The sequence below is a fragment of the Desulforamulus putei DSM 12395 genome (genome assembly GCF_900129195.1).
In the GTDB taxonomy this organism is placed as follows: domain Bacteria; phylum Bacillota; class Desulfotomaculia; order Desulfotomaculales; family Desulfotomaculaceae; genus Desulfotomaculum; species Desulfotomaculum putei.
The window spans coordinates 57,672-173,014 of record NZ_FQUY01000001.1 but is presented as its reverse complement, the minus strand read 5'-3'; the positions used below and the strand labels follow the sequence as shown (position 1 = coordinate 173,014).

General features: G+C 48.4%; 102 protein-coding genes, 2 tRNA genes, 1 pseudogene and 1 other annotated feature (2 of these 106 cut by a window edge). Of the genes and pseudogenes, 43 read left to right on the top strand and 62 right to left on the bottom strand.

The features are described from left to right. The 4 genes from thrS to BUB67_RS00720 form a co-directional block, all read right to left on the bottom strand. Window positions 1-1,498: the 5' portion of a threonine--tRNA ligase gene (thrS, locus tag BUB67_RS00735; protein ID WP_073234149.1), read on the bottom strand. Its footprint begins 413 nt before the window's first position; 1,498 of the gene's 1,911 nt are visible here — the first part of the coding sequence; it begins with the start codon at window positions 1,496-1,498; the stop codon falls past the left edge of the window. Between the two features lie 56 nt (window positions 1,499-1,554). Then, window positions 1,555-1,768: a binding site (T-box leader), on the bottom strand. Window positions 1,769-1,807: 39 nt separating this feature from the next. Beyond that, the gene (locus BUB67_RS00730) at window positions 1,808-2,413 is read right to left on the bottom strand and encodes a DUF445 domain-containing protein (RefSeq protein WP_073234145.1); all 606 of its coding nucleotides are present in this window, start codon (window positions 2,411-2,413) and stop codon (window positions 1,808-1,810) included. A 118-nt stretch (window positions 2,414-2,531) separates the two neighbouring features. After that, a complete protein-coding gene (gene ytxC / locus BUB67_RS00725; protein WP_073234142.1) occupies window positions 2,532-3,425 on the bottom strand; it encodes a putative sporulation protein YtxC in 894 nt (297 codons plus the stop codon). Window positions 3,426-3,638: 213 nt separating this feature from the next. Next, a complete protein-coding gene (locus tag BUB67_RS00720) occupies window positions 3,639-4,667 on the bottom strand; it encodes a hypothetical protein (RefSeq protein WP_143156976.1) in 1,029 nt (342 codons plus the stop codon). A gap of 178 nt (window positions 4,668-4,845) precedes the next feature. On the opposite strand from BUB67_RS00720, the gene BUB67_RS00715 reads away from it, so the two are divergent. Together BUB67_RS00715 and BUB67_RS00710 are read left to right on the top strand one after the other, a co-directional pair. Next, on the top strand, window positions 4,846-5,079 hold the full coding sequence (locus BUB67_RS00715; RefSeq protein ID WP_073234136.1) for a hypothetical protein: 234 nt from the start codon (window positions 4,846-4,848) through the stop codon (window positions 5,077-5,079). A gap of 596 nt (window positions 5,080-5,675) precedes the next feature. Continuing rightward, window positions 5,676-6,509: an SDH family Clp fold serine proteinase gene (locus tag BUB67_RS00710; RefSeq protein ID WP_073234133.1), complete on the top strand. Its 834-nt coding sequence runs from the start codon at window positions 5,676-5,678 to the stop codon at window positions 6,507-6,509. A gap of 88 nt (window positions 6,510-6,597) precedes the next feature. On the opposite strand, the gene BUB67_RS00705 is transcribed toward BUB67_RS00710, so the two are convergent. Beyond that, a tRNA-Val gene (locus BUB67_RS00705) sits at window positions 6,598-6,674 on the bottom strand. A gap of 139 nt (window positions 6,675-6,813) precedes the next feature. Further along, window positions 6,814-7,989 carry a D-alanyl-D-alanine carboxypeptidase family protein gene (locus BUB67_RS00700; RefSeq protein ID WP_073235043.1) on the bottom strand — a complete coding sequence of 392 codons (1,176 nt, stop codon included), beginning with the start codon at window positions 7,987-7,989 and terminating at the stop codon, window positions 6,814-6,816. Between the two features lie 156 nt (window positions 7,990-8,145). Between BUB67_RS00700 and pdaB the strand changes: the two genes are divergently transcribed. Then, entirely contained in the window at window positions 8,146-8,892 is a 747-nt protein-coding gene (pdaB, locus tag BUB67_RS00695; protein ID WP_073234130.1) for a polysaccharide deacetylase family sporulation protein PdaB, read from the top strand. Between the two features lie 183 nt (window positions 8,893-9,075). After that, window positions 9,076-9,810, top strand: a complete 735-nt coding sequence (locus BUB67_RS00690) for a TVP38/TMEM64 family protein (protein ID WP_073234127.1) — start codon at window positions 9,076-9,078, stop codon at window positions 9,808-9,810. 8 nt (window positions 9,811-9,818) lie between these two features. On the opposite strand, the gene BUB67_RS00685 is transcribed toward BUB67_RS00690, so the two are convergent. Together BUB67_RS00685 and BUB67_RS00680 are read right to left on the bottom strand one after the other, a co-directional pair. Next, window positions 9,819-10,427 (bottom strand): DedA family protein, encoded by a 609-nt coding sequence (locus BUB67_RS00685; RefSeq protein ID WP_073234124.1) that lies wholly within the window; start codon window positions 10,425-10,427, stop codon window positions 9,819-9,821. Between the two features lie 91 nt (window positions 10,428-10,518). Next, window positions 10,519-11,988: a S41 family peptidase gene (locus BUB67_RS00680; RefSeq protein WP_073234121.1), complete on the bottom strand. Its 1,470-nt coding sequence runs from the start codon at window positions 11,986-11,988 to the stop codon at window positions 10,519-10,521. A gap of 163 nt (window positions 11,989-12,151) precedes the next feature. Here BUB67_RS00680 and polA point away from each other — a divergent pair, with 163 nt between their 5' ends. The 7 genes from polA (at window position 12,152) to BUB67_RS00645 (ending at window position 20,836) form a co-directional block, all read left to right on the top strand. Then, complete coding sequence (gene polA, locus BUB67_RS00675) at window positions 12,152-14,809, top strand: DNA polymerase I (RefSeq protein WP_073234118.1); 2,658 nt, start codon at window positions 12,152-12,154, stop codon at window positions 14,807-14,809. 32 nt (window positions 14,810-14,841) lie between these two features. Beyond that, on the top strand, window positions 14,842-15,675 hold the full coding sequence (gene mutM / locus BUB67_RS00670) for a bifunctional DNA-formamidopyrimidine glycosylase/DNA-(apurinic or apyrimidinic site) lyase (protein WP_073234114.1): 834 nt from the start codon (window positions 14,842-14,844) through the stop codon (window positions 15,673-15,675). Window positions 15,676-15,745: 70 nt separating this feature from the next. Continuing rightward, a complete protein-coding gene (ytaF, locus tag BUB67_RS00665) occupies window positions 15,746-16,390 on the top strand; it encodes a sporulation membrane protein YtaF (protein ID WP_073234111.1) in 645 nt (214 codons plus the stop codon). Between the two features lie 24 nt (window positions 16,391-16,414). Next, window positions 16,415-17,014 carry a dephospho-CoA kinase gene (gene coaE, locus BUB67_RS00660; protein WP_073234109.1) on the top strand — a complete coding sequence of 200 codons (600 nt, stop codon included), beginning with the start codon at window positions 16,415-16,417 and terminating at the stop codon, window positions 17,012-17,014. Between the two features lie 57 nt (window positions 17,015-17,071). Beyond that, window positions 17,072-17,746, top strand: coding sequence for a lytic transglycosylase domain-containing protein (locus tag BUB67_RS00655; protein ID WP_073234107.1), 675 nt, complete (start codon window positions 17,072-17,074; stop codon window positions 17,744-17,746). Window positions 17,747-17,944: 198 nt separating this feature from the next. Next, window positions 17,945-19,669, top strand: coding sequence for a [Fe-Fe] hydrogenase large subunit C-terminal domain-containing protein (locus BUB67_RS00650; protein WP_073234105.1), 1,725 nt, complete (start codon window positions 17,945-17,947; stop codon window positions 19,667-19,669). A gap of 15 nt (window positions 19,670-19,684) precedes the next feature. Continuing rightward, the gene (locus BUB67_RS00645; protein ID WP_073234103.1) at window positions 19,685-20,836 is read left to right on the top strand and encodes a SpoIIE family protein phosphatase; all 1,152 of its coding nucleotides are present in this window, start codon (window positions 19,685-19,687) and stop codon (window positions 20,834-20,836) included. 64 nt (window positions 20,837-20,900) lie between these two features. On the opposite strand, the gene BUB67_RS00640 is transcribed toward BUB67_RS00645, so the two are convergent. Further along, the gene (locus BUB67_RS00640; RefSeq protein WP_073234101.1) at window positions 20,901-22,334 is read right to left on the bottom strand and encodes an NAD(P)/FAD-dependent oxidoreductase; all 1,434 of its coding nucleotides are present in this window, start codon (window positions 22,332-22,334) and stop codon (window positions 20,901-20,903) included. Window positions 22,335-22,634: 300 nt separating this feature from the next. Here BUB67_RS00640 and BUB67_RS00635 point away from each other — a divergent pair. Continuing rightward, window positions 22,635-22,717, top strand: a tRNA-Leu gene (locus tag BUB67_RS00635). Between the two features lie 174 nt (window positions 22,718-22,891). Here BUB67_RS00635 and BUB67_RS00630 read toward each other — a convergent pair. Next, complete coding sequence (locus BUB67_RS00630; RefSeq protein WP_073235040.1) at window positions 22,892-25,048, bottom strand: EAL domain-containing protein; 2,157 nt, start codon at window positions 25,046-25,048, stop codon at window positions 22,892-22,894. A 2-nt stretch (window positions 25,049-25,050) separates the two neighbouring features. Beyond that, complete coding sequence (locus BUB67_RS00625) at window positions 25,051-26,163, bottom strand: FIST signal transduction protein (RefSeq protein ID WP_073234099.1); 1,113 nt, start codon at window positions 26,161-26,163, stop codon at window positions 25,051-25,053. A 520-nt stretch (window positions 26,164-26,683) separates the two neighbouring features. Between BUB67_RS00625 and BUB67_RS00620 the strand changes: the two genes are divergently transcribed. After that, entirely contained in the window at window positions 26,684-27,301 is a 618-nt protein-coding gene (locus tag BUB67_RS00620) for a hypothetical protein (RefSeq protein ID WP_238456899.1), read from the top strand. A gap of 104 nt (window positions 27,302-27,405) precedes the next feature. Here BUB67_RS00620 and BUB67_RS17370 read toward each other — a convergent pair whose 3' ends face one another. Next, entirely contained in the window at window positions 27,406-27,561 is a 156-nt protein-coding gene (locus BUB67_RS17370; protein WP_084127605.1) for a GGDEF domain-containing protein, read from the bottom strand. Next, the gene (locus tag BUB67_RS00610) at window positions 27,542-27,739 is read right to left on the bottom strand and encodes a diguanylate cyclase (protein ID WP_073234091.1); all 198 of its coding nucleotides are present in this window, start codon (window positions 27,737-27,739) and stop codon (window positions 27,542-27,544) included. The genes BUB67_RS17370 and BUB67_RS00610 overlap by 20 nt, the downstream gene beginning before the upstream one ends. A gap of 8 nt (window positions 27,740-27,747) precedes the next feature. On the opposite strand from BUB67_RS00610, the gene BUB67_RS17110 reads away from it, so the two are divergent. Beyond that, window positions 27,748-27,882, top strand: coding sequence for a hypothetical protein (locus BUB67_RS17110; RefSeq protein ID WP_274377210.1), 135 nt, complete (start codon window positions 27,748-27,750; stop codon window positions 27,880-27,882). Here the strand turns inward: BUB67_RS17110 and BUB67_RS00605 are convergent. The 20 genes and pseudogenes from BUB67_RS00605 to BUB67_RS00505 all read right to left on the bottom strand — a co-directional run bounded on the left by BUB67_RS00605 (window position 27,876) and on the right by BUB67_RS00505 (window position 56,650). After that, on the bottom strand, window positions 27,876-30,401 hold the full coding sequence (locus BUB67_RS00605; protein WP_084127604.1) for a TIGR03986 family type III CRISPR-associated RAMP protein: 2,526 nt from the start codon (window positions 30,399-30,401) through the stop codon (window positions 27,876-27,878). The two genes, BUB67_RS17110 and BUB67_RS00605, sit on opposite strands and share 7 nt — an antisense overlap. Then, the gene (locus tag BUB67_RS00600; protein WP_073234089.1) at window positions 30,388-30,996 is read right to left on the bottom strand and encodes a hypothetical protein; all 609 of its coding nucleotides are present in this window, start codon (window positions 30,994-30,996) and stop codon (window positions 30,388-30,390) included. Before BUB67_RS00600 ends, BUB67_RS00605 begins: the two co-directional genes overlap by 14 nt. Then, window positions 30,993-32,792: an RAMP superfamily CRISPR-associated protein gene (locus BUB67_RS00595; protein ID WP_073234084.1), complete on the bottom strand. Its 1,800-nt coding sequence runs from the start codon at window positions 32,790-32,792 to the stop codon at window positions 30,993-30,995. Before BUB67_RS00595 ends, BUB67_RS00600 begins: the two co-directional genes overlap by 4 nt. A 3-nt stretch (window positions 32,793-32,795) precedes the next feature. Next, window positions 32,796-35,222 carry an RAMP superfamily CRISPR-associated protein gene (locus BUB67_RS00590; protein WP_073234081.1) on the bottom strand — a complete coding sequence of 809 codons (2,427 nt, stop codon included), beginning with the start codon at window positions 35,220-35,222 and terminating at the stop codon, window positions 32,796-32,798. A gap of 2 nt (window positions 35,223-35,224) precedes the next feature. After that, window positions 35,225-36,853, bottom strand: coding sequence for a Cas10/Cmr2 second palm domain-containing protein (locus tag BUB67_RS00585; RefSeq protein ID WP_073234078.1), 1,629 nt, complete (start codon window positions 36,851-36,853; stop codon window positions 35,225-35,227). 20 nt (window positions 36,854-36,873) lie between these two features. Continuing rightward, window positions 36,874-38,508: a hypothetical protein gene (locus tag BUB67_RS00580; protein ID WP_073234075.1), complete on the bottom strand. Its 1,635-nt coding sequence runs from the start codon at window positions 38,506-38,508 to the stop codon at window positions 36,874-36,876. A 345-nt stretch (window positions 38,509-38,853) separates the two neighbouring features. After that, window positions 38,854-39,759 (bottom strand): VanW family protein, encoded by a 906-nt coding sequence (locus BUB67_RS00575; RefSeq protein WP_073234072.1) that lies wholly within the window; start codon window positions 39,757-39,759, stop codon window positions 38,854-38,856. Between the two features lie 106 nt (window positions 39,760-39,865). Then, window positions 39,866-41,153: pseudogene (locus BUB67_RS00570) on the bottom strand (type I restriction endonuclease subunit R). A 131-nt stretch (window positions 41,154-41,284) separates the two neighbouring features. Continuing rightward, complete coding sequence (locus tag BUB67_RS00560; protein ID WP_073234061.1) at window positions 41,285-42,022, bottom strand: hypothetical protein; 738 nt, start codon at window positions 42,020-42,022, stop codon at window positions 41,285-41,287. Then, a complete protein-coding gene (locus BUB67_RS00555; protein ID WP_073234058.1) occupies window positions 42,019-42,459 on the bottom strand; it encodes a protein-export chaperone SecB in 441 nt (146 codons plus the stop codon). The genes BUB67_RS00560 and BUB67_RS00555 overlap by 4 nt, the downstream gene beginning before the upstream one ends. Beyond that, window positions 42,419-43,303: a hypothetical protein gene (locus BUB67_RS00550; RefSeq protein ID WP_073234055.1), complete on the bottom strand. Its 885-nt coding sequence runs from the start codon at window positions 43,301-43,303 to the stop codon at window positions 42,419-42,421. Before BUB67_RS00550 ends, BUB67_RS00555 begins: the two co-directional genes overlap by 41 nt. A gap of 452 nt (window positions 43,304-43,755) precedes the next feature. Then, window positions 43,756-44,304 (bottom strand): HNH endonuclease, encoded by a 549-nt coding sequence (locus tag BUB67_RS17365; protein WP_073234052.1) that lies wholly within the window; start codon window positions 44,302-44,304, stop codon window positions 43,756-43,758. 222 nt (window positions 44,305-44,526) lie between these two features. Next, window positions 44,527-48,174, bottom strand: a complete 3,648-nt coding sequence (locus tag BUB67_RS00540; protein WP_073234049.1) for a helicase-related protein — start codon at window positions 48,172-48,174, stop codon at window positions 44,527-44,529. Window positions 48,175-48,185: 11 nt separating this feature from the next. Beyond that, a complete protein-coding gene (locus BUB67_RS00535) occupies window positions 48,186-50,948 on the bottom strand; it encodes a DUF1156 domain-containing protein (RefSeq protein WP_073234046.1) in 2,763 nt (920 codons plus the stop codon). After that, window positions 50,949-51,383: a DUF7680 family protein gene (locus tag BUB67_RS00530; RefSeq protein WP_073234044.1), complete on the bottom strand. Its 435-nt coding sequence runs from the start codon at window positions 51,381-51,383 to the stop codon at window positions 50,949-50,951. 3 nt (window positions 51,384-51,386) lie between these two features. Continuing rightward, window positions 51,387-54,428 carry an ATP-binding protein gene (locus BUB67_RS00525; RefSeq protein WP_073234041.1) on the bottom strand — a complete coding sequence of 1,014 codons (3,042 nt, stop codon included), beginning with the start codon at window positions 54,426-54,428 and terminating at the stop codon, window positions 51,387-51,389. 215 nt (window positions 54,429-54,643) lie between these two features. Next, complete coding sequence (locus tag BUB67_RS00520; protein ID WP_238456898.1) at window positions 54,644-54,823, bottom strand: D-Ala-D-Ala carboxypeptidase family metallohydrolase; 180 nt, start codon at window positions 54,821-54,823, stop codon at window positions 54,644-54,646. Further along, window positions 54,793-54,996: a DEAD/DEAH box helicase family protein gene (locus BUB67_RS00515; RefSeq protein ID WP_200798095.1), complete on the bottom strand. Its 204-nt coding sequence runs from the start codon at window positions 54,994-54,996 to the stop codon at window positions 54,793-54,795. The genes BUB67_RS00520 and BUB67_RS00515 overlap by 31 nt, the downstream gene beginning before the upstream one ends. A 305-nt stretch (window positions 54,997-55,301) precedes the next feature. After that, window positions 55,302-56,372 (bottom strand): nuclease-related domain-containing protein, encoded by a 1,071-nt coding sequence (locus BUB67_RS00510; protein ID WP_073234037.1) that lies wholly within the window; start codon window positions 56,370-56,372, stop codon window positions 55,302-55,304. A 98-nt stretch (window positions 56,373-56,470) separates the two neighbouring features. Then, window positions 56,471-56,650: a hypothetical protein gene (locus tag BUB67_RS00505; protein WP_073234035.1), complete on the bottom strand. Its 180-nt coding sequence runs from the start codon at window positions 56,648-56,650 to the stop codon at window positions 56,471-56,473. 221 nt (window positions 56,651-56,871) lie between these two features. Between BUB67_RS00505 and BUB67_RS00500 the strand changes: the two genes are divergently transcribed. Next, window positions 56,872-57,279 carry a helix-turn-helix domain-containing protein gene (locus BUB67_RS00500; RefSeq protein WP_073234033.1) on the top strand — a complete coding sequence of 136 codons (408 nt, stop codon included), beginning with the start codon at window positions 56,872-56,874 and terminating at the stop codon, window positions 57,277-57,279. Window positions 57,280-58,173: 894 nt separating this feature from the next. Here BUB67_RS00500 and BUB67_RS00495 read toward each other — a convergent pair. Further along, entirely contained in the window at window positions 58,174-58,482 is a 309-nt protein-coding gene (locus BUB67_RS00495) for a hypothetical protein (RefSeq protein WP_073234031.1), read from the bottom strand. A gap of 6 nt (window positions 58,483-58,488) precedes the next feature. Beyond that, window positions 58,489-58,728, bottom strand: a complete 240-nt coding sequence (locus BUB67_RS00490) for an ATP-binding protein (RefSeq protein ID WP_238456897.1) — start codon at window positions 58,726-58,728, stop codon at window positions 58,489-58,491. A 237-nt stretch (window positions 58,729-58,965) separates the two neighbouring features. Here BUB67_RS00490 and BUB67_RS00485 point away from each other — a divergent pair, with 237 nt between their 5' ends. The 5 genes from BUB67_RS00485 to BUB67_RS15935 are packed head-to-tail and all read left to right on the top strand — an operon-like array spanning window position 58,966 to window position 62,739. Further along, a complete protein-coding gene (locus tag BUB67_RS00485; protein ID WP_073234029.1) occupies window positions 58,966-59,550 on the top strand; it encodes a phosphatase PAP2 family protein in 585 nt (194 codons plus the stop codon). Window positions 59,551-59,564: 14 nt separating this feature from the next. Continuing rightward, window positions 59,565-60,107 (top strand): RNA polymerase sigma factor, encoded by a 543-nt coding sequence (locus tag BUB67_RS00480; protein ID WP_073234027.1) that lies wholly within the window; start codon window positions 59,565-59,567, stop codon window positions 60,105-60,107. A gap of 1 nt (window position 60,108) precedes the next feature. Then, window positions 60,109-60,624, top strand: coding sequence for an anti-sigma factor family protein (locus BUB67_RS00475; protein WP_073234025.1), 516 nt, complete (start codon window positions 60,109-60,111; stop codon window positions 60,622-60,624). Then, the gene (locus tag BUB67_RS00470; protein WP_073234023.1) at window positions 60,621-61,448 is read left to right on the top strand and encodes a hypothetical protein; all 828 of its coding nucleotides are present in this window, start codon (window positions 60,621-60,623) and stop codon (window positions 61,446-61,448) included. Before BUB67_RS00475 ends, BUB67_RS00470 begins: the two co-directional genes overlap by 4 nt. Further along, window positions 61,441-62,739, top strand: coding sequence for a phosphatase PAP2 family protein (locus BUB67_RS15935; protein ID WP_084127602.1), 1,299 nt, complete (start codon window positions 61,441-61,443; stop codon window positions 62,737-62,739). The genes BUB67_RS00470 and BUB67_RS15935 overlap by 8 nt, the downstream gene beginning before the upstream one ends. A 216-nt stretch (window positions 62,740-62,955) precedes the next feature. Here BUB67_RS15935 and BUB67_RS00455 read toward each other — a convergent pair whose 3' ends face one another. From BUB67_RS00455 to BUB67_RS17105, 3 genes are read right to left on the bottom strand one after another with little or no spacing between them, the layout of a single operon-like run. Then, complete coding sequence (locus BUB67_RS00455; RefSeq protein ID WP_073234021.1) at window positions 62,956-63,801, bottom strand: zinc metalloprotease HtpX; 846 nt, start codon at window positions 63,799-63,801, stop codon at window positions 62,956-62,958. A gap of 31 nt (window positions 63,802-63,832) precedes the next feature. Then, window positions 63,833-64,801, bottom strand: a complete 969-nt coding sequence (locus BUB67_RS00450; RefSeq protein WP_073234019.1) for a sporulation protein — start codon at window positions 64,799-64,801, stop codon at window positions 63,833-63,835. A gap of 33 nt (window positions 64,802-64,834) precedes the next feature. Further along, on the bottom strand, window positions 64,835-65,245 hold the full coding sequence (locus BUB67_RS17105; protein ID WP_274377209.1) for a MerR family transcriptional regulator: 411 nt from the start codon (window positions 65,243-65,245) through the stop codon (window positions 64,835-64,837). A 341-nt stretch (window positions 65,246-65,586) separates the two neighbouring features. On the opposite strand from BUB67_RS17105, the gene BUB67_RS00440 reads away from it, so the two are divergent. Continuing rightward, on the top strand, window positions 65,587-65,871 hold the full coding sequence (locus BUB67_RS00440) for a hypothetical protein (RefSeq protein ID WP_143156975.1): 285 nt from the start codon (window positions 65,587-65,589) through the stop codon (window positions 65,869-65,871). 50 nt (window positions 65,872-65,921) lie between these two features. Here BUB67_RS00440 and BUB67_RS00435 read toward each other — a convergent pair whose 3' ends face one another. Then, window positions 65,922-67,532, bottom strand: coding sequence for a peptide ABC transporter substrate-binding protein (locus BUB67_RS00435; RefSeq protein ID WP_073234015.1), 1,611 nt, complete (start codon window positions 67,530-67,532; stop codon window positions 65,922-65,924). Window positions 67,533-68,006: 474 nt separating this feature from the next. Here BUB67_RS00435 and BUB67_RS00430 point away from each other — a divergent pair, with 474 nt between their 5' ends. The 3 genes from BUB67_RS00430 to BUB67_RS00420 all read left to right on the top strand — a co-directional run bounded on the left by BUB67_RS00430 (window position 68,007) and on the right by BUB67_RS00420 (window position 71,541). Continuing rightward, complete coding sequence (locus BUB67_RS00430; protein WP_073234013.1) at window positions 68,007-69,266, top strand: HD-GYP domain-containing protein; 1,260 nt, start codon at window positions 68,007-68,009, stop codon at window positions 69,264-69,266. Between the two features lie 3 nt (window positions 69,267-69,269). After that, window positions 69,270-69,863, top strand: a complete 594-nt coding sequence (locus BUB67_RS00425; protein WP_073234010.1) for a DUF5317 domain-containing protein — start codon at window positions 69,270-69,272, stop codon at window positions 69,861-69,863. A 244-nt stretch (window positions 69,864-70,107) separates the two neighbouring features. Further along, window positions 70,108-71,541, top strand: a complete 1,434-nt coding sequence (locus BUB67_RS00420; protein WP_073234007.1) for a substrate-binding domain-containing protein — start codon at window positions 70,108-70,110, stop codon at window positions 71,539-71,541. A 75-nt stretch (window positions 71,542-71,616) separates the two neighbouring features. On the opposite strand, the gene BUB67_RS00415 is transcribed toward BUB67_RS00420, so the two are convergent. The 3 genes from BUB67_RS00415 to htpG all read right to left on the bottom strand — a co-directional run bounded on the left by BUB67_RS00415 (window position 71,617) and on the right by htpG (window position 74,617). Next, window positions 71,617-72,147, bottom strand: coding sequence for a macro domain-containing protein (locus tag BUB67_RS00415; protein WP_073235025.1), 531 nt, complete (start codon window positions 72,145-72,147; stop codon window positions 71,617-71,619). A 38-nt stretch (window positions 72,148-72,185) separates the two neighbouring features. Next, window positions 72,186-72,593 (bottom strand): secondary thiamine-phosphate synthase enzyme YjbQ, encoded by a 408-nt coding sequence (locus BUB67_RS00410; protein ID WP_073234004.1) that lies wholly within the window; start codon window positions 72,591-72,593, stop codon window positions 72,186-72,188. 176 nt (window positions 72,594-72,769) lie between these two features. Beyond that, a complete protein-coding gene (htpG, locus tag BUB67_RS00405) occupies window positions 72,770-74,617 on the bottom strand; it encodes a molecular chaperone HtpG (protein WP_073234001.1) in 1,848 nt (615 codons plus the stop codon). Window positions 74,618-75,079: 462 nt separating this feature from the next. On the opposite strand from htpG, the gene BUB67_RS00400 reads away from it, so the two are divergent. After that, entirely contained in the window at window positions 75,080-76,357 is a 1,278-nt protein-coding gene (locus BUB67_RS00400; RefSeq protein ID WP_073233999.1) for an ArsB/NhaD family transporter, read from the top strand. A 118-nt stretch (window positions 76,358-76,475) separates the two neighbouring features. On the opposite strand, the gene BUB67_RS00395 is transcribed toward BUB67_RS00400, so the two are convergent. Then, window positions 76,476-76,856, bottom strand: coding sequence for a DUF4363 family protein (locus tag BUB67_RS00395; RefSeq protein WP_073233996.1), 381 nt, complete (start codon window positions 76,854-76,856; stop codon window positions 76,476-76,478). Between the two features lie 32 nt (window positions 76,857-76,888). After that, a complete protein-coding gene (locus BUB67_RS00390; RefSeq protein WP_073233993.1) occupies window positions 76,889-77,569 on the bottom strand; it encodes a DUF421 domain-containing protein in 681 nt (226 codons plus the stop codon). Window positions 77,570-77,761: 192 nt separating this feature from the next. On the opposite strand from BUB67_RS00390, the gene BUB67_RS00385 reads away from it, so the two are divergent. The 9 genes from BUB67_RS00385 to nadE all read left to right on the top strand — a co-directional run bounded on the left by BUB67_RS00385 (window position 77,762) and on the right by nadE (window position 84,154). Then, complete coding sequence (locus tag BUB67_RS00385) at window positions 77,762-77,968, top strand: DUF1657 domain-containing protein (protein ID WP_073233990.1); 207 nt, start codon at window positions 77,762-77,764, stop codon at window positions 77,966-77,968. 84 nt (window positions 77,969-78,052) lie between these two features. Then, on the top strand, window positions 78,053-78,259 hold the full coding sequence (locus BUB67_RS00380; protein ID WP_073233987.1) for a DUF1657 domain-containing protein: 207 nt from the start codon (window positions 78,053-78,055) through the stop codon (window positions 78,257-78,259). 25 nt (window positions 78,260-78,284) lie between these two features. Beyond that, window positions 78,285-79,145, top strand: a complete 861-nt coding sequence (locus BUB67_RS00375) for a DUF421 domain-containing protein (protein ID WP_073233984.1) — start codon at window positions 78,285-78,287, stop codon at window positions 79,143-79,145. 10 nt (window positions 79,146-79,155) lie between these two features. After that, entirely contained in the window at window positions 79,156-79,635 is a 480-nt protein-coding gene (spoVAC, locus tag BUB67_RS00370; protein ID WP_073233981.1) for a stage V sporulation protein AC, read from the top strand. Between the two features lies 1 nt (window position 79,636). Continuing rightward, window positions 79,637-80,644, top strand: coding sequence for a stage V sporulation protein AD (spoVAD, locus tag BUB67_RS00365; RefSeq protein ID WP_073233978.1), 1,008 nt, complete (start codon window positions 79,637-79,639; stop codon window positions 80,642-80,644). A gap of 11 nt (window positions 80,645-80,655) precedes the next feature. Further along, window positions 80,656-81,009, top strand: a complete 354-nt coding sequence (spoVAE, locus tag BUB67_RS00360) for a stage V sporulation protein AE (RefSeq protein WP_073233975.1) — start codon at window positions 80,656-80,658, stop codon at window positions 81,007-81,009. A gap of 19 nt (window positions 81,010-81,028) precedes the next feature. Next, window positions 81,029-81,469, top strand: coding sequence for a YhcN/YlaJ family sporulation lipoprotein (locus BUB67_RS00355; RefSeq protein WP_073233971.1), 441 nt, complete (start codon window positions 81,029-81,031; stop codon window positions 81,467-81,469). A gap of 151 nt (window positions 81,470-81,620) precedes the next feature. Then, the gene (locus tag BUB67_RS00350; protein ID WP_073235022.1) at window positions 81,621-82,127 is read left to right on the top strand and encodes a BglII/BstYI family type II restriction endonuclease; all 507 of its coding nucleotides are present in this window, start codon (window positions 81,621-81,623) and stop codon (window positions 82,125-82,127) included. Window positions 82,128-82,243: 116 nt separating this feature from the next. Further along, the gene (nadE, locus tag BUB67_RS00345) at window positions 82,244-84,154 is read left to right on the top strand and encodes an NAD(+) synthase (protein ID WP_073233968.1); all 1,911 of its coding nucleotides are present in this window, start codon (window positions 82,244-82,246) and stop codon (window positions 84,152-84,154) included. Between the two features lie 42 nt (window positions 84,155-84,196). Here nadE and malQ read toward each other — a convergent pair whose 3' ends face one another. The 8 genes from malQ to BUB67_RS00310 form a co-directional block, all read right to left on the bottom strand. After that, on the bottom strand, window positions 84,197-85,684 hold the full coding sequence (gene malQ / locus BUB67_RS00340; protein ID WP_073233965.1) for a 4-alpha-glucanotransferase: 1,488 nt from the start codon (window positions 85,682-85,684) through the stop codon (window positions 84,197-84,199). Beyond that, the gene (locus BUB67_RS00335; RefSeq protein WP_073233962.1) at window positions 85,681-87,648 is read right to left on the bottom strand and encodes a glycoside hydrolase family 13 protein; all 1,968 of its coding nucleotides are present in this window, start codon (window positions 87,646-87,648) and stop codon (window positions 85,681-85,683) included. Before BUB67_RS00335 ends, malQ begins: the two co-directional genes overlap by 4 nt. Beyond that, the gene (gene glgA / locus BUB67_RS00330; protein WP_073233959.1) at window positions 87,649-89,118 is read right to left on the bottom strand and encodes a glycogen synthase GlgA; all 1,470 of its coding nucleotides are present in this window, start codon (window positions 89,116-89,118) and stop codon (window positions 87,649-87,651) included. It lies immediately after the preceding gene. Between the two features lie 19 nt (window positions 89,119-89,137). After that, the gene (gene glgD, locus BUB67_RS00325; protein ID WP_073233956.1) at window positions 89,138-90,253 is read right to left on the bottom strand and encodes a glucose-1-phosphate adenylyltransferase subunit GlgD; all 1,116 of its coding nucleotides are present in this window, start codon (window positions 90,251-90,253) and stop codon (window positions 89,138-89,140) included. A gap of 12 nt (window positions 90,254-90,265) precedes the next feature. Then, on the bottom strand, window positions 90,266-91,486 hold the full coding sequence (locus BUB67_RS00320) for a glucose-1-phosphate adenylyltransferase (RefSeq protein WP_073233953.1): 1,221 nt from the start codon (window positions 91,484-91,486) through the stop codon (window positions 90,266-90,268). 51 nt (window positions 91,487-91,537) lie between these two features. Further along, entirely contained in the window at window positions 91,538-93,433 is a 1,896-nt protein-coding gene (gene glgB, locus BUB67_RS00315; RefSeq protein ID WP_073235019.1) for a 1,4-alpha-glucan branching protein GlgB, read from the bottom strand. Between the two features lie 265 nt (window positions 93,434-93,698). Further along, window positions 93,699-93,875 carry a hypothetical protein gene (locus BUB67_RS16520; protein WP_200798094.1) on the bottom strand — a complete coding sequence of 59 codons (177 nt, stop codon included), beginning with the start codon at window positions 93,873-93,875 and terminating at the stop codon, window positions 93,699-93,701. 29 nt (window positions 93,876-93,904) lie between these two features. Continuing rightward, on the bottom strand, window positions 93,905-95,395 hold the full coding sequence (locus tag BUB67_RS00310) for a putative sulfate exporter family transporter (RefSeq protein WP_073233950.1): 1,491 nt from the start codon (window positions 95,393-95,395) through the stop codon (window positions 93,905-93,907). Window positions 95,396-95,731: 336 nt separating this feature from the next. On the opposite strand from BUB67_RS00310, the gene BUB67_RS00305 reads away from it, so the two are divergent. Further along, window positions 95,732-96,391: an undecaprenyl diphosphate synthase family protein gene (locus BUB67_RS00305; RefSeq protein ID WP_073233947.1), complete on the top strand. Its 660-nt coding sequence runs from the start codon at window positions 95,732-95,734 to the stop codon at window positions 96,389-96,391. Window positions 96,392-96,719: 328 nt separating this feature from the next. Next, the gene (locus BUB67_RS00300; RefSeq protein WP_084127600.1) at window positions 96,720-97,955 is read left to right on the top strand and encodes a DUF4365 domain-containing protein; all 1,236 of its coding nucleotides are present in this window, start codon (window positions 96,720-96,722) and stop codon (window positions 97,953-97,955) included. A 47-nt stretch (window positions 97,956-98,002) separates the two neighbouring features. Here the strand turns inward: BUB67_RS00300 and BUB67_RS00295 are convergent, their stop codons facing one another. From BUB67_RS00295 to BUB67_RS00285, 3 genes are all read right to left on the bottom strand, one after another. Then, the gene (locus BUB67_RS00295) at window positions 98,003-99,631 is read right to left on the bottom strand and encodes a (Fe-S)-binding protein (protein WP_073233944.1); all 1,629 of its coding nucleotides are present in this window, start codon (window positions 99,629-99,631) and stop codon (window positions 98,003-98,005) included. Window positions 99,632-99,662: 31 nt separating this feature from the next. Further along, on the bottom strand, window positions 99,663-100,571 hold the full coding sequence (locus tag BUB67_RS00290) for a respiratory nitrate reductase subunit gamma (RefSeq protein WP_073233941.1): 909 nt from the start codon (window positions 100,569-100,571) through the stop codon (window positions 99,663-99,665). 536 nt (window positions 100,572-101,107) lie between these two features. Then, entirely contained in the window at window positions 101,108-101,785 is a 678-nt protein-coding gene (locus tag BUB67_RS00285) for an O-methyltransferase (RefSeq protein WP_416358819.1), read from the bottom strand. Between the two features lie 201 nt (window positions 101,786-101,986). Here BUB67_RS00285 and BUB67_RS00280 point away from each other — a divergent pair, with 201 nt between their 5' ends. The 4 genes from BUB67_RS00280 to nrfD all read left to right on the top strand — a co-directional run bounded on the left by BUB67_RS00280 (window position 101,987) and on the right by nrfD (window position 106,868). Then, window positions 101,987-102,898, top strand: coding sequence for a LysR substrate-binding domain-containing protein (locus BUB67_RS00280; protein WP_073233935.1), 912 nt, complete (start codon window positions 101,987-101,989; stop codon window positions 102,896-102,898). Between the two features lie 418 nt (window positions 102,899-103,316). Continuing rightward, window positions 103,317-104,888: a [FeFe] hydrogenase, group A gene (locus tag BUB67_RS00275; RefSeq protein ID WP_073233929.1), complete on the top strand. Its 1,572-nt coding sequence runs from the start codon at window positions 103,317-103,319 to the stop codon at window positions 104,886-104,888. A gap of 27 nt (window positions 104,889-104,915) precedes the next feature. Then, window positions 104,916-105,698 (top strand): 4Fe-4S dicluster domain-containing protein, encoded by a 783-nt coding sequence (locus tag BUB67_RS00270; protein WP_073233926.1) that lies wholly within the window; start codon window positions 104,916-104,918, stop codon window positions 105,696-105,698. Between the two features lie 45 nt (window positions 105,699-105,743). After that, on the top strand, window positions 105,744-106,868 hold the full coding sequence (gene nrfD / locus BUB67_RS00265; protein WP_073233923.1) for an NrfD/PsrC family molybdoenzyme membrane anchor subunit: 1,125 nt from the start codon (window positions 105,744-105,746) through the stop codon (window positions 106,866-106,868). Window positions 106,869-106,899: 31 nt separating this feature from the next. Here nrfD and BUB67_RS00260 read toward each other — a convergent pair whose 3' ends face one another. Beyond that, on the bottom strand, window positions 106,900-107,727 hold the full coding sequence (locus BUB67_RS00260; protein ID WP_073233920.1) for a YkgJ family cysteine cluster protein: 828 nt from the start codon (window positions 107,725-107,727) through the stop codon (window positions 106,900-106,902). Window positions 107,728-108,002: 275 nt separating this feature from the next. Then, window positions 108,003-108,179: a hypothetical protein gene (locus BUB67_RS16300; protein ID WP_159431796.1), complete on the bottom strand. Its 177-nt coding sequence runs from the start codon at window positions 108,177-108,179 to the stop codon at window positions 108,003-108,005. A 188-nt stretch (window positions 108,180-108,367) separates the two neighbouring features. Between BUB67_RS16300 and BUB67_RS00250 the strand changes: the two genes are divergently transcribed. After that, a complete protein-coding gene (locus BUB67_RS00250; RefSeq protein ID WP_073233914.1) occupies window positions 108,368-108,610 on the top strand; it encodes a hypothetical protein in 243 nt (80 codons plus the stop codon). A 20-nt stretch (window positions 108,611-108,630) separates the two neighbouring features. Here the strand turns inward: BUB67_RS00250 and BUB67_RS00245 are convergent, their stop codons facing one another. The 5 genes from BUB67_RS00245 to BUB67_RS00225 all read right to left on the bottom strand — a co-directional run bounded on the left by BUB67_RS00245 (window position 108,631) and on the right by BUB67_RS00225 (window position 114,611). Next, on the bottom strand, window positions 108,631-109,911 hold the full coding sequence (locus tag BUB67_RS00245) for a [Fe-Fe] hydrogenase large subunit C-terminal domain-containing protein (RefSeq protein WP_073235013.1): 1,281 nt from the start codon (window positions 109,909-109,911) through the stop codon (window positions 108,631-108,633). Window positions 109,912-110,089: 178 nt separating this feature from the next. Then, window positions 110,090-110,515 carry a hypothetical protein gene (locus BUB67_RS00240; RefSeq protein WP_238456896.1) on the bottom strand — a complete coding sequence of 142 codons (426 nt, stop codon included), beginning with the start codon at window positions 110,513-110,515 and terminating at the stop codon, window positions 110,090-110,092. A 60-nt stretch (window positions 110,516-110,575) separates the two neighbouring features. After that, window positions 110,576-111,721, bottom strand: a complete 1,146-nt coding sequence (locus BUB67_RS00235; RefSeq protein ID WP_073233908.1) for an FUSC family protein — start codon at window positions 111,719-111,721, stop codon at window positions 110,576-110,578. 12 nt (window positions 111,722-111,733) lie between these two features. After that, window positions 111,734-113,005, bottom strand: a complete 1,272-nt coding sequence (locus BUB67_RS00230) for a BaiN/RdsA family NAD(P)/FAD-dependent oxidoreductase (RefSeq protein WP_073233905.1) — start codon at window positions 113,003-113,005, stop codon at window positions 111,734-111,736. After that, window positions 112,998-114,611: an NAD(P)/FAD-dependent oxidoreductase gene (locus tag BUB67_RS00225; protein WP_073233902.1), complete on the bottom strand. Its 1,614-nt coding sequence runs from the start codon at window positions 114,609-114,611 to the stop codon at window positions 112,998-113,000. Before BUB67_RS00225 ends, BUB67_RS00230 begins: the two co-directional genes overlap by 8 nt. A gap of 287 nt (window positions 114,612-114,898) precedes the next feature. On the opposite strand from BUB67_RS00225, the gene BUB67_RS16515 reads away from it, so the two are divergent. Both BUB67_RS16515 and BUB67_RS00220 read left to right on the top strand, forming a co-directional pair. After that, window positions 114,899-115,069 carry a hypothetical protein gene (locus BUB67_RS16515; protein WP_200798093.1) on the top strand — a complete coding sequence of 57 codons (171 nt, stop codon included), beginning with the start codon at window positions 114,899-114,901 and terminating at the stop codon, window positions 115,067-115,069. 239 nt (window positions 115,070-115,308) lie between these two features. Beyond that, window positions 115,309-115,343, top strand: partial view of a GIY-YIG nuclease family protein gene (locus BUB67_RS00220; RefSeq protein WP_238456895.1) — the 5' end (the start) only. It continues 199 nt past the right edge of the window; the window shows 35 of its 234 coding nt (coding positions 1-35); its start codon is at window positions 115,309-115,311; its stop codon lies off the right edge, out of view.

Genomic DNA, 115,343 nt, shown 5'->3' with positions numbered 1-115,343 from the left:
CGTCTTCCCCTACATAGGTGAGGTCAAATTTTTCCGGCATCAGGAAATCCAATTGAATGGTGCCGCACTGCCAGGTCCGCCCCAGACTGTCTGTAAGGTGGAAGTCGATCTTGGGACCATAGAAGGCCCCGTCCCCTTCGTTTACCTTGTAAGACATGTTTTTCGCTTCCAGGGCGTCCCGCAGGGAGTTGGTGGCAATTTCCCAAATTTCATCGGAACCCATGGATTTTTCCGGACGGGTGGACAGTTCCACATGATAGCTTAAGCCAAAGGTGTTATAGAAATAATCAAACAGGTCGATGACCCCGATAATTTCATCCTTGATTTGACCGGGCAGCATAAAGATATGGGCGTCGTCCTGGGTAAAGCAGCGAACCCGCATTAACCCGTGCAGAACGCCGGACAACTCGTGGCGGTGTACCAAGCCCAGTTCGGCCAGTCGCAGCGGCAAATCACGGTAGCTGTGCAAACTGGTTTTATACACCAGGATGCTGCCGGGGCAGTTCATGGGCTTTACTGCAAAATCAGCATCATCAATCTTGGTGAAGTACATGTTCTCTTTATAATGGGCCCAGTGACCGGACTGCTCCCACAGGCTGCGGTTTAAGATAATGGGGGTGCGGATCTCCCGGTAGCCCCGCTTTTTATGTTCCTGGCGCCAGAAATTTTCCAGTTCATTGCGGATGATCATCCCTTTGGGATGGAAGAAAGGAAATCCGGGTCCTTCCTCCTGGATGCTGAACAAATCCAATTCCTGGCCCAGCTTGCGGTGGTCACGGCGTTTGGCTTCCTCAATGCGGAACAGGTGCTCGTCCAGCATGGCTTTCTTGGGGAAGGAAGTGCCGTAAATGCGCTGCAGCATTTTATTCTTCTCGCTGCCACGCCAGTAAGCCCCGGCAATATTCATCAGTTTTACGCTCTTGAGGCGACCGGTGGAAGGCACGTGGGGGCCAGCGCACAGGTCATCAAAATCCCCCTGTTGGTAACAAGAAATCACCGCATCCTCCGGCAGGTCATTGATGAGCTCAACTTTGTAAAGCTCACCGCGTTTTTTAAAGTGCTCCAGAGCCTCTTCCCGGGACAGTTCCACCCGCTTAAAGGGTAGATCTTCCTTAATAATCCTGTTCATTTCCTCTTCAATTTGCGCAAGCTGGGCAGGTGTAAAGGGCTGCGGCACATCAAAGTCATAATAAAAACCGTCCTGAATGGCAGGTCCGATGGCCAATTTGGCCTCCGGGAATAACCTTTTAACGGCCTGGGCAAGTACGTGGGCAGTACTGTGCCGGTAAACCGCCCTTCCCTCTTCGTCATTAAAGGTCAATAGTTCTACAGCAGCATCTTCCTGCAGCGGGTAGCTCAAATCAACAGTCTTACCGTTGACCTTGCCGGCCAGAGCTTCCCTGGCCAGTCCTTGACTAATGCTCCTGGCCACTTCCAGTACGGTGGTGCCGGCGGGATACTCCCGGACGGAGCCGTCCTTAAGGGTAACTTTAATCATGCCAATTCTCTCCTTTCAGTTTACAATAGATAAAAACAAAACCCGCCCCTGCAATCATCAGGGACGGGATATTTCCGCGGTTCCACCCTGGTTGGAGAAACAATCTCCCACCTCATCGGCTGTAACGGCGCCGGGCCGGCTTACTTACTGAAGTTCAGCAAGCTGCTCCAAGGTGGTTTTTCAGTCAGCTGCATCGGGAAGCGCTTACAGCCCCGGCGCTTCCTCTCTGGACGACCGTACTGACCTACTTTTCCTCTTCATTGCACCTATTAAGCTACGGCATAATTATAGTGACACTTATCAGAATTGTCAAGTTGATAAGTATATAATGGCCACCTGCACCAGGCCGATGACAAAACCCAGTACGCCGCCGATAATTTCAATATGTTTTAATTCCCTGGCCGCCACCGATAAAATAATTTTTTCCAGGTGTTTTATATCATAGGCGTTCATCCGGTCTTCCACCAGTTGGGCCAGCTTCACCTTTTCAATGACACTGCGACCGGCCTGGTCTACAATCTGATTAATCACCTGGGGCATTTGTTTGTTCAGCATGTCCCCCATCATTTCCAGAATCACCGTTTTGATGGTGGCGGGAACCCAGGCCGGAATGCGCTCCACCACCATGCAGCGGATGGAATCGTTGGCCGAAAGCACAATTTTATTGAGAACCTCGGGGGATTTCATCTGGTTCATCAGGTCCTCTACTTTCAACAGTTCTTTTTCCACCACTTCACCGATACTTCTGGCCAGTTCCGTCCTTCTTTTGGGCACCACGCCTTGAATAGCCCAGGGCAGGCCAAAAATGCGCACGGGTTGGTAAGGTTTAAAAATTGCCTTAACGGCAATAAGGTTTGTAACCCAGCCGATAAAGGCCCCGATAACAGGTATCAAGATTGCCGACCACCACTGCATCTTGCAACTTACCTCCATTCGTCAATTGACGACATTTACTATATCAAAATGTCCCGGGAGGCGCAAGAGTGGCAGTAAAAGGTGCCGGCTGTTACATGCAACAACCGGCACCCTTTTGTTATTGCTGCTGCTTCTGACATAATTTGCAGCCACTGCATTCGGTTACCCTGCCTTCAAAAACATGCCTGATGGTACTGACGGTGGTCCCGTTTTTACTCTGGCTGCCACCGTGAAAAACTATTTTATTAGGAGCGATGGTAATCAAAGCGCTGATAAGTAAATCCTCATAATTAATTTCATGGTCCATTACATCCAAAATAAATCCTTCCAAGAATTCACTGCTGATGGGGTTGTGTTGTTCATCAAGAAGTTTATAGGATCCCCTTGCATTTATTAAAACATTGACCAGCTCAACCTTCGGCTCCTGAATCTCCACAAAATACTTAAGAAGTTGAATAAACTCCCGATACTCACGCTCCATTAAGTAATCGTCCACTGCTTGATCCAAAGCTTCTTTTATTTCATTTAAATATTCTTTAAGGCGAAAATTGATAAAGCCGTCAATGACAATACTGTCACTTTGCTCCAGAAACTCCACCAGTTTTTTGATGATAAAGTTTTTTCTGTCCAGCCGGTCCATTCTGCCGGGAAAGACCCTTTCGCCATTGGCGTAATCCAGGGCATATTGGTAGATGATTTTTTTCTCTTCTTCATTAAAAAAGTAATAGTTCTCTCGAATGATGTCTGCTAAAATAGCCTTCTCCCAGTGATTTATTATGAGATCCGAAATAATATCGGCCACAAAGTGCCTGAACAACAGTTCATCATCAAGCCGGCTGCCACCGCATAGCGTTCCGTTGAAGTTACAGGACAAAAACGTAATATTGCCTGCGGGGTTTTCCATAAGTTTAATGTTTATATGGTCGCCTTCGTTTATGCGCAGCTCTCTGCCAAGCAGGTCCTTCAACAAGTCGATATGCTGGGTGGCTCCTATGGAGAGGCATTGATTCATCTCCTCTATCACCCCTTCCTTTATTATTAGTATATGAGAGGCATTATTTCGTATACTGGGGCAAAAATGGCGAAAAATTAAAGTTATCTTGGTCTATTTGCAGTATAAGCAGAAACCAATGTTGCTATCCCATGTAAAAAATATAGTTGAAACCTTACACTGGAGTAATTGAGGATTTTTTCTTTTTAACGCCCAGGCACTGCAGCATTGAAATTATTTATACAATAAATATCCTATTATTGTTAAAACAACCAGTACAAGGACCGCCGCGGGCAGCCAGGGCTTGGTGATGGTTTTGAACGGCAAGGAAGCCGGAGCCGGTTTTGCCAGCACATCACTTCTTTGGCAAGTCCCCGGGGCCGGCTTTTCTGTGTCAATGGTACAGCTCTTGGGAACGAAAGGAACTACATTGTTTCTCTTTCTTTTGAATTTTTTACTTGCCGGGCCCAGGATGTCCGGACTATTGGGGCGGTCTATATATCGGTGAACAGTTTCAGGTTTTTCCTCTGTTTTTTCAACGGGGAGATAGGGTTTGGACACATCGGCGGTAATGCAGCTTTCAGGTATGAACGGGAAAGGGGCCATTGGTCTTGCACGGCCGGTCCGGCAGCCGCCTGTAATGTCCGGGGCCAAATCCGGCAAAGCCGGATAGGGATTGACAAACTCCTGTGTTATGGGTTGTACTGCAAAGGAATAAACCGGAGCAGTATGCAAAGTGATGCAACTGCCAGGAACAAATTCCACCGGTTTTGTTTTTCTTCTACGTCTTCTACCGGTTTCCAAAATAATTTCATAAGAGGAAGAATCCTGGCCGGAGATCATAGGGTGTACCGGTTTGTTTTGTTTTGCCGGAGGTTTATTGGGATAGCCCTGGGAAATCTGACCGGTGATACAGCTTGCCGGGACAAACTCTGTTTTTCCGCTGAACCTTCTTCTTTTATGCAATTTCTTTGATTTCAGAGAGGATTCATGTTTACCCGGGCTTTTTACCTTTATCTCCCTGCGGGCAACTGTACAGGCCCCCCGGGTCAACGGCAGGGAAAGTTGTTCCTGAATGCAAGTTGTATGAACGAAGGCCTCACAGGTTTGTTTTTGTCTCTTCTTAGACAGGCAGGTAAAATCCGAGACCATCACTTTCTCACCGGCTGCTGTAAATAATATAATCTCTTTCTTATTATTTTTATTATTTCTCCTGATTTGGTCCTTGCATATCTTCCCATTTCTTTTTCTTTTCTTAGCCAAAAAGTCCACCCCTTTTCTTTTGGCCTTTAACATTTTTAAAACAGTATATTAATCAAGTCCTGTAAAGATTTTCGTTTTTAAAATTTTCAGACAGGTAAATTTAATTTTTTCTTTATACTAAGAAACACCAAATAAATCAATGAGTAATATTATGGGAAAAAAGGCAGGTGTTTCTTCGATGCTCAAGGAGATTGAGGAGTTAAAACAATTATGTGAAGCTGAAATCAAGTCCTTAAGACGCCAGATTCTGGCGGCCAGGGGTGGTTTTTTCCCCCGTTGGGATGCAGCCACCATACAGAAGGCGGAGGAGAAGGTGGAAAAGATCCAGCAATTATTAGTCAAGTTAGAGAACCTGACAGAACAAATGATTCCGGTGGTAAATGACATCAAAGAAATTATTGGTGTAAAATAAATATGCGGGCAGAATCGGATAAAAAAGAATAAAACATAAAAACCGCTTAAAAACCGGCAGGGCCGATTTTGAGCGGTTTTTTATGTACCGAAAAAACAATCCTGACCCCCGGTGGTCTTTAAACCACCCGGGTAAAATAAATGATGACTGCCATGAGCAGGAACCCAATGCCTATTATAAACTTACCATCCAAACAACACCCCCTCCTATTAAAATAATATAATAAAGATTAATTTGCCGGATATCAATATAAAGAAAAGGAGATAGGCGTGTATTATCGAATTTTAGTATAAAGAAAGGAGGGTTGACCCTGTGGATCTGACAAGCATCGGTTCATTTCTGGCCCTGGCCGTTATCATTTTTTTAATTTTTAGAATCATTGGCAAAGGTGGTTGAGGCTGCAGGTAAAACTGTACCGTGGGTACAGATTTCAAACACCCGGAAGGGTGTTTTTTTGTGCAGTTACAACAAACTACAAAAGGATGAATAATATCTTACATTACTTGTTTCCGGCAGGTAAAAACTGATTTGTAGAGAAAACTTATGGTAGAAAAACAGAGGAATTGGCTAAAAATATAGCAGGGGAGGAACTATCGATGGAGTTTTCATTGGGCGCTTTGATATGGATCTTTTTCCTTTTAATGGCCCTGGGTCCCATGTGGCAGCAGACAAAACTGAATCAAAAAAGATATCATTTGACCAGAAGGTTTGAAAAACGTCGCGGCTCAAGATTGATTACTTTGATCCACCGGCAAGAATCCTTTAGTTTTTTAGGAATTCCCTTTTCCAGGTATATCAATATTGAAGATTCCGAACAGGTATTGCGGGCCATCCGGCTTACACCGCCGGATATGCCCATCGACATCATCTTACATACTCCCGGCGGCCTGGTGCTAGCGTCTGAACAAATTGCCAGGGCCTTGGAAAATCATCCGGCTAAAGTGACAGCCTTTATCCCCCACTATGCCATGTCCGGCGGCACCATGATTGCCCTAGCCGCAGACGAAATCGTCATGGATTGTAATGCCGTACTGGGACCCGTTGACCCTCAGATTGGCCAGTTTCCTGCGGCCTCCATTTTAGAAGCGGTCAGGTTGAAAGGCCCCCAAAGGGTGGATGACAATACTCTCATTCTGGCGGATATGTCTGCCAAGGCCATGGCACAGGTAGAAGATTTTATCACGTATCTTTTATCTGATAACCTGGGAGAGGAAAAGGCAAGGGAAATCGCCGTAATTTTAAGCAACGGCCGCTGGACCCATGATTATCCCATCAGTTGCGAGTTTTTGCAACAATTGGGATTACCGGTTTCCACAAGCCTGCCGCCGGAAGTCTTTGCCATCATGGACCTCTATCCCCAGCCACCGCAAAGAAGACCGTCAGTGCAGTATATCCCTCTCCCCTACGGTGAAAAGGAGGAAATTAAATAAACTCTGATGAAAGAAGGACGTCCGGCAGCAAACACCCGAACGTCCTTCTTTAATTTAGAATTCAATAAAAAAAGCCCTTAAGGGCCGTTGGTGGGACGTACTGGAATCGAACCAGTGACCTCTGCGATGTCAACGCAGCACTCTAACCTTCTGAGCTAACGTCCCATATTGGGCTTATTTTTAAAGGCATCTTAGCACCCGCCGCAGTTGCATAACTTATTATGCACAAAGACAGACAAAAAGTCAAGAGTAAAATTAAAAAAGCACCACCCCGCAGCGGTGCTTTTTCTTTGTTGATAAAAGACTAGTCAAACAGGCGCTTGAACCAAGAGACCCGTTCAATGTGCCGGTTGGCCACCAGATCCACCGAGGCAATTTCTTTTCCGTTTAGGAAATAGGTGGCGGTTCCCAGTTTGGATCCCTGTTCCACCGGAGCGGTGGGTATGGGAGCCAGATTCACTCTTCGTTCCACTTTATCTACATTAGTTCTGGGAACATAAGCTTCTGTCTTTTGGGCGGCAATCAGAGTAACTTTCTTATCTACCCCATCCGTCACCGGCAATTCCGAAATTACTTCATCCTTTTCGGCCAGCACCACCGGTTTTACTTCAGTGAACCCGTACTCCAAAAGGCCGGTGGCATCGGACCAGCGATTGCTGCTGTGCAGGATCACCGCTACCAGCTGCCGCCCTTCCCTGGTGGCGGAGGCGATCAAACAGTTGCCCGCCCTGGGCGTGGTGCCGGTTTTTACACCGTCAATTCCCTCAAAGTCCGAACTGAGCAAACGGTTGGTGTTGTGCAGGACACGCTGCTTGATAGGTTTCATTTTGGCGTCCCCCGCTGTTTTTACGTCTTCCCCATTAGGAAGCCAGGTAATGGTCGCCTCCTGGGTTTTGACAAATTCAGCAAAGGTTTTATTCTTTAAGGCATAGGAAGTAAGAATCGCCAGGTCATTGGCTGTGGTGTAGTGATTTGGGTGGTGGAACCCGTTGGTATTGGCATAATGGGTATTTATCATCCCCAGGGCCCTGGCTTTATCATTCATCATCTTCACAAACATCTCATGGCTGCCGCCAATGTGTTCTGCGATGGCTACGGTGGAATCGTTGGCGGAATACATCAATGCAGCCTTGAGTAAGTCTTCCAAATAAAGTCTGTCGCCGGTTCGCAGCCCGATGTCCTGGCCCATGGACACAGCGGCGGCCCTTTTGCTCACCGTGACGATGTCTTTAAGATTGCCCTTTTCAATGGCCAAGATGGCAGTCATGATTTTGGTTAAACTGGCTGGTTCCCTCCGCTTGTCCCCTTCCTTTTCATAATAGATTTGGCCGGTGGCTACATCCATTAAACAGGCGGCCGAGGCTTTTATCTTGGGTGGCCTGCCGTCCGGCAACGGGTCCGCTGCTCCTGTCCGGGGAAATAAAAAGTTAAAACAAGAAAAAAGTAAAATGATGACTATATATTTTTTATATTTTTTCAATATCACTCTTGATCCTCCTCCCGATCTATTTTTTCTCTAATCCACCAACCACATAACAGGAAAAAATTATATTTTATGGTAAGATTTTTAAATAAATATCATATCTTTCATTACCGGTAAATATTTATAGATTGATTACAGGGGAGGTGTATATCATTGAAGGTATATATCTTTGATTACCGGAAATTCAAAAAACAATTACTGCTGCTGGGGGCCGTTTTTGTCTGCGCGGCGTTCTTTGGGGCCCTGTTTTACCAGCAGCAGGTGGTAACCACCACAGGGAAAAAATATGCCATCTATAAGGTTAAGACAGATAAAAAAGTAGCTGCCTTAACCTTTGATATCAGTTGGGGTACCAAAGTACCCGGGCCGGTGCTTGATACATTAAAAAAATATAATGTAAAGTGCACTTTCTTTATTTCCGGTCCCTGGGCTGTCAAGCATCCCGAATTCCCTAGGCGGATTGTGGCTGAGGGACATGAAATTGCCAGCCACGGTGAAGAACACGTAAATTTGAGTGAATATTCCAAGGAAGAAGTAAAGAAAAATATTTTGACCGCCCACCAAAAAATCAAGGAAGTGACCGGCGTAGAACCCAACCTCATACGCACCCCAAACGGCGATTGGAATGACATGGTTTTAACCACCGCAGAGGAACTAAACTATAAGGTCGTCCAGTGGAGCGCTGACTCCTTAGACTGGAAAAAACCCGGCGTAGCAGCCATTACCAGCAATGTGTTAAAAAAGGTTGAACCGGGAGCCATCATTTTAATGCATGCCAGCGACACCTGCCTGCAAACGCCGGAAGCTTTGCCCCAGGTACTGGAAGGGTTGAAGAAACAGGGCTACCAACTGGTCACGGTATCTGAATTACTGAAAATAGGTCCCGGTACCATTGATTAGAAATGCAAAAGGATTCAGGGCAATTAAACCTGAATCCTTTTTTGTTTGCTATCCCTTATACCTTTCAAAATAAGATTTAATAATATATCATAACCCTGTAAGGAACGCCTTCTCCTTTTCAAAGTTCCCTTGTTCTGGTATATTAAATCTGTGCCACAATCTTTTAGGCTAGGGGTTATTTGCATGATAAAGTCTAAAAAAATTTTATTTATAATGATCTGCATTATTGTGGCATCCATCCTATTCTATGCCTGGGATATTCATTTGCACCCTGTTTGGGACTCACAACATTTTACCAGTCCGGAACACCTGGCGGAGTATCTTCGCTCCTTTGGTGCCATGACGGTTGTTGTCAGCCTTTTGCTGATGGTGCTGCAAACATTGTTCACACCGTTGCCGCTGTTCCTGCTGGCGGGTGCCAACGGTTTTATCTTTGGGTTCTGGTATGGGACATTAATTACGTTAACCGGTTCCATCATTGGGTCCTCCATTGCCTTCTACCTGGCCAGGGGGTTCGGCCGGGGCCTGGTCTCCCGCTGCCTCAAACAAACTTACATGGCCAGGGTTGACCAAATGAGTTGCCATGAGGGACCCTGGATGGTCTTTATGGCACGTTTAATACCGGTTATTCCTTCCAGCATCATCAGCTACGTTGCAGGGTTAAGTAAAATGACCTTCCGTGGGTTTTTTATTGCAACCGCAGTCGGTAAACTGCCCGAAATCATTATTTACACAGCCCTCGGACACAGTTTCATTGTTGCGGAAGGAATGGCCACAAAGGTAACTTTATTGCTGATACTGCTAACCCTGCTGGCCTGGCCCTTTATCTCAAGAAGACTAAAAAAAACACCGGGCAATGAAGTCAACGGTAAGTACAACAAAAATAACCCTCCCCATAAAATTCCCCCGGGAAATTGATCCGGGGGTTACCTTTTATGTTTGAACTTGCTGCACAGGCAGTAAAGGAAGAAGCCCCCTATGAACATGGCTACCAAAACATCCGCCCGGTGAAACCATGGTTTCAGGGTCTGCCAGTTCTGCCCCAGGGCATAACCGGCATAAACCAGCAGAATGCTCCAGGGTAATGATCCTAAAAAAGTATAGATAACAAATTTTTTAAAATTCATCCGGGCAATTCCTGCGGGCAGTGATATGAAAGTACGGATAATCGGCATCAACCGGGTAAAAAACACGGTGGCCTCCCCGTAACGTTCAAACCAGCGGTCCGCCAGGGCCAGTTTTTGCTGGTTGATGCCCAGGTAGCGACCATATTTCTGTAAAAAGGGCCTACCCCCGCGGAGACCCAGGTAGTAGGACCCGACAGAGCCAAGGGTACCGCCCACCGTGCCGGCCAGCACGGTCCACCAAAAATCCAACCGCCCGGTATAAACGAGGTATCCCCCGAAGGGAAGGATCACTTCGCTGGGCAGCGGAATATTGGCGCTTTCAATGGCCATACCGATGCCGACACCCCAGTATCCCAGAGCAGCAATGACCGCAGTGACCCAGTGCAAAAAAGGTTCCAAAAAATCCAGTCAAGTTCCCCCTCCCTTCATCGTCTTTAAAACATATTAATCATTTCCCAAAAATATAACCGGAGGACGAACCCTCCGACGCATAGACAATTTACATACTACTAATGATCACTTTATTATCCAGTACGGTGGCCTGAACTCCCAGGGAGAGCAGGTCTGCCACCGAGAGATAGGCGGTATTGTTCTTTTCCCTTAACGGCTGATGAAGTTGTTTAGTCGCTCCGTTCAAGATACTTTTTTGCTGATTCATGGGCAGCATCCAGGATTGTCCTTTGCCGGTCACCAGAATACCCTGGGATTGACTGTCCCATTTCACCTGATACCCCAGGGCCTCCAGGGTAAAACGCAGGGGAACAAAGGCCCCTCCCTTTTCCTTTAGCATCCCACCGGGCACATGAAAGATTTCATCATTGATGATCACCTTGGAATTACCCCCGGTAAATTGAATCACCTGTCTGGTTGGATGCAACAGTTGTCTGGCAGCATGCAGTTGAAGTTCCGGCACGGTGACATAGCGGTCCGGCTGCAGGCCGGTCCCGTCAATGAGACGCCCCCTGGGTGTGGTATAAAAGGCTGTGGTCAGTTTTAACGCCCCGCCGTTTTTCAGGGGAATGATATCCTGCACAGTGGCTTTGCCGTAGGTATGAGTTCCCACCAGAGTTGCCACTTGATAATCCTGCAAAGCCCCGGCCAGGATTTCCGCCGCGCTGGCAGTCTGTTCATTCACCAGCACCACCACCGGCGTCTCATTAATGATAGGGTCCAGTTCCGTGATAAAGGCATCCTTATGTTTCTCCCGGTCCTCGGTGACAAATACTGTTTTATCCTTACCCAGCAGGTAAGAGGCGATTTCCGCCGCAGCATCCACATAGCCACCGCCGTTATTTCTCAGGTCAATGATTAAAGATTCAATACCTGACTCTTTCAGTTCAACCAGTGCGTTGGCAAATTCAGCTCCGGTTTCCATGCCAAAACTTTCAATGGCAATATAACCGATCCCGTTACCCAGGACTTTTTCATGGACGGTGGGGAGATTCACGGTATTCCGGGTGATGGTCACCTGCCTGTCCGGCTGGCCGTCTCTTCTCACCGTCAGGTTGACACTGGTTCCCTTATCTCCTCGCAGCATTGTAACAACATCGTAAAGCGCCTTCCGTGCCACATCCTTGCCGTCCACCGCCACAATGACATCCCCGTTTTTAAGCCCGGCTGCCTCGGCGGGAGAGCCCGGTAATACCCGAACGATACAGGGGTACTGATCCTTCATTTCCAGTTCGGCGCCAATTCCTTCAAAGTCGCCGTTCAATTCATCGCTGAACTGTTCCAGTTCCCCGGGGGAAAAATAAACCGTATAGGGATCGTTCAGTTGGTCCAGCATACCCTTTATACTTGCTCTGGTTAACTGGTCAATATCCGGCTGCTTCAGATGGTACCGGCTGATATAGCCAAAGACCTCGCCAATGGTGGAAGCCCCCTCCAGGGCCTTGTCTTCCTCGGCAAAGGCAGGCACAGACCAGGAAAAAGAAACAAAAACCAAGATTAAGAGAAGTCTTTTAAACAATTGATCACCTCATAACGTTTTAATAATATCTTTGATAAATTCGAGAGGACTTTGTAAAGTCCTTCCTTTGGTGACAATCCGGAGGTAAATTTACAATGCCTGAAGGTATTTTGCGCATGCCTGCTGAAAATACTAAAGATGCTAAATAAGGAAGGTGCTTACTTTGTCCTTGGATACGTTGATTGTTATCGATGGCAACAGCCTGATTCACAGGGCCTTTCATGCCATTCCCCTGCTGTCCAACAGTCAAGGGGTTATTACCAACGCCGTCTACGGTTTTACCAATATGATTTTAAAGGTCCTTAAGGAGCAAGATCCCGGCCTGGTGGCTGTGGCCTTTGATAAAGGCAAGGTTACTTTTCGTCACCAGGATTTTGCCGACTATAAAGGTACCCGCAAAGCCACGCCGGATGAACTGCGGCCCCAATTCATCCTGGCCAAAGAGATTCTTAAAGCCATGCGTATCCCCTACTTTGAACTGGAAGGATATGAAGCGGACGATTTAATCGGCACCATCGTCAACCAGGCGGAAGCCAGCGGGCTGAACATATTGATCCTGACCGGCGACAGGGATGCCCTGCAGTTGGTTTCACCCAAAACCAGAGTGATGCTCACCCGGAAGGGCATTACGGAAATTGAGCTTTTCGATGAAGGAAAGGTTTGGGACAGGTTTGGTGTGACCCCCGGCCAAATCGTGGACTTGAAGGGACTCCAGGGAGACCCGTCGGACAATATCCCGGGAGTCCCGGGCATCGGTGAAAAAACCGCCGTAGCGCTGCTCAAAGATTACGGGTCGGTGGAAGGGATTATTGAAAAAATCGAACACCTCCCCCCCAGATTCCAGAAGCTTCTGCGGGGTAAGGAGGATCAGGCCATCCTTTCCAAGAAACTGGCCACCATTATCCGGGATGTGCCCATGGAACTGGACTTATCACAATGCTCCTGGCGGGGCCCGGACCATCAAAGGCTTTTGGAAATCTTTAAGGAACTGGAATTTAAAAGTTTAATCAAACAACTTACCTCTGAACAGGGAACCGCCAAGTCGTCCAGGGAAGGCAAGAAAAAATTCGAAAGTGACCTGCCGCCCCTGGAAACCTATCAAGCAGGTTACCAAACCGTTACCAGTCAGGAAGACTTTGATGAAGTACTGGTGCAGGCCAGCCATGCCGGCAGGGCAGCAGTTTTCCTGGACGGGGTCCGGGGGAAGGGAATCAGGGCGGTTTACCTGGCAGTGCCCGGCCAAGATGTGTACCTGCTCACCGTCAAACCGGGAGATGACTCCTCCCACGGGAGTTTAAGTGCTCTCAAGGCCCTCTGTGAAAATGAGGCCATCAAAAAATATTTTCACGATGCCAAGGACGCCATCTGGCTGCTGCATCACCATGGAATCAAACTGCAGGGTCTGGCCTTTGATACCATGGTGGCGGCCTACCTGCTCAACCCTGCGGCCTCCCATTACGATTTAACCGACATCGCCCTGGAACACCTGGGGATTGTTTTGCCTCCGGAGGGAGAAACGGCCATGGCCGCCAGGGCAGAGGCCATTCTTCGCCTGACGGAGGAACTGTTCAAAAAACTGGTACAAAGGGAAGAAGACAGGCTCTTCATTGAGGTGGAGTTGCCCCTGGTTGCCGTGCTGGCCGAAATGGAAATGGCCGGGGTTGCGGTTGACAAGCAGGAACTGAAGGAAATATCCGCCGAACTGCACCACAGTACCGAAGCCCTGGCAGCTAAAATACATGAACTGGCTGGCGAAAACTTTAATATTAATTCCCCCAAGCAATTGGGACAGATCCTGTTTGATAAATTGAAGCTGCCGGTCTATAAAAAAACCAGGACCGGTTATTCCACCGATGCGGAAGTGCTGGAAAAACTGGCGGAAGAACATGAGATAGTAGATCTTCTTTTACAGTACCGCCAGATGGCGAAATTAAAATCCACCTATGCCGATGGCCTGGCAGCGCTGGTGGACCCGCAGACGGGTTGCTTGCACTCTACCTTCCACCAAACGGTAACAGCCACCGGCAGGTTGTCCAGTGCGGAGCCCAATTTACAAAACATTCCCATCCGGTTGGCATCCGGCCGGCGCATCCGTAAGGTTTTTATTCCCCGGCAAAAGGGCAACCTGATACTTACGGCGGATTACTCCCAAATTGAATTAAGAATTCTGGCCCATATGTCCCAGGATAAGAGTTTCCTGGATGCCTTCCGGCAGGGCCAGGATATTCACACCCGCACGGCCTCCGAGGTCTTTGGAGTGCCCTTGGACCAGGTAACACCGGAGATGCGTAACCGTGCCAAAGCCGTAAACTTCGGGATTGTTTACGGCATCAGTGACTTCGGCCTGGCCCGGGACCTCAAGGTAAGCCGTCAGGAAGCCAAAAGTTATATTGAAAACTTTTTTGCCCGCTGCCCCGGCGTGCGGCATTATATTGACCGGGTTATTCGGGAAGCCAGAGAACGGGGCTATGTCACCACCCTGCTCAACCGCCGCCGCTACCTGCCTGAGTTGTTCAGCAAGAATTTCAACATTCGCAACTTTGGCGAACGGGCGGCTATGAACACTCCCATCCAGGGCAGCGCCGCCGATATCATCAAGCTGGCCATGGTGAAAATCAGTAAAGAACTTAAGGAACGTGATTTCGCCACTCAAATGGTGCTGCAGGTGCACGACGAACTCATCTTTGACGCCCCGGAAGCGGAAATTGAGCCCCTCATCGTGCTGGTGCGAGACTGCATGCAAAATGCTTTGACCCTGGATGTTCCTTTAGTGGTTGATATAAAACTGGGACCCAATTGGTATGAAACAAAACCCATTTAACCCTTTCCCTGTGTGATGGAGGTGTTCACCGGTTGCCTGAACTGCCAGAGGTAGAAACCGTGGTCCGTTCCCTGGAGCAAAAGCTGTCCGGCCTTACCATTACCGCCGTGGACCTGTTTAAGCCGGAAGTCATCCGTTTTCCCAAACCGGATCAGTTTATTGAACAGATTACCGGTAAGCAATTTCAAAAGAAACTTGGCCGCCGTGGCAAATACCTGCTTATTCATTTAAGCGACGGCCTCACCCTGGTGATTCACCTCCGCATGACCGGGCGCCTGATTTACTGTGAGGCGGATCTGCCCGTGGAGAAACATACCCACGTGATTTTCCACCTGGATAACGGGAAACATTTAAGGTTTGCCGATACCCGCCGCTTCGGACGGCTGCAGCTGGCGCCCACCGCCGAAGTATCCGCACTGCCCGGCATTAGAGATTTAGGTCCGGAACCCCTGGACAAGGAATTTACCCGGGAATTTTTAAAGAAGGAGCTGCGGCGCCGCCGGACCCGCATTAAGTCCCTGCTGCTGGACCAGTGTTTTGTGGCCGGTCTGGGCAATATATATGCCGATGAGGCCCTTTTCCGCGCCAAAATTCACCCGGAACGCCTGGCCCCTGATTTAACAACCCGGGAAGCCGCCGGCCTGCACAAGGCCATCATTGAAGTCATTGCCGGGGGCATCAAACACCGGGGAACTTCCTTCCGGGATTATGTGGACGGTGAAGGCCGTGCGGGAAGTTTTCAGCATCACCTCAAGGTTTATAACCGGGAAGGCCTTCCCTGTTCCCATTGCGGCCGACCCATTGAGCGTATAAAAGTGGCCGGGCGAAGTTCCTACTATTGTCCGTCCTGTCAAAAACCAAAATAGTGGAAAGCACTCCTGTGTCATTCCCCTCATAGACTGTAGATGAAAGACAATGTCGAGTGGGGGGAAAGACATGGAATTACTGACGCTGGTTGCCTTTGCCCTGGCATTAAACATGGATGCCCTGGGCACCGGGGTGGCCTATGGGATCCGGAAAATTCGCATCCCGTTTTCATCTCTCATGATCATCAGCGGTATGTCTGTTTTAACGGTTGTGTTTTCCATGACGGCAGGCCGCATGGTGGCACAACTTATTTCGCCAGGCTTTGCCCACAGGCTGGGCGGCATTCTTTTACTCCTGGTGGGCATCTGGATCTTAGTCCAATCCATTCGAGAGGCCAGGCGGGAAGACCGGGAAGATGGCCGGGAACTTGAACGGACTGTAATGCAAATCCGGATTAAATCCATGGGTTTGGTCATTCAGGTGCTGCGCGAACCTTCCATGGCAGACCTGGACCGGTCCGGTGTTATTTCCGCCCGGGAGGCCCTGTTACTGGGCGCCGCCCTGGCCATGGACGCCTTTGGCGCCGGTTTTGCTGTCTCCATGTTTGGTTTCAGTCCCATCCTGACCGCAGCCGTGGTGGGCATTGGTCATATTCTCCTTACCTATGCAGGGCTGCTACTGGGCAAATACTTTGCCTGCACCGGCATTGGCCGTCAGATCGCCATGCTGCCCGGTTGTATTTTGATTGCCATGGGTATTTTAAAAATTCGATAGCAGTGGGGCAAGGAGTTGTCGTTCATGATTATCGGCTTAACAGGAAATATCGCCAGCGGTAAGAGCACTGTGGCAAAATACTTAAGGGAACTGGGCGCTAAAGTCATTAACGCGGACCAGGTGGCCCGGCAGGTGGTTTTACCCAATACCCCGGCCCTGAAGGAGATTGTTGACTCCTTTGGACCGGGTATTTTACACGATGATGGAACGCTCAACCGCCAAAAAATGGCCTCCATCATCTTTCATGATGCCGCGGCCAGGGACAGGCTGGAGAAAATTACACACCCTCGGATTGAAGAGGAAATTAACCGGGAAATAAATGCTTTTACAAAGGCCGATCCCGGTGGCATACTGGTACTGGAAGTTCCCTTACTGATTGAAGTTGGCTGGCACAAAAAGGTGGACCAGGTCTGGCTGGTTACCGTGGACCCGGAGGTACAGCTTCGGCGCCTGATGGCACGGGACAAGATTTCACCTGAACAGGCCCGGGAAAGAATCGCCAGCCAGATGCCCCAGGAAGAAAAAAAGAGGTTTGCCCATGTGGTCATCAATAATACCGGCTCACCGGAGGAACTAAAAAGGCAAGTGCAAGAAATATGGCAAGCCCTTCATGCCAATCATTGATTTACATTTATTGGCATATATTTTGTTAAGAGACCCTTGATAGCAGGAGTGATTGTATTGATCTTACGACGAAAAAAAACCAGGGGTATTAAAAGAAGGCTCCTGCTGCTTATCGTACTGGTTTTGCTGTGGTTTAACTACCGGGAAATCGGCCGCTGGTGGTATCCCTTTCAACACCAGGAATTAGTTTATCACTATGCTGAAGTCAACAAGTTGGACCCCCTGCTGGTGGCCGCTGTGATTAAGACCGAAAGCAATTTTAACGCCCGGGCCGCTTCCCCCAAGGGAGCCAGAGGGCTGATGCAGATTATGCCGGACACCGCCAATTGGATCTCCCAGCAAATGGGCGGCGGTCCTGTCCCCCCGGAGAAACTCTTTAACCCGGAAACCAGTATCAGTCTGGGCACATGGTATCTTGCGGATTTATTCGATGAGTTTAAAGGGGACCCGGTGCTGGCCATCGCCGCCTATAACGCCGGCCGGGGCAACGTAAGAAACTGGTTGAATGAGCAGCACTGGACCGGTGAACGCAAAACCATTGACCAGATTCCCTTTCTGGAAACCAGGCAATACATACGCCGGGTCCTCTGGAACTACAAGGTCTATCACTATTTATACGGCGACGGTAAGAAACCGTTGCACAATACGCAATCCCCGTCTACCGGACGGGGATTTGTTTTACCTCCGCAAGGAACCAGATATTGCATTAGCGTTTTCCGCCACGATTTATAAAACCCACTTTTTTTACAAAGCTCCGCCTCATCCATGGCCATCCCTCTATTCAAAGACCACGTCCGCCGGCATGCCATTCAAGGTAAGATACAGCAAGATCTTTTGTTTGTTATATTCTATCTTTCAAAAGGAAATACACTTTCCAAAATTGAATAAATCATTAATAATAAAAGCATACCCGAAAAGCGAGGTGTGACCATGGGGTTAATTTATACCGGAGCCAAGTGCCGTGACTGCTATCGTTGTGTAAAAATCTGCCATTTAAAAGCCATCCGTATGAATTCCAACGGCGCCAAAGGCAGGCTGCACGCCCAGGTGATCGATGAACTTTGCGTCCACTGCGGCCAGTGTATTTTAGCCTGTCCCCAACGGGCCAGGAGACCGGTCTCTGATTTAAAACAGGTACAGCAGTTGATTTCCGAAGGGACCCCGGTGGTGGCCGTGGTGGCAGCCTCCTTTGTCAGCGCGCTGCCCTTGAAAAACCCGGATATATTACCAACCCTGTTGCAGGAACTGGGCTTTGCGGAGGTCCAGGAAACTTCCATTGGGGCCGGTTTGGTGACCCAAAAATATTTAGAGCTGGGTTTTGAGAAGCCGATGATCGTCAGTTACTGCCCGGTGGTGGTCAATCTCATCGAGCGGCATTATCCCGAGTTGATCCCCATGCTGGCGCCGGTTGTTTCACCCATGGTGGCCCATGGCAGGGTCATTAAATCCATTAACCCCTATGCCAGGGTGGTATACATCGGCCCCTGCGCGGCCAAGCGGGACGAGGCGCAGCTCCTGGGGCTGCAAGATACCGTTGATTATTTCCTGGGTTTTAACGAATTCTGGGATTGGGTGCAGGACAAGGGAATTGACGTTGACAACCTCTCCCCTTCGGGATTTCATAAATTTTCCCCCTGTCACAACCGGATCTACCCGGTGGAGGGCGGTATGATTTGGACGGTGGCGGATGAGCTGAGGGAAGCCGGGGAAAGCTTTATCACCATGTCGGGACTGGATAGCTGTATCGAATTTATTAAGCATTTATCCAACAATGAAATTATCAACCCACCCAAGTTGATGGAGCTGTGGGCCTGTAAGGGCGGCTGCATTAACGGCCCCCTCTCCCTCTGCCTGGAAGAAAGCCTCTTCATACGGCAGCGCAAGCTGCTGGAATATTATAACTCATCCGGTGAGTGTGCCTTTGAAATAGATGAATATAAGTTACCGGAAATCGATCTTTCCCGCAGTTTCACCAATCGAAAAGTAACCCTCCCCATCCCCACGGAAGCGGAAATCAAAGCCATCCTGGCCCGCACCGGCAAGCATACGCCGGACCAGGAATTTAACTGCGGCAATTGCGGTTACGACTCCTGTCGGGATAAGGCGGTGGCGGTTTACCAGGGTAAGGCAGAGGTGGAAATGTGCATTCCCTATATGAGAAAACGGGCGGAATCCATGTCTAACCTGATCATTTCAGCCATGCCCAACGCCATTATCGTGGTTGGTAAGAACCTTGATATCCTGGAAATTAACCCGGCAGCAGAAAAATTGTTTCAATGTTCCGCCTCGGAAGTGGTGGGCCAAAGAATTCTAGCCCTTATGCCCGCCACCAATTTCCTGAAGGTAATCCAGAGCGGCGAAATGATCAATACCACCGGCACTTACCCGGAACTGGGCATTATCACCAGGGAGATTATCTTCCCGGTGAAAGGGACCGATGCGGTGGTGGGGATCTTTGTGGATATTACCTCTGAAAACCGCCGGAAGGAGCAGTACGAACTGATTAAGAGCCAGACCATCCAGCAGGCCCAGGAAGTCATCGAAAAACAAATGATGGTGGCCCAGGAAATCGCCGGGCTGCTGGGAGAGGCCACCGCAGAAACCAAGGTTCAACTGGGTAAACTGATTAAATTGATGCGGCAGGATACCCTTTAGAGAGGAGTGCCGCCTGTGAAAATCTGTTTAGACATTGGCGTGGCCCAGCTAAAAAAGTATGGAGAAGAGTTGTGCGGCGACAGTGTGGAAATCGTGCGCACCGGCCAGGCCGACCTGGTGGTGGTGTCCGACGGCCTGGGCAGCGGCGTCAAAGCCAACATCCTTTCCCGCCTAACCACAAAAACCGCTGCCACGATGCTGCGGCAGGGCGCTGACATCGATGAAGTCATCGACACTGTGGCAAGGACCCTTCCCATCGACAAGACAATTAATGCCGCCTACAGCACCTTCTCCATTTTGCATATTCAAAATAACGGTAAACTTTATCTGGTGGAGTATGATAACCCCGGCGTATTCATCGGCAACAGGAACAAACTGTTTACACCCCGGCGGGTGGAGCAACTGATCGCCGGCAAGAAAATCTTCGAGTATGATTTTGAAGTGGACGATCAGGACTGGCTGGTGTTAACCTCCGACGGAGTATTAAACGCCGGCACCAACGGCCGTATGAATGTAAGCTGGGACTGGAAAAGAATCGGTAGCTTTATTGAGGATTCCTATGCCGAGGATAAAAGCGCCCAGGATTGGGCCGAGGAAATTGCCGGTCTTTGCAATACCTTATACGGTGAAAAACCGGGGGATGACGTAACCGTCGTGGTGGTCAAGGTGCGCCGGCCGATGCACGTCACCATGCTGATCGGCCCGCCCCAAAGGAAAGAAGACGACCGGCTGGTGGTGCGAAAACTCATGGAAGCTCCCGGCGCCAGGGTGGTCTGCGGTGGTACCACCGGGGAAATTGTGGGCCGGGTCTTGGGGCGCAAAGTCTTTATTGACCTGTCCTCCGTGGCCGAAGGGGTCCCCCCTGTGGGCATGTTGCCGGGGATTGACCTGGTGACAGAAGGAGCTGTTACCCTGGTGCAAACGCTGGAACATATTAAGGCAAATACCGATTTAAAGCAATTAAAAAATGCCAGAGACGGGGCCAGCCGTTTGGCAGCCCTGCTGAAAAAAGCGGACAGCATTCACTTCATGGTGGGCCTGGCCAAAAATGATGCCCTGGCATGCAACGATGGGCCGGCCATCTATGCCTATAAACACCACGTCATCAAAGACATGATCAAGACCCTGCGTGATCAAGGAAAAGATATCACAGAGGAATATTTTTAAAAAATCCCAGGGGTTGACCCCGCCTGCATGATAAAAAGTCACCCTTTCAGGTGACTTTTTCACGTTACACTAACTTTTCAACAATATCCCTGGCGATGCGTACCCCGCAAGCACCGGCCTGGGCCAGACCACGGGTAATGCCGGCGCCGTCGCCACCGCAGTACAACCCTGCTATTTGGGTTTCAAACCGGTCATTCAAAAGCGGGCGGGAAGAATAGAACTTTGCCTCCACCCCGTAAAGCAGGGTGTGCTCGGATGCTATACCGGGGGTTACACTGTCAAGGGCCTGAATCATTTCAATAATACTTTTCATGGTGTTATAGGGTAATACCAGACCTAGGTTGCCCGGCACAGCCTCTTTTAAAGTGGGCTCCACAAATCCTTCTTTAATTCTCTTATCCGTTGACCTGCGGCCCTTTAAGATATCGCCAAAGCTCTGGATCAACACGCTGCCGTTGGACAAATCATTGGCCAGCCGGGAAATGGATTTGGCATATTCAATGGGCTTGTCAAAGGGATAAGAAAACTTGTGGGAAACCAGTAAGGCAAAGTTCGTGTTATTACTGCCCAGGTTCTTGTCTTTATAGGCATGGCCGTTGGCCAGCATAACACCGCTGTGGTTTTCAATCACCACGTGACCGGACGGGTTGTTGCAGAAGGTTCTCACGGTGGTGCCGGTGGAGGAGCGGTATATGAATTTTCCTTCATAGAGGTTTTCATTAATTTCTTCCATAATGGTATCCAGAGTCTCCACCCGCACCCCGATGTCCACCTGGTTATTGATCATTTCCAGGTGGTATTTCTTTAAGACGCCGGTTAACCATTCAGAGCCGTCCCGGCCGGGCACGATGACAACTTTATTGGCATAAAATTCCTCTTTCGTTTTGGTGACAATACCTTTAATATATTTACTATCATCTTTGTTCTCTACGATGATATCTTCTACCTCGGTCTCAAACATCATATCGATATACTTTTTAAGAAACTCAAAGATACTTTTCAGGATCTCAAGGTTTTGCTCGGTACCCAGGTGCCTTACCTCTGCCCGGAGCAATTTCAGACCGACACCCAGACCCCGTTTTTCAATATTCTTTACCGCGGGTGTGGTGGGATCGGAAACCACCGTTGTTGCGCCGTGTTTTAAATTAATTTGATCCACATACTTGATCAATGCCAAAACTTCAGAGGGGGCTAAATAATCAGTCATCCAGCCGCCGAATTCCGTGGTGATATTAAATTTCCCGTCAGAATAGGCGCCGGCTCCGCCAAACCCGTTGGTCACCGAACAGGCGGGCATGCAGCCTGCGGTCTCCTTCTTGACAGTGGGCGGCGGACACTTGGTCAGTTTTTTTTGCAGAATGGGGCATTGACGCTTGTAAATGTCGCGTCCTTTATCTATTAATAAAACTTTTAAATGAGGAGCTTTTAACGCCAGTTCATAACAAGTAAAAATACCAGCAGGGCCGGCGCCAACCACAATTACATCATAATTTTTCAATGGTCTCACTCCCTACTATTGAGAAAATTCATTTAAGCAAACATATTCATTGTGAACTATTTTATTTAAGATTTCAATATCTAAATAAGACCAAAATAAAAAAATGCAGGAAAAAACCTGCTGCATTCGCCTAATTTACCGTATATAAACCCGGCAGACATTTGGTAATCACCGGAACAGAGCAATCTTCATCCTTTGTAAACAAATCCTAAAAATTTAACATATTACACATATTTCTTATCCAAAAGTTCTTGCCTCTGCATACCGGTCATGCTATAATAACACTTGCGATTGTCACATGTCGGAGTGGCGGAATCGGCAGACGCGCACGTTTGAGGGGCGTGTGGGAAACCGTGCGGGTTCAAGTCCCGCCTCCGACACCAAAAATCTTTATAGAAAAAGGTCTTCTGTCAATTGAACAGAAGGCCTTTTTCTTTGTATTTTCGGTTTTTTTGAACAAAATCTGCGAATTCGTATAATAACCACCAATCCAGCCTACTATATGGTGTGGGACATTCTTTGGTTAGAAGGAAAAATTGCTTTTAAGTTTGGCTTGGTTACCAAAGTACGGCCCTAATCTCTTCAAGGTTTCCGGTGGGCTTGCCGAAATAATAACCTTGCCCACAATTGACCTTGAGGTCCCGTAACGTATTGGCTATGCTCTCATTCTCCACACACTCTGCAATGGTTTTTTTACCGAAGGCATGAGCCACTTTATTCATGGCATAAACCAGTGTAAAATGTGCAGAATTATTGTCTATGTTTTTAACAAAGGAGCCGTCTATTTTAATGTAGTCTACCGAAAGGTTAAGCAGATAAGAAAAGGAAGAAAAACCAATACCAAAGTCATCCAGGGCAAAACGGCACCCAATCTTCTGTAGCTTACGGAGCCATCTCTCGGTGACAGCCAAGTCCTTCATGGCTGAGGTTTCGGTTATTTCAAAACCTATCCTACTCGGATCAACTCCGCTGTTTAAAATATCCTCTTCAATACTAACCAGTAAACCTTTATTTAACAGACTCACAGCAGATAAGTTTACAAATATCTTAATTTCCGGGACTTCAGATAATTTCCTTAAGGCAGCTTGTATCACCCAACGGTCAATCTCCGCCATCAGACCAAAACGTTCGGCCACAGGTATAAATTCGCCCGGTAATAAAAGCTTATTATCATCACCCACTAACCGGACCAGGGCTTCATAATGAAGGATTTCTCCTTTATTCAAACAAACGATTGGTTGATAGTATAAAACCAACCTGTCTTCCCTAAGGGCTTGTTTGATTGCTTTAATTCGGTGATTTATTTTAAGGAATTCCAGTGAAGCGTCTTCACTATGATGAATATAAGCTACCCTGTTGCGGCCCTCTTCTTTGGCTTTATAAAGGGCTATATCCGCTTTGGAAAGAATTTTCTGGTAGTCTAAGGTACCATCTATTAAGACAATACCGATACTAATAGACAGGTTAAGCCTGGTAGAACCAACAATAACTTCGTTTTCATAGACTGCATTCCTAATTCTATCCGCCATGTCCAAAACTTCATTTTTCTCTATTCCTTCAATAATAATTGCAAATTCATCGCCGCCAAAACGAGCTGCAAAATCCCCTTCCCTAATATTTTTCTGAAGGATTTCTGTAAATTGAACTAATAATTCATCCCCTGCCGTATGTCCCAGGGTATCGTTAACCAGCTTGAAATTGTCAATATCAATAAGCAGCAGGGCACTTTCCAGACCTGTTTTAGCTTTTTTCACAGCCAACCGAAGGGCTTCCTCCAAAGAGTAACGATTAGGGATATTGGTTATAGCATCATGAGTGGCAAGATATTGTAGTTTTTTCTCTGTTTTTTTTCGCTCATCGATATCGTCCAGGATCCCCATGATATAATGTCCATCCTGTAACGGGCGAAGTACTGCAGTTAAGGTAGCCCAGAAGGAGTTGCCGTTTTCCTGTTTTATGCGAACCTCCAGATTTTTGATATACCCCTTCCTTTGAATGATTTCTTTTAACTCTTCATTGCAAACCTCACAGAAACTGGCAAAGGATTTCTGCTGTAGCTCTTTAATTGATTCTACTCCCAAAAGCCTGAGGAAAGCGGGGTTGGCATCTAAAAAATAGTAATCCATGCCACAAATAAAAATCCCTACATCAAGATTATTCATGAGGTCGAAATATTTTATTTGCAAACTATTTTTTTCTTTTTTCTCCAAATCCAATAATTTTCGATGGGTTTGGCAAGCTGCTATGGCATTAGAAAGCTGCGGTATAAGCTCTTCCAGGACGCCGGCCAACCCTTGACTTGCAGCGCCCTTATAAGTGAAAAAGAGCTGTAAAACAGTCTTACTGCCAATGGGCACCAAAAGAACTTCTTTTTCATTGCCAGTAAATGGCATACAGTACTGAAGAAAATCTAAATCATCCTCGGTTTTAAGCAAGGGGGTACCCGCTTTCAGGCTATTTTCCAGGCTAACCTTTAAGTTTTTTGCGATAGCGCTATAATCCATCCCCCGGGTGAATGAGCCCACGGCGCTTACCATAGTGGGTTCTTCATCCTCCAATAGCCAGACCAATCCCCGGTAAGCCTCCCCTTTTCTGACCACTGTCTCCAGAAACTTTTTCAGCATTTCGTGAAGATCCAAACTACCGCCAATGGAGAGAGCTATTTCGTAGGACAGAGATAATTTTTTTGTCATATTAATTATGTGTTTGTTCATCATTACAGGACACCCACCACAGTTGTCTTATTATAGAATTCAAGGTATCTGTCGCCGTTGGAAGCTATTTCCCCAAAACTTAGGAAACCAAATAAAGGGATGGTGTCGGGAATATGCTCCCGAATAACCCTTAATTCTTTTTTAAAGTCCTCCCCCAAGAAAAGAGCTCTGGATATACAATCCACCAGCAGGGTATGTCCACCCCTTTTTCCTGTAAGTTCACGATACCTCTGGAAGGCCTGTTTAACGGCATCCCCCGCTGCATCAATTAATTGCGATTTGTCCCCGTGTAAGAGTACGATGATGGAATTCTGCGGAATTTCGCCTATTAGTATCATGGAGCCTTCCTCTCCGGCCTGGATAGCATCACGGACGATGATGCTTCCGTCCAACTTCACCATACCAAAGGGATAACTTTTGGCAATATCAAAAAAATTAGCTTTTTCTACATGAACCTTTTCTTTCTCCAAAAGAATCTGCTGATAATAGGGAAAGGCCTTCTGCCAGTTGATTTCTTTTATCTCATTCCCTTTAGCACTGTTCACCACCAGAGGACCATACATCGGCTGCCAGCCGTGGGTGACACCCACCCCTATGGAACTTTTCGCCCTCACAATGATAGCGCCTTGATCAATACATTCTTCCTGAGAAAACAAGACATGCTTGTGCTGGTTATAAAGGCTCCCAGCTCCGCCTCCGATAAAACCCCATCGACTGCCGGAAGTTTCAAAGATATTGTTTAAAAATGCAGATATGTTGCCGGTTCGTCCATCCACTAATATTAGCACTGAGTCGTTGGAGGCGACTGTTTCGCAGGGAAAACCTGAAAAATCATCTAATGATTTGATAACATCTAAGAGAATGGGCTGCTCTATACTGCAGCCAACCACCCCTTCTGTATAATGAACATCTTCGAAAATGACTCCGGGAAAAATCCCACCGAAAACCAGCGCATCAAACTCCTTGAACAAAGGACGAAGCATTTCATAATCAAAAAGGGTGTTCTCTGCCACCATTAAAAAAATCCCACAGGTACCTTCTACCTGCAGATCTTTTAAAAAACTTCGCCAGCTTTCAAGACCCGAGGGTTGAAAAAAAACCGCTTTTGAGATCATACGTTCCCCCCGAACTATATCTATTGGAAAATAATTGAATGCTTTGCTATAAACTTGTTCTACAAACTTTTTAATTTTTCCTCCAACTCTGACATTTTTCGGAGAGAATCTTCCTAAATCGGCCGGTATCAGTGTCCTCTCCCAGATTCACAGCAGTAAGCAGAGTATCAAAACACCAGATAGCATACCGCCAGTAATTCTTTCAATCCGTTTCATTAAACCACTCCTTGTATTAATCTGCCAATATAGATGATTCCTCAGTTATGTCACTTATGTCACTACCACAGTAGGGACAAATCCATTGCTTTTCAGGTGAAGCACTGTAAGATTTCTTTCCGCACACAGGACAGATTTTTAAATACATGGACCCTCACTTTCCTCAAACCATCCATTTTTGAACTACATTTGAAGACTCAGCAACACTGATTTTTTACAGGCCATTACGTTACTGGTAACATATCAACGGAAGAAAGCTAACCCTTCAGCTGCAGTGAGTTGCAAACGTAAGGATATTTTAAAATTGAGTTTACAAGATTACAAAACATGGGCGGACAAGGTTACACAGGGATTCTACGATGCCGCCAAGTTTTTGATGGAGCAAAAAATCTTTTCCAACCGCGATTTACCTTATGCCACCCAGCTAATACCCCTGGCTGCCATCTTTGTGGAGTTAGGAACACTGGCACATAACCAAACAGTTAGGCAAATGATTGCCCGCTGGTACTGGTGTGGCGTTTTTGGAGAACTATATGGAGGTGCCGTGGAAACACGGTTTGCCCGGGACTTACCACAGGTGGTTGAGTGGATTAAGGGAGGTGCCTTACCGGACACAATTACCGAGGCATACTTTGATCCCAACCGACTGTTGAGTCTTAGAACCAGAAACAGTGCTGCATATAAAGGTGTTCACGTCTTACTTATGCGGGAGGGTAGTAAAGACTTTTTATCGGGGGTTCCTATTGACCTTCAGACATATTACAACGATAACATTGATATTCACCATATTTTCCCGGTCGACTACTGCCGCAGTAAAGGAATACCACCTGAAGATTATAATTCCGTAATCAATAAAACCCCCTTGTCCAGCAGGACAAATGGAATTATTGGCGGCAATGCCCTAAGCACTTACTTAAACTGAATTAAGTTGTCAAAGGGTTGACAAATTAGGAATAAATAACAGCTCCCCTTGTTTTTCTTCGCCATTCTTTGCCGCCATTCCTTGGAGTTTTCAAAGAAAAATAATTAATTCCTACAACTCCCCTTCGCCTTTTTAGCTGCGTACATCCGGGCGTCTGCCACGCTGATCAATTCGTCCAAGCTTTTTCCGTCCTCCGGGTACCGTGCCAGTCCTATCGAAAGACTTAAAAAAACATCCTTATCAGGGCAGGTTGCTTTCATGTATTTCTGCAGCCGCGCCTGCAAAGTCTCCAGGGCGCGGCCCTTTGTAGGGAAAGAGAATAGCAAATTCGTCACCCCCGTAGCGGATGGCCACGTCACCCTGGCGAATGCTCATCTTGATTGCCCTGGCCACATGTTTTAACGCATCGTCCCCACACTGGTGTCCCGCGGAAGGCAAAAAAAGGTTTGCTGTTCAATGCGGTTATGGCCCTGCAGTACCTTGTAAACAGCGGTTTTAAGATTATCGCAGATAATACTGTGGAGCACACCGCCAAAGAAGTTGAAGACCTGGACGTGGGTTGGCCGCTCGACAATCAGTAACACAATCCCCTGTCTTCCCCGGCCAACGGCAAGGGCTGTTTCTGTTTACCTTTATTTATAAACCACCTGAAGTTCTCCCCTTTTGGATCAGGAATTCTTTCCAGCCGCGGGTAATGGATATTAGGCAGGGGAGGCGTGCTTAAAATTTTCTGCAGATCTTTGATGTTTTCCAGCTCTCCAAATTCTCTGCCGTATAAATCTTTCATTTCAGACTTGAAGCGGTCAATCTTTTCGTTGATCTGCTTCCGGTCCAAAGCCAGCGCATACTGCTCGTAAGCAGTTAACGAAAGGTACTTCTTTTTCAGGTCAAAAACCTCGACTTTTTCAACAATTACCTTTACCGACCCAAAGCCCAGCGGTCTGGCATAGCCGAGGCGGTGATACATGCCTTCTTCCAGCTGGAGAGACCACAACAGGGCACCCAGCTCCGCAGGGGCCAGGCTCTCAAAATCCACGGTAAATTCAAAAACGGCGCCTGGTTTTACGGCATTGCGCACGGTACGGTTCTGATTATCCTTCTTCCCTTCAGGGCGCTCATATTCGTAACCGTCTGGGTGCCTGGAAGGGCCGGCCCCGTGGTGTAGGTAAAACTTCCGCCCCCTTAAAACGGCCTCTTCAGCATATTTTAAATCCCCGGAAGGCTTTTTGCTCTGCCTGTTCAACAGGTAAAAGGAAGTGGCGGTGGGTTTAGGGGAAGAAAGGATGGCCAGGGTTATCTCCCCCTCTTCACCGCTGTCGTAAATCATCTTGCCGCTGCTGAAGCTCAGTCTGCCGGCAAAAGCAACAGCGCTGTCCGCCGGGTGGCCTTCATTTGGACGGTCTTTATCATTACCGCCAACCCAGCCGAAAAGACGGCAGGCGGGGCAGAGTACTTCTATTTTCTTGCACTTGTGCAAGTATTTGGGCAGCAGTTCGCGCATACTTTTTTCGTGAAAAACGCGGGGCACCAGCACCGGTGCCAGGAAAACCACATCCGGACTGTCGGCAGATCCGGCAAGCAGAGCGTAGACCAGCTCGCCGTCTTGAACCTTATATCCTTTCGAACACCCCTTCACGATAAACCGGCTGTACGCTGCGTGTTTACCTTCGCCTTCTTTTTTTGATTCAAGCGGCTTTTGCGGGTCCTGCAGCTTTTTAATCCGCTCGCAGTGCCTGTCTGCATATTCGGCAATCAACTTTTCGAATTCTTTTACTTTTTCTAACGGCAGATTTATTTCTTGCCCGGAATTTTGCCCGGAATTATCGAAAAAAAAGCGCTCGCTATGCTTGGACTCGATGTTTTGGTTGTTTTTGCATAGATAACCTTTCGTTAATATAAAATCGCCTTTTCCCATCTTAAGCTCATTATATTTCTCTTTAATGGCCTGCTCATTATCCGGAGCTTCAATCTCCACCACGTCGTAAAAAGTTATATTGGGGTGGCTGTGTCTTCTCTTTTTTAAAATAGCCCAGCATTCACTGCCGTGGCCGGTGTCTTCCGGCAGTGCAGGCGGTGTTTTTCCCCTCCGGCTGTGCACGAATTCGTCGTTCTTTTGCTTTAGAGTCTTGCTTGGCTCAAGAGGCCAGAACGAATACAGCCAGCCGGCATACTGAGTTTTGCTTTTGGGATAATTTTCATTTAAATACCGCCTGGGGTCAGGATAAATTATCATGTTTTCCCGCCCGGGCAAAAGTTTCAGCTTAAAACCTTCTTCCCGGCTTCCCTCGATCCTGGCCGGCACCAGCCAGGCAGAGTACCGGTTATTCCGGTAGGAAAGCCTCCTGTCATCGAAGACTGCAAAACAGGAGTTGGTGGCAGCTTCGTAAACCGAGCGCACCATCCCCCGCAGGCTGCTGCCGGGAATGAGTTTGCGGCCGTCGATCTGGAAAAAGCGGTATTTTTTGTGGCCGTCATTTTGCCCGTCTTCCTCGATACCGTGGGAATCAGAAATAAAAAGCGGCGTTATATTGACCAGGCGGCAGGTAATCCGGCCGGACAGCCCGGTAAAGCGGTCGTGCGGCGGCGGCTGGCAGCGCCAGAACAGATGCGGCCCGCCTGCGGCTTCCGCCGGCTGGTCCAGGTAGCGGACAAAATTGTAGGGGTTTAAAAACTGGTTTCCATCCTGTGTCCCGGCACTCTGCGCCTGCCCGGCCAGTATATCTCCCAGGCCGGCCCGCTTCAGGTATTCCATTGCTTTCTCTTCGGACAGCATTCCTTCCATTTCCCCTCCGCAAACAGAAAAAACCGGCCCGGCTTCTGGCAGCGCAATTTCCGGTTTGCCTTTTTCTCTGCCGCCTCTGTCTGTAGCCCCGGCGCTTTCCGGCTGCTCTTTCTTTACATACGGATCAACCACCCTGACCCGGCACACCCGGCCATCCGGGCTCAAATCATATTCCACTTCCCTCCCCGCGGAAAGAAAGGCGCGGGAGGATCTGTCCACGTTAATTAGTTTAAAATCCAGCATTGCGCCGGTTAGGTTATCCTTAAGCCTGCCCCTGTTCTTTCCCGGACTATAATTGATAATCTTACCCCGCGGCATTTTTCTCTCCCTCCTCAACCAGATCGCAGTACCATACCAGTTCAACACGGCCCCTGCGGCTGTAGACGCGGCAGAGCAGTTTCACCCGCCCTTTAAAGTCAACCGGATACTTCAGGTCGGCCGCCGCCACACGCCTTTCCTGCCACGCTTCCGCTTTCCCATCATACTGTCCCCAGAGAAGAAATGCTTCTTCATTTACGAAAAATTTTGCCTTCTTCTCCTCCTCCCACAAACTTTTCCCCGGTCCCAGGTTCCCGGGCAGCTCAAGCCCCGGCGGGCCGATCACCCGCCACCTGAGCCGGCCCGGGCCGTCTCTCCAGCAGTAAAAATCACCTCCCGGCCCGAATACGCGCGCCCACAGCAGGTCGTCCGGCCACCGGTCAACAGACCCAGCCTTTAAAAACTTTATCTCTTCCAGGCAGGCCAGAACGGCATATTTAAACCCCATCACCCTGCGCAGATCCGGCCAGGCGGCCCGCCAGCCTTCCATCGATATTTCACTTCCGCACACGGTCAACTGTTCCTCACCCACCTCCGCTCCTTCACGCATCACACCTCCGGCCAGCTCCCGGAAATCCACTCTCCCTTGCCTCATAACTGCACCTCCAGTGGATAGAGTTTCCAAAGTTCTTCCCGGTCAAAATAGTAATCTTTCAGCAAAGGCGGCAGCCGCTTTTCTTCCCTGTCCTGCCTGGATACCTCTTGCCGGTACAGGTCTTCTATCCAGCCATTAACCGCCGGCAGGAAAAGAGGCAGGCTTTCGGGCACGTGCAGGGTAAAGCAGTTGAAAATGCCCCTGCAGGTCTTCCGGGCCGTGGGCTGTTGCGCCGAAGATAAATTTATAGTACCCAGATCCTTTTCCTGGAGATAGCCCACGGTCAGTTCGCCGCCGGTCAACCTGGCCAGACCAAAGCCCTTCCCTCCGCCATAGCCGACCCGGACACTCTCGCAGGCGAAATCGCGCAGGACCAGGGCCAAAAGGCCCAGTTCCCAGGGCCGGGGGTTTTCAATATAGAGGTGCAGCTCAAACTGGGGCCGGCAGAGGACCACGGCATCGTATTTCAATTTCCCGGCGCCCCCGCCGGTAAAACGGTCCACCGCCAGGAAGTCAAAAAGCTTCAATACGGCCTCCGGCCGGGAGTCTGTCTGGCTAAAAAGGGCGTCGGAAACAAACAGCCGGCCGCCCCGGCGGGTGCTGCCGAAGAGGCGGCAGGCCAGGCAGAGGTCCTCTTCCTCCGCTATATCCAGCCCGGAGAACCCGGCTTCTGTCAACAGAGCATCACAGGCGGCCAGCGGCTTCTCCGGCAATCTCTGCAGCGGGTCGCAGGCCGGGCAAAAGGCTTTAAAATATTCCGCCTGCTTCTGGCGGTTGCCGGGGTTTTTCTGCTGTGCTTTAATGCTCCAGATGGTGCGCAGGATCTTTTCCGCCCGTACCCGGATCACCCCTTTCAGCGCCGAACCGGGCAGCACCGGCAGGTCCCACTGGTCCCAGGCAATGGTCAGGGGAACATGGTCAAAACCATAAAGCACGGCCTGGGGGTCGCTCACCACCATGCCTTCTGTGAACTGCAGCCGGCCCGCAAAAGAGCACCACAGGCGCAAACCGCCATCCCTGCCGGCGCCGCCGGCAGAACTCACCTTCCGGCGGGCACTCTCCAGGCTAACGTCCAGCCAGCCTTTACGCACTCCGGCCACCTCCCAGGGGCGGTCTGATGCCAGGTATTTCCTCACGTCCTCCACCCTGCCCAGATCCAGCTCCCGCATTTCCAAAGAGCGCAGTCGAAAAACACCCAAGCCGCTGGTCACCCGCCCGCCCAGCCGGCCGCGCCCTTCCTGCCATTCGGCCAGGGCCGCCGCCAGCAGAAGCTCGCCTGCTTCGTCCACACCGCGCAGCTCCAGACGCAGGGAAAAGACCGCCCCCGGCGGCAGCACCTCCAGGTTAAACTTAGCCCGTGCCGCCCTGGCCGCCGTGCCGGTGACCCGGTCAATGCCCACCCCGTCGCGGATGGCGGCTGGCAGGCTCTCCTCTTTCAAAAAGGCATTATAAACGTAGAGCCGGGAGGCTGACGGCCCCCGGCCGCCTGCCCGATCCATAGGACTTCCGGCTTCCTCCTCTTCAGCGGAATTGATTTCCCCCATCAGCCGGCAGACAGGACAGCCGCAGATGCCGCGGCCGCCCGCCAAAGTCCGGCAGGCCTCCCATCCCAGCCCGGGGGCCAGCCTGGTCATTTTCTCCCGCAGGGCACCGGCCAAGGCGGTTCCCGGCAGGTAGACCGCTCCCCGCTCGTCGCGGATCAACAGGGCATCCGCCACTTCGCCGGCCTCGCCGCTGCCCAGGTGCAGGGCGCAGGATATAACCAGTTCGGCAGTAATCACTTTATAAGCCTCCACCGTTTATACCTCCTCCTTTACATCGGCACCTATGCCGGCCAGCCTGCCGGCCAGCGCTTCCACTGCCCTGGTAAACTCACAGCTGTTTCTGGATTTTCCGGCCAGTTCCTCTAGCAGTTCCTGAAGCCGCTTCAGCCGGTCTTGTCCCTTGCCAGGGGGCCAGATCTTGTTCTCCCGCCCGGGATCGCAATAATCTTTCAAATACTTAATGATATTTTCAGACGGCCAGCCCATAGAGGAAAGCTTTTCTTCCAGTTCTTCCACAGGGCAATGGCGCTGCCGGTACAGCCAGCGGGCCAGCAGGGCCAGCTGCTTTCTCTCTCCCCCCGGCCATTCCTTTACAACCTCGTCCAATCTTTTATCCAGCAGTTCATTAACTTCCCGGCTCCATGCGCTGTCCCGCCGCATAAAATGATCCGTCGTATCGGTGAGCAGCTCTGTGAGCAGTTCTTCGGGTAAAGAGACGCCGGTTTTAGGCAGTTGGATCTTTTCCTCCAGCAGGTTGAAGGCCACCCGGCCGTATCCTTCCCACCGGTATTCACCCACCCCGGCCGCCTCCAGGCGGCACATCCGGTCCAGCATTTCTTTCTTCACACCGCCCGGCACCTTCAGCCGCCAGGTGGACCCTGCCTGGATTATCACCTTGCGCTGATCCGGCAGGCCCCACAGCCGGTTAAACCCGTCCCGCTCAGTTGCACAGACAAAAACATCTTCATCTTCCACTTCCACTGGAAAGCCCAGGATTTTTTCCAGCCAGCGCTGATCCGGCTCGCAGCAATAGCGCCCCCACTGATCCACGAAAACGGTGTCGGAGATAAAGGTGAACCTGATTCTTTCTTCTCCTTCTTTCACCCTCTCGCGCAGGGGACTGTTAAAGCCCTCCCGCTCCTCCGCCCTCTGCAGCCTGCCGGCGTGTAAGCGCAGGGTGCCGTAACCCCGCCCGGCCGCCTTGCCCACTTTAAGCGAAAAGGCCCTGTCCTCGCCAAGATTGAATATTTTTGCAAAGCACTCCCAGACCGCCCTGCTGCGGAAGCAGATCTCGCCCCAGAAACAGGTGCCGGCAGGCAGGGCGGTGTAGCCGAAAAGCTGTCTCGGAAGGGCACGGCCGGTCCCATTGTCTATACTCACATGCATTTCCGGTGCCAGGGTGATTTCTATTTTACGCGGTTTTTCGTGAACCGCCACAAAACCGGTGCCGGCCACAAGCGGCGTCTCAACCTTGCTATCTCGTAATTCATAGATTCCATAGCATTGGGGGCAGTACTCATCCCCCGGCCCGTCTATTGAAGCAAGCAGAAACAACCCCCTCTCTTCTTTGTCATGGCCGTTATATCCGGAGAAATACTTGCACATGCCCGTATCCCTGGGAACGGGCAGGCCGGGGAAAACAAGGGTATCCTTTTTCAAACACGGCCAGAGGGGCGACAAGACAACCGCCCCGGTAAAAAAGAGCTCTTTGATCAGGTCCGGCAGCAAACTGTCTCCCACCTGCTCTGCCGCCCGCCGGATCAGGGAGCCGAAAATGGCCCTGCCCGGCACCGCCTGCACACTTTCAAACATGTTTCCCGCTTCTGCCCGGCAGGCCAGCACCAGGGGCTCCGCGGCCCGGGCCAGCAACCTGATCACCTGCGGTTCCTCCGGCTGCCGCAGGGCCTCTTTCAGCAGGGAGACCGGGTCCGGCAAAGACCGTTTGTTCTCAACGGCCCTGTTAACCGGCGTCAACAGCACATCCCGCTCAATTTCCCCGGCACAGAAAGCAAGAATTCGTTCCCAAAAGTGCTCCTGTACCTTTGCCGGTTCTGCCGGGAAACCAGCATCTTCCACGCCCTGTATTCCCCGCAGGCCGATCACGCACTCTCCCCAGCCGCGCCGGCGGGAACTCCCCAGGTGCCGCACATTTCTGGCGGCAGCCACCAGCAGGGCCACGTCTTCCACGTTCACCTCGCGGCCGGCTGCGCTCTGCGCGGTAAAAACGAAGGCCAGCCGGCGGTCGCCCCGCTCCAGTGAAAACAGGGAACGCGGCTGGGACCGGCGGGCGGCGTAATTTATCCGCACCCGGTGGACGGCAGCAAACCGGTCCTTTATTTCCATCGCCGGCCTTTCCAGACCTCCGGGCCGCGCCGAAGAAATTTTCCACAGCCCGGGTCCGGCAGGCGTGCCGAAAAGGCGGCATACCGGGCAGGAAGCGCCGCTGCTGCAGTATCCGCCGCCCAAAGGATGCCGCGCGCCCTCCCCGTACCGTTGCCGCACCGCCGGCATCTGCAGCAACCGCTCCAGCCCGTCCCGCAAAAGACCGGCCAGGGTCGTGCCGCGGATTGCCGGCACACCGTCACCATCGCGCAGTAAAAAAGAGTCGATTTCCCCGGCAAATCCCGAACCTACATGGTAGTGGCTCAGTAACTGCAGCTCAAAAGTCAGCTCCACCGCCATCTCTACCGCCCCCTTTCATAATCACTGCGTTTTTTATCCAGAGCAAAGGTAAAATCCCAGAACCGCAGCAGGTCCGGCATGCCGTGTCCGAACTCGGCCTTTTCCTTCGGCAGGCGCCCGAATTTCCGCAGGAACTCATCTTCCCGGTCTTCCGCCCCACCGCCGAGCGATTTTAAAGCCCTGCATAAATTGGCGGCCAGCCCATTTTCCTTTCCGGACCCTGCAGGCATTACCTCTTGCGTGCGGACGACAAACTCGCGCAGCGCCCGGTTGATTGTTTTCTCTACCTCCCTGCTGCCCGCAACCGGCAGGTGGAAAATTTCCCGCAACCGCGCCCGCCTCTTTTGCGGCAAATCCGCCAGATCATACCTGGCCTGAATCAGATCGGCCAGGTCCGCACCCCAACCGGTCGGAACGCCCCTCGCCCCTTCCGCGGGCACCAGGTACGGCCGCAGGGAGGGGCGGAATTTCCCGGCTTCTACTTCCTCCCCGGCGAAACTGCCGCTGATCAGCTCGCAATCCACGGCTGAACAGTTAATGCCTTCTTCGTACTGCAGGGACACCGCCAGGCGCTTCGTTTTTCCCAGCAACTCTTCGGCCCTGCGGTGGGCCAGGGAAAAGGGGTAGGTTTCCTTGCAGATGACCACGGCCGCGTTGATGGTCGGAGCCGCCGCTTCTTCCATCATGAGCCCGTCCTGGACGAACTTTCTTATTCTCTCGTTGAAATTCTTGACAAATTTCCCGGTAAAGTCCAGGGCCCAGGGAGCGGGCAGGAGAGCGAAGAGGTCGTCTCCCCCCAGGATCAGGGGCAAAAAAGGGATAAAATTTTCTTTCAGTTTTTTCCCATCATCGCCGGCGCGCTCCATCAATTGTTTAACCGGCTCCCGCAGGCTCTCATGAAAGATGCGCTCCATGTTCTGCGACAGCTCTTTCATCTCCGCCCGGTCGCACCTGTTGAAGAGCCGGCCCATGTTGTTGACGTCGGCAACGAGATAGGCCAGGTGGCGCCGCTGGTCAAAACAGGCCACATCCTTAGCCTGCTTCGGCCAGCGGTAGCGGGAAAGATCTTTTTCATCCAGCACCCCGCCGTAAAAGCTACTCAAAAATTCCCCCCTGCCGTCTTCTCGCTCCCTGCTTTTATTCAGACAGGAGGCACAGAGGTACTGCGAGCGCGCCCCGCCCTTCCCCTCTTGCCTCCAGGCCCTGGCCAGGCCCACGCCGCAAACGGAACAAAAAGCCACATAGGGCATCTGCACCGGCGAAAAGGCGCCGCCGCGCCGGTTTTTCGCCCGGCGCAACAATTTTTCAGCCTTGCTGGCTGCCTCCGGGAAATTGCCGTCGACAGAAACAGGATCGGCCACCGTCAGGCTCCCGCCGGTGGCCCGCTGGTAAATTTCGGCCAGGCGCTCGCCGTACTGCTCTGCCTCTTCCTTGCTGCTAAAGAGCAGGCGGAAGCTGCCCCCGCCGGCCACCACCACCTCTGCCGGCCTGGGACGCAAATACTCCGGCACTTCTTCACAAAAACGCCTTAAAATCTGGCTGCCCCCCACCACTTCCTGCAGTTGCGACGCGCGGAAGATGAAGTCCTGGATCTTATCGGCCTCGGCTGCCAGCAGGTATTCTCCGGCCATCCCAGCACCCCTCCATTTCTTTACTCATCCCCGGTTACCGGGGGCGGCAGAATTTCCTTAAGGCCGCATAGCCCGCACAGTTCCGGCCAAGGGATTATCTCGGCAAAAACTGCGGAATCCGGCATCCGGTTATCCTGACGGTAACTCTCGTAATTCAGCCGGGCAAATAAAAGGGCGTCTTTGGCCAGTTCCTCTGGAATAGAGTAGTAGCGGTGGGCTATCTTGTTGCGGCAGTCGAGAAAAATCTTCCAGCCTTTTCTGTCTCCCCGATCTTTAAAGAAGGCAGTGCTATTCCACCAGCGAGGGATTTTTTTTGACCCTTTGTTGAAGGTAATATCAGGCGGATTTTTTCCGCCAAGATCTTTCATTTTGAAAGTTCCCCCTGCCGTAAGTTTCTTAAAAGATTTAGAGGCATTGGGCGACCGGCCATCCTCCCCGTCCGCCTCGCCCCAGAAATCCAGGGCCTTTTTTCTGTCTTCCTCGCCGTCCAGCAGGGACAGGAGCCACAGGTTGAGCACCACCTCGCTCAAGCCGGCTGCCCGCAAAAAGGCCGCCCGGTAATCTTCTTTATATTCAATCATCCGTTCGATGCGGCGGAGTTCGTCACAGATATAGGTATCGAAGAGCTGCGGTTCCAGGTAAAAACGCCCCGGTTTTTTAACAAATTTCGCCCCCTGCACCTCATACCAGATGCCGCCCAGGATTTTCACCGCATCGGGAGGCCGCCTGAAACCGGGTATTTCACCTTTTATACCTTCATATATTTCGCTGGCCCGGTTAAAATTACCGCTTTCCCAGCATTCATAACACTCCAGCACGCGCAAAAGCCTGTCCACGGCCTTTTCCCCCGTTTCGCCGAAATACTTCCGGCCCGACCACTCATCCCCTTTATCCATAGATTTTTTAATTTCATCCACCAGTTTAATCGCGCCGTTAAAATTATACTGCTTATAAAGCTGCCGCACTTCCAGCCATTTGCCCATGGCAAAAAAGGTATAGGGGTTGTCAATTAAGGCAATCTTGCTGCGGTACCCGTAAGGACGGCGTTTTTCAGGGCTATAGGCATCGTCTGGAAAGTCCACGTAAGAAACCGCCGTCCCCGACAGCGCAGCAAACAAAAAGGCAGCCGCCACCATATTTTTCTTGGCCCCGGTAATGTCCAGCACCAGCGGCAGGCTTTCTTTTCCCCTGACCGGTGGCTGCTCTCCCTCTTCCTTAATTATTTGGGTCAACTGGTGAAAGACTTCCACCGGTCCGGCACCGGCCGCATCAATTTCCGTGGGCTTTATCTCCGGCTTTTTTTCTATCAATTTGCTTTCAGAAAGTTTGTTTATCAGTTGTTCAAGCTTCTGGAAAACGACTCCCGCACTCTCTCCACCGTACTTGGCATTCAACAGCAGGTAAAGCTTTTCCGGCCGGTAGTGGCAGACGGCCTGCAGCAGGGGTTCCCAGGAAAAGCCCACCAGCAAAACCAGTGTTTTTGCCTGCTGCGGCGGGCTGTTCTTTTTTATCTGCTCCATCTCCCGGGGCAGCAGTTTGGGGATATAGGTTTTAAGCATAACCGTTACCTGATCATCCAGGTTATTCTCCAGTTTACTCCAGTAATCCTCAGTGAGATCTTTTAATTCATCAAATTCGTTTTTAATGCGCGGCATTTTCCCTCACCTTCTTTTCAGCCTCCCGCGATAGGCGCGTTTTTTATTTTTCGGGATTGAAAACTGCCCGTCCAAATCTACTTGCGGATTTAGTTCTAGAACTATGTTTGTTAGTCCTTGCCCAGGTAAAGGCTTTTAAGTGTTCGCGGTTTTTAATTGTTCCCAATTTCCATATAGCAACGGGTAGCTGATGAAAGGGAATATCCTTCCCAGGGTACTTTTAGGCGTATCAATATCCGGCACCAGTGATGCCACAACCGCAATTCCTGTGGCTAAAGGCGGCATGGGCAATCAGTCCCGCCGCCATATGAGCCGGGGCCATCATAAAGCGTTCTCCCTTTTCTATTAAATTTTTGTGATAACCAATTTGTTTTCTGCTTCGTTAAAGGTGACGTTACAATTTAACACCTCACATATTGTCCGCAGTGGAATATATATATTTTCGTCTCTTATCTCAGCCGGAACTGGTAGTTCTATGGTTTGATCAGCAAGAAAAGCTATGTTGCTGTTGTTGATGAAGTTAAGTTGTTTCTTGTTTTCCTCTGTTTCTGGCAACTCAAAAACAACTGATTGCAGGGAAGTGTCTATTTCAGCCGGTATGCCAAACAACTCCTTTGCGTCCTGCCAGGCAATCATTGTTGTCCCCTCTTTTATAAAGAGGGCTGTTTTGTTGTTAAACAGTCGGTTATTTAGTTGAACCTTAACCGGCGAATACGCCTCGATTTTTACCTCTACCTTCTCTGAATCGGCAGATGCCACTATTTTCACCGGATAAGGCAAAGTGTTTTTGAATTTGTAGTCCCATTTATCATACCATACGGCCGCATCTTCGCCTTGCTTTGCATAGGGCACTTCGATGGAGTGGTTGTGCCTTTCTATTGGCATTAATCCGGCTTTTTTAACAGCCTGGTGCAAAACTGTCGCAGTACGGCACACCCCGCCCCCTACATCCGGGACCAGCCGATATCCCCTACCTGTCCATGCGACCGAGGAACCATATGTGAACCCCCTGGATATTGTTCTCGGCCCTACGGTTTCGTTATAAGAGAAGATTTCCCTGGGGTTAATGACTTTATTATTAATGAAATTGGCTGAAAGAATAATATTGACCTGCGCCCCGGGTTCTTCCGATTGCGGCAAAGAATACTCGGCGACAGTGTAAAATTCCGGCGAAGAAGCCGCATCACAGTGCTGTATGCCGTAAACGTTAAGTGCCAGTGCCAAACATAATCCAGCTACAACCTTTCTCAACCTACCAACTCCTTCCGGTTAATCTGTTTCAATTCCTCATAGACCCCCATGCCGCTTGCGCGGCACCGGCAGAAGGATGAAAATGGTGCTGTGAAGAATCTTTATTCTACGGCTGGCGAAGGGAGGTCGTATCTACTTGCTCCCGGTCGAATTCCTCCAGCAGTTGCCGCCCTTCCTCGCTAAGATTTACTTTAGCCAAGCGGCTCTCGTAGTAAATGCGTACCGTAGCCCCGTCATCCACCGCTTGGGCAATATCATAGATATCTACATAATTACCAAAGACAGCCGGCGTGTTGACGTCCGTACCTTCGATGGGGGTACCGGTAAAACCAATATAGGTGGCATTGGGCAGGGCATCCCGCATGTACTTGGCAAAGCCATAGGAAATACGCTGGCCAATGACCTGGCCTTGCTCGTCCCTTTCCTCCACCAGCTTAGCCTCAAAACCATACTGGGTACGGTGGGCTTCGTCGGCAATTACCACAATATTGCGGCGATCGGATAGTCTGTCAAACTCAGACTTCCCCTTCTCCGGCAGGAATTTCTGAATGGTCGTAAACACAATGCCCCCGGAGGCCACCTTCAACAGTTCCTTGAGGTGTTCCCGGTCCTTCGCCTGCACCGGTGCCTGCCGTAATACCTGGGTACAGGAGGCGAAGGTATCAAAAAGCTGGTCATCCAAATCGTTGCGGTCGGTTATCACTACAATGGTGGGGTTATCCAAACTTTGCACCAGCTTGCCGGCGTAGAAAACCATTGACAGAGACTTGCCGCTGCCCTGGGTATGCCAGATCACACCGGCTTTCCGGTCACCAGTCTGACTCGCTGCCCGTTGGGTGCTGGCCACCGCCTTATTAACCGCGTAATACTGGTGATAAGCCGCCAGTTTCTTCACCGTTTCCATCATGGTAAGACCCGTTTGGGGATCTTCTTGCCGCACTTGTTCAAAAACAATGAAGTGCCGGATTAAATCAAGCAGAGTTTCTTTCTTCAGCATGCCCTCAATCAGCACTTCCAGCTGACTGACAAAGGGAGAGGCCTCCCGCAAACCGTCTTTGGTCTTCCAGGCCATAAAGCGGGAGTAGCCGGCAGACAGGGGGCCCGCCCTGGCCTCCAGCCCGTCCGATGCCACCATAAAGGCATTGTAGGTAAACAGGGAAGGAATGGTCCCCTTATAGGTTTGCAGTTGGTCATAAGCCTTACGCACTGTGGCCTGCTCGGCCGCCGGGTTTTTTAACTCCATCACCACCAGGGGCTGGCCGTTTATTTTGCTGCTGCTCAATGACCGTAAACTGGTTCACCACCAGAAACTCATTGTTATCCGGCCGGTGGAAATCAACCAGCCAGACTTTGTCCCCCACCTGCCTGCCAGCCCGCTGGTAGAGAACATCCACCCCCTCCACCAGCCACCTGTGAAACTGCTCGTTATTGGCCACAGAACCCTGGCAGGTTGACGTTATATTTCCTACGTCATTGACAGTGAGAAATTCACCGTCAAATTAGGTGATTAGCTACAAAATATTCTTTATATTAGCACCCGTTTAACCTTGTCATAACTAATCAGAGAAGCCAACTCGTTCTGGCCAATCATTTTCTGTTCGGCATAGCCGTATTTTTTAAAAAGGCTGCTCCATAAAGTTTTATTCTCAAAGGATACCAGTGACACTAAAAGGTCCTTGGCCCCTTTGCTTGCCAGCAGCTGCCGTGTCTGCTGAATAAAAGCTATTGTTTTTTCACTGGTAAATCTACTGCTGACTTTACACTCGTACCATTCGCCAATTTGAGTATCAGCCAGCTTGTCTACTCCTGCTACGTCCATTGTTTTACCTGCCGTGTCTTCCGGCTTAGCCTTCAGCACCTGGCCATCAACACAAACCAGACAGTTTGAGCTAAGACAACAGTACCGTTCAACCAGAAATCGGCTTACTAATACCTCCAGTATGCCACCACGCAGCTTTTTCAAAAATTGCTCCTCACTCTCTCCCTCCGGTGGGGTTAGTGCCAGATCAAAAACCTTTTTTAGCATGGTGGCAAACCTTTCTTGCTTGGCTCTCTTGGCCTTCGCCTTGGCAAGATTATTTAGATTTAAATAACTCATTCGCCATTTTTCAAACTCTCCTAATTTATAGCTTTTTAATACAGCCGCTGCAACCTCTGGCAAGAACTCCGGCTCTGAAAGTAAAAAGTCAGCAAGATCATGAATTTCCTGCTGACTGTGTACGTAGTCCATATATTCATCTGTATGAATAAAATTGACCTTCATCCCTTTGACCCCTTACTTTCTTCTTTTACTGGTTCATTGGAACGAATCGTGGCAAAAACATCAATTAAAGGTAAAAGCAACGGGGGCAGCCCCATAGACAAGGTTAATGAAGCTACTGCCTGCCTAGCCCAAGGCAGTAATAGAGGTAAACCCTGTTGTTCCACAAATCTCTTTAGCTCTGTTCGGTTTGTTGTTTTCTCACACTTGAATTCACCACGCACTGTAATATCCAAGTTAAAAATTTTCGGTTCCTTGTTAAATAATATCTTTATTCTAAAGTAACCGTATGCCAAATTATTATTAATAGTCTTGGCCTTTACACTAAAAACTACATCGTAAGGGATACCACTTTGGAAGTCTGCTACCCTTTGGCAATTAATTTTTTCTATAAAAACATCAAGCAGCTGGACTTTGTGGGCAACTACTTGTTTCTTCATTTTTGCCACTCCCTGGTATTACTTTGCTTAAATCTCTGATTGTAACTTCTTTATTCCATTTGTTGCCGTAAGATGATGTCATATATCTTTTTTCTGTACCGTATCTATCAGACGGAAGACATTCTTGCCTGAAATCAGGTAATGATTGGTTGTTTTCTTCAACAGTTACAGAAAGCCTAATGGTTATCTGATTAACTGACGGAAAAACAACTTCAGTTTCTCTACCTTTGTACCTAAGTAGTTCCATCCATACCTGGTCGATCCGCAGGAGTTCCAACTCCTCCATATCCTTAGGCAATCTTTCCAGAATGTCCACTAAAAAGCTAAAGCTTTCGCACTTCTCCGGGTCATCTGTAAAATACTGCACATAATACTCAAGCTGGCGCACCAAATCACTCAGTTGTTCAATGTTTAAAACACTTAGTTGCTTTCGCACCTGGTTTAGGTTAGGTGCACCTGTAGCCACAAACCACTCCAGTACCGGATCGTCCAATGTCAATACTTCCAGGTAGTTAAGCACATGATCCAGGGATATTTCTTTATCTTTACTCTCTGGCAATTTTGCTTCCACTGCGGTTTCGCGAATCACCATTGAGACGTAAGCACACAACTGCTCCAGATAGGCTTTAACAAAACTGTCATAGGCAGCAAAGGCCAGTGTCTCATATAAAGAGCTATCCGGTTTACCCTTGCCAGCTAACAATAAATTAAAGGAGCCCTTGGGCAACAGCGGGGACTGGATAAACGATTTTTGCACCTGCTCGTGATATTCAGGTGCAAATTGCTGGCAAAGATTAAGCAAAAACTCACTTTCTTGCCGGAAAAAATCTTTGATTTCGGACAAATTATCGCCCTCTTTTAATTAATCGTACAGGCAAAATATTGCCTGTAATATATTTATTTATTCACTCAATAAAAAATTTGTTACTTTTTTAGTACAATATCAATTCTACACCAGGAAGAGTTTTCCTGCCTGTAGACAATAAAAATCTGCTAAACATACATTAGCAGATCATGAATATTCTGCACTGTGTGGCTGCCACTGGTCTTTACATTAGCTGAGATTAGAATGTGGAAGACCAATCCCTTAGATCATAAATGGTGGCAAACCATTATTTTTGCTCATTTCATTTTCCAGTTCAGCCAAATCAGGGTCAGAAAAATCTCCTTCAATTTTATGTGCTATAAATGTTCCTATGTTTTTAGGACCTACATATCTTTGTAAGCCAGGAGATATGACATAGACTAATCCTTCTTCTTTAATTATACCCTCCCAATGTTCCGGTTCGGAGGATATTATAATAGTCGCTGCCTGTGTTTCGTAGATATAACAGATTGTTTGAATTGTTCATTAAAGGAATGCAGGATGGTAGGATGCCAAACCGGATTATTGGAGCGGACAAAAAGAAACGCAAAGCCATGATCGATTTGATCAGTCCGGGCATAGGTAGGTATTCCTACCATTGGGGGAACATCAGGTTCTTCCGGGTAAGGTTCATGAAAGTGATAAATTGTATCACCAGTGGGCCCTAACCACAATTCACATATTTTTTCTTTATAGACAAGTCCATTAACTGGTCCAAAGTAGATTAGTGGTAGAATGGGGTTACTATTAATGTTTACGTATTTTTTAGCGATTTCGGCCCTGTAGTTCTGGGTCAACCAGTTCTTAACAAAGGGACCATCGATGTACGTACCACATATGCTATTACACCTTTTACATACCTGATTTAATGTAAAAGGGTTATAAGGTCTTAAATTACCTCCAATGGCCCTAGGGATAACATGTTCTCGCGAAAATTGTTCAGCAGGCTTTTCTTGACCACAATAAACACATAGAGGCATGATCCAACCCCTTTGTATCATATTGACCAACAAATAATTTCCAGTTGGTCATTTTTTTATTGAATAAAGTAATTAACCTTTGGGTTATCCCTTCCGACAATCACGGTAGAACCGATATATGTCTATTCATTACTAATATTGATATAATCTTGATGAGTAGATTAATCATAAAGGGTATCCCGGCCCAAAATGACCGGGATACTTTGGTACAATGGTTATCTCTTAAAAACTCCCCGTTAAATACTTGTACTCCTTCACCAGATTCTCTGCCTCTATGTACAGGGCACCGGTTTTAGCTGACAGTGCTTCTGGTTTCATTCCTTTATACCCGGCCACCTCTGCAGCGTTGAGTTTGATGTTGGCCGGAGATGTCTGCGCCAGTTTGAGCAAAGGACCATAGTGAATATCTCCCCTTTGAATTTTGGGCCCCAGTATTTTTTGCACATTCAGGGTATCCTGGCGGACCGCTTCATAACACAGCAGCTTATATAAAATCTGCCGCGCCTTCTCCCGGACCGCTGCCAGACGCTCCTGCCTGCGTTTTGCCGGGATTTGTGCTGCAACTTGAAGCTCACTGGCTCTGGTTCTGATCAAACGGTTCTGTAACTCCGCTCTTTCCTCTTCTGTTATTTCTACCTGGCCGTTACCATTGACCAGTTCCTGGTATTGTGTGGCATTGGTGATCTCCTGCCACTGGTTTGCTTCGTCTTTATAGAAATATCCCACCAGGGGTGGATCCTGTGCTGCCTCTATCCTGACCACTGGTAACGGATTTGTCTGTTCCAAAGAGATCCCATTTAGCAATTGTTCAAAAAGCGGTTCCCCATAGGCCAATAGTTTTACGCTGTCTGGTCTTCGATCGTACACCCTGGGATTAAAGGTAACTCTATAGCTTTGGTTTTTAAACGATAGAAGGTAAACACCTTTTTCCTGCCCCGGCTGGAGGGATACTCCCTCCGGCAAAAGTGTGGCTGTAAAAATTCTTTCTAACTCCAGAGGGGTCACCGGCGGTCGTTGCTTCTCTGGTACAACGCTGAGCTGCTGGGCATAAATATCCAAATTAATGGCGTTATCTTTCGCCTTCTCAGCCTCTTCCAACAGGTCGGCCACCACTTCTGCCAACACCGCTTCCTTTTCCTCTCCCCCGGACATGGCCACCTTTTTAATGGCCAGCGGGATTTTGGCCGCCAGGGAACCCAGGGACAGGATGGGCTGCAGTTCCCCCACCACCTGGTTGAACCAACCGATGCGGTGTGAAAGGCGTTGGTAGATGGTTTCCTCCACCGTATCCTTGTAGAAATAGTTGAGGATTTCCACTGTTTTAAACTGCTGGCCGATGCGGTCAATACGGCCGATGCGCTGTTCCACCCGCATGGGGTTCCAGGGCATATCGTAATTGATCAAGAGACCACAAGTCTGTAAGTTCAAACCCTCACTGGCAGCGTCCGTACAGAGAAGAATCTGGTATTGCCCGGCGGCGAACTTTTCCTTAATATCTTCTTTGGTGGTCAACCGCCAGCTATGGCCGTCCCAATATTCACCCCCATCGCCTGAATAACAGGCCAGGCGGTTGCGGTAGGACTGCAATTGCTCCCTTAGGTACCTCATGGTGTCGGTGTACTGGGTAAAAATAATTACTTTAGAATGGCGGTTAAGGTAGTCCCGCAAGTGGTTATCCAGTTGCGCATATTTAGAATCTTTGCCTAAAGATTGCAGGTCGTAGAGGAAATTCTCCAGAAATTCAATTTCCTCATCGGCATTTCCCCTCTGATCCAGTAATTTTTTACTGTCCTCGCTGAGCTCTTGTCGTTCATCATCAAACAATTCTTCCAGTTCATCCAGCCATTCCTGAGCAGCCGTGTCATCTCCCTTAAGAAACGCCAGCCTGCGCTCCAGGCTTTTGGTAATGGCAAAAAAACTACTGGTTAGACGCCGGCGGTAAATGGTCATAATAAAACCCAGGCCGCTTCGTTTTTCTTCCAACGCCTTTTTGTAATATTTGCTGATGTATTCCTCAATCCGATCGTAAAGGGGTTTCTCATCCACCGGATCAAGATCAATAAACACATCTTTTACATCCCGGTTGGGAATGTTCTGGTCCAGCCAACCTTTCTTTTGGTAATATCGCAACACATTGCGAGTGTTGCGCAACATAAAATGCTTGATGGGTGTGTTGCTTGACAGGATTTTAGTTAAGACTTCCTTATCCTTCTGATTAAGAGATTTATATTCCAGCGCAGGAACATTGCTTTGGAACAGGCTTGCCAGCTTGCGCCTGGTAATTAACCCCACGTTATCGTCGCCAGGTAGTCGGCAGAGATCAGCCTCCGGACCCGCCAGTCGTTGGTAATCCTTCAGCATCTTAATGAGAAAATCAATTTCTCCGGCTTCCGGCATTTTTCGGACTTCCAGGAAGTATCTTTTGAAATCCTCCGCCCGGGCTCCCCACAAACCGCCCATACCCAGAATTACCAGCAGGTCCCATAACTCCACCGGGTCCAACTGCATAGGTGTTGCCGACAGCAGCAGCAACCCCCGGGTCTTGCGCTCCAGCTGATCCATCAACTGCAGCAACTTGTTGCGGTCGCTGTACTTATTAGACACCCCGCTGCGGCGGGCGTTGTGTGCCTCGTCCAGGATGATTAAATCCCAATCCTCAGCTGTTAGCAGTTCGCTCCAGCGGTCCTCACGCTTCATGAGCTGGCAGGAAGCCAATGCCACATCCGTGCTGTCCCAGGGATTGCCCCCCGGCACCGGTATTTGCCGTCCCTGCGCATCCCAAAAGGCATTTTGCTCGTAACGGGGAATATGCAGGTTAAATTTCTCCCGCAATTCCTCCTGCCACTGGCGTATTACCGACTTGGGGGTTAAAATGAGACACCGCCGTACCAGCCCGGTAAGCAGTAGCTTCTTGAGCACCAAACCAGCTTCGATGGTTTTCCCCAAACCTACCTCATCGGACAACAGGAACCGCCCGGTATAATTGGCAACCACTTTGTTGACCACCTGCCGCTGGTGGGGCCAGGGGTCCACCGTACTGAAAGCCTCCGCCAGGGCATGCCCGTTTTTCAGGTAAGGTGCATCTTTAATAAACTGCCAGAGGAGACCGGGGTTACCGGTTTTCACTTCTTCCGGTTCGCTAACTTCCAGCGGGTCCTGGCGGGGTTCCTCCTCCGGCTTGTATTTCAGCAGTTCCTTCTCTACCGCCTGGGGAAAATCCACCACCAGGGTATACCGCCCGGCCCCCTGCCAGAGCAGACGAAATTCCTCTTCTTCCTCTGCCAGGTGTGCTGCATCCTGTGACCAGGATTTAAACACGTGAAAACTCTCCCGGTTTTTCAACCAACCCTGTTTGGTTTCATTGATACTGCCGCTAAAAGCCAGCTTTTGACCCAGGGCATCGGTAAAGATGCCTACCTTTTCATGGAAAATACCTTCGTCGCCGTCACTGGCTACCACCTGGCCGTTGCCATCGGTGGGTAAGGCCACTTTGATTTCCAACGTGCCTTTCGCCACCATGTAGGCCAGGGCGGCCAACCGGTCTTGCATAATCTGATCCACCGGCTGGTTGAACTTGTCCAGTAAGTTCTGGGCCACCTTTTCTTTCAGATCATATCCTTCCTGAATGGCTTGAACATCCTCTGGTGACAGTTGGCAGCCAACTAAAAGCTGCATGCGTCCGCCGTTGGCAATGAGCCGGGCCACCCCCTGGGCAGCCACCGCCAGCGCAGTACTGCTGAAATAACCGGCCTTGCGCTGGTACAGTACACTGCGGGAGAGAGCCGGCACATAGAAATCTTTTACCGGATTACTCACTTCCCAGCTATAGCGGTGACGCCAGGGATATTCCCGTAAGTTCAGGTGGGTCATGGTTTACTCACCTACCATAAAGACAATTGATCCAGCTTCTCATCCATTGCAGCAAGGGCCATATCCTTCAACTGCAGGTGCTCGGGCTGCCCTGCCGGAATGGCCCGCACCAAGGCCGCATAAGCTGAGAGAAAATCATCGCTCTGTAACAGATTGGCCTGCTGGACAAAGCGGCGAACGGCTGCCGCCCCGTCCTCTTCATAAATCAAAAGAGCGGTGTGGATGGCGTCAATATAACTGGTAAAGGACTGGGCATTGACGTCTACCTGTCCTCGGCGGGAGCGTTCCCTGGGGCTGGTAAGAACAATAAAGTTGCCGTCCTTTTTATAAATTTGTTTCTGGGTGCGCAGGGCATCGATATCCACTCCCACACTCAGTGCCAGCTTGTGCCCCTCGTCAAAGGGGAACTGGGGTGCTTGGTAGATATCCCAGGCCAGGATGTACCAGCGGGTCACCGGGTCAAACCGGCCCCGCCGCCCCTGCAGCAGGCTCTGCACACGGTAATCGGTGACCACCCGGCGGGCTTCGTCCAGGGCTTTGTCCGGGCTGATGGCTTCGCCGCTGCGGTCCTGTACCGGCCAGTGGCGGGAAAGAACTCCCAGCACCGGACCGAAGGTGGCCAGGTAAAGGTCCACACCGGTGATATCCGCTGCCATAAATTCCTGCACCTTTTGCAGTGCGGTCCGGCGTACTTCCGGCAGGATATCCTCCCACCAGCCGCCGGAACCGTCGGTTTCCCGCTTGCGGCAAACCAGCAGGATGGTGCTGGCAGCGGCATTTTTCCGGGCCTGGTGCAGGCTGTGCTCGCTTTCGGTATGCACCGGCCAGGAAGCCGTGATTTCAAAACCGGCGCTGATGAGGGCGGTGGCCAGGGTGTCCCAGGCATCCACCTTTTTGTGGGTGAACATGATGGTAAGTACACCATCTGGGCGCAGTACCCGGTACATTTCCTGGAAGCAGAGTTGCATCTTTTGCTGATAATCCTGCCTGGCCAGTTCCGCCGGTGAGACATCGAAGCCCCGGAAACGGGCCGGGTTGGCCACTGCTTCGTCGTCTTTGTTGGTTAACTCGTCAGAGAAGGCCTCGGGATAAATATCTCCCAGGGTGCGTTTCATCCAGACGTAGAAAAAGTCGCTTAGTTCGGCATACATGACGTTGTCATAATAGGGCGGGTCCACGACAATGGCGTGAATGGTGTTGTCTGGGATGTGGTGCAGGTTGGCTGCGGAGCCCTGGGTTATGTGTATTTGTTCTGTATTTAATCTTTTAGCTTGCTTAAATAACGGAGTCTCAGTTGGGTGGATTATTTCAGCCAATCCTTTGTAAGCATCTAATACAGTTTCCGTTGCCCATTGGAAACCAAGCCCGGGGCTAATCAGGTTCATCTCCCCAAAGGACCACTTAAAACTAAAATCATGTCTATCAAAGGTATTAGCGATCTTATTTCTTGTACCGTCCCACCTAACCAGGTAAGAGTTATAATCAAAACACTTGTCTAAAATAAATGCCAGGTAAGTTATGATTGCTTTTGCCCTTTCCGGCTCTTCTTTATCCAATATTTCTTGTTTTATATCATTAAAGTGTTTAAGTAGTGTTAGGTTAGATAATTTTTGTCTGGGGCTAAAGAGTTTGTTCCAAGCATCATAACCATATCTTCGTGGCTCTTTAGTTTTCTCCCCATCCGGGATTAACTCATCTGCAAATAAATTATTTATTTGCCAATCAGGTAACTTGTTCTCAACTATCTTGGATGCATTATTTACAGCAGCCAAGTCTGCTTCGTTAGGTATACGAAATGACTTTTTAGTTCTCCTCCCTACTAATCTCTGCACACCAAGTGCATATAACTGTTGGCCCATTCTTCCAGTCTGAGCCATCTCTTTTATGTAATCACCATGAATAGTACCCATACACCTCGGGCATTTACCGACACCTCTGGCCACAGTTCCTTCATCCGGATCATATTCATTCATCTTTACGTTTTCCACTAATTCAAAGGTGCATTGATTGGACTGCGTTGTGTAATGTATTTTTACAGCAATTTTACTATTGTCTTTCTTTTGCAACCACCAATTAGGGCTAAGTGGCACTTGCAAACCGCATTCCGGACATACCACTGTTCTGGCCCAAATATAACAAAATACCTGTTCCCCTTCCTGACTAGGAAAATAAGGTTCTAACTCCTTTTTAGCCCGTTGATAAATCTCATTAGACCACCTGACAATGTCATCAGCTAGGGAATCCTTATACTTAGCCGGGTATTCAAAGGTAGCCTTTTCTATTACAAAGGCTACCGGGTTAAGGTCATTGGCGTAGGTTGGTAAACCGTATTTTACTGCTTCTAAAGGAATACTTCCCCCACCGGCCATAGGATCGAGAACGACAGGTATTTCACCCCACATTTCTATAAGTTTAGCTTTAAATTCTTCCAGTTGTTCATCGGTTGGGACGTACTTAAACGCTCTATCATATCCGAAAGGGTTAGATACTCTGGTATTGGTTTGTTTAGCTTCCTCAATTTTTTTTTGAGCTGCGATGGGATCCCCTAAAATGCCAATGAATTTTTTAAACCAGTCGGGGTTTGTATTACAACCTAAGATACTGCCTAGAATGGCTGCACTACTGACAACCAGGGGTCTCCTGGCCCACCAAACATGTAATCTATTTGGCGGTGGGTGATTTCCGCTACTATTCTCCCTTTGACACTCAATGCCCAACTCCTGCACCGGAAACCACTTCTCTATTAAAACCGCCGGTCGCTTCTCCTTGGTCACTTAATTCTCCTCCTCGGAAAGTAAAATCCTGAGGGCTCGTAAGGCCCGCTGTCGTTCACCGTTGCGGCACTTGGCAAACCAGTAATAGGCCTCCTCATCACTCATGCGGCTGATGCCCAGGTATATTTCCTCCACCCGCTGGATTTTTTGCAGCGGTTTCACCGCCAGGAAAATTAATCCGATTTTTATGCCGCTGATTTCTTTTATATTGTAAGGGGCCCGGCGTCCGGCCTTCAAAGTAGACGGGTCGTAGCCGTTTTTCCTTAGTTCCTCCAGCAGCACCGGCCGCACAGCCTGCAGCCGCCAGCCGGCGAGAGTCTCAATTTTCATCGGCAGCTGGGGCATTTGGCCCTTGAGGTGATAGGGTACCTGGTATAAGGTCACCTGGTAGTCGTTATCCGGTAACTGCTCCACCTGTAGTGTGAAAACCTGCATTGACTATTCATCCTTTGTCTCTTTAGCCTCAATTTCTATTTTTTCCACTTTAAAGGTATTGAGCGATTCATTCATCTTGGCCAGCTCTTCCCCATGCGGAGAAACCGGTTCGGGATACTCAAAGGTCAGCCTGGTTTCCACATAAGTTTCCCTGGCTGATTTGGCCAGCCGCTCGGTAAAGTTCTTTACTTCCCGGTAATTTTGCCAGCCACCGCTAAATTTCAACTCCAGGCTGCCATCGGGTAGTTCCACTGTAAAGTCCTGCTCGATAACCGGATTTTGCTTCTGGTATTGGGGCAGCATCAAGGCTACCGCCTGGACGGACTTGATATCCTTTAATTTAATGGTGAGGCTGGCCAATGCCTCAACCTTTTCCTTTTCGCAGAGGTCCCTTAAATCTGCAAAGGCTTTGTTGGGAACCCCGGCAGCCACCAGAGGCTTTTTCTCATGGAAGTACCCCTCACCCCCACCGGAATTAAGACAAACACAGGGGTTTTGGCCGCAGAGAGGACACACCTGTTTGGGAGGTTTGGGGCCCGTCGTACCGCCGCCTCCGGTCGCCGGTTGGGCTGGTTTTGGCCTTTCCAGGATGCCGTCTCGTAACGCCTTTTCTCTGGTATAGAGCTTATGGCCGGGGGTTAATTGTACCATTAAGCCAGCGGCATTATCCCGGGTAAAGGCCTTCTGGCCGTTATAATAAACCCACAGGCCCTTTTGCACGCCCTCTTTAATAGTTTCTTTCACCTGTTCCGGATCAAACAGGATGGGCAATACCCGCTTCTGGCAGAAAGCCTGCCGGAATTCCTCGGTGGTCATTTCTTCTTTGGTGCCGGTCCAAATCTTGCTCTGGGCGTAGGCTGCCGCCAGGGGTTTGTCCTGGGAGGTCAGGGTCTTGCCCAGTTCCGATAATACCTGCAGCAGCAAGTCCTGCTGGTTGGTATTATTGATTTGACCCACATCCTGGGGTGGCAGCACATGCTGGGCCAGGCCGGCCACCGCACCGGCCTCTCCGCTGGGATAGAACAGGTGCCGGTAGGCCGAAGCCACACGGACTTTCAGGTCCAGCTCGGCGGCCGCCGCCCGGTTTTTCAATTCCTCTCGCTGCTCTTTGGTAAAGTCCTTGAGCCTTTCTTTATCGGTTAAGGCCGCCAGGGCTTTGTACTTGCGGGCTTGTTCGATCATCGGGGCTACTTCGTTGGCGTTGGCCACCAGAAAAATCAAGTTATTTTGGTTTATGCGGAAGGCCTGCTGTGCACCGGCCTTCTGGTAAATGCGGTCCACCAGCACCGGCGGATCATCATAAGCCTGGCTCTGGCTGGCATTGACCGTTTCACTGTCAAAATGTATAATCACCAGTTTAGGCTTGCCGGTATCATCGTCCACACTTTCCGGCCCTTCAGGAAAGAAAACCGGTTTGAAATGCTTTTCAGCGTAATAGTTTTTAATGCGGGCAGCCAGTTCCTGTTTAGCCACTGCCTTGGTGTAGTTGTCGGTTTCGTCGGCGACTATTTTGTTGATGGACGGTTCGGTTTTAAACCGGTAGCGGGCCCCGTCAAACTCCATATACCAGCAGGTTTTTTCCAGGTCTGTTAGGGCTTTGCTGATAAATTGGTAATCCAGCCCCGGCTGCCCAACCGCCAAATTTAATAAAGCCGGTTCTACACCGGAGGCAACGCCCTGGGTGATGCTATGCAGAAAAACCGTTTGGGCCACCCGTTTACCCAAGGGAGGCTTGTCTTTGGACAGCCAGTCCTGGTCGATTTCCTGGACGTGGGTATCTTGCTTTTCACTAAATATATCTGCTTCAATGACGGAAGTAAAGGCATCCCGCCCCAAACGGCTGGTCAGATCGTCCCGAATGATGGGCACTGCCAGTTCCACATGATGGGGGTGGATCAGATATGTATCCGCTTCCTTTTGTTGCCAGAGGTTTAGAATTACGCTGGCCAGGAGACGCAGGGCACCCCTGGTTTTTTGAAAATTTTGGATAGTAGCTGTCTTTCGGTTCAGGGTATCCAGCAGTTCAGGGTGGAAGGGGTAACTGCGGCATAACTCGTCTTTATATTCTACCCGCATAGCCTTTTGTGGCAGTGCCACTCCTTGTTCATGGGCCTTACGATAATAGTCAAAAAACTCCTGCGCCACTGCTGCACCGGCACTTTCATCCACCCGGGTAAAGAGGCGACGTTTAACAATAGCGGCAATCTCGGTCTCCGCAGTGGGCCGCAGTACCTTTTCCAAGCGGGCGGAAACCCGGGAGGTTTCCCGTAAAGCAGTCTTCAAATCCTCGGTTTCGGAGGCATAGGCATCACTGGTTTCCGCCAGTGTATAAACCACCACTACCCTTTCCTTGCTGGCAGCAAACTCCAGAAGGGTGTGCATAAAGGCCACAGTCTGCCCCGCCAGGGTATCCTGACCCACCATTTTTCCATTGGCGGCCCGGTAATAGCGGGCAATTTCATCAATCATAATTAAGGTGGGCCGGTTGCCGATTAATTTATCTAACCGCTGGGTACCGGGAGCGATACCTGAGCGATCGTTTTCTTCCATAATTTTATAACCGGTGGGTCCTGCCAGTTGGTAGGCAATCTCCCCCCACATGGTGTAGGTAACGATGCCGTCAGCATGCTCTATACCATTCTGGGGATCCAGGTCGCTGCCCACCACAGCGGCTACATCGGTTGCGTTGTTGGGTATAACCCCCGGATCAGCCAGTTGTTCTATGCCTTGTATGTTCCGCCCTTGCCTGGCCAAATGGTACAAAGCAATCAGGCTATGGGTTTTACCACCACCAAAAGATGTTTCCAGCCGAATGATAGGGTTATTGCTGGAACGAACTCCGCTGAGGCGGCCAAATACTTCTTCTATTAACGTGGTAAGGCCACCGGTGGGAAAGGTTTGGGCAAAGAATTTTTCCGGGTTTCCGTAAACATCCGGAGCTTTGTTATGCATCACGTCGGATAGTTTGGCAGCAAAAATGTCTGCCTCCACCCGCCCTTCCAGTACCTCCTGGCGGGGTTGGCAAGTTTGAAAAACCGTTTCCATTTGACCACTCCTGTTACCAATTATTGCCAATTGATTTGACTGGACAATTGACACTTGTTGATGTTTTTATTATTCTGCATGTTGTTTGTGATACCTGTATGAGCGTTAAAATGTTTTAAGCATCATTTCTTTGCAGGTTTTTGATTTAATTCAGTTTGTCGGTAACAAAAAAAACAACCCACTGACGTGAAAGTTGGTTTGAAATGATTTTTATTTTACCCCTGCCACTTGGCCCGCCAGCTCCGCACGTCCACATGGACCCTGCTGCTGGTAAAGCCGATGCCGTCAAAGCCCGCCTGCTCCGCCAGGCTGGCTGCTTCTTCAGCCGCCAAACCAAGCACCCGGATGTCCGCCGCCATGCCTTTTAAATGGTAAGAATTAGCGGCACCGCCCACCGCCCGGTTGTGGGCCGGGCAGCGGTAGCCGTTAAAATCAATAAGATTTTGCGTTTTCGCTCAGCCCAGCGCCGGGAAAGAACCAGCCCCGCTTCGATGGTCTTACCAAAACCAACTTCATCCGCTAGTATAACCCCCTGGAATAAAGGGGAGCGCAGGGCGAATAGCGGCATCCACCTGGTGGGAATTTAAATCCACCCGAGTGTTGGCATTTGTATGGGGCAGTTCGTCAAGGTAATCGGAGGAGGCTCACAGGTTTAGGCGTGGACAAGGTATTTGGCGTGGTAACAGGTTGTCATGTCAGGCAACCTCCACTTTCCAATCTTCGGTCGATAACTCCACAGCCTGCAACACCTGATAACAAAAGCTTTCAATACTTTCGGCTGATAAATTCACTTCAATGAAGGCACCGTTAACCTTACCTATTGTATTTTTTACAACAGACATATTTGCGAAAACTAAATAGCTAAAAAGCTGCTCAGTACTTTAATAATTTGCTGTGAAAATGCGAATTGCAACTTGGGTTTTCAGCGACTATAGGACTGAAACATTGTATCCCTACTTGCTTTCTACGCCTCAATATAAAATAAAAAATCCCCTGTTTGTATCTATCTTTGCTTAACTTTCCGGGGTTTTGACCCTCCTGGAGATACTTTTGCCTAATTTCTTTGGCCTGCTCCACTGTGCCGGTAATCCTCACAAATTTGCGACCATCTTTATTCTTTCCTTCCTCAACCACTGGCTGCTCCGCTGAGAGATTTGCTATTGACTGCTGACCTTTTTGCAGTTCGGTCACTGCCTGTTCATCATATAACAATTGTATTTCCTTGTTGGTAAAGGCTTTGGCCACGGCGGGGTATGCCAGCAGCCCAGCTATTTTATCAATTTGCTCCGGGGTTAGAATTCTTGTTTTCTGTTGCCGGAGATAACCCAGCAACTGAAGCGGCCCGTCAAAAACCGGCATGGAACATTCAGTTACCTTGAGCCATGATGCGTTAGTAAAAACTACCGCCGGTTGAATCCATCCTTCCGGCAGTTCATTAATTTTCAACAATCCGGTCCCTTCCAGCCATTTTCTGATAAGGCGTACATGCCGCTGGTTTTGCTTGGTTGGGCTTTCACACTTCACCCACTGATTGCCTTCTTTTCGCTTCCAGTAATCTTTATAGCCAGAAAAGGCGCCCTGCCAGGCTTTGGTCTCAATAATGAAAAGCCCCGGCGGTCCAATCAAAACATGATCAGTCTGGGCAAAGACCTCGGGTTCCGGTCCCACAATAACATCATTCATCAGTACCCATTCGTCGGACAGGCCCAGCCTTAATTTAACAGATACGTTAACCTCTCCACTATTGCCTTTGAATTTATCTATCCCCCTGGAAATATCAAAGGCTACACCGAAAACCGGCTTTAAAACAGTTGCCAGGAGAGAAGGAACTGCCTCCTCAAGCCTTCCTTTCATTGCTTCTCTTTCAGCCTGTACCTTCGCCTTTATTCGCTTCAGGAATTCTTCTCTTATTCCATCATCCTGATGTACTAAACGGGCAACCATGACATCCTCCTAAGTTTTTGCTGTTCATTTTTTCTTTGTCCAGCCGTTAATTCCTTTGGATAATTTGTCGGAACTGCTCGATTAAGAAGATAATTTTATTATTTGTAATACTCCTGTACCTGTCGATAACTTTCGGCAGCTTGCTGCTTGCGAATCATCCTCCGGGATCGGCCTCTCCTCTGGGTCCTGGCCGCACCCTGCCGTGGTTCTCTTGCAACCGCCCGGGGGTCTTTCCCACCGTGGCCGGGATCCAACACAATAACAGGCTTCTCCCGCATAAAATAGCCCCCTTACCTGTTTTTTAAGCTCCTATTTGATTTCGCCCACGTCCCGACTTAAACACTCATAGCCTGGCTGTACACAATACCTCTGCCGTTGGAACAATCCCAACTTCAAAAAAGTGTCTAATAGTCAACAGGTTTTATTCCTTTTTTTAAAATTACAACGCTTGCACATTACAGTAATAATCATTAAAGTTTTAAAGAGAGGAGGTGTAAAAATGGGAAGAAGCATTTTAATGGTTGAGAAAATAGGAGAAAAAATCAAAGAATTGAGAATAAAGAGAGGAATAAGGCAGGAAGAATTGGCAGATAGGACGGGTCACAGCCAGTCTTACATCTCCAGGCTGGAAGGCGGCTTCATCATGCCCAGCCTAAAGGCTGTAAGAGTAATAAGCAAAGCGCTGGGCGTTGATGAATCATATTTCTTCGCTAAAGACAACGTAGTGGCGCCAGATAAAATCACAACAACTCACCTGCCAGAAGAAATAAAAAACTTCCTTGTATTAGATAAGGCAGTGCCTTACCTGGAACTAGCGAAAACATTGTACGATGAAGGCCTGACAGAAAAAGAAATCGAGGCAATCAAATTAATTGTCGCAAGGCGAAAAAATAGAAAAGGAGAATGATTGTGTCGCAAAAATATTATTGTCTGTAATATTACTGTGTTTATAATTAGTTATTTAGAGACAAGGAGGTGAGAAAATCAGCAAAGTTTGCGTCCAGTTGTCGGAAGGGAAAAAAGATGCTGAATGTTTATTTAGAAAATACAACATACCATAACTGCTTGGACTGTCCATACACCGCCTAATCAGAAAAATATTAAAGGCTGGCTACATGGAAAAAGGGGTGGAATTTGCTACAGATGAAGGCACACCGCAGGGAGGATTAGGCTAAGCTTTGCATAATCCCATCTATACAAACACCGATGCTGGAAGAGAATGAATTAACCGTTCTCCCGCATCGGTATTTTAATTCCGGGAATATTTTCCGGCTGGCCGCATTAGTAATCACCCCGGTAATTTACCACTTTTTACAATGAATTAGATAGAGGAAAATATTGTTCACAGCCTTCCCTAAACCACCTCATTCTCCGGCCCAGATATCTCTAATGCTCAGTGTGGTATATTTTTACTGAGCATAATAGGTTTGGTCCATCCCTTCTTCTGGTTCCCGTTAAGCTGAGCGCATCCATTTCAGAAGTCCATTATAGCATCGGTTTTTTGAAATTAAAAGTATTATTGGTAAAAAAGGGAGATTTTGCTTATAAGTAAACAAATCTCCCTCAAAAATACTGGCTTAATTCTCTTACCAATTCAAACACAGTAGTTGCTGGCTTCATCTTTGCTTTTGAATATGTGTTCCCCATTTCTTCATGCATTTCGAGGAGTTTTTCGCTCCATTTGATTGCTTGCTCAAGATCACCCCTTATAATACGTTGGGTGTACTTTGCATTGATTTTTCTTTTAATGCCTTCAAAATAATTCGGTTCTGATTCCTTCCCTTCGCAAACAATCAGGTATCTATATGGTGGAGACGGTTTCGCCGGACTTTTTATCCTTCGCGACCTTGACCATGTAATATTCCTGACCGCATGCCCGGCAAAAGGCCAGCGGCAGCAAGATCTTCTCCCGGTCATTCGGCACAAATTGCTGGCCATCCAGGGTGATATAGCGCTTGTCCGCCGGTTCCAATGAGGCATAAACGGTATCGCCGCGGCTGATAAAGGCATGAAGCCGGAAGGCAAAGACCGGGAAACGGCTATTGGGCTTTTTGCATACATAGCCGGCCAGCAAAGTTTCCTGAATGGCCTCGCACCCCGGTTGCTTCAACAGGCCCTAAAAGTGCCGTGGCGTCAGCTTGGAACCCGACAGGTACAGCACCTTAAACTTCGCAGGATCCAGTTTCTCCGCAAATCGGCGAATGGTCGTCGTTTTCCCTGTTCCGCAGTCGCCGGTTACAACGGCAAATAACTGACACTGTGCAGCATATTCCAGTCTTCCCAGTGTTTCCTCCAGCATGACCGAGGGATATAATTGGTCTGTGGGAATATCCCGGGAGAACGGCGTATGGCACACAATCCATAGAATGACTCAAACACGGTCTTCCGCCTCCCTGGGTCATATGTCAATATGGTCATTATATCCCTCAACTTCTGGACAGGCAATCCCATCAGCTTTCGGGCTTTTCACTTCAGCGGTTACAGGAGAGAAAGATTGTTCATAAATAGACCCTTAATTTTTTTATATCTCCGCGAACTTTTGGAGCTTGATTTGTCTCTTTATAAGTGGAATAAATGAAAGGAGGTTGATCAAATGAGTTTCGATTACCATCTCTTTGTCCAAATCAACAGCCTGGCGGGTCATGTCCACCTACTGGACGTTTTCATGCTGGCATTTACCAGGTGGGGATTTCTCCTCTATGGTCTGGCCCTGGCAGCCCTGTGGTTCCAGAGGACCCGGCCCGAGCAAAGGGGCCTCCGCCGCAAAGGGGTGCTGAAAGTATGCTTTAGCGCCGCCATCGCCCTGGGGCTGAACCAACTCATTGGCCTGCTTTACTTTCGGCCCAGACCCTTTGCCACCCATGAGGTGACTCTGCTGCTGGATCGGTCCCCGGATCCCTCTTTTCCCAGTGACCATGCCACCGGGGCATCTTCGGTGAACGCCAGCATCATGAGGGTCCATAAAGGTTGGGGCATACTATTGACACCCCTATCCCTAATTATAATCTTTTCCAGGGTCTATTGCGGGACCCATTACCCCCTTGACGTTGTGGGAGGAGTTGCCACCGGTCTTTTAGGAAGTCATCTGGCCAACAAACTTTGGCCCTATATGGACGGCACAGCCGATAAAGTGATTGCCCTAGTGGAAGGTTTCACCCGTAGGTCTGCCGGGGTCTAAGGGAGGTTTACCCGTTGGTCGAAGTTTCACTTATCGAGCAGCTACAACGGGGCGATATAAAAGCCTTTGAAAAGCTGGTAGAGAGCACCCGGCAGCGGGGGTTGAATATTGCCTACGGTATTTTGCAGGACCCGCAGGATGCTGAGGAGATTCTGCAGGAGGCTTACTTACAGGTTTATCATCATATCGGGCAACTGAAGGCACCGGAAACCTTTCGAAGCTGGTTTGGCAAAATTGTCACCCACCTGGCCTTGCGGCGTGCCAAAGAAAAGGGGCGGTTTAAAACCATCCCTTTGGAAGACTTGCCTGCGGCAGGGTGCAGCATAACCGAGGGTCCGGAATACTTCCTCTTAAAAAAGGAGAAGCAGGTACACGTGGCCCAAACCCTGAAAACTCTCCCGGACGAGTACCGGGCGGCCCTGATCCTCCGGGAATGGGAGGATTATTCCTACCAGGAAATTAGCGAGGTATTGGACATCCCACTGGGAACGGTAAAGTCCCGGATTTACTGTGCCCGCAAACTGTTGTCGAAGAAATTAATCGAAGGAGGCTGCTAAAATGGTCGATGTCATGTGCTGCGAAGAAAATGTATCGGCCTACCTGGACGGGGAACTGCCCCCGGAGGAAGCCCTGGCCTTTGAACAACATCTCCGCTCCTGTGCCCGCTGCCGGGAGTCCCTAAACCAACTACAAGCTCTGTCCGGGGCTGTTCAGGCACTCCCCCGCCCGTCGGTGAACCCTTGGCTTACGGCGCAAATTATGGACCGCCTGCAGGCAAGTCAAACCGTCAGCGACCTGCCCTTAACCCGGCTGCTCCGCTCCTGGGGGCTCTTGAGCCTTCTGGCCTTTGGAGCGTTGTTTGTTCTCTTTGGCCCTGTCATACTGGGTTTTTTCTCGGTGGTGGTAAAGGATTTCTTCCTCCTTGCCTCCCTGGTGGTAAAAATCAGCCGCCAGGTGCCTCCGGGGGCCGTTAACGGCGTGACGGGTTTGGCGCTGCTGGCAGGAGCGTTGGTTGCGTTTTATGGTTTTGGACGTATTTATGCCACTTTGTCCCAGGAGGAGTTGATTTCATGAAGCAAGTCTTGATGGTTTTAGTAACGCTATTATTTTTATCGGGAACCCACGCTGCCCCTGCCCGGGCCGATGAGCCCTTTTATCACCTGAACCGAGTTGTGCAGGAAGGGCAGCGGGTGGAAAATGTTTTTCTTTATGGGGAAGACGGTATTATCGCCGGGGTGGTGGAGGATGAAGTGGTTGTCATTAACGGCAACCTGACCCTGACCAAAACCGCCCGCATCCAGGATCGGATTTTTCTTATCGGAGGGCAGTTGAACCAGGAGCCGGGGGCCGCTGTCGGCAAGGGCATCTTTCACATTAACCTGGCCAATGAAAATCTCAACAGTCTGCTGCTGGGGGCCGGGGCCTTTGTGCTGCTGGAACTGGCGAAGCTGGCCCTGGCCCTGTATGTTTTCCTGGCCAGTCTGATTTCTCTCTTTGTCCTAAAAAACCGAATGAACCGGGCCAAAGGCGCTCTACAGAGCGGCACCGTCAAAGTGGGCCTCCTGGGCTTCTTTGGTGCTCTTGGTCTGGGGCTGGTTTTCCTGGCCCTGGTGGTAACCGTCTGGGGCATCCCGTTGGCTCTTTTGCTGGGGCTTTTGCTTTTGGCCCTGCTGCCGGTGGGGCTCTCGGCTTTAAGCCTTCTCACCGGAGAGCTGCTGTTAAAAAATTTTGCCTGGGGCCAGAAGCCCCTTTACCAAGTTCTCATCGGGTCTTTGTTCTTGGTGGCCCTTTTTAATTTCCCGGTCCTGGGTGTCCTCTGGGGCATCCTGGTCCTGGTCTTTGCCCTGGGCGCGGTGGCCGCCAGTCTGCTGCCTGGGAAGGGGGATCATCATGCTTAGCCAGTGGCTGCATTACGCGGCGGAGACCTTCCTGGTTTACGGACCCTTCGGGTTATTTTTGTTGGCCTTTGCAGAATCCTCCTTTTTTCCGGTGCCGCCGGATGTCTTGCTGATCGCCATGTCCCTACAGGAGCCAAGACTGGCTCCGTGGTATGCCCTGGTGACCACCGTTGGCTCGGTCCTGGGAGGAGTCTTTGGCTATTTCATTGGCACCAAGGCTGGCCGACCCCTCTTGGACCGCTGGGTGGCCCACGAAAGGATACGGAAAATGGAGAAACTGTTCCACCGCTACGGCGGCTGGGCAGTGGCCATCGCCGGTTTTACTCCCATTCCCTACAAGGTGTTTACCATTGGTGCCGGGCTGTTCCGTATTAACAAAGGGGTGTTCCTCCTGGCTTCCCTCCTTAGCCGGGGTGCCCGCTTCTTTTTGGAGGGTTTTCTTATCTATTTCCTGGGGTCTGCGGCCAATACCCTGCTTAGCTCCTATTTGGAAATCATCACCATCTCCGTCACTGTCCTCATTCTCCTTTTGTACCTGGTTTTTCGGCATACTAAAACGGTAAACTATTTTCAAACGCTGTGGCTTTCCTTGAGGAAGAAAGTGGAAGAATTTTATAAAAAGAAAATCTCGCCCCTGGGGGCCTTTGGGAACTTTTTAGTCGTAGGTTTGGCGCTGGGTGTTGGCTTTATGCTGCTCTTTGCCAAGCTGGCAGAGGATTTGCTGGACAATGAATTAAAACTTTTTGATCAGATCGTCATTGGGATTGTGCATACCCTCCAGGGCCCCGTCATGACTACGGTGATGAAGGTCATTACCAACATAGGTTCCCCGCCGGTGATGATCGGCTTTGCACTCGTGGCGGTTGTGCTGTTGTTGGTGAAAAAACATATCTGGGACGCCACGATGGTGGGGACGGCTCTAGCAGGTAGCTGGCTCATGAACGAATTGTTAAAAGGGCTTTTTCAACGCACTCGTCCTGACGCGGCTCGTTTAGTGGAGGTAACCGGGTACAGTTTTCCCAGCGGTCACGCGATGGTATCCTTTGCTTTGTATGGTATGCTGGCCTACCTCATTTGGATTAATTTAACGTCCGGCTGCCTTAGAACGGTTTCAACCCTTGCCTTTGCCTTACTGGTAGTGGCCATCGGTATAAGCCGGATTTACCTGGGGGTCCATTACCCCAGCGATGTGCTGGCGGGTTTTGCCGCCGGAGGCTTTTGGTTGGTGGGGTGCATCCTGGGACTGCAAACCATTCGGTACTACAAAGGAAAGCAGCCTCCGCCCCGGTAACGATACTGCCGATGAAAGAAACATAAAACCAGGTGGGTACAGTTTGACGCTTACTGTTTTTTAACAGGTACTATCTCTTTTCCTATAAAAGCAAAGCTCCCGGCGGCTCAATGTTTATTACTCTACGATTAGTTTTACCTTGCTGTGGATAGTAAAACGTTAGAGAGAATTTAATCCCCTGGCCGGGTATCCAGCCAGGGGATTATCATTCTTATTCTATACCCTTAATCTCCGGAGCTTTTCTACCCTTTCCTGAATGGGCGGGTGCGTGCTGAAAAGCCTGGCTATAGACGCCCCGGCAAGAGGATTGATGATAAAGAGGTGGGAAGTTGCCGGATTAACGGCCATCGGTATCCGGTGTGCCGCTGATTCTAATTTTAACAGGGCATTGGATAATCCTTCCGTTGAGCCGGCAATCTGTGCGCCGGTGGCATCGGCCATGTATTCTCTCGAGCGGGAGATGGCCATTTGAATGATCATGGCGATAATGGGAGCCACCATGGCCATAATCAGCCCTCCGACCATGCCGCCCCCTTCTTCCTCATCATTATTTCTTCCCATCCCGAAGATAGCACCCCACTGCAGGACATTGGCTATCATGCTGATGGCCCCGGCCAGAGCGGCTGCGATGGTTCCCACCAGCACGTCCCGGTTCTTGATATGCGCCAGTTCGTGGGCCAAAACACCTTCCAGTTCCGAGGGGCTTAAGAGCTGTAAAAGACCTTCGGTGACCGCCACCGCCGAATGGGACGGATTGCGCCCGGTGGCAAAGGCGTTGGGTTGATGGGACGGTTGTATATATATCTTCGGCATGGGCAAGCCGGCCCGCTGGGACAGCTTCCTAACCATGGCATAAAGCTGCGGGGCTTCCGCTTCGGACACCGGGTAAGAACCGGTCATTTTTATGGCCAGTGTGTCACTGTAAAAGTAACCAAAGAAGTTCATGGCCATGGCGATCAGAAAGAACATAATGGCGCCGCTTTTACCGCCAATGGCATTGCCCATCAAAACAAGCAAAATTGAAAGGGTGCCCATTAAGAGCCATACTTTTAAGGTGTTCATCTCCACTCCCCCCTAAAGATGAATATATTCTCTAAAATTCATCGTCTCCAAAGTCCATGAAATCCCCCAAGCCGAAGTCAAACCCATCTTCCGAACCTTCTTCGCCAGCGCCATTGTCACCGGCTTCCTCGTTTTCGTCGCCGTCGAAGAGGCTTCCCAGCATCGCCCCGCCGAGCATACCGGCCACCATGCCGCCCATAAAGCCGCCAAAGCCGGGGCCATGGGTATGCGGTTGAACGTTATGATAACTGGGCGCCATCCGGGGGCCCTGGATGGAGACCCGGTTTAATTCATTTTCCAGGAACTCCCTTATGAAATCAGCAATCCCCTGTACGGAACCGCCGGACAACAACTCGGCAGGCAAATCCAGTTCGGCATGGTGTTCAAGACCGTTTCTCATATAGCCGCCGGTCAATTCCAATTCCATAAACAGCTTCATACTGTTGTTTTCCAAATAAAAATTAAGTTCCAGCTCCTGTAGCTGTTCGGCAAACAGGGTTGAGGGATAAAACTCAAATTGCTGCCCCAGTTTCCCGATTTTCCCCGAGCCGATTTTTTCTTTGAATCCCAGGGCTTCCAAGGCATTAAATACCATTGTCATTTCCCGGCTCGGCAGCACAACCAGCCTGTCTGTGTCGCCGGTATCCACAGCCTGGGCAATATCCATCCTGGTTGCCAGGGAATAGGACACAGATCCTTTAGAAACCGGGTAGAAAATGGGTATGGCATGCTCAAAGGGGATTTCCCTGGTTTCCCTGGCTTTGATGCGAAAATCCCGGGCTACCCTTACGGTATCCACCGTCCGGGTAAACTCTTTACCCCTGACGGTAAATTTCATGACAATGTCAACATCCAGGGCATGGATCCCCTGGTCTACATTTCCGCCCTCGATCAAGACCTTTCCTGTCAACTTCTCGCCGATCCGGCATTGTTCATTGTCCAGTACCAGATTGACCCTTGCGGCTCCCACACCAAGGCTGGCCATCAGTTTTTTAAACATGGGACACGAACACTCCTTCTTAGAAAAAATTTTCTAAATAAAAGGCACTGCTTCGTTAATATATAAAATTAACGATTGAATAACCGCCATGCTTTGCATTACTACTTGCTTGGTTATAAGAGCAGCCTGGTTGACATCCGTGCTGTTTACCAGCGGCTGCAGCTGTGCCAGCTGCCCTTCCAGCATTTTAAACTGTTCCTTTAAAAAATTAATGTCGAGGGTTCCTTGATGTTTTGTTTCTTTGGGCTGGTTCCCGCTTTCCAGAAGGTCGAGTCTTTGTTTTATCTCCTCCAGCGTATATCTCTGCTTCTTCATCCCCTCAATTAGTTTAAGGCGCCAGAGGGACTCTTCGGTATAATAACGGTAGTGACTCTCTGACCTCAGGGGCTTCAGGAGACCAAGATTTGTATAATAATCGATGGTTCTTCTGCTAACCCCGGCCAATTCCGCAATCTCCCCAATCCTGTATTTCTTTACCTCCCCAATTTAATCACCTCCCCATTATTATACATTATTACCAGTAAACTGTACAGTTTAACGTTATGCTGTTTTAGAAAATTTTTATTTAAATTTATTTAAATTTCAAAATAAAAAACCCCGGGAATACTCCCGAGTCCTGCGCGCTCATCCTTTATAATAGGTGCCGGTATTTGCTGTCTCTGACCATATGCTTTAATGCCATTTTTGTTTTCATAACCCGGTTGAATGATTTATTATCCTTATGGCTAAATTATTTTATAAAGCTAAAATTTGAAACACTGAACCCCCGGGGGAGGTCCTACACTTTGAAAGAACGAAGTGCTGCAACGTTAAAAAGGGAACGCATTCGCTTCACAACATTAGAGGAGTTTGCCCAGTACCTGGAAAACATAGGCGATGGAGAGCTGGACTTTCGTGCCATTCCCATCTTCGGCAGGCCGGAAGAGTTCCATTATAGCGGCCATGAGAAGGTTGTAGTGAGAAACAGAGACCAAAAACTCTTTGACAATGTAGAAGATTTTTTGTGTTATGCGTTCCAATGTGACGGGGAAGGTTATAGCCATACGGAATATGTTGATATTGAAGTATAAAGTAAAAAACCTTACCCTTTGTAAAATTGGGTAAGGTTTTTTTCATGCCGTTATTCCACATAAGCATATTTAAAATCAGCATAGGTTCCAAAGGAAGGCGTAATAACCCCTTTAATGTTTTCTTTTATCAATACGGGGTGGGTATAGAAGAAGATCGGCATCACCGGCATATGGTCCATCAAGATTTTTTCGGCCTTGTGCATGGCTTCCATTCTAGTCTTCTGGTCGCCGGTGGAATTGGCCTCGCTCACCAGTCTATCGTACGCTGGGTGACTCCAGCCGGTATTATTGTTGCCACCGTTGCTGACAAATAAATCGATAAATGTCATGGGGTCAAGGTAGTCCGGACTCCAGGCTGTCCGGGTAATGTCAAAGTCCTGTTGTGCTTGACGGTCCAAATAGACCTGCCACTCTACATTCTGTAAAGCCACTTCGATGCCGAGGTTTTTCTTCCACATCTGTTGAACGGCCTGGGCCACTTTGTGGATGTTTTCGTTATTATTATACAGCAGGGTTACTTTGGGGAACCCCTTCCCATCTGGATAACCGGCTTCTGCCAGAAGTTTTTTAGCTGTCTCAATGTCTTCCTTAAAAAGATCGCCGCCCTCTTGCCGGTAATCCTTTTCTTCCACACCGGCCATGCCATAGGGTACAAAGGCATAGGCAGGTTTCTGTCCCGCCTGTAAGATATATTTGACAATCTGGTTACGGTCGATGGCCATGGCCAAGGCTTTTCTTACCCTCGCGTCATTAAAGGGCTTACGGGATAAATTAAACTGGTAGTAATCGATGGAAGCATCCGGCACAATCAGCAGCTCTTTGCTTCCCTGCAAAGATTTCAGTTCCTGTACCGCCACTTCGTTTTGCATTTCCAGTTGATTGCTCCGGAACATGGTAAAACCGGTTTGCAGGGATTCAATCAGGTATATTTCCAGTCTATTTAACTTAACATTTTTCTCATCCCAGTAATAGGGGTTCTTTTCCAGGGTGATTTTCTGGTTATGTTCCCAACTGACCATCTTGAAAGGACCGTTACAGACATACTGTTTTGGATCGGTAAACCACTTGTCATTATTCTCTACATTTTTTCGGTAGACCGGGTAATAGGTCATGTAGGATGTTAAGCCCAGAAACTGGGGCGCCGGCGCCCTCAGAACCACCTGCAGCGTCTTGTCATCCAGGGCCTTCACCCCCACATCTTCTTTCTTACCCTTGCCGCTGTTATATTCTTCGGCTCCTTTAATATAAAAGAGTTGATAGGCATATTCAGAAGCCGTCTCCGGGGCCAGCGCCCTCAGCCAGCTATAAACAAAATCCCGGGCTGTTACGGGTTCCCCGTTGCTCCATTTAGCATCCCTGAGTTTAAAGGTATAAGTTAACCCGTCCTGCGAAATTTGCCAGCTCTCTGCCATGGCGGGTTGAATTTGCTGATTGGCATCATAACGTGTCAACCCGTCAAACAACTGCAACATGACAGTGGCCTCCGGAACTCCGTTGGCTTTGGCGGGGTCCAGGGTTTTGGGTTCGGCACAAATGTTGTATCTTATTACTTGCTCTTTGGCCCGTAAGGCTGAGGGTTGATTTTTTTCACCACAACCACTGATAAAGGAAAAAAGTAAGAATAAAGATACTAAAACACAAATCCTTCTCCCGGTAGACAAACTTACGCCCCCTGTTGGTTTGTAGTTATATTTCAATATTTTAACAGTAATTATACAATAATTTTACAGAAATGGGTACAATGATCCATAATGTTATGGAAAAATAAAAATAAAAAGCGTCTTACTGCTATTATGCTATCTAGCAGGAAGACGCTTTTTAAAAATGAATTACCATCTCTTCGGAGCGCCTGAAGCATAAATTAATGAAAGAAGAACAAGCACAGAATAAGGAATATAAGCAAACCAACGCATCATAAAACAATACCCCCTTATTTGGCATAATATGGTTACTCTCCCTACTAGTTATTATATCAATAACTAAAGACTTGTCCATAAAAAAACAATAAGAATTTATGACATAACTTCTATTTATTCTACATATTATAGAAAAATTTGTCATGCTTGAAGGGTTTTAGCATTTTACTAAGAATTATTTCTTAAAACACGAAAGGAAATGTAGGTCAGAGTCAGAACATGACTGTAATAAAAAAAGTCTTGACGCCGTTTATTTTATACCAAATTGTTATTGCTTTACTGGGTTTATGCTTAATTCTTAACGCCGCACCGCATTGGAGATTGGAATTTATATGGGTTTATTTCTTTTGGATTCTTTTTTGTACTGCTGCTGAGCTTAAACCAATAACAATGCCATCCAACATTCAGTTATCAGTATCCTGTGCCGTACACATCTCATCCCTAATTCTCTTTGGTTGGCCTGTGGCAGTTTTGATCGCTACAGTTGCCAACATGATAGTAGATATAAAGCGTGGTTTACAAAAAATAATTTTTAATATAAGTCAAATTGCAATAACCATTTACGTCTCCTGGCTTGTTTACGAACTATTGGTACCAGTGGCAGGTCACTTAAACTTTCGCAAAGAATATTTTCCTGCCATGCTTCTTAGCTGCCTGACATATGTCATTGTTAATTCCATACTGGTCTCTGGAATTATTTCTTTAGCCCAGGGAAAGAAATTCTACAAAGTATTAACCAGTGACATTAAACTGGAAGCTTTACATATTGTAACCCTGGTTACAGTTAGTTTGCTTATTATTGTCTGTTATACAGTGGAACCGCTGTCCATAGTATTTGTTATTTTACCGCTGTCTATGGCTCACTTCAATTTTGAGAACTACATCAAATTAAGGATGGCTATCAAAACTACCATTGAAGTCCTTGCTGATATCATTGATAAAAGGGATTCCTATACTGCCGAACATTCTTACAGGGTAGCAAAATATTGCGAACTAATAGCAGAAGAATTACAACTTCCTCCCGATAAAATTGAAACCCTCGTTACTGCCGCCAGGGTTCATGATCTTGGAAAAATCTCTATACCGGATTCAATATTATTAAAAAACGGGCCCTTAACCTCAGAGGAAAGAGAGGTAATAAAGAGCCATTCACAGGTGGGTTACAATATCGTCAATAACCTGCGTTTTTATAAATCCGGTGCAAAACTGGTTCTGTTTCATCATGAAAGGTACGATGGCAGAGGTTACCCACAGGGTTTAAAGGGAGAGAACATCCCACTTGGAGCAAGAATATTGGCCGTTGCGGACTCCTATGACGCAATGACATCAAATCGTCCGTACAGAAAAGCAATGACCACTGATCAAGCCATCAACGAATTAATCAATCATGCAGGGGCCCAGTTTGACCCTGTGGTTGTACAAGCCTTTATCAATATCCTAAAACGGGAAAAGGAGAAAGAGTTAATCTCCGGGAGGTAAGCCATGATTTTTGTGTTAATCGTATTTATTACCATCATTCTTGCATTAATGACCGGCGGAACCTTGCAAAACCTTAAACAAATAAATATTCGCCATTCATGGCTTCCTGTGGTTGCAGTAACAATAAAATTAGTAACTCATACCCCTCTCCGGTATACGTTTGGCATCTCTGATAACCTGGCTTTTTATCTTTATATTATCTCACTGGTTTTAATTGCCCTTTTTTTATTACTGAACTTTCGCCTGCGCGGTTTTGGCCTGGTTGCCACAGGATTCATTTGTAATGCCCTAGCAATTGGCTTTAACGGCGGGTATATGCCGGTCAAGCGTGAATATCTGCATATTGTTGCCACGGCGGAAGATCTGGAAAAAATTAACCAGGGTTTACCTGCCTTTAACTATGTCCTTACCGGACCTGACACAAAATTTTATTACCTGTGTGATATATTCCGCATGCCCGACTGGGTTCTGGTGACCAGAGTTTTCAGCATCGGTGATATCATATTAACCGTTGGCGGCTGTATATTTGTCTGGCATTACCTAAAATCCACCCATTTTCCGAATCATAAGATTACAAGATATACAATTACCCGCTAAATGGAACACAGGTTAACATATCCGACGGTGATTGGGCCAGGTTTTACACGAGAAAAAAAAAGAGGATTAACGGAAAAAGACCAGATCGCACGCAGATAAGCGACCTGGTCTTTTTATGTTCGGTGTACAAAAGCCCTGATGTATTGTGATCCTGGTCATTTTTCCTTTTACCTTTTTTAAAAACCTAATATTTCTTTTCTTTTCAGCAATAATAGATGTAAGACGATTTAAAGAGGTGACAATCATGGAGCAACCAACCCGGATGGTAGTATTGTTGTCCCTTTTATTGTTTTCCTTTACTTTCATAACCGGCTGTCCCGGACAAGAAGCTCAGCAAAAACCCGAAACCGGTAATAAAGTAAAAATCGGAGTCAGTCTGGCCTCCATGGAATTTGACGGCAACCAGAGCATCAAAAAATTCATGCAAGAGAGGAGTAAAAAGGATAAAGTTCAACTCGTCTTTACCGATGCCAAAATGGATCCCGGCCAACAGGAAAAGGATGTTGACAAGTTAATAAAACAAAAGGTAAAGGCTATTATCTTGCAGACCGTTGACCCCCGGGAAGGGGCAAAGCTGGTGGACAAAATTATGCAAGCCAAAATTAAAGTGGTGGGGTTAGAAACGCTTCCTTTTAACGCGCCTCTGGACGGTTATGTGGCCGCCGATCATGTCAGGGCCGGTGAATTAGAAGGACGGTTTGTTTTGAACCAAATGAACGGTCAGGGCCAGGGCAACCAGGGTGGCGGCCAGCAACAGGGTGGCCAGGGCGGGCAGCAGCAAGGCGGTCAAGGGCAGGGCAGTCAGGGCAGTGGTCAGCAGCAGAGCGGTCAAGGCCAGCAAGGTGGACAACAGAACCAGCAACAAAGTCCAGCGGCTAAAAATAACGTAAAAGTTTTAATCCTTAAGGGTGATCCCCATGATACGGTATCCCAATTAATTGCCACCGCCGCCAAGGACGTGCTGCAGCAAAGTAAAAACATTGCAGAGATTAAAGTCATTGAGCATCCCAAAGGGGACCCGGAAATGGCTCGAATGACAGTTATGAACACTCTTAAAAGCGGTGCTGTGGACGCCATCCTGGCCACAGACGGCCCGATGGCAAACGCAGCAGTTTCGGTTCTCAGAAGTGAAGGGTTGGAGAAACGCGTTATCACGGTGGGGGTAGGAGCGGATCACAAAAATTCCCAGTCCCTTGCGGCCGGTCAGCACGATGCAGAAGTAGATATCATGCCCGAACTGCTGGCGAATTTCGCCTTGGAGGCAGCCCTGGACCTGGCCAACAAAGGCACCTGGAACAATGATACCCGCGTACAAAACGGCAATTTCGATATCCCTGCCAAAATTATTCCGGTGCGTTTGATTGACAAGAGTCAGGTCCACTTATTGGAAGCTCGCTGGGGTAAACTGAAAGAAGAGGAACAGCAGAAACAACAGCAGGGACAGCAGGACAACCAGCAGCAAGGTTCTGCGGGAGAACAATCTGCGGAAGGTCAATCCCAGGAAGGCTCCGGCCAGGGTGGCCAGGGGCAGCAAGGGAAGAAAACCAAGTTAAGAATCGTCACCCAGGAAGGTAAGGTCATGGAAGTGGAAGTGGAGGGTGAAATTCAAAAGATTGAACAGGCCGACGACAGTGAAAAACAGGGCGGTCAACAGGGCCAGCAGGGCGGCGGTCAGTAACTGTGCCCACAGCAGATTTGATAGGAACCGGCTCCCCGGAGCCGGTTCCTTTTGTTCGCCCCAACCCCCTTCGTATTAGTAAAAATTGGCCAGCTCTTTCTTTAAAATATTGTATTTCTCATCGTTTCTCGTCACAAAGGTAATTCTTTTAACGGACTTTAAATGAGGCATCATTTCTTTAAGGGTTGTTAAAATTACCTGAACGGCTTCTTTAAAGGGGTAACCAAAAGCCCCCGTGGATATAACCGGAAAGGCTATGGATACCACCTTGTGCTGTTCTGCCAGCTTGAGGGCATTCCGGTAACAATCAGCCAGCAATTGATCGGCCGGTTCGTCTTTGCCATATACCGGCCCGAGACAATGGATCACATAGCGGTTGGGGAGGTTGCAGCCGCTGGTTATGACAGCCTGTCCGGGCTTAATGGGCGCCAGCGGCCGGCACTCTTCCACCAGTCCCGGCCCGGCCGCCGCATGAATAAAACCGGCCACCCCTCCTCCCGGTCTCAACCAGGCATTGGCGGCATTAACCACCGCATCATACCCCTTCTGGGCGGCAATGTCCCCCTTTACACAGTCCACGGTAATACCGGACAATGTCTTTTTCAATTTGATTAACCCCTCCCGAAACTTTTTATACTTGATGGTCAACCATCTCCTTGCACCTGCAGGATGACACGCCGCTCCCTAGGACCGTCAAATTCCGCCAGGTAGATGCCCTGCCATGTGCCCAGCAGTAATTTTCCCTGGTGAATGATAATCCTTTGCGAACTTCCCATGAGACTGGCCATCATGTGAGCGGCTGTATTCCCTTCCCGGTGTCTGTAAGGGCCTTCCCGGGGGACCAGTTGCCGAATAATTTCCTTAATATCCTCTATCACATCCGGATCTGCATTCTCGTTAAGGGTTACTGCAGCTGTGGTATGGGGGATAAATATTAGCACGGAGCCTTCCCTGACGCCCGTTTCAGCCACCGCTTGAGAAACAGGACCGGAAATATCAATGAACGCCAGCCGGTTATTGGTTTTTACTCTTAACTCTTTGAGGAAAATCATCCGCCGGTCACCTCAACAGCTTATATTATATAATATACGGTACTTCTTCATTCTTTTGGATAACCCTTCTCCTATGCCTTGGAAGATATTTAAAAAATAATTGATATATTTGTAAAATCATAGCAGATCATACCAAACCCCCTGCGCACTTCACTGTACAGGGGGGTTGGGTAAGTCTATTGCAATGCTTTCTCTAAAATCTGGTTCATGCGGTGGACCATTGCCCTGGGGTCGACAATTAAACCTGCGGAAATTAAGGCATTGTCAAATAATTGTTCAGCCGCCAACCTGGCGAAGGAATCGTCCTTCCGGCTTAACTCGCATAAGCGCTTGATAACCGGGTGAGAGGTATTGATCTCCAACACCTTCGGGCCGATGGCATTGATGTCCTTATTCATCACCTGCATCATTCTCTGTAAGCTGCCGGTCAGGTGATCGGGATTCAGTACGATGGCCGGGCTGGTGGAAAGACGCCTGGACTCTCTTACTTCAGTGACCTTATCACCAAGCACTTCCTTCAACCACCGGGTCAGTTCTTCCACCTGCTCCGGGTTCAGGGCATCACCGTCAGGCTTCCGGGTCCCCGGCAATTCCAGTGCGGCCTGGTCGATGGATACCAATTTTTTCCCTTCAAACTCTCCTAACTGGCTCAGGATATAGTCCTCCACCGGTTCGTGGGTAAACAACACTTCTATATCCTGATCCTGGAATACTTCCAGGTAAGGGCTGGATTCAATGACTTCTTTGGTGGGCCCGTTAATAAAGTAAATATCCTTTTGCCCTTCCTTCATTCTTTCGACATAGTCCTTCAGGGAGACCAGTTCCCCCTCGCCGGATCGGGAGGAGGAAAATCTCAACAGGCCTACCAATTCTTTGCGGTGGGTAAAGTCAGTTGCCGCCCCTTCCTTGATAAACATCCCGAAATTTTTCCAGAATTCCTTGTATTTTTCAGGCTCGGATTTGGCCTGCTCCTGCAGGAATTTAAGGAAACGTGAGGTAATCACTTTACGCAGCTTGGCCATGAGAGCGCTGTCCTGCATGGTTTCCCGGGAAATGTTCAGCGGCAGTTCTTCGCTGTCCACCACACCCTTGACAAAACGCAGCCATTCGGGCAGGATGTCTTTGGACTGCTGCTGGATTAACACCTTTCTGCAGTACAAGTTAACACCGGGTTCCAGCCTGCCAAAACCAAAGCGCTCAAAGTTGTCTTTGGGCACAAACAGCAGGGCATTAATGGTCAGGGGCGCATCTGCGGAAAAATGCAGCCGGAGCAGCGGCTCGTCATAGGCATTGGCCAGGTATTTGTAGAACTCGTTATACTCTTCTTCTGTAACTTCATTTTTGTTTTTGGTCCAAATGGCCTGAACGGTATTCACCTTGTCGCCGTTTAATAAGATGGGAAACGGCACAAAACCGGAGTACTGTTTAATGATTCTTTTAACCGTAGCTTCCCGAGCAAACTCCCGAGCATCTTCTTTCAAATACAGCGTTATTTTGGTTCCCCGGCGCAGCCCCTCTGCTTCAGCAATGGTATAACTGCCGGTCCCTTCCGAAGACCAGAGGCAGCCGGCGGCCCCCGGCTGATAGGAACGGGTTTCCACTGTCACCTTGTCTGCGACCATAAAGGCAGAATAAAACCCTACACCGAACCGGCCAATCAGGTTAACATCTTTCTTGTCTCCCTCGGCCAAGTATTTGAGAAAGGCCCTGGAGCCGGAGTGGGCAATGGTGCCCAGGTTTGTCACCAACTCGTCCCGGGTCATACCGATACCGGTATCCGAGATCTTCAAGGTATGATTTTTCTCATCCAACTCAATGGATATTTCCAGGGGAAGATCCCCATCCACAATTTCTTGGCTGGTTAATTTTTGGTAGCGGAGTTTTTCCAGTGCGTCGGCGGCGTTTGAAATTAACTCCCGCAGGAAAATTTCCCGATCAGTATAAAGGGAATGAATGACAATATCCAGCAACTGCTTCACTTCGGCTTGAAATTCGAACCTTTCATCCTTCACTTGCCCTGTCATTTCTTTACCTACCTCCTGCACTGATAAGTGGTGAAATGTTCCCATTAAATAATATAGATGTGTGAATTTTCCTTGTCAACTTTGCTACCTTCCTGCCACAACAAAAGGGACGGTCTCCCATCCCCCTCATTCGGCACTGTTAAGTTTCTCGTAGGTATCGGTCCAAACGAACTGGTACAGTTAATTATATGGATTTTTTTAAATAAAATATAGATATTCCAGTCTTTTTCATAGACAACCTTTTTCCCTTTTGTTATAATTTTATTGAACTAAATAATGTCCTCGACGTGTTGTGCCAAGATATTTTTGTTTCTTTTTGGCACAAGGATTTTAAGCTAACGGGGGGGGTAGCTTTTTTTTGGGCTACCCTCCTTTCTTTTTTGCCCAAAAACAGGAGGTGAAGCACCTTGTAATCATAGTTCCCAGCCAATTTATGCAGTATTTTTGAAAGGAGTGTACAATATGGATAATCAATTTATTCTGGCCTCAATCATTTTTGTTATAACCTATGCCTTCATTGTATCGGAAAAACTGCCGCGCACCGTGGTGGCCCTGGCCGGGGCAGTGCTGGTGCTCTTCACCGGCATCGTAACGCAGGAAAAGGCCATTCACTATATTGACTGGAATACCATTGGCCTGCTGGTGGGCATGATGATTATCGTGTCCATTACCAGAAGAACCGGCGTCTTTGAATACCTGGCAGTGAAGTCTGCAGTGGCCGCAAAGGGAGACCCCTTAAAACTGCTGGTTTTGCTGGCAACCATCACAGCAGCGGCCTCTGCCTTGCTGGATAATGTGACAGCTGTGCTGCTGATTGTTCCGGTTACCTTTTCCATTTGCCGCCAGCTGCAGGTAAATGTCGTTCCCTTTTTAATCACTGAAATCATGGCCAGTAACATCGGGGGAACGGCCACATTGATCGGTGACCCGCCGAACATCATGATCAGCGGCCCGGCCGGTTTGTCCTTCATGGATTTTATTTATAATCTGACCCCCGTGGCAATTGTCATTTTCATTGTCACCATTGCCATTTTGCGCTTCATTTATCGTAAAGATCTGCAGGCGGACCCCAAGCGGATGGCTGAAATCACCGCCCTTAACCCGGAAGAAGAAATTAAAGATGCGAAGCTTCTAAAGAAGTCTCTTATAGCGCTGTCTTTAACCATCGCCGGTTTTGCCCTGCACAGCGTCATTCACATGCCAACGGCTACCATCGCCCTGGGCGGCGCAGTTTTGCTGCTACTCATGACCAGGGAGGAGCCTGAGCACGTTTTAGAGACTGTGGAGTGGCCCACCATTTTCTTCTTTGTCGGTTTGTTTATCGTTGTGGGCGGGCTGGAAGAGTCCGGTGTCATTCACTGGATTGCCGAATCCGCATTGCATATAACAGGCGGGGAAATTCTTTCCACCGGTTTACTGATTCTATGGCTTTCCGCCCTTGCCTCCGCCTTTGTGGATAACATCCCCTTTGTGGCCACCATGATTCCTTTGCTGCAGCAAATGGGCCAGATGGGCGGCATCAGCAACCTGGATCCCCTCTGGTGGTCTCTGGCCCTGGGGGCCTGCCTGGGTGGCAACGGTTCTCTGGTGGGGGCTGCCGCCAATGTCATTGTGGCCGGGATGGCTGAAAAAAGGGGAACACCCTTAAGCTTTCTTGGCTTTATGAAAGTGGCTTTCCCCTTAATGATTTTGTCCATTGTCATAAGTACGGTCTACCTGCTGCTGTTTTATTTGAGATAACATACAAGGAGTCGGGGCTGCCCCCGGCTCTTTGTGTTACCTTGACTTTCTTGCTCAAGTCATTGAAAAAAGATCACCATTTGCTAAATTAGTCAAAGTAAGCTGACTGTGGTAACCATTACAGAATGTTTTTAAGGGTCAGGGCTTCCTTTTCCGGCAGGTGCAAAATCATTAAATTTAATTCAGACAGTTGCGCCAAGGACTGCACTTTATCCTTTGATGCAATATATTCTTTCACCTTGGCCAGGGAAAATTCAATATTGTCTATCTCCTGATGATCCAAAACCACAGGCCACCATTTGCCGGTTCGCTGCCAGTTTTTCTCCAGGACCTCAATATGCCGGTTGGCCTGCTGCCAGTGGGACCGTTTTATCTCCTCGCTGACCTGCCGGACATTAGCGGATAACTCTTGGGCGGCGGTTTCCAAAGAATGATTTATCCATAGCCCCAGCGCCACCACCAGGACGATCATGATGAACAAAGCCGAAAATAACCTCATAGGACCCCCTCTTTAAAAAATATTTTAGCTGTTTAAACTGTCCGGGTTTTTAGCTGGTAAAAAAGATTGCCCTCGGTATCCAGGCTAGCCAACAAAACCTGCTTGAAGTCAGAAACGCCAAATTTATGCAACTCCTTTTTCAACCATTCCCTGGTAAGGTTAATTTTGTTTAAATTATTATCAAATACATACCCGTCAATAATCAGTGTCATGGGAATCCCTTCATATTTGGTCGGAATATTAAGGTCTGCCGGGTTCACCGGCCTTTTCTGGGATTTAGGTACAACACTGATTTCCCCGCTGGTTTCCAGGATGGCAAACTCTACATCGGCAATGTTGGGAAAATTTTTGGCCCGGAGCTGTTCCAGCAGGTCATTAATGTTGTATCTTAACCTTTTAAGTTCTGGCTCCACTATTTTACCGTTTTCCACCAGTACGCTGGGAGTCCCGCAAACCACGCCCCGCAGCCGCTCGCTTTTCAAAGAAAGAAAAGAAATGGTCACTTCAACAAAGAGCAGCGTAAGAATGGGAATAATTCCGCTGATCAGGGGAATTCCGATGTCTTCCATGGGAACGGCAGCCAGGTCCGCAATCATAACGATAATGACCAACTCGTAGGGCTGAAGCTTGCCGATCTGCCGCTTCCCCATCAACCGTAAGGCAACCACCACCAGGGTAAATAAAATTAATGTTCTTATTAATGTTAGGATCATTTATAAACTCACCCCATACCACAGTATGACTTCAATTATTTCACGATAAATCCATATTATGCATAACATTTCAAGCGAATACCGGCTCCGGCTTTTAGTTAAATTCTCTTTTTAAGTATGAGTAAAAAAGGTACTTGGAGGACATGATAGTTTTGAAATTGATTGTTAAATACCCGGAGGAGGTAAAAACAAATGACTGTTGCTTCCCAAGTTAAACAAACCCTGGCAGGACTAAAGGCCGCCCAATCCAGCTTTGAAACCTTTGCCCTGCAGACCCAAAACCAGCAAGCTAAAGATCTGTATACTCAGGCCGCTCAGCAGACCCAAGCCATCATTGACAGCCTGGAACCCAGAATTAAACAAATGGAAAAAGAAGAACCCCAATATCAAGGTTTCTAAAAACAAGAACCGGGTCATCTGATCCCGGTTCTTGTATATAAGCGCCTATAACTAAGCAAAATAAGCCACGAGAGGTGATCCGGTTTGACCGTTGCTTCCCAGGTAAAGCAAACCATAGCCAGTCTGAAAGGAACCAAAGCAACCCTGGATACCTTTTATCAAATCGAGCAAAATGAAGAAAACAGGCAGTTGTTAGAAAAAAATTCCCGGCGAATAAGTCAAGTCATTGATAATTTGGAAAAAAGGGTCAGGGCCTTGGAATATGAAGAACCACAATATAAGGGCCTTTAGGCAATCTTTGTAAGGGGGCGTCTTGATGCCAGAATGGTTAGTCGTAGTTATTCGTTCCCTGGGTTTATTTGCCCTGGTCCTGCTGCTTGTCCGTCTGATGGGGAAAAGACAAACCTCACAACTTACCCTCTTTGATTTGGTCACCGTTATCGTCATTGGCGTGGTGGCCGCCGCCATATCCTTAAACCTCATTGAGAATCCGTTCAACGGACTGGCAGCCCTGGCGGTTTGGACCCTGCTTCCCATCGGCATATACCTGATGGCCCTGAAATACAAGACGGTCCGAGATATTATCCAGGGAAAGGAAACGGTCCTCATTAACCACGGTAAAGTTTTAGAGGATAAGTTATTGGATGCCCGTTTTACCCCCGAAGACCTGTTAAGTCGATTACGTCAAAAAAATGCCTTTAAGGTGGCAGATGTGGAGTTTGCCATGTTGGAACCCAATGGCGAGGTCAGCGTCCTTCTCAAAAAACAAAATCAACCGGTTACTCCCGCTTCCCTGGGCCTGCAGGTAAACCATGAAAGCGTGCCCCAAACCGTAATGTTGGACGGGGTCATCATGGATGAACCTTTGACGGCCATGGGGTTAAACAGGAACTGGCTGCATACTGAACTGGAGAAAGCCGGTGTGGCTCCTGAGAACGTATTTATTGCCCAGGTTGATTCAGTAGGGCAGCTTTATCTGGATCTGTTCAACGATGCCATACAAGTCCCACAGCCTAAAACAAAGGAACTGGCCTATGCCACGCTGAAAAAATGCCAGGCTGACTGTGAAATGTACGCCCTTGGCACCAAACAACCAAAGGCTAAGGAAATATACAGTGAATGTGCCGAACAATTGGATACGGTAATCGCAGAACTGAAACCTTTGCTTAAAAGGTAGGGGTGACCAAATGTCAAACAAGAAAAAGAAAAAACTGACCCCGGTACAGCAGGAGTACCAGGCCTTTGCCAAGGCCAGGGAACCGCAACGTCCTGTCCTGGCCAATGTGTTCAAGGCTTTTATTGTCGGGGGATTTATCAGTTTGCTGGGCCAGGGGATAGCGGACTTTTTCATTTGGAACTTTGACTTTACGGAGAAAACAGCAGGAAACCCCACGGTAGCCGTGTTGATCCTAATTTCCGTTGTCTTAACCTCCCTAGGGGTCTATGACCATATTGCCCAGTGGGCAGGCGCCGGCACAGCGGTTCCTGTGACAGGCTTCGCCAATACCATTGCCTCCGCTGCCATTGAACACCGTACGGAGGGCTATGTACTGGGTGTGGGCGGCAATATGTTTAAGCTGGCCGGCTCAGTGATTGCCTTCGGTGTTTTTGCCGCCTTTGTGGTGGCATTAATCAAAACATTATTCACCATGTTAGGGGGAGCCTAGTATGCTGAAAGGACATCAAACCTGGGTCTTCCCTAGCAAGCCTACCATTTTGTCCACCGGTACCGTGGTGGGACCCTTTGAGGGTAAGGGTCCTCTGGCCGATGACTACGACGTTGTCCACGGTGATTTATGGCTGGGCCAGGACAGTTATGAAAAGGCGGAAAAAAAGATGATGGAAGAAGCCTTTGAAATTGCTATCCGCAAGGCCGGCCTGCAAAAACAGGATATCCAATTTTTCCTAGGCGGTGATTTGTTAAACCAAATCATTTCCAGCAGCTTTGCCGCGCGAAGCCTGGCCGTCCCCTACATAGGACTGTTCGGCGCTTGTTCAACTTCCATGCAGAGCCTGTCCATGGGAGCGCTCCTGGTTGACAGCAAATCCGCCGATTATGTGTTATGCGGCACCGCCAGTCACAATCCGGCGGTGGAAAAACAATTCAGATATCCCACGGAGTATGGCGCCCAAAAGCCCCCCACAGCCCAATGGACAGCCACCGCGGCGGGCGCAGCCCTGTTGGGCCCTGCAGGAGACGGGCCAAAGGTAACTTCGGCCACCATCGGCAGGGTTGTGGATATGGGGTTGAGCGATCCCTTTAACATGGGTGCAGCCATGGCGCCGGCAGCGGTGGACACGCTGACGGCCCATTTCAGGGACCTCGGCATTTCCCCGGAAGAATACGATCTCATTGCCACCGGCGACCTGGCCCGGGTGGGACATCAAATTGCCAGAGACCTGTTAATCAAACACGGACTTGAGATTCCGGAGGAAATTTTTACGGACTGCGGCATCTTGATCTACGGCGAGGACCAGCCGGTCATGGCAGGCGGCAGCGGTTGCGGCTGTGCAGCCGTCGTGGCTTACGGGCACATCTTGAACAGAATGAAAAAGGGGGAACTTAAAAAGGTCCTTATTGTAGCAACCGGCGCTCTGCTGTCTCCTTTATCTTACCAGCAGAAGGAAAGTATTCCCTGTATCGCGCACGCTGTGGCCATCGAGTATAACGGGTAGGGGTGATTTCTTTGGAAGTTTATCTCTGGGCCTTTGTGGTGGGCGGGCTCATTTGTGTCATAGGACAGCTGTTAATGGATGTTGGTAAACTGACCCCTGCTCACACCATGAGTCTGCTGGTGGTGGTGGGGGCTGTACTGGGGGGGTTGGGACTCTACGAGCCCCTGATCGATTTTGCCGGCGCCGGCGCCACAGTCCCCATCACCAGCTTTGGCAATTCCCTGGTGCACGGGGCCTTGGCAGAAGCCGAAAGCACCGGACTGGTGGGTATCCTGACCGGCATCTTTGAAGTAACCAGCGCAGGTATCTCCGCTGCCATTATTTTCGGATTTCTGGCCTCCCTGTTGGTCCGACCCAGGGGGTAAAAGAGAAAAAGGTGATCATATGAAAAATATCTTAAAGGTCATTTTGATGATTATATTCATCCTGTCAATGACCGGCTGCCAAACACAGCCTCAGAAAAAACCTGAGGGCAAACAAAGTGCAAAGCAGGTGGAAATCAACCCGGAACTGGCTGAGAAAGCCAAACAGGCCGCCATGTCCGTAAAGGGTGTGGAGGATGCCGTCGCCGTGGTCATTGACAAAAACATTTCTACCGCCATTAAAGTAAGCGGTTTTAACCGTTTAAAATTGCAGTCCATTAAGGAAGAAGTACACAAGAAGATTCTTTTAAGCAGCGACGAATATGAAGTTTATGTCACTTCAGACAAGAAGTTATTTTCTCAACTGCAGCAAATAGAAAAACAAATCAAGGAACATAAGGTCAAGTCCGGAACGGAACTGCAACAAAAGGTAGAAAAGATCAATAAAGCCATGAAAGGTTAAGGAAGGCCCGTGCCTTCCTATTTCGGTTCTAGGGGGAACATGCCAAAAATATTTTTATTAAACTATTATTATTTTTCGCTATAATAGAAGGAAAATTTAAAATTCTATGGAAATTATTATAAAAAATATATCGAAGGGTCGGGTGAGGGTCATGAGATTACAATTACAAAAAAATTCCTACCGGTCGGCCAATGAAATTTTAACAAACAGCCCCCTTTTAAAGGAAATTGAGGAGATTTTATTAAGCTCTGACATTGATCTGTCCTCTCTGTCACGTTCTCACTATAACCATATTCTGAGAGAATTGTTTAAAACCTACGGCTGGCAGCATTCCCCTTCACCTTTTCATGAACCCGTTAATCCCTTTGCTGCAATAGAATTAACAAAACACAATATAGGATTGGAAATCGGTTTTCGCCACGCCTCCCTCATGGGACATAACCTCCTTAAGTTCCAGTTGTCTTCCTCCCATCATTCAGATAGAATTGATGTAGGCATTTTTATCGTTACAACAAAGAAATTCCAAAAACAAATGTACAACATCTATCACCATAACTGGGCCGGCGCCATGAATTTTGAAAAAGCGGATCGCTACCTGCGGCATTTTAAAACCGACTTCCGGCTGCCTATTTATTTAGTGGGAATTGACGTGGCGTAGCCGTCAAGAGAACTTCAAAGAATGCCCGTGCCGCCCGGACCGGGCATTCTTTAATTTAATCCTTGCCATAAGGGCAAGCTATAACCAGACTTTAATAACAAAAAGAGGCGATGGTTTTGAAACTTAAAATAGCGCTGGGCCAAATGGAGATCGTCCCCGGCCGCCCGGATTTGAATACCCGGACTATGTTGGAAATGATTGGACAAGCCCGGGACGCAGGGGCCCACATGATCATCTTTCCCGAAATGTCCATCCCCGGCTACTTGCTGGGAGATACCTGGGAACAAAGGTCCTTTCTCAGGGACTGTGAGGAATACGGCAAAGAAATCATCGATGCTTCGGCCCACCTTACCGTCCTTTTCGGCAACGTGGGGGTTGACTGGGAGAAAAAAGGAGACGACGGCAGGGTTCGCAAATACAATGCCTTTTTTATCGCCCGGGACGGCAAATTATGGGGCGGCGAAAACTTCCCCTACCCTCTCAGAATTAAAACCCTGCAGCCCAACTACCGGGAATTTGATGATGACCGCCACTTCTACAGCCTGCGGAAACTGGCCCAGGAGCTGGGAAAAACGCCGGAGGATCTGTTAACCCCTGTTTATCTGCCTGTACATGGCAAACAGGTGGGTTTAGGCTGCGTTTTATGTGAAGACGGTTGGGCTGAGGACTACTTTACCAAGCCCATGGCCGCCATTCAGAAAAGGGGCGGCGTCAACCTGTTTGTCAACATCTCCAGCTCTCCCTTTACCTTGGGCAAAAACAGCAAACGGAACCGGGTCTTTTCCAAACAGGCCCGGGAAACAGGCGTCCCCTTGATCTATGTTAATAACGTTGGAATTCAAAATAACGGCAAGACCGTTTATACCTTTGACGGCTCCAGCACCGTCTACAACAAAAACGGGGAAGTTATTTATTACAGTCAGCCAGCCTTTAGACAAAGTTTGGGCATGGTTGAACTGGATCTGGCCTCCGGCGGCACAGCCTCGCCCCCTCTGGAAGTGCCGGAGGACAACGATATTGGTTTTATCTACCGGGCCCTGCACTACGGCATTAAAAAGTTTACCGCCGCCATTGGCATGAAAAAGGTTGTCATCGGCATTTCCGGCGGCATTGACTCTGCCGTATCCGCCGCCATGTACGCAAAGGCCATAGGGCCGGAAAACCTGTTGCTGGTCAACATGCCCAGCCGGTACAACTCCCAAACCACCCGCAACCTGGCCCGGCAGCTGGCGCAAAATTTAAATTGCTCTTATACTGAATTACCGATTCAGGATTCGGTGGATTATACCATCAAACAAATCGAAAGCACTCCGGTGATCAACCCCGTGACCGGGGAGGAGTTTTACCTGAAGATAACTCCCTTCATGTCGGAAAACATTCAGGCCAGGGACCGCTCCGCAAGGATCCTGGCGGCAGTGGCCGCCGCCTTTGGCGGGGGGTTCACCTGCAACGCCAACAAAGCGGAAACCACCGTAGGGTATTCCACCCTGTATGGCGACCAGTCAGGATTTCTGGCAGCCATTGCCGACCTCTGGAAGCACCAGGTCTATGCTCTGGCCCGCTACCTGAACGATGAAGTGTACCGGCGGGAAGTCATCCCCCGGGGCATTATGGATATTGTACCCAGTGCGGAACTTAGTTTTGAACAGGCAGTTGATGAAGGCAAGGGGGACCCCATCGCCTACCCGTACCATGATTACCTGTTCCGCTCCTTCGTCCAGTGGTGGGACAGGGCCACCCCGGAAGACATCCTCCACTGGTATGACGAGGGCGTGCTGGAAGAAAAACTGGGCTGCAGGCCGGGACTGGTGAAGGAACTGTTCCCCACCCCCGGAGAATTTATCGCCGATTTGGAACGCTGGTGGAATCTCTATAACGGCATTGGAGTGGCCAAAAGAATCCAGGCCCCGCCCATCCTGGCCGTCAGCCGCAGAGCCTTCGGCTTCGACCACAGGGAAGCCCAAAACGGAGCCTATTATACCAGGCGATACCGGGAATTAAAGAAGAAATTGTTAGGTGAGAATTAACCAGGGCGCCGGTTGTTGAATTAAACTACCGGCACCCTTCTTTTACCTGCCGCTGGCCATGGTCAGGGCAGCCAATTTCTCTTCTATGTCCGGAGTGATGTCCCCTTGCTTAAACCGCCACTGCCAGTTGCCGCCCACGGTGCCGGGATAATTCATGCGGGCCTCACTGTCCAGGCAAAGGACATCCTGCAGCGGGATGATGGCCATGTTTGATTGACTTCGGAAAGCTACTTCAATTAGCCGCCAGCAAATTTCCTCTGCCCTCATGGCCGGCTCCAGGCCCAGGTACTCTGTCAGAAATTCAACGTCCCCCGGCAGCAGTTTCTTGTACCAGCCGACGGTGGTATCATTGTCGTGGGTGCCCGTGTAGACCACCGAGTTGGGCTCATAATAATGGGGCAGAAACTCTTCTTTTTCATTTTGGTTCAGGTTAAATTGCAAGATCTTCATGCCGGGGAAGTTGAAGTGGTTCTTTAATTTCACCACCTCCGGCGTGATAATCCCCAGGTCCTCCGCAATGACAGGAATTTCCCCCAGGTACCGGATGATGGTGGAGAAAAATTTTTTGCCTGGGCCCTTTACCCACCTACCGTTGATGGCCGTTTCCTCCCCGGCGGGGATTTCCCAGTAGGCCTCAAAACCCCGAAAGTGGTCGATACGGATGATATCCACCGTTTCTAACAATAGTTTAAACCTTTGTCTCCACCAGAGGTAGTCATCCTTTTCCATTTCCGTCCACCGGTAATGAGGATTCCCCCACAGCTGACCGGTTGCACTGAAATAGTCTGGCGGCACACCGGCCACTTTGGCCGGGTTCCCCAGTTCGTCCAGTTCAAACAACCGGGGATTGGCCCAGGCATCACTGCTGTCGTAAGAAATAAATATGGGCAAATCGCCGATTATTTTTATGCCACGGTCATTGGCATACTTCTTTAACTCCATCCACTGGGTAAAGAAGGTAAACTGCAAAAAACACTGGTAGGCAATCTCTTCCTGCAGCAGTTGGCGGAAATGTTCCATGGCCTCCCTTTGCCGCAGTGCAATGGACGGGTCCCAGCGGTTCCAGGGGAGCCCGCCGAAATACTGTTTAAGAGCCATAAATAGGGCATAGTCCGCAAGCCAGTGCGCTCCGGCGATAAACTCATGGTATTCGTAAGGTTTTAGGCCACTATGAAAAACAGCGAAGGCCTTTCTCAGCAAACCGTCTTTATATTCCCTTACCCGGGCAAATTCTACCCTGTTGTCAGAAAAGCCAGGCAGCGGGTCGATATCCTGCTGTGTTAGCAACCCCTCTTCCCTTAGCCGGTCAATACTGATCAACAGGGGATTTCCCGCAAAGGCGGAAAAACTCTGAAAGGGAGATTCACCGTACCCTGGGGGATGCAAAGGAAGCACCTGCCAGAGCTTCTGCCTGCTGCGGCTAAGGAAATCCACAAATGCACAGGCTTCCTTTCCTAAATCCCCGATTCCGTAGGGGGACGGTAATGAGGTTGGATGGAGCAGAATGCCACTTTGCCTTTTAAACGTCATTTCAATCCCCCGTCCATGAATAATTTCCCCTCCAGAGGTCCCAGTGTAAGATGCAGGTACCCGTCTTTGACGGGATATTGCCGGCCCTCCTGCAGCAAATCAAACAGACTGCCGCTGCACCGGCAGCCCAGGTTGACAGAGAGGTTGACCTCCCTTTCCGTACCGGCATTTACCATAACCAGGGCAACGTTGTCTTTTTTGGGACGGTTGAATACGTCTTTCCCCTGGCTGATAATTCTTAGATAGCCGTAAACCTGCCCCTGGGAATAGACCGGCAGCCAGCGACCTGTTTTCAGCACGTCATACCGGTTTCTATAGCCGATCACTTTTTTGTACCAGGCCAGCAGTTCCTGGTTTTCTTTGCCCCAGGGATAGGTGGCGCGGTTTAAGGGGTCCCTGTACCCGTGCATGCCTGCCTCGTCCCCGTAATAAATACAGGGCACCCCCGGAAAAGTCATTTGAACCAGAGAAAGCAGTTTTAACCGGGCAATGCCCAGCCTCTTTTGCTCATTGCTTAACGTAAACCGGGCCTGTTCCTCTTTGGACAGCGTTTCTTCCGCCGGTGCCCCGCTTAAAAGGGTGAGAACCCGCTCCACATCATGACTGCCAATTAAGTTCATGGCGGAGTAAAATTGCTCCAGCGGGTAATTTTCATACAGGCTCATCAAACGAAGATGAAGCTCCTGGGCATTACTTCTGCCGGTCATAAAGTCCAACCAGGCGCTGCGGAAAGGATAATTCATGACGGAATCCAATTCCTCTCCCAGCAGGTACTGCCGCATTTCCCCGTAACTCACCTTATTGGAAGCGTCTTCCCACACTTCGCCGATCAGCACCGACTCGGGGTCCAATTGTTTCATGGTGGCACGGATCTTTTTCACAAATTCATCGGGCAACTCATCCACCACATCCAGCCGCCAACCTTTGGCCCCCATTTTCATCCAGTATTTAATAACACTGTCTTCTCCTGTGATGATAAATTCCTGGTAGGAAGGGTCCAGTTCATTGACATTGGGCAAGGTTTCGATACCCCACCAGCACTCGTATTTGTGGGGGTGCTCGATAAAGCGATACCAGGGGTAATAGGGAGAATCCTTGGACTGGTAGGCCCCTACAGATGGATAATTGCCTTCCCGGTTAAAATAAACACTGTCACTGCCGGTATGGCTGAAAACCCCGTCCAGGATAATGGAAATCCCCATGTCCCGGGCTTTGGCGCACAGTTCTTGGAACAACCGGTTGTCGCCGAACATAGGATCAATTTTTTTATAGTCCCCGGTGTCATATTTATGACTGCTGGCAGCCTCAAAGATGGGATTGAGATAAATAACACTGATGCCCAGTTCCTTTAAATACGGGAGCTTTTTCAAGACGCCCAGTAAATTCCCTCCGAAGATGTCGAAACATATTGTCTTGCCGGTGAGCGGGTCCCGGCCGTATTGCGGCACGGCGTCCCAACTGGGATAAATCATACAGTGTTTCTTAGGGTTTAAAATTTTTCCTTCTTCATGACCGTTGCAAAAACGATCTACAAAGATCTGGTACATGACAGCTTCCTTGAACCAGTGCGGGGTGGCGTTATCTTCCTTATACACCGTAACCTGATAGGAGGGCGGTTCATGATCATAAATCCGGCCTACCCCTCCCAGGTTGCGGGGGTTGTTGCCATAGTAAAAGGTCCTACCCCTTTGAACAATGATAAAGTAGTACCACAACAGCCCCTGCCTGGGTGGGGCCATTATTTCCGCCCGGTAAAGCTTTTTCTCCCCGACATCTTCCACCGGCTGCATAGGAATCTTCTCTTCCTCACGGCCATACTTCCACAAGCGCAAAATGACACTGTCCAACGGATCTCTGGAATTTATTGCAACGGCCAGCCTGATTTTTGCATGACAAGGAACAGCCCCAAAGGGGCTGCGAAACAATGATTGATGGGAATCGTGAAAAATCCACTGATGATTCATTCATATCATCTGCCTATCTTGGGTTTTGGACTCCTCGGCATCCATGACCAGTTTCTTATACAAGTCTTGATATTTTTGGGCTGATTTATACCAGCTGTAGTCACTTTTCATAGCATTTACCAGGATTTTTGACCAAACCGGCCCTTGGTGATAAAAATGAACTGCCCTTTTCAGGGTATAAAGGAAGTCATGGGCATTATAATTGGTAAAACTAAAACCGTTTCCTTCCCCGGTGTATTCATTATAGGGTTGTACCGTATCCTTTAAGCCCCCGGTTTCCCTGACCACCGGTATGGAACCATAGCGCAAGGCAATCAGTTGCCCGATGCCGCAGGGTTCAAAGAGAGACGGCATGAGGAAGAGATCCGAACCGGCATAGATACGATGGGCCAGAGTGTTGCCAAACATGATGTTGGCAGACACTTTCTCCGGATATCTTCCGGCGGCATGTTGAAATAATTCCTCGTATCGTTTTTCTCCCGTACCCAGCACCACCAGCTGTACATCCATGGACAGGATTTCTTCCAATACACAGGCAATTAAGTCCAGACCCTTCTGGCTGACCAGCCTTGAAACCAGTCCCAGCAGCGGAATGTCATGCCGTGTCGGCAGGCACAGGATTTCCTGTAAATATTTTTTATTATCCTGCTTTTTTTCCGGGGTTTCCCATGAATAATGGACAAAAATATGCGGGTCGGTGGCAGGATTATAGTAATCCGTATCGATGCCGTTCACAATCCCATGCAAACGGTCACGGCGATGCCTGAGCAACCCGTCCAATTGCTCGCCATAATAGGGGGTCTGAATTTCCCGGGCGTAGGTCTCACTGACGGTGGTCAGTATATGGGAATAATTTAAACCGCCCTTGATAAAACTGACCTGGCCGTAAAATTCCACCCCGTCCAGGGTAAAATATTCTTCGCCTAAATCCAGAATGTCTCCTAAAATGTCTTTAGGAAATACCCCCTGGTATTGCAAATTGTGAACGGTGAAAACCGTACGGATGTCTTTATAAAAGGGATGATTCCCGTAATGGGCCTGCAAAAAAACACTGATCATACCGGTGTGCCAATCATGACAGTGGAGAATCCGGGGAACAAAACCCAGGTGGGGCAAGGACTCCAGCACCGCTCGGCAGAAAAAGGCATACCGCTCTGCATCATCCCGGAAGCCGTAAAGGCCCTGTCTTTTAAAATAATACTCGTTATCGATAAAGTAATAGGTAATCCCTTCATGTTCCAGTTGTTCCAGGCCGCAATAGACATTTCGCCACCCCAGGGGCACTGTGAAGGTTTTTTTACAAACCATACTGTTCCGATAATGTAACGGAATAACGCCATATTTGGGCAAAACCACCCGCACATCCAGCCCCTGGTTGATCAAGGCCCTCGGCAGGGAACCGATGACATCTGCCAAACCCCCGGTTTTCGCAAAGGGAACCCCTTCGGAGGCCACAAACAGCACTTTCATCGTCCTCTTCACCTCCCACTTAAATGACGGTTTTTTTCATAATGACCATGGGGTAATTTTTCTCTCCCTTCAAATGTTTTCCCTTGGTAATGGTTACCTCTTTGTCCGCAATGACGTTCTCCACCAATGCCCCTTCTTCAATCTTACATTTCTGCATGATGATGCTGTCCTTTATGTGGGCGCCCTGCCCTATTTTAACCCCTCTGAAAATGATGCTGTTTTCCACCGTACCTTCAATAATGCAACCGTTGGCAATGAGAGCGTTGTGAACCCGGGAGCCCTTGCTGTATTTGGTAGGGGCCCCGTCTTTCACTTTGGTTATAATAAGTCCTTTATCAAAGAACAATTGCTGCCAAATTTCCGGCCTCAGTAACTCCATGCTATGGTTGTAATAACTTTGAATGGAATCAATATGGGCCAGATAACCCTGGTAGGGGAAACCATAAATCCTCAAACGATTAAGATTGCGAATAAACCCGTCCCTCACCAGGTCGCATTCCCCCCGGGAGTAACACCGGTGAATCAACTCAACCAGCAGCGATTTTTCCATGATGCACATTTCCATAGACATTTTTGAACCCCTCATTTTGTTCGGGTTTATTTCCAGATCAATAATGCGCCCGTCCTCCGCCGTTTCCACCATGTGACACCGGGATAAATCCTCACCTGTGTTTTCCATATCCTTATATAGAATGGTAATGTCCGCATTCATGGCCTGATGAAATTGAAAGGCATCCCGGTAGTCTATGTTACAAATCATATTGCTGCCGGAAATGAGAATATATTTTTGCCGGCTGTATTGGAGATAATCCAGGTGAGTGTGAAAATGCCGCAAATCCCACCTGTAACTTCCCTGTTGGCAGCCCTGGCCCGGGGGGAGGTAAAACAACCCGTCCCTCTTCCGGTCCAAATCCCATTCTTTACCGTTGCCCAGGTGATCCATGAGGGCCCGGTATTTATGCTGCACAATGATGCCTACATTGCGGATCCCTGAATTTACCATATTGGACAGGACAAAATCAATCATCCGGTAGCGGCCCCCAAAGGGTACCGCAGCCGCTGGGCGATGGTGACTGATTTCCTTTAAAAATTCCTCATCTTCCATAAGATTGATAATCCCCATGACATTCTTCATGCGATCACCCCTTTATGAAGACCGGACAGTTAATTCATTTTTCGCCAGGCTGCAGCTTTTTAACACCGAACCGCCGGCTACAACGATATTGCCTTCCACCACCGTTATTCTGGAACAGGGTTCGGAACACCGGCCGCATGCCTCGTCCAGACAACCGACTTGACAGCGGTCTTCGATGACCGCCTCCACACCAATGATGGCCCTCTCAATGACTGTGTTGGCTCCGATTTTGGCATTGGGCATAATTACGGCATCATTGATTTTGGCCCCTTCACCGATATAAACGCCGGGAAATAAAATAGAATGATTAACCTCCCCGTAGACCATACACCCTTCATTCACCAAAGAACCGGTAACCCTGGCGGTGGGGGCGATATACTGTGGCGGGTGGTTGGGATTTACCGAGTAAATGGTCCATTTGGGATCGTTGAGGTTTAATTTGGGCTTATCGGACAACAAGTCCATATTGGCCTGCCAGAGACTCTCAATGGTACCCACATCCCGCCAGTAGCCCTTAAAGGGGTAGGCATACATTCTTTGTCCCACCTTCAGCATCATGGGTATGATGTTTTTGCCGAAGTCATTGCTGGAACGGGGATTTTGTTCATCCTCTTCCAAATATTTTTTTAACAGCTCCCAGTTGAAAATATACACACCCATGGAGGCAAGGTTGCTTTTAGGTACGGCGGGTTTTTCTTCAAAATCAATGATCCGGGCATCCCGGGCTATATTTATAATGCCGAAACTGCTTGCTTCCTCCCAGGGAACTTCAATGACGGCAATGGTGGCATCGGCCTGTTTTTCCTTATGAAAGTCCAGCATCAAAGAATAATCCATTTTATAAATATGATCCCCTGAGAGCACCAGCAGGTACTTGGGACGATACTGATCCACAAACTCAATATTCTGATAGATGGCATTGGCGGTACCCTTGTACCATTCCCCCCCCATTTCTTTGACAAAGGGCGGCAATACGGTGACGCCGCCGTTTTTACGGTCCAAATCCCAGTGACTGCCGATACCGATATAGGTGTTTAAGGCCAGGGGTTGATACTGGGTCAGGACCCCCACCGTATCAAATCCGGAATTGTTGCAGTTGCTGAGGGTAAAATCTATGATGCGGTATTTCCCACCAAAGGGAACGGCAGGTTTGGCCAGCTTTTTGGTTAAGACTCCCAACCGGCTTCCCTGCCCGCCGGCCAGGAGCATGGCAACACATTCTTTACTCTGCATGTTCCTCCCCCCTATTACCTGGAATAACCGGCAAACCGGTGATGATTTCTGTTACTGCCATCTCTTGTTAAGGGCCTTGAAGAAAACCACCGCCAGCGGCGGTACCTTAATCTCCACCGAATAGGGTTGGTTATGCCAGGGCCGGTTTTCCGCCACCACCAAGCTGTTGACCTGTCCGGACCCGCCGTAGATGTGTAAATCACTGTTAAAAACCTCAAGGTATTCCCCCGGGCACGGCACGCCGATCCGGTATCCTTCCCGTACCACCGGGGTGAAATTGCAAACAATGATTAAAAAATCATCCGGGTCCCGGGATTGTCTCAGGAAGGTAATAATGCTTTGACTGTAATCATGGGGATCAATCCATTGAAAACCTTTTTCCTCGTGATCCAGTTCCCACAAACTTTTTTCAGATCTGTAAAAATGGTTCAGTTCCTTCACATACCGGTTCAGTTTTTGGTGCATATCGTATTGCAACAGGTGCCAGTCCAGACTTTGATTTTCATTCCATTCGATAAACTGGCCGAACTCGCCGCCCATAAAAAGGAGCTTTTTACCCGGGTGGGCTGTCATATAGCCGTATAACGCTCTCAGATTGGCAAATTTTTGCCAGTAATCCCCGGGCATTTTATTTAGCAATGACTTTTTTCCATGTACCACCTCATCGTGGGACAGGGGTAAAATATAGTTTTCCGAGAAGGCATACATAAAGGAAAAGGTCAGCAGGTGGTGATGCCATTTCCGGTGCACAGGGTCCATCTGCATGTAACGAAGCAAATCGTTCATCCACCCCATGTTCCATTTGTAGTTATACCCCAGTCCCCCTAAATAGGTGGGTTTGGTGACGGCGGGCCAGGCTGTGGACTCTTCGGCAATCATCAGGGCATCCGGAAAATACTGAAAGACCACCTCATTGAGCTTTTTCATAAAGGCCACCGCTTCCAGGTTTTCTTTGCCGCCGTATTGATTGGGAACCCACTGTCCCTCTTGCCGGCCATAATCCAAATAAAGCATAAAGGCCACTGCATCCACCCGCAGGCCGTCAATATGATAGACATCCAGCCAGAAAAGGGCGTTGGAAATTAAGAAGCTGACCACTTCCGGTTTGGCAAAATCAAAATTCAGCGTGCCCCACTGCCAATTTTCCGCCCTTAACGGGTTGGCCGATTCGTAAAGGGCTGTTCCGTCAAACCGACCAAGCCCGTGACTGTCTTTACAAAAATGAGCCGGTACCCAATCCAAAATGACCCCAATCCCCCGTTGATGGCAGCAATCGACGAAATACATGAAATCGTGGGGAGTGCCGTAACGGCTGTTGACAGAGTAATAACCGGTAACCTGGTATCCCCATGACGGATCATAGGGGTGTTCCATCACCGGGAGAAGTTCCACATGGGTAAAACCCATGTCTGCTACATAATCAACCAATTGGTCAGCCAGCTCCCGGTAGGTCAGAAACCCACCGTCCCTTCTCCTCCAGGAACCCGGGTGTACTTCATAGATGAAGACCGGGCTTTCATAGACAGGGGTTGTTTTCTGTCGTTCCAGGTAGGCCAGGTCCTGCCATCGGTAGCCGGCCAGTGAATAAACTCTGGAAGCGGTGCCGGGCCTGATTTCGGAATAAAAAGCATAGGGATCCGCCTTTAACAACACTTCCCCCTGGTGTGTATGAATTTCATATTTGTATAAGTCCATCGGTTTTAGTCCGGGGACAAAAAGAGACCAAATGCCGGACTGTTTCACCCTTTCCATGACATGCCGGTGGCCCTGCCATTGATTAAAGTCACCCACCACACGGACCTCCCTGGCATTGGGGGCCCACAGGGAAAACCTGACCCCCTGCATCCCGTTTTGTTCTGTCAAATGGGCGCCCAGCATTTGGTAGCTTTTATATAGGGATCCTTCATGAAACAAATACAAATCTTGGTCACTCAGGCCCGTATTCATTACATTCACCACTCTTTCTGTATTTAAATGTTTTCCTTTTACTGGAACACTTTTCATTATATACGCTTCCCAATAATCGAATTCCTTTTTTTTCCAACTAAAACATTTTGTAAATGAACTGACAAAGAAAATTATTCCTTACTCTTTACGTACCATTGATTACCAATTTATGCAATATCTTTAATGAAAAATTAAACTGTTCCACCTCATTTTTAAGAAACAAAAAGCCCGCTGCCCAAACGGACAACGGGTGCAGGTTCCCCAACTAAAAGGGTTTAAATACTAAAATAAAGATAATCAGCAATCCGATTCCCAGTGCCAATGAATAGGAGATCAGTTTTTTCTCAATGGGCTGTAACTCAAACCACTCGTCCTGGTAATCCACTTCCTGCCGGGCCCTGACCAATGTTTGATCTGCATCCCGAATTTTCACTTCCGCCATGCTTCAGACCTCCCTTATTCCATTATTATCTAACTGCTGACAATGGGCGGCAGGATACCGTGATAAAAGATCCAGGAAATAAACAGGCCGACCCAGAGGATAAAACCAAACAGGCATACGGCATAAACCGCCACGATGCGTCCCATGCCGGCGTCCCAGAGCTTGCGCACATTGGTGATAAGACCGATGGAGAAGAAACACAGGGCAAACAGAATTGTTCTAAAGCCATTGGCTTCATCGATACCGACCTTGGCAGCTTTGATGATACTGGCATCGCCGAGACCCCATAGGAGCAGTACCAGGAAGGTCAGTGCAAAACCAATGACAAATTTGGGAAATCTGTCCCAAATCTCCCCGGCTGAAACCTTCGTGTCGGTTGAAGTTCCTCCGCCCTTTTTATTCAGATTAAACATACACCAGATGATGGCCAGGATAAAGGCCCACACACCAATGAAAATATCGATGAACACTTTGGTGGTGGTGGCTGTCATTAGCATCCAGCCCTCTTCATATTGTACACCTGTTTCTTTCAGAACCTTGGCTCTGATCATGGAATCGGTAATGGCGCCGCTGGCCACCGCGCCGCCGTCGCTTTTTACCGCCAGACCCATCCAGGCCCCGGCCACCATGGGCTCTTCATGAAGGAACGCAGAAGCAAACCAGGGGAGAATCAGCATTTCAACCGCCACAAAAACAATAATCACCGCTGACAGGATCACCGGCACAATGGGACGGGAACGGATGGCACCCCCGGTGGCAATGGCCGCCGAAACACCACAGATGGAGATACCGGAGGCCAGGGGCGCAGCCCATTCGGGGGTAAATTTAAAGTATTTACGGGCTATAAAATAAACAACAGGCCAGTATATTAAATAGGCTTCCACCACTGCGCACAGCCCCCGTACAATAACGGTGGTGGCCAGGCCCACGGCTCCCAGGGTTTTAATCCCCACGGCCGCACCTAAAATGACGATACCGGTCTTAATGAACCACTCCGGTTTGGCTGCTTCTTCAAGATATTTGGCAACCCCGGGGAAAAAGTTTCCGATGATGAGGCCCACGATCATCGCAATAATAAAGCCCATTTCACCCAACCCCAGTGACCAACTAATGCCCAGCTTGACCTGTTTGTCGGGACTTGCAGCAATATATGCGTTATCGCCGATGATCAAGCAGAGAACGGTGATGGCAAAAATAACAGTAAAGCCAATGACAAACCTTTTGATATTGGCGCCCATTGCTCTGGCTCCAATGGTTGTCAGCACCAGCAGGAAAAGATAAGTTAAGAATAACGATGTAAATCCGGACATGTCTTTGAAAGTCTTGGAGAGCGGCCCGAAGGACTTGGAAATGTCTGTCCAGGTGTTAACTTTGACCACCCACCCCAGCAGGTCGGAACCAAAGATGGGGCCCAGGCCCAGCAAAAAGATAAACAACCCCAGCCACACTGCCCACCAGTCTTCGTTCTTCAACATTGGTACTTTGCCGCTGACAGAAGCATTGGTGTCTTGATGAATCATACGATCCCTCCTTAACCCTAGTTTATGACAACGCAGTTAAGGCCTATTTGTTATGGCATCCCCCCTTTCGCCAAATTTTATAAATTTTCAGTCTTTTAACTAATTAATAAACCTTTTGGCAATAGATGTCAAGCCTTGATTCCATTTGATTCCATGGATCCTTTGGTACATGGTTGTGTTTTTATCTAAACCTTTAAACACTTCCCATAAATAATTTTTATGATATCTTTACCCAGATTTATGACAGGCTATGGGAGGGTTGACTTGTCATAAATGAATATAAATTGAAGATTATGCAAATATTACCTTAAGAGTAAATTCTCTTGAGGTGTAAAAATGATCCCAAAATTTAAGCGTCTTCCCAAACATATTGGAATTATCCCGGACGGCAACAGGCGATGGGCTCAACAACAAGGTTTGCCCAAAGAAGACGGTTACCAGCATGGCATTGAACCCGGATTTACCCTTTACGAATTATGTCTCGCATTGGGGATCCCCGAAGTCACCTTTTATGGTTTTACCCAGGACAATACCAAACGCCCGGCTGCCCAAAAACAAGCTTTTCAAAAGGCCTGTGTAGATGCGGTGAAGGCGCTGGCCAACCGTGACGCGTCCCTGCTGGTGATAGGTAACAAAGAATCCCCCCTCTTTCCCAAAGAATTGCTTCCTTATACCACCAGGCAAACCTTTGGCCGCGACCGGATTAAGATAAACTTTTTGGTCAATTACGGCTGGAAATGGGATTTAAGCTTTGCCCTGAACTCCTGGGACCCCTATGAAGGACAACTTCATGAAAGGATTGCCTCCCGGGATATCTCCCGAATTGACTTAATTATCCGCTGGGGCGGCAGAAGAAGACTCAGCGGTTTTTTACCGGTGCAATCAATCTATGCGGATTTTTACGTGGTGGATGCATACTGGCCGGATTTTCACCCGGATCATTTCTTTGAAGCCCTCAGGTGGTATGAGAAACAGGATATTACACTGGGAGGCTAATATCATTATGCCATCTAAATTATTGGCTTAATTATTTTCATAATGTTATTGAAATTTTACCTGGGACATGCTACCATATCCTTAATAATTATAGCGTAACGGTTGCATAGGTTTTGCAAACACCCTGGGCAGTTGTCCCTTTAAGTTGTCATACGTTAACTGACTAAAGGAATGGGTGTATTACCTCCGATATGTTAAGAATATTCTAAACCGGCACAATTTATTTTCTTGCATATTAAATGCACCCCAAACAAATTTGTCACGTTCCGGCAGCCTTTAAGACTGTTGATGCTTCCAAAAACGGTGTATTGATAAGGAGGTCATTAACGTGATCGATTCAATCGATTCTTTGGACAATAAAGCGAATCGAATGTGTCATGTCTCCTCCGGGATTTCGAAGCCAACTGTTCTTAAAGGTCACCATGTTTTTCTTAATGCTTTACCCTGGTCGTGGACGCCACGGCCAACCAATGAAGCCTTTCTCCATTATGACGTTGAAATCCTGGACAGCGGTACCCCTAGAGGGATTGCTTTTGCCGTTTACATTGTATGCCCTACTTCCCTTCGTATTGACAGTGATGCCATTTGTCTTGCTATGGACTGTGATAAGCTAAAATATTATACGGACAGAGCCAGCAAGCCGGTGATTCTGGTTGTCGTTGATACCGCTAAAGAATCAGCCTTTTGGCTGTTGATCCAGGAATATATTCACGGCGTCCTGGCAAAGAAAACACCCGGTTGGCGGGAACAAAAAACCGTATCATTACATATACCTCTAAACCAGGAACTGACCACCTCGTTGGAACAGTTAAAAAAGGCCGTGTGTTATGGTTTGGAACTTTTATATATGAATCATTTTTACCGTTTTTATCAAAAATTCAGTTCCCGAATCAACCAATTCTTTAATTCCCCGGAAGAAATGGAACTGGCAATGAAGGTAGAATCATCCCGTCACTACGCCAAACAATTGCTTACCACTAAGGACAAATGCAGTTGCTCATCCACCTCCGGTCATTCCTGTAGTTCCTGCCGGGAAACTGATAATTTTAATCACTTTACCCTTCAGTCCGATCTTAAAATTCAGGCCAGTTTGGAAAAAGCTCAAAACATGAAAGTATTGGACCCCAAAGAGAACAGAACGGCCTATTACTGTATCAGCCATGCCCTGGACATTTTTGGAGACAGGGCTTCGGCCGGTGTACGCTATACCGCCCAAGGAGAAATGGTCTTCTATGATTACCTGCTTCACTTTTTAAAAGCCTTTGACTCCATGGGCACCCAGGCCATGGTTCATTTGACCCATACCGATGACTACCGCCGCTATTTTAAAGCCATAGAAGAACTGACGGATATCATCAACAGGGCCCTTGAAGAAGGAGAGTTAATTGCCGCCAGTGTGCTGACCATTCGACTGGCAGACACCTATTTGTTTGCCACTCCTTACCTAATAAGAACCTTTGGTCAGGAAATATCCGCTCCTTTGATGGATTTTGCCCAATCCCTGCTTTTGCTGGCCCATAAAATGGCGTCCCTGGTGGAATCTCCGGACCATGTTATACAATAAAAAACCCGGCCAGCATTGACCGGGTTGATATAAACCAACTAACGTACTTATTTTTTCACATGTTTGGCAACAAATTCTTCTTCATCAAGGAACTCCAAGAAGGGTCTGTCAAACTGAACCATGGCGTTAACCACCAATTCAACCAAACCACCATAATGCACGTTGAATTTAGCAGTGGCTTGGTAGTATTCAAGAATATCCCTGATGGCGCCTTTACAGTTGGAGCAAGGCGCTGCTACATACTTGGGAATATCTTCTTCCATGACACCCTGGAAGGCCTCGAGGATTTGTTTGAATTTCATGCGGCTGGAAATCTTATTCCTGAATTCAGGGAAGTTAAAGGACTTCATAATGGCAAATCCACTGCCGCCGCCACAGCAGAAGTTCTTAGCGCCATGCGGATACATTTCCCTGAACTGGGGCGCCACAGCTTTAATAATATCACGCTGGGGCTGAATTACGCCCATCATCCTGGCTACGTTGCAGGGGTCGTGCATGGTAACCGGGAAGTCGTTTCTGCTGGGATCCAGTTTATAAACTCCCTTTTTAATCAGGTCGGCCAGCAGGGGCAGGAAGCTTTCCCTGGGGATATTATCTTCCCCTACCATAGCCCGGTCGATAGAGACCATAGCAGCTTTATGGGCGTGTCCGCACTCACCAACTACAATTCTTCTTACGCCCAGCTCCTTGGCTGCTTTCAATTGAGCCAGACCGATTTTTCTGGTCTGCGCATCGTCATAGAAAAGTCCGTAATTAACGTTATCATACCCGATCATATCACTGCTCAGGGTCCAGTCCAGACCGGCTTCTTCAAAAAGAATTACGAAAGCAGCCGGGTTTTCGGGCCAGGCCATATATTCACCGGCGTTGTGGGTTAAGAGGATGTCTGCCCCCTTTTTATCCACCGGAATCTTATATTTTTTACCTGTTCTTTCGTATATGTCTTCTTCCAGGAACTCAATCATATCCAGGAAGGCATCTTTGGTAATACCTGTACTGGAACCGGTTTTTAATTGCAACATGGTGCCCTTTTCATGCAGGGGTTTGGGAGCAATCCCCAGTTCCATACTGAACAGCTTTCTGATTTCCCTGGCCAGCAAACCGTTGTCCAAACCTAACGGACAGGTTTGGGCACAACGACGGCACAGGTTACAGCGATACGCTAATTCACCCAGACGGAGAATGGTTTCTGCATTGATGTCGATATCGCCACCAGTAAATTTGCTCCAAAAACTGTCGCCGTTAAAGTGTTTCTTGGCAATTTTACGGAGCACTTCCGAACGGAAGATAGGTCTGTAGATCTCCTGTTCTCCGCTGGCCTTAAACACATGACAGGCTTCGGAACAGGTGTTGCACTTGGCACAATACTCAAAACTCAGAAGGAAAGGCTGCAGGTAGTTTCTGTTGGTTTCATCGGAGAAGAGTTTCTCCAAACCACGTAGAAATCCCTTAACCAGGGCCTCTTCTTCTTCTTTGGTTTTGGGTCTGACCAGTGCCTCATTGCCCACAAATCCGTCCAAAGAGGCGCAATAATCCTCTTTCCAGGAGTCCTTAATCTCTTTAAAATCGGGTTCCATGCCCGGTTTATCGTAAGGCGCCGGTAAGGGCATCAGATTTTCAACCTTCACCAGTTGTTCAGAGGGTTTACTTATATCCTGAGGTCTAATATCGCCCATTAAAAGTTACCTCCTATCTTACATTATTAATCTACTTCTTTTCCTGTTGTGCTGCAGGATTGATATGGGGGGCCGACCAGGAGGCTTTGGGTTTGTAGCTGATGGCCTCTTTAACAATACTTTCCATCTTGGAGTTTCTCAAGTTGGGCTCGTTATCCCACAGTACCTTGTGGAATGCAAAATACTTGCCTACATAATGGCTCATTTTGGTTTGAGGAATATAAATCATCACCGCGCCCAACAACAAAATATGGATGGTTAAAGCGGTATCCGCTTGAATGGGTGAGAAGGTAAATAACGCTTTCATAATTTCCCGACCATAGTTAAAACCAGGGTCAGCGCTCCATACAACCATACCGGAAGCCACCACTGCAAACAGGAAGAACAGGTTAAAGTATTCCTGAGGAGTGGTGTATTTGGCAAAGGTATTGTTAAAGCATCTCTTTAAAAACAGGCTGAGGGATCCAAAACCCAGCAGCAGGGCTCCTGCACCACCGGAAATAAAAGTGGCGTAGTAAACCAGAGAGGCCCAAGCATTGTTGCTGACTCCCTCAGGGGTGCTTAAGGTCAATCCGGATAATTCAGTAATAGCGCCAACGGCCAGTAAAACAGTCCATAAACCTAACAGATAAATACCTAAATGCAGTGCATAGGAAAGCCACCACTGGCGTCTTTGGTTAATAAACAGGTTTTTAATGAACAGCATTTCTTTTAACATATCAATAATTTCGCCGGCATGAGAGACTTCTCTGGGCTTGTTCCACCATTCCAAATCCTCGTAATAAGAGCCACCGTAATGTCCCTTGCCGCCGGGCTCTTTGGGAACCGGGTACAGCTCCCAGCGACCGTGCATGGGCATCTTGGCATACTGATAGGCCTTATAAAGTGAGAGACCGATGAAAGCGAGGATGGAAACATAAACAAATACCGTCAGCAACAAGTTAACATACCTCCTTGATTAAAATAATTTTGGGGTATCTCTCCGAGGAACTGCAACCGGGGCCCTGGCCTGTCTTTGTCACCCTTTGCTGTAAGGCAGCCTGAGGAGAAGATACAAAAATCCGTACTGAATGGGAAAATAAAAAATTTTGTTAGCAATTTGTTAGGGCTTGTCCTCCTCCCCGGCGGAGCCCAACTGCCTCCTCACTCCTTCCAACATAAAATTGTTATGCAAATTCTATAAAATTCGACAAATATACAAGGTAATTATAGACAATTATAGTTGACTAATCAATATAAAATAGACGGTCATAATAGCATATTATGTCACCTGCATAAGCCCTGACAGATAACCTACAGCCCATAAGTAACATTATAACATGTTTTTTGTTAAATTTTCTACATGAACTTTGCTATAGAATTATTTGAAAGGCCATTGGCCGTTAGCCATTGGCCTTTTGGTTCGAAAAGCTAAAGGCTAATGGTCAACGGCCAACAGCCAATTACCAGATAAGCTCCCGCTTTTGGAATAATACACTACCTGTTTTCACAGCGATTTGTAATGTCTTTCTTGGTGCTGATTGCTATGCCATCTCCCACCGGTACAATAATGGTTTCTATACTTTTATGCTCCATCACCTCTTCAAGATAGGATCTTAAACGGGCTACCGCCGTCTTGTTTCGTCTTTTATCAATCTCCCCGGAAATAACCATTCCCCGCATAAATACGTCCTCTGCCACAAGAATGCCCCCGGGTTGTAATAAGTCAATGCACTTATCCAGAAACTCCACATATTTTCCCTTTGCCGCATCAAGGAAAATAAAGTCGTATGGACCGGTAAGTTCGAACAGTATTTCCCTGGCGTCTCCCAATACCAATTTTATCTTGTCTGCCACCCCGGCTTTCCTAAAGTACCTGCCGGCAGCTTCCGCCCTCGGGGCGTTAATTTCCAGGGTGGTGATCTCTCCTCCCAGGGGTAACACGGCCCTGGCAATCCACAGAGTGGAATACCCGATGGCGGTCCCGATCTCCAGCACCTTTGTACTCTTTTTGGTAAAGGCTAACCAGTATAAAAGGTGCCCTACTTCCGGTTCCACAATGGGTATGATCTTTTCCTTGGCTTCCTGTTCCATTTCATAAAAAATTTCATCCCGCGGCGGCAGAAGTCCCCTGATGTACCGTTGAACTTCTGGTTGAACAATGTTTGTCACCATTACCTCCCGGATTGGTATACATAAAAGTGAACATATTTATTATATACTAAAAAAAGGCAATTCAGGGCATTTTGTTTCATTTGCAAATTAAAAAATTCTACCTGGAATTATTTAACTTGTCGGCGGAACGGCAGATAAGTTATTAAAAAATCCATAAAATATATAAGTTAAAGGCAAAAAATGATACTGTAGGTGATGCCTGTGAATTTATCGCATTTTAAAGTTTTTTATACCCTCGCCGAGACCGGCAGTTTGGCGAAAACCAGCAAACTATTGGAATTGTCTCAACCCACCATCAACCATAACATTTACCTGCTTGAGCAGCATTACGGCGCTAAATTGTTTGATCGTTCCAATAAAAAAATTAAGTTAACCAGGTTTGGACAGGTCTTGCAAAGATACGTATCAGAAATACTGAGTTTAGTGGAGCAGTCCGAAAAACATATCGAAAACCTCGTGAGGGAATTAAGCGGCAATTTATATCTGGGGGCCAGCCACACCATTGCCGAAAACGTTTTGCCAAAAATCATGGGGATGTTCAACCATGACTACCCCGAGGTGGATATCCACCTGGAGGTCACCAATACCCAGCATATTGTTGACCATATACTTGAAAACAAACTCGATTTAGGTCTCATTGAAGGCCCTGTTACACATGAAAAAATTATCGCCAAACCCTTTATGGAGGACGAACTCCTGGTTGTACTCCCCTATAATCACCCCCTGGCCATTAAGAAAAATTTGACCCTCAATGAGTTGGCCACCCTCCCCTTTGTTTTAAGAGAAGAGGGATCCGGCACCAGGGTGGTTATGGAGACCGCCTTGAAAAAAGCAGGTTTGGACCCCGGTGAGTTAAATACCGTCATGGAGCTGGGAAATACGCAGGCAGTCATCGGCGCGGTGGAGGCGGGTCTGGGAGCGACCATTTTATCAGGCCTGGCAGTGACCAAGGAAATTCAACTTAAAACCGTTAAAACCTGCAGGATTGCCAATGTAAACATTGTGCGGTTTTTCTCGCTCATTTTAAATAAAGATAAGCCCCTGTCACCCATTTGTGAAACATTTCTTTCCTTTATTACCACCGAAGAAGTTTTGGAAATGTTCAAAAATTAATACACACCTCTAAAGTGTCTTATTAAATAGACACTCATCCAAAGGCCAAGGCACCCTCTTGGTCTTTTTCTTTACAAAGACCCAATAAGAAATCAAACACATTTTAAAAATTTTTCAAAATGTTCTCTTAATTGAAGGAATTATCAATATTTCGAAGAATAAACAAAGAATAAACAATAGTAAAAAGCGGTTGATTTAATGGTTTGCTATGTACCCGTTTTCTCAAACAATACGGGGGTTATGGGGACTGTACCGCTTTCATATGCTTTTCTTTGCGGAGTGAATTCACCTTGGGTCAGGCATACTTTTTCCGCACTTGCCTGACCTATTTTATTCGTTGTCTTAATAATATTAACTGAGAATATTTTAACAGTCTTATCATTACATTTTCCCATATAAATCTAAGGGAGGAGAGTATATGGAAAACCGCACTGCAAAGCCAAAAACAGTATCAAGGCGGGGCTTCCTCAAAATGCTTGGGGGCGTAAGCCTGACCGGTGTGGCAGCATCCATTGCCGGCTGCAGCCAGGACCCCGCCGGGGGCAAGGGTTGGCTACCCCAACAGTACCAAGTAGCCAGTTCCTGGCCCGTTCAAGTGAAGGGTCGTATTCCTATTGACCCTAACAACCCTTCCATCGTGCGAGATGACAAAAAGTGCATCTTGTGCGGCCAGTGCATTGAGGCCTGTGAAAGGGTTCAAACGGTTTACGGGTATTACGAAACCCCCATCAAAGATGACATCACCTGTGTAAACTGCGGCCAGTGCACTCTGTGGTGCCCAACCGCCGCCATTACCGAAAGGGATGAGATTGACAAGGTTGTTAGGGCCCTGGAAGACAAAAATCTGCACGTGGTGGTACAAACCGCCCCGGCCACCAGGGTTGCTCTGGGCGAAGAGTTCGGCCTGCCGCCGGGCAGTATTGTAGAAGGAAAACAGGTGGCCGCTCTGAAAAAACTGGGGTTTGACGCTGTGTTTGATACCAACTTTACCGCGGACCTTACCATCATGGAAGAAGGCACTGAACTGGTGCGCCGTGTGGCCGGTGATCTAAAGGGTGTTAAGCCACTGCCCCAGTTTACCTCCTGCAGTCCCGGTTGGGTGAAGTTCTGTGAGTATTTCTATCCTGATCTGCTGGAGCATATGTCTTCCTGTAAATCACCCCAGCAAATGTTAGGCGCTTTGGTAAAGACCTACTACGCCAAAGAAAAGGGCATTGATCCTGAGAAGATCTTCTCCGTCTCCATCATGCCCTGCACCGCCAAAAAGTACGAGTGCAATCGTCCTGAAATGAACGATGCCGGCAAACATGTCGGTAAAGAAAAATTGCGTGATGTGGACGTAGTCCTGACCACCCGTGAATTGGCCCGCTTAATTAAAATGAAGGGAATTGATTTGACCAAACTGGAAGATGCCCAGTATGATCCCCTCATGGGTGAAAGCACCGGGGCCGCTGTTATTTTCGGCGCCACCGGCGGCGTTATGGAAGCGGCCGTGCGTTCCGCTTACTTCTTGATCACCAAACAAAACCCGCCGGAAGCTCTGTTGAACTTAACACCTGTACGCGGCTTGCAGGGTGTTAAAGAAGCATCTTTGGAAATTCCCGGTGTAGGTCAGGTGAATGTGGCCATTTCTCACGGTTTAAGCAACGCCCGTAAGCTTTTAGACCAACTGCGCGAAGATAAGAAACAAGGTAAACCGCCCCGCTATCATTTTATTGAATTTATGAGCTGCCCGGGCGGTTGCATCAGCGGCGGCGGCCAGCCCAGAACTTCCCTGCCCCCGTCTGATCAGGTCCGCCAGGCGCGCCTCAACAGTATTTATCAGATTGACGCAAAGATTTATAAGAAGCGCCTGAGTCATGAAAACCAGGAAGTAGCCATGCTCTATCAAAAGTTTCTTGAGAAACCCAACAGTCATTTAGCGGAAGAACTGCTGCACACCGAATATGTCGATCGCAGCAAGACCTTAACGGCCAAGAAAAACGGTTAAGTCAATGTATTGTAGGAGGTGAAACAGATGGCAAAAGGCGTGTTGGTTGATATTACAAAATGTGTGGGCTGCGGCAGCTGTACGGTGGCCTGCAAACTTTGGAACGATATGAAATTCAGTGAAAAAGAACCCACCATGGGTCCGGAAGCCAAACTCTCCGCTAACAACTGGACGGTGGTTCGTTTTAATGAAGTGAAGAAAGAAAACGGCAAGGTATGGCGTTTTGTCAAAACCCAATGCCTGCATTGTCAGGATGCCGCCTGTGCGTCGGCCTGCTTTGCCAAGGCTTTACAAAAAACCAAAGACGGCCCGGTTATTTATTACCCCCACCTTTGCGTTGGTTGCCGTTATTGCATGATTGCTTGTCCCTTTAATGTTCCTAAATACGAATGGGATAAGACATTCCCGCTGGTATCCAAGTGCCAGATGTGTTCCACCAAAGTGGCAAAAGGGGAGGCTCCGGCCTGCGTTTCCGTCTGCCCCGCCGGTGTATTTAAATACGGTGAGCGGGATGAAATACTGAAGGAAGCCAAGGCTACCATCGCCAGGGACAGCAAGTACGTGCAAGAAGTTTATGGCGAGAAACAAGCCGGCGGCACTTCCTGGCTGTATATTTCTGACGTACCCTTTGAGCAGCTTGGCTTTAATACAAAGATCAGCAGTGTTCCCGTTTCTACCTACTCCCATAACTTCCTGAAGTACACCCCTGTGGTGGCTGTCAGCTGGGGTATCATTTTAACCGGACTTTATCATTACACCAAGCGGCGCAATGAAATCTCCAAGGACTCCGGTAAGAACGTTAAATTGTAAGGGAATGATCTGTTTTATTAAGAATAATTATTAGGGGGGAAACACATGACGGCTCAAGGTTGGAGTTTTCGAATGACTCCCATTCGCAAGTTATTAATTCTCCTGGCCGCCCTTTGCCTCGGTGTTGTCGTATTCCGTTTAGTAACAGGGCTGGGTACGGTTACCAATTTAAATGACGACTGGCCATGGGGCCTGTGGATCGGCTTTGACGTACTGACCGGTGTGGCCTTAGCCGGTGGCGGTTATTTTACGGCAATTATCGTTCATGTACTGCACAGAGATAAATATCTTCCCATTGCCCGCGCCGCAATGCTTACCTCTCTGCTGGGCTACCTGCTGGTGATGGCCGGGCTTTTCCTGGATATCGGTCAATGGTTTAATTTCTGGCGTCCCTTTGTTTCCTGGGGTCATACCTCAGTGCTGTTTGAAGTTTTCTGGTGTGTATCCTGCTATACCACCGTGCAAGTCCTCGAATTTGGTGAAATCTTTACAGAAAGAGTAGGCAAGAAATGGCATAACGCTTTCAAGACTGCTATGCCCTTCCTGCTGATTATCGGTATTATCTTCCCTACCCTGCACCAATCTTCCCTGGGCGGACTGTACCTGGTGGCTGTTAATAAACTCTATCCCCTGTGGTGGTCAACGCTGATCCCCTACTTCTTCCTGATTTCTTCTTTCTTTGTAGGTCCCGCCATGATCTGTGTGGAATCTACCCTGGCCGGCAATGCTTACAACCACAAGGTGCCGGTGGAGGTTCTGCGGGGCCTGGCCAGAATCGGCGGCTGGTTTATGATTCTCTACCTGATTCTCAAAATTTTCGACTTATCCAACCGTAATGTCTGGAACCTGGTATTCGCTGGGAACCTGGAGGCCAACTTGTTCCTGCTGGAACTGGTCCTGGGCGTGATTGTGCCGATTCTCATCGTGTTCAGCGGCATGAGCGCTTCCCGCTCCGGCCTGTTCATCTACGGCCTGCTGGTAAGCGGCGGAGTTATTCTCAACCGTATGAACGTTGTCTTCACCGGTATGTCCGGGTCTGCCGGCGCCTCTTACTTCCCCTCCATTTGGGAATGGGCCGTCAGCATCGGCCTAGTCTCCATCGGTGTTCTGGCCTATTGCTTTATCGTGGAGAACTTTAGAATCCTCGGGCATGACGAGCATCATGCCTAAACAAAAAGCAGCCTACCCGGGCTGCTTTTTTTTATTCTTGTCCTGTGAGCAGTACCTGCTTCATCCTTTCCATCATACTGCCACCAAAGACGTTGCCTTCTCCGGCCCGGTGGGCCAGGGGACCATAGCCGAAGCCGGCCGCCACTTCCGTTAAAATTACCTTTAATGCCTTTATTCTTCTGCGGTAAAATTCCTCGTGATCCACCTCTTGTTCTGAGATCCCCAATTTTCTTCTTAACAGGTCAGGCCCGTACAACAAGGGCATCATGATTTGAGATATGTTTTTGTTCATCCAAACCTGACTGTTTAACCGGGTGGTGGCGTAGTTGATTAATTCCAAATACAAATCCGACAGCTCATAGAATTTTTGACAATCCGCATCATTGAACCATTCTTCTACGGTCCAGGTTTTTTCACTTTTATGACCCAGGCAGAAATCCATCTTTTCTACGATGAAAATCCGCTCCACTTTTGTGCCGTCCGGTTCAAAACGTACCGCCCGGCCAATGGGATACGTTCTGCAGTTGCGGGAACGCACAGGATAAATCTCACACCGCCCGTCCTCCAGCATAAAAATACAGGGACCGTCCTCGGCATGTTTCAGTATTACATAGGGCCACTTCAATTCATGGCTAAGGTCAACTTTGCAGTACTGCGCCAAAAACTGCTGTCCCGGCATTCCCAGGTGCCGGGCCATTATTTCGATATCCCAGGGGTCTAAAAGTATGGTAATGCTGTTGCAGCATCGACCCATACAGGCTGCCTTGCATGCAAAGGCAAACCGGTGATCCAGCGATATACCCGGCAGCGATCCGTCATCCAGCCTTTTCATAAGGTCTTGTTTATAGTGATAAGACATCGTAAAACTCCCTTCGCTGCAGCTAGACTGCCCTTATTCAAACCTGGTTTATTATTTCGACACGACAAAAACAATACCTTGTGAAAAAGTTAATAAAGCGAAAACAATAAATCTTTTAACAGGTCATTTTAAAATATTCTCAATTGTTATACTAATCTTTCTAGTTTAACTAACGTAGTTATCGCTGTTCCTAATTGAATTTTATGATATAGTACAGTAAAAGATTAGTGAACAAAATCACAAGAGGGTGGTATGATGATCAAAGGATGGAAAATTCAGTTGTGTAAATTAATTGCATTCCCAGCCTGGATCCCCATTGCTGCTTCCTGCATTTTAATGGCACTGGTAAGCTGTTGTTCCTGGCTGTTTCTCGCTGCTCCCGGAAAGTTCTTGGGAGGCTTTTTTTCCGCTGCCTCTCCAGCCCTGGCACAGAGAAAAATATTAAGCGTCAAATCCAATACCACTGATCTTTAAGATGAATTAATAAATTCATAAGCACTCAGGGACTGCTAAAAAATACTTCCATAAAATCCTCTGAAAAAGGGTTCCTCAAAATACTTTTTACTTTTCTGAAGGGACATCATAAAAAATATAGAATTACTTAAAGCAAATCCTTAAAAACTTTGAAAGGGTGTACCAAATGGAAGAAAATAAAGAATTTGAGCTAAACCTGTCCGAGGAAACCTTAAAACTGCTGGAGGATTATGCTGCAGAAAAGGGCACAACGCCGGAAGATGTTGCGGAATACATCATTTACGAGTTCCTGCGCAATCAAATTCATGTTATAGAGAAGCGCTCCCAGGAGACCGGTGTGCCGGTCAATGAACTGGTCAGTATGCAGTTTGGCAGGATTTTAAATTATCTTAGAGATCAAAAACACTAACCAAAAACTCCCAAAAGGGGTCAGACCCCTTTTGGGAAGTTCCTGCTGAAGATTTTTGCTTTCTCCTCATCAAACAAATCTTCAATTTCTTCAAAGCCTAAACTTTTTAGTAAGGCCAATACATACCTGTTATCCGCAGGAGTCAAACTGGCTGCCTCTTCTCCGTAGCGGTTTACAAATTCTGTCCCCTGTGCGGGATCAATTAAAACGTGGGGGCCGCCCACACAGCCGCCCACACAGCCCATACCTTCGTAAAAATTGGCGTTAATCTTGCCATCCAGGGCATCCTGCAGCATCTGCTTGCATTCTTTTACCCCGTGGGCCTGCACGGCTTTAATTTGAATCTCTTTGTCCGGCCTGATTCTCTTTAAGGTATCGGCCACCGCCTTGCTGACACCGCCGGTCCTGGCATAAATTCGGCCGCCGGTGGAGGAATGCTCCTTTTCATCTGCCTCCATCTCCGCCGGGTTAATGCCCACGGCCTCAAATATCTGCTTCAATTCCTTAAAGGTAATCACCACGTCCACAGCGTCTCGCACATCCGGTTCCTTGGCCTCGGCTTTTTTGGCGATGCAGGGCCCGATAAAGACCACCTTGGCATCAGGATGTAATTTTTTTACAGCGCGGCCGCAAGCAACCATAGGAGAAACCGATGGAGTGATATGAGGCGCCAGCTTGGTATATACCTTTTTCACCATAGACACCCACATGGGACAGCACATGCTGGTCAGCACAAAGTCCCCTTCCTTCTGTACATGGGCATCAAACTCCAGGGCTTCCCGAAAGGTTAAAATATCCGCAAACAGGGCCACTTCCACCATGCCATAAAACCCCAGCCTTTTGAGAGCCGCCCTCACCTGGCCGGGTGTCACTGCCGGCCCAAACTGCCCGATAAAAGACGGCGCTATGATAGCATACACGGGCACTTTGCGGTTTTTTAACACTTCCACCAGGGGGATGAATTCCTTTTTGTCTACCAGGCAATCGTGTTTACAAACTCCCACGCATTGCCCGCAATCTGAACAGAGACTGCCTTTAATAATCACATTGCCGTTTTCATCCCTCTCAATGGCCTCCATCAGGCAGGAAACCTGGCAGCCCTCCTCCTCGCAGCCGCAACTGCATTCCTTAACTTTAAAAACAACCTTCCCCGGATCACCGCCGCCGGTGGCATAATGGATGTATTGCTCCACATCCCCGTTTCCCTGTTTTTTCAGTTTCTCAATGCCTTCATCCAACTTACCTTCATAGGCGGATTTTACCAGGTCTTTAAAAATCTGATCGTACGTTAATTTTACCACTGTTTCCTCCCAATAAACTATTTTCAACTATTTTGCCACTTAAAGCAAAGGACTATGACGAAACATTCAAAGGCCCTTAAAGTATTATTTAACCTCCGACCAAAACTGGTGGAACAAATGCAGAGTGAATCCACCAGTGTGAAAGAAAGGGCGGCCTTGGCCACCCTTCGCTTAACTGTTACTTTTTTGCCTTTCGGTTTGCTTTCTTGGACTTACTGCCGGACCCCATTTCAGTTGAGTCCTTTCTTTTTGACTCCCCTTGAACTGTTATTCCTTTTTTGGCATTAATCAGCATAACGCCACTCTTGTATAAGAAATATAACAGGGCCATCCACGAGGTCACCTGGTGAAGTACCGCCAGCATGGTCATGAACCAGGTGGTTTGTTTGTGCAGACCAATGGCATAGCCAAACCACAGGCATAAAGCCCCTATGGACAACCGCCAGGCCAGGAGAATCCATTTTAGTTCATCTTCAGATATATTGCCCTGTTCCCACTGCCACTGAACCAGGCCAAATAATAAAGTAAGAATAATAAAAATAACCGTAAAGGTTAATCGTTTGTTTCTGATCTCCCTGGCCAGACTGTTCAAGGTAAAACTCACTCCAACCTACCGGATTATTCTTCCATTATAGCACAGAACCACGGCAACCGGATATATATTCTAATGATTGTACAGTCCTGTATCTAATTTTTCCCTCCATTCACAACCGGTTAAGCCCTGGTTTTCATGAATAATGTTCAGGTACTCCTTGGCTGTTCGATTGGCAAACTTGAGGTTGTTGGCCACTACAGCAAGAAACAACAGGGCATGCATATAGTAAGCGCCGGTGAGTTTCTCATGCCATTTATCCACAAAGTCGCTCATTTCCTGCCAGAAAGCATCATCCACAGGGTAACATTTGGCAGGCTCCCCATCAAACAAGGCCTTTCGCAGTTCCACATTTAACCTGGCAAAATCCCTGTTACCATGCTGCAGCATGGCCAGAATGGCCTCAAATTCAGGGCTGATCTCAGGGTTTCCCATTTGTTGACGCCAGGCAATACGATCCATTGTAGTGTCATAAATATCCTTGCTCTTGTGGTAAAGGTTGGCATTAAAATCAATGTATTTTTCAATCAGCTGGTCCTGCCAGGGATAGGGCGTCTTATCCTGGCCCAATTGTTCTTTCCATAGTTCGAGGTACAAGCGGCTTTCGTTGAGGAGGTTTTTCACTTCCTGCCGTTTTTGCCGATACTCTTCATCGGGCATTAATTTCAGTTGTATAAATCCTTCTACCAGCGTGCAGAAAAACTCCGCTGTAACATCATTTAACTTCTGTAAACTGTGGATCAAACGGTCCCGGTAATGCGGTGGCGCAACCAGCCCGTTGACCACCATCCCAACACCCAATCCTATAAAAATCACCAAACTCCGGTAAAGGGCTTCGGAGAGGAACGCTTCCTCCGGTGAACTTAAGATAATTACCATCGGAACCAGGGCCATTACTACGTCACCAAAGCCCAGTTTTAGTGTCAACCAGATCACCAGAGGAGTTGCCACTCCCATAGCCAGCGGACCCGGCGCCCAGAGATAACCCAGAATTAGCCCAACAGCAAGCCCCAAAATATGCACGTTGATTTGTTCAATGGCATTTCTCAGGGATCTGCTCAGGGAGGGCTGTACATTAATAATGGCGGTTACCGCCGCCACCACGGCATTCAGGTTGAATCTATGGGCCAAATAGAAAGACAGCGATACAGCTATGGCCGTCTTAATCATCCTGGCCCCAAAGGGCATCTTTAATCTTAATCTCTTCAGCCTTGCCATCCTTATCTCCTTTTATAGACCACTTTCACCGGGGTGTAACCCCACTGTTGCCGCACTCTCCCCTGCCACGTAACCGGATGACCAGGCCCATTGCAGGTTGTAGCCACCGCAGTCCCCGTCAATGTCCATGATTTCACCTGCAAAAAACAATCCCGGTACAATTTTGGATTCCATGGTCCGGGGATTAATATCCCTTACATCAATGCCGCCGGCAGTGACCTGGGCAGCGGTCCAGGTATTGGTGCCTGTCACCTCAAAACGCCAGTCCTGCAGGATCTCAACGATTTTTTCCCGTTCCGTAGCAGTAACCTCCGCCACTTTTTTATGAACATCCTGGATACCTGCCTGTTTTAACAGGACCGGGGCCAGTTGTTTGTTAATAAAGCCTACGAAACTAAAGGCCAGGGTTTTGGTAGGGTTCGCCTGAAAACGCTTCTTGATATACTCTGCCAATTCATCCCTGGATAAGTGATTGATGATGCTCACCTTAAGCCAAACCCTTTGATTTTTCTGTAACCACCGGGCTGCGGTGCGGCTGAGATCAAAGATTGGCGGGCCGGAGATGCCGTACTCGGTAAAGAGAATCTCTCCCCGGGCTCGGGCCATCACTTTATTGTTGACAATGATCTCTGCCCCCCCGTCAAATTTAATGCCTTTAATTTGTTTGAGAAAGGGCTCTGCCAGCTTCAACTGAACAAGGGACGGAAAGGGCTCAACAATGCGATGACCCAGTTTTTCAGCCAGTTGATAACCACTGCCTGTGGAACCAAGGTTGGGAGCGGCTTTTCCCCCGGTGGCCAGGATAATTCTGTGGCCAAAATACCGCCGCCCGCCCTTTACCAGTACTTCAAAACCGTTTTTTATCTTTTTGATGTCTTTAACCTCTGCCTCAACCACAGTATCCACTCCCAGTTCCTCCAGCTCGTACCTTAGTACGTCTAACACACTGGAGGCCTGGTTAGAAAAGGGAAAAACCTTTCCTTTGTCTTCGACCTTATGGGAGATGCCTAACTGCTCAAAAAATTCAATGGTTTGCATATTGTTAAACCTGTTTAAAGCAGCGAAGGCAAATTTGGGATTGCTGCCATGAAAGTGTGAAATATGCATATCAATATTTGTGAGATTACATCTGCCGTTACCGGTGGTCAGAATCTTTTTCCCCACCCTCTGGTTCTTCTCCAGGACAGTAACATTTGCCCCGTGCCGGCCGGCCACAATGGCTGCCAATAATCCCGCTGCCCCGCCACCTACTACAATAACCTTTGGTCTTATTGCTTTAGTCATAGATGCCATCTCCCAGTGGCTTAAATTTGGCTGCCACGGCCTCAGCCACCCGTATACCGTCGACGGCCGCCGAGACGATTCCCCCTGCATAACCGGCGCCTTCACCGGCGGGATAAAAACCGGTAATATTGGACTCCCGCTTTTCATTTCGTTCGATCCGGATCGGTGAAGAACTCCTGGTTTCCACGCCGGTGAGAACCGCATCCGGCAGGGCAAAACCCTTTAATTTTTTATCAAAATCCAGGATGGCTTCTTTTAATGTCTCCACCACGTAGTGAGGAAGACAGTGTTTAAGTTCTGCCAGGGTAACAGCTTTACGATAGGAGGGCTCAACCTGACCTATGACCCGGGAAGGTCTGTCTTGCAAGAAATCACCCACCAGTTGTGCCGGCGCGTTATAATTGCTGCCGGCCAATTCAAAGGCCATCCTTTCCCACTGCCGCTGAAACTCCACCCCCGCCAGCGGGTGGTCACTGCCGAAGTCATCCGGTGTCACCCCCACCAGCAAGGCACTGTTGGCATTTTTGGCGTTCCTGGCGTGTTCACTCATGCCATTGGTAACCACCCCGCCCGCTTCGGAGGCCGCTGCCACCACAACGCCGCCCGGACACATGCAAAAGGTGTAGGCGGATCGCCCGTTGGGCGAGTGATAGGATAATTTGTATTCTGCCGGCCCCAGCTTGGGATGGCGGGCAAACTGCTTATACTGTACCCGGTCGATTAATTCCTGGGGATGTTCGATTCTTACGCCAATGGAAAAGGCTTTGGGAGACATTTTAACCCCTTTGTTGTAGAGCATGGCAAAAGTATCCCGGGCACTGTGTCCAATGGCCAGAATCACCGCTTCTGTATCAATCTTTGCCTGGTCATTAACAACCACACCGGCAACAGCGCCCTGCTCCACTAAAAGATCCGTTACTTTGGCATTAAAACAAACCTCGCCGCCGAGACTGATGATGCGCTGCCGGATGTTTTTTACCACGTCACGTAAAATATCGGTGCCCACATGGGGTTTGTGGGAATACAGGATCTCGGGCGGGGCGCCGGCCGCCACCATTTCCTCCAGCACCTTGCGGCAGCGGAGGTCCCGAATTAATGTAGTCAGTTTACCATCTGAAAAGGTACCGGCGCCCCCTTCCCCAAACTGGACATTGCACTCGGTATCCAGCTTACCGGTGGTCCAGAAGGTTTTTACTGCTTCGGTTCGCCGGTCCACATCGGCCCCCCTTTCCAACAGCAGGGGACGGTAACCCATGGTCGCTAAAATTAAACCGGCAAACAAACCGGCAGGGCCCGTGCCAATAATAACGGGCCGGTTTTTTAACGATACCGCACCGGGTTTCACATATTCATACTTAAGATTGGGAGTCAGTGTAACATCTTTGTCTCCGGCAAACTTATTTAAAATTTTATTTTCATTCACCACCAAGGCATCCACCGTGTAAACAAAGTAGATCATGTCTTTCTTTCTGGCATCAACAGACCGTTTGAAAATGTTATATTCAATTAAATCCTTTTCCTTTATTTTCAGTTTAGCCAGCAGACCCTTCTTAATGTCTGACTCGTCCTGATCCAGGGTTAATTTGATTCCTGAGACTCTAATCATGCTGCCAATTCCTTTCCACCGTTATCTACCATAATTTTACACAAAACTACCAAATACAATTCTCTGCTGGATGAATAATAGTATAGTTTTTCTAGACTCCCTGGTTTGTTCCTGCTAAATCTGTAAACTTGAAAAACCTGTCACTCCTACAAACCGGATCATGGCCTGTTCTATTATTTTTTCCTTAATTAATATGATTATTTAGAACTATTTGACAACCATGTTGTGCTATAACTGTTTTTGGAATATAATTCATATATAGTTAGTTAATTAAGGAGGTGACATAAATGGAAAAATTCTGTGAAAAAATCAACGAAGAAATTACCATTGAACCTAAAATGGACTATGAGACCGGGCAAAAACAAGTCGGATGGTTATTCTTCACCTGTTACAACTTTTACAGAAAATGTAAAGGCGCCTGTCCTCAACAGGAACACCTGATTAAAGATAAAAAATAACGATATTAAATTTTAAAAAGGACTTATAAAAAACCAGGGCCGACGGCACACACAACTCCGGCCTTGGTTTTGTTTGTTTTGTCTTTTATCGCTTCATGTTTTTTTATAACAGGCGTATTATAAAATGTAACACAGTGATTTGGTGATCTGGTAAAATCAATTGACGGCAAGTTTTTAGAAAGAAGTGATTTTATTTGGGTGAGTGCAATACAAATCCAGGTCAGGAATATATGGTATATATGCTTGAATGTTCCGACGGATGTCTTTATACCGG

What these genes read in the sequence shown, in the direction of transcription:
- BUB67_RS00730 (WP_073234145.1), bottom strand. Translation starts at nt 2,413, where the DNA reads ATGCAGTGGTGGTCGGCAATCTTGATACCTGTTATCGGGGCCTTTATC.
- ytxC (WP_073234142.1), bottom strand. Translation starts at nt 3,425, where the DNA reads ATGAATCAATGCCTCTCCATAGGAGCCACCCAGCATATCGACTTGTTG.
- BUB67_RS00715 (WP_073234136.1), top strand. Translation starts at nt 4,846, where the DNA reads ATGCTCAAGGAGATTGAGGAGTTAAAACAATTATGTGAAGCTGAAATC.
- BUB67_RS00710 (WP_073234133.1), top strand. Translation starts at nt 5,676, where the DNA reads ATGGAGTTTTCATTGGGCGCTTTGATATGGATCTTTTTCCTTTTAATG.
- BUB67_RS00690 (WP_073234127.1), top strand. Translation starts at nt 9,076, where the DNA reads ATGATAAAGTCTAAAAAAATTTTATTTATAATGATCTGCATTATTGTG.
- ytaF (WP_073234111.1), top strand. Translation starts at nt 15,746, where the DNA reads ATGGAATTACTGACGCTGGTTGCCTTTGCCCTGGCATTAAACATGGAT.
- coaE (WP_073234109.1), top strand. Translation starts at nt 16,415, where the DNA reads ATGATTATCGGCTTAACAGGAAATATCGCCAGCGGTAAGAGCACTGTG.
- BUB67_RS00650 (WP_073234105.1), top strand. Translation starts at nt 17,945, where the DNA reads ATGGGGTTAATTTATACCGGAGCCAAGTGCCGTGACTGCTATCGTTGT.
- BUB67_RS00630 (WP_073235040.1), bottom strand. Translation starts at nt 25,048, where the DNA reads ATGAACAAACACATAATTAATATGACAAAAAAATTATCTCTGTCCTAC.
- BUB67_RS00625 (WP_073234099.1), bottom strand. Translation starts at nt 26,163, where the DNA reads ATGATCTCAAAAGCGGTTTTTTTTCAACCCTCGGGTCTTGAAAGCTGG.
- BUB67_RS17370 (WP_084127605.1), bottom strand. Translation starts at nt 27,561, where the DNA reads ATGAAAGCAACCTGCCCTGATAAGGATGTTTTTTTAAGTCTTTCGATA.
- BUB67_RS00605 (WP_084127604.1), bottom strand. Translation starts at nt 30,401, where the DNA reads ATGCCGCGGGGTAAGATTATCAATTATAGTCCGGGAAAGAACAGGGGC.
- BUB67_RS00600 (WP_073234089.1), bottom strand. Translation starts at nt 30,996, where the DNA reads ATGAGGCAAGGGAGAGTGGATTTCCGGGAGCTGGCCGGAGGTGTGATG.
- BUB67_RS00590 (WP_073234081.1), bottom strand. Translation starts at nt 35,222, where the DNA reads ATGGCGGTGGAGCTGACTTTTGAGCTGCAGTTACTGAGCCACTACCAT.
- BUB67_RS00585 (WP_073234078.1), bottom strand. Translation starts at nt 36,853, where the DNA reads ATGGCCGGAGAATACCTGCTGGCAGCCGAGGCCGATAAGATCCAGGAC.
- BUB67_RS00580 (WP_073234075.1), bottom strand. Translation starts at nt 38,508, where the DNA reads ATGCCGCGCATTAAAAACGAATTTGATGAATTAAAAGATCTCACTGAG.
- BUB67_RS00560 (WP_073234061.1), bottom strand. Translation starts at nt 42,022, where the DNA reads ATGAAGGTCAATTTTATTCATACAGATGAATATATGGACTACGTACAC.
- BUB67_RS00555 (WP_073234058.1), bottom strand. Translation starts at nt 42,459, where the DNA reads ATGAAGAAACAAGTAGTTGCCCACAAAGTCCAGCTGCTTGATGTTTTT.
- BUB67_RS17365 (WP_073234052.1), bottom strand. Translation starts at nt 44,304, where the DNA reads ATGCCTCTATGTGTTTATTGTGGTCAAGAAAAGCCTGCTGAACAATTT.
- BUB67_RS00540 (WP_073234049.1), bottom strand. Translation starts at nt 48,174, where the DNA reads ATGACCCACCTGAACTTACGGGAATATCCCTGGCGTCACCGCTATAGC.
- BUB67_RS00530 (WP_073234044.1), bottom strand. Translation starts at nt 51,383, where the DNA reads ATGCAGGTTTTCACACTACAGGTGGAGCAGTTACCGGATAACGACTAC.
- BUB67_RS00525 (WP_073234041.1), bottom strand. Translation starts at nt 54,428, where the DNA reads ATGGAAACGGTTTTTCAAACTTGCCAACCCCGCCAGGAGGTACTGGAA.
- BUB67_RS00515 (WP_200798095.1), bottom strand. Translation starts at nt 54,996, where the DNA reads ATGCCGCTATTCGCCCTGCGCTCCCCTTTATTCCAGGGGGTTATACTA.
- BUB67_RS00510 (WP_073234037.1), bottom strand. Translation starts at nt 56,372, where the DNA reads ATGGTTGCCCGTTTAGTACATCAGGATGATGGAATAAGAGAAGAATTC.
- BUB67_RS00505 (WP_073234035.1), bottom strand. Translation starts at nt 56,650, where the DNA reads ATGCGGGAGAAGCCTGTTATTGTGTTGGATCCCGGCCACGGTGGGAAA.
- BUB67_RS00500 (WP_073234033.1), top strand. Translation starts at nt 56,872, where the DNA reads ATGGGAAGAAGCATTTTAATGGTTGAGAAAATAGGAGAAAAAATCAAA.
- BUB67_RS00485 (WP_073234029.1), top strand. Translation starts at nt 58,966, where the DNA reads ATGAGTTTCGATTACCATCTCTTTGTCCAAATCAACAGCCTGGCGGGT.
- BUB67_RS00475 (WP_073234025.1), top strand. Translation starts at nt 60,109, where the DNA reads ATGGTCGATGTCATGTGCTGCGAAGAAAATGTATCGGCCTACCTGGAC.
- BUB67_RS00470 (WP_073234023.1), top strand. Translation starts at nt 60,621, where the DNA reads ATGAAGCAAGTCTTGATGGTTTTAGTAACGCTATTATTTTTATCGGGA.
- BUB67_RS15935 (WP_084127602.1), top strand. Translation starts at nt 61,441, where the DNA reads ATGCTTAGCCAGTGGCTGCATTACGCGGCGGAGACCTTCCTGGTTTAC.
- BUB67_RS00455 (WP_073234021.1), bottom strand. Translation starts at nt 63,801, where the DNA reads ATGAACACCTTAAAAGTATGGCTCTTAATGGGCACCCTTTCAATTTTG.
- BUB67_RS00450 (WP_073234019.1), bottom strand. Translation starts at nt 64,801, where the DNA reads ATGTTTAAAAAACTGATGGCCAGCCTTGGTGTGGGAGCCGCAAGGGTC.
- BUB67_RS00430 (WP_073234013.1), top strand. Translation starts at nt 68,007, where the DNA reads ATGACTGTAATAAAAAAAGTCTTGACGCCGTTTATTTTATACCAAATT.
- BUB67_RS00425 (WP_073234010.1), top strand. Translation starts at nt 69,270, where the DNA reads ATGATTTTTGTGTTAATCGTATTTATTACCATCATTCTTGCATTAATG.
- BUB67_RS00420 (WP_073234007.1), top strand. Translation starts at nt 70,108, where the DNA reads ATGGAGCAACCAACCCGGATGGTAGTATTGTTGTCCCTTTTATTGTTT.
- BUB67_RS00410 (WP_073234004.1), bottom strand. Translation starts at nt 72,593, where the DNA reads ATGATTTTCCTCAAAGAGTTAAGAGTAAAAACCAATAACCGGCTGGCG.
- htpG (WP_073234001.1), bottom strand. Translation starts at nt 74,617, where the DNA reads ATGACAGGGCAAGTGAAGGATGAAAGGTTCGAATTTCAAGCCGAAGTG.
- BUB67_RS00400 (WP_073233999.1), top strand. Translation starts at nt 75,080, where the DNA reads ATGGATAATCAATTTATTCTGGCCTCAATCATTTTTGTTATAACCTAT.
- BUB67_RS00395 (WP_073233996.1), bottom strand. Translation starts at nt 76,856, where the DNA reads ATGAGGTTATTTTCGGCTTTGTTCATCATGATCGTCCTGGTGGTGGCG.
- BUB67_RS00390 (WP_073233993.1), bottom strand. Translation starts at nt 77,569, where the DNA reads ATGATCCTAACATTAATAAGAACATTAATTTTATTTACCCTGGTGGTG.
- BUB67_RS00385 (WP_073233990.1), top strand. Translation starts at nt 77,762, where the DNA reads ATGACTGTTGCTTCCCAAGTTAAACAAACCCTGGCAGGACTAAAGGCC.
- BUB67_RS00375 (WP_073233984.1), top strand. Translation starts at nt 78,285, where the DNA reads ATGCCAGAATGGTTAGTCGTAGTTATTCGTTCCCTGGGTTTATTTGCC.
- spoVAC (WP_073233981.1), top strand. Translation starts at nt 79,156, where the DNA reads ATGTCAAACAAGAAAAAGAAAAAACTGACCCCGGTACAGCAGGAGTAC.
- spoVAD (WP_073233978.1), top strand. Translation starts at nt 79,637, where the DNA reads ATGCTGAAAGGACATCAAACCTGGGTCTTCCCTAGCAAGCCTACCATT.
- BUB67_RS00355 (WP_073233971.1), top strand. Translation starts at nt 81,029, where the DNA reads ATGAAAAATATCTTAAAGGTCATTTTGATGATTATATTCATCCTGTCA.
- BUB67_RS00350 (WP_073235022.1), top strand. Translation starts at nt 81,621, where the DNA reads ATGAGATTACAATTACAAAAAAATTCCTACCGGTCGGCCAATGAAATT.
- malQ (WP_073233965.1), bottom strand. Translation starts at nt 85,684, where the DNA reads ATGACGTTTAAAAGGCAAAGTGGCATTCTGCTCCATCCAACCTCATTA.
- BUB67_RS00335 (WP_073233962.1), bottom strand. Translation starts at nt 87,648, where the DNA reads ATGAATCATCAGTGGATTTTTCACGATTCCCATCAATCATTGTTTCGC.
- glgA (WP_073233959.1), bottom strand. Translation starts at nt 89,118, where the DNA reads ATGAAAGTGCTGTTTGTGGCCTCCGAAGGGGTTCCCTTTGCGAAAACC.
- glgD (WP_073233956.1), bottom strand. Translation starts at nt 90,253, where the DNA reads ATGAAGAATGTCATGGGGATTATCAATCTTATGGAAGATGAGGAATTT.
- BUB67_RS00320 (WP_073233953.1), bottom strand. Translation starts at nt 91,486, where the DNA reads ATGCAGAGTAAAGAATGTGTTGCCATGCTCCTGGCCGGCGGGCAGGGA.
- glgB (WP_073235019.1), bottom strand. Translation starts at nt 93,433, where the DNA reads ATGAATACGGGCCTGAGTGACCAAGATTTGTATTTGTTTCATGAAGGA.
- BUB67_RS16520 (WP_200798094.1), bottom strand. Translation starts at nt 93,875, where the DNA reads ATGGCGGAAGTGAAAATTCGGGATGCAGATCAAACATTGGTCAGGGCC.
- BUB67_RS00310 (WP_073233950.1), bottom strand. Translation starts at nt 95,395, where the DNA reads ATGATTCATCAAGACACCAATGCTTCTGTCAGCGGCAAAGTACCAATG.
- BUB67_RS00305 (WP_073233947.1), top strand. Translation starts at nt 95,732, where the DNA reads ATGATCCCAAAATTTAAGCGTCTTCCCAAACATATTGGAATTATCCCG.
- BUB67_RS00295 (WP_073233944.1), bottom strand. Translation starts at nt 99,631, where the DNA reads ATGGGCGATATTAGACCTCAGGATATAAGTAAACCCTCTGAACAACTG.
- BUB67_RS00285 (WP_416358819.1), bottom strand. Translation starts at nt 101,785, where the DNA reads ATGGTGACAAACATTGTTCAACCAGAAGTTCAACGGTACATCAGGGGA.
- BUB67_RS00275 (WP_073233929.1), top strand. Translation starts at nt 103,317, where the DNA reads ATGGAAAACCGCACTGCAAAGCCAAAAACAGTATCAAGGCGGGGCTTC.
- BUB67_RS00270 (WP_073233926.1), top strand. Translation starts at nt 104,916, where the DNA reads ATGGCAAAAGGCGTGTTGGTTGATATTACAAAATGTGTGGGCTGCGGC.
- nrfD (WP_073233923.1), top strand. Translation starts at nt 105,744, where the DNA reads ATGACGGCTCAAGGTTGGAGTTTTCGAATGACTCCCATTCGCAAGTTA.
- BUB67_RS00260 (WP_073233920.1), bottom strand. Translation starts at nt 107,727, where the DNA reads ATGTCTTATCACTATAAACAAGACCTTATGAAAAGGCTGGATGACGGA.
- BUB67_RS00250 (WP_073233914.1), top strand. Translation starts at nt 108,368, where the DNA reads ATGGAAGAAAATAAAGAATTTGAGCTAAACCTGTCCGAGGAAACCTTA.
- BUB67_RS00235 (WP_073233908.1), bottom strand. Translation starts at nt 111,721, where the DNA reads ATGGCAAGGCTGAAGAGATTAAGATTAAAGATGCCCTTTGGGGCCAGG.
- BUB67_RS00230 (WP_073233905.1), bottom strand. Translation starts at nt 113,005, where the DNA reads ATGACTAAAGCAATAAGACCAAAGGTTATTGTAGTAGGTGGCGGGGCA.
- BUB67_RS00225 (WP_073233902.1), bottom strand. Translation starts at nt 114,611, where the DNA reads ATGATTAGAGTCTCAGGAATCAAATTAACCCTGGATCAGGACGAGTCA.
- BUB67_RS16515 (WP_200798093.1), top strand. Translation starts at nt 114,899, where the DNA reads ATGGAAAAATTCTGTGAAAAAATCAACGAAGAAATTACCATTGAACCT.